This is a genomic window from Vreelandella populi (genome assembly GCF_003989825.1).
GTDB classification, from domain to species: domain Bacteria; phylum Pseudomonadota; class Gammaproteobacteria; order Pseudomonadales; family Halomonadaceae; genus Vreelandella; species Vreelandella populi.
Genome location: NZ_RZHE01000014.1, coordinates 1 through 115343, shown reverse-complemented (window position 1 = coordinate 115343; position 115343 = coordinate 1). Strand labels below are relative to the sequence as shown.

Here is a 115343-nt window from a genome sequence, read left to right as displayed (position 1 = left end):
TTGGTGGTTTACTCAGGTTTTATCAGCCTTTTGGGGCGGCTTAACCCGATGCGTTATCTACAGGGCAGCTTGGATGCCATGATGATTGCGTTCTCGTCCGCCTCATCGGCCGGCTCACTACCGGTATCAATTCGCTGTGCACAGAAGAATCTGGGCGTTTCCGAAGGGGTATCGAGCTTTGTGTTGCCGGTCGGAGCTACCATCAATATGGATGGCACAGCCCTTTACCAAGGGGTAGTAGTGCTATTTATCGCCCAAATGCTGGGCGTTGAGCTGACGCTGGTCGACTACGGCATGATCGTGGCAACCGGTACACTGGCCTCTATTGGCACTGCCGGCGTACCTGGCGCGGGGCTTATTATGCTGTCGATCGTCATGGCGCAGATTGGCCTGCCCCTAGAGGCCATCGCAGTCGTCGCTGGGATTGACCGGATTCTGGATATGGCGCGCACCAGCGTAAACGTAGCGGGTGATATCATGGTGACCACGCTGGTGGGTAAAAGCGAAGGTGAATTGAACCTGGATATTTATAACGCCGACAACAAGGCGTAAGCGACACCCAATGCCAACATGCCTTGAAGTAGCTCACGCTTCAGGGCATTTACGATCATAAAGGAGCGCCCAATGACCGACCGCCTTGAGCAGGTAATCAACGCACTCGACCACCTTCACGGCGAAGACCCGCAGCACGTTGATATGGACGGAGAGCCGATCGCAGCTGAACTTTTATATGCCCAACGCATGAGCAACTGGCTTGCCACGCTCAACCCGTCACCTAGCGAGTGCCTGCAAATCGCCGTTTGCGCCCAGCATCTACAGCGCTGGCAAGTACCCCGCGATGCGTACCCAGAAGGTCGTGTGGGCTACCTGACCTGGCGGCGCGACCAGGGGATTCGTGCGGGCGATACCGCCGCCCAACTGATGCGCGAAGCAGGCTACACTGATGAAGACATCCAGCGGGTGGCCACACTGATCAATAAGAAAGGCTTGGGCCGGGACCCGGACGTGCAGGCACTGGAAGACTGCGCCTGCTTGGTATTTCTGGAAAACTATTTTGCCGATTTCTCGCGTAAGGTCGAACACGACCATATGTTGCAAATTATTCAAAAAACCTGGCGCAAGATGTCACCTCAAGCCCACGAACTGGCGCTTACCCTGCCGATGTCAGCAGACTCAGCCTCCCTGGTCAAAGAAGCCCTAAGCTAAGCAGGTGGGCACAAGGTGCAGCTAAGCAGGCGCTGAGGTAAAGTAGCGCTCTTTCTTTTGACGCCCCGGCAATGATGGCCTGAACAAATATGATTGCATCCCTGGACTCGCGTACCTCCCCCTTTGAACGCTTGGGCTCCCCTTACCTGCGCTTTCTGGAAGCCCTGAAAGCACGCGGCTTCGAGGGCGAGATTGCCCCGGATTACGCCCAGCGCACGGTGCTGGCCACCGATAACTCGATCTATCAGCGCCTGCCCCAGGCTGCGGTGTTTCCCCGCCATGCAGAAGATCTGGAGCGTTTGACCAAACTGGCTGCCGAGACCCCCTACCGCGACGTGGTGTTAACCCCACGTGGCGGCGGCACCGGCACCAATGGCCAGTCGCTGACCGACGGGATCGTGGTGGATGTTTCGCGGCACATGAACCAGATTCTGGACATCGACGTTGAAAACCGCCGGGTGCGGGTTCAGGCCGGTGTAGTCAAGGATCAACTCAACGCAGCGCTCAAACCTCACGGCCTCTTTTTTGCCCCTGAGCTATCCACCTCCAACCGGGCCACGCTTGGGGGAATGATCTCGACCGATGCCAGCGGCCAGGGTAGCTGCGCTTACGGTAAAACCCGTGACCACGTGCTGGAGCTGGATACCGTGCTGCTGGGCGGTCAGCACCTGCATAGCCGCGCGCTAACGCCAGACGAAGAGCAGGCGGCGCGCCAGCAGGAAGGCCGACTTGGCCACGTTCATACGGCAGCCGCCGACATTATTGACCACCAGCGTGAACTGATTGAGGCAACCTTCCCGCCACTGAACCGCTGCCTGACCGGCTACGATCTGGCCCACCTACGTGATGAGGCGGGCCGACTTAACCTTAATAGCTTGCTATGCGGCTCGGAAGGTTCACTCGGTTTTTTAAGCGAAGCCGTGCTCAATGTCCTGCCGATCCCCAAGCACGCCACCCTGGTCAACGTGCGCTACACAAGCTTTATGGACGCGCTGCGCGATGCCAAAGCGCTGATGGGAGACGCTTCGGATACTCAGACGCTGCAGCCCATCTCAATCGAGACCATCGACGACACGGTGCTCACGCTTGCCATGGCGGACTTTGTCTGGGACAGCGTGGCGGACTTTTTCCCGCAGGGCGAAACGCCCATTCGCGGCATCAACCTGATCGAATTCAACGACGACGACCCTGCCGTGTTGGCCGAGCGGGTTGCCGCTTTTACCCGCCACCTGGCCCAGGATACGACCGTCGCCCGGCTGGGCTACACCCTGGCCGAGGGCCGCGAGCAGATCACCAGCGTCTATGCCATGCGCAAGCGCTCGGTGGGTTTGCTGGGTAACGTGCAGGGCGAAAAGCGCCCACTGCCGTTTGTTGAAGATACCGCCGTCCCCCCTGAGCATCTGGCCGACTTTATTGCCGAGTTCCGCGCGGCGCTGGATGCCCGCGGGCTTGCCTACGGCATGTTTGGCCATGTGGATGCCGGTGTGCTTCACGTTCGCCCGGCGCTGGATATGAAAGACCCTGTGCAAGAGGGCCTGATACGGGAAATCTCCGATGAAGTGGCCGCGCTGACGCAAAAATATGGCGGTCTGTTATGGGGAGAGCACGGCAAGGGCGTGCGTTCCGAATACGCGCCCAAGTTCTTTGGCGCGCTGTACCCTAGCCTGCGGCGGGTAAAAGCCGCCTTTGACCCGTATAACCAGCTCAATCCTGGCAAGATCGCCTCGCCGGCGGATAACGGCGAGCTAATCGCGAAAGATAGCGATCCTGATCTACTCACCATCGATGGCGTGCCCATGCGCGGTCAGTTGGACCGCACCATTGATGAGCGCGCCTGGCAGGCCTATGACGCAGCGGTCTACTGCAACGGCAACGGTGCTTGCTACAACTACGATGTTGACGACCCCATGTGCCCATCGTGGAAGGCCACTCGTGATCGCATTCACTCGCCCAAAGGCCGCGCTAGCCTGATACGCGAATGGCTACGCCTACAGTCCCAGGCAGGCATTGACGTGGTGGAAGAGGCGCGTCAGAAAAAAGCCGAGCGCACCTGGGGCTTTATCAAACACTTCCCCAAACGAATCGCCAACTCATTGAGCAAGCAGCAACATCACGATTACTCGCACCAGGTGTATGACGCGATGGCAGGTTGCCTTGCGTGTAAGTCCTGCGCCGGCCAGTGCCCGATTAAGGTCAACGTGCCGCAGTTTCGCTCACAGTTTCTCGAGGTCTACCATGGGCGCTACCTTCGCCCTTTACGCGACTACGTGATTGGCGGTACAGAGTTTATGCTGCCAACGCTTGCCAAGGTGGCACCACTGTATAACGCGTTTATGGGCCAGCGCTGGGTCGAGCAGCTGATGCGCCGCAGCATAGGTATGAGCGACTCCCCGCTGCTCTCCCGTGCCAGTGTGAAAAAGCAGTTGCGCGCCTGGGGTGTGGCGGAAGCCATGCCGACCTCCCTTGCCCTGCTCACCGATGCGCAGCGCGCTCACAGCGTGATTATCGTTCAGGACGCCTTTACGACCTACTTTGAAGCCAAGCTGGTCATGGACGTTGTGGAGCTGCTCTCGCGCCTGAACCTGCGCGTGTTTGTCATGCCGTTTAGCGCCAACGGCAAACCGCTTCACGTACAGGGGTTCTTGGGCGCCTTTGAGCGCACGGCGGAAAAGCAGGCCAAGCGGCTGCGGGCGTTACAAGAGTTTGGTGTGCCCATGGTGGGTATCGACCCCGCCATGACGCTGACCTATCGCCAAGAGTACGTCAAAGCACTAGGTGCAGAGCAGGTACCCGATGTACTGATGTTGCAGGAATGGTTGATAACTCGTGCGACAACGCTAACGCATGGCTCACTAAACCTGGTCGACCCCGGATTCAAGCTGCTCTCGCACTGTACCGAAAAGACCAACGCGCCGGGCAGCCCCAAGGCGTGGCAACAGGTGTTTACCGCCTTTGGGCTAACGCTAGAACTGGTGAATACCGGCTGTTGCGGCATGTCCGGCACCTACGGCCATGAAACCCGCAACGCCGAGACCTCCAGAATCATCTACGCTCAGTCGTGGCAACCTCAGGTAGAAGCTGAAGAAAACGCGAACAGGCTGCTGGCTACCGGCTACTCCTGCCGTAGCCAGGTAAAGCGGTTTTCAGACCAGTCGCTCCCCCATCCGCTGCAGGCACTGCTTGAAGTATTACGCAGTTCCGGCAGTCAATAAGGGCCGCGATTAGAAAAAGAGCTTTTTAAGCGCCTCGCCCGGGTCGGCCTGGCGCATAAAGGCTTCGCCTACCAAAAAGCCGTTTACCTGATGGTCGCGCATCAGTTGTACATCGTCTCGGGTATGGATACCCGATTCGGTAATCACGGTAACGTCTTGTGGGATCTGTGCCAGAAGATCCACCGTGGTGTTCAGGCTGGTATCAAAGGTATGCAGGTTCCGGTTATTGATTCCCACCAGCGCCAAATCAAGTTTCAGCGCCCGGCTCAGCTCATCGGCATCATGCACTTCCACCAATACATCCATTCCCAGCTGATTGGCCTGCTGGTGCAGGTCTCGCAGCTTGGTATCATCCAGCGCGGCCACAATCAGCAGGATGCAGTCGGCACCAATGGCTCGCGCTTCACAAACCTGATAGCCGTGGGTAATAAAATCCTTGCGAATAACCGGCAGCTCACACGCATCACGTGCAGCAATCAGGTAATCTTCATGGCCTTGAAAAAAATCGGCATCGGTCAATACCGAAAGGCATGCAGCGCCGCCCTGAGCATAGCTTCTGGCAATGTCAGCGGGGTGAAACTCTTCGCGGATCAGGCCTTTGGAAGGCGAGGCTTTCTTAACTTCCGCGATCACCGCCGGCTCACCCGCCGCAATGCGTCGATCAAGCGCCTTGATAAAACCACGAGGCGCGCTCTGCTTGTCAGCAAGCGCGAGCAGGTCCGCTTCTGATACCGCCTGACGCCGCTCGGCGACCTCTTGATCCTTGCGCGCCAGAATCTGCGTTAAAATGGTAGGGGTTGCCTGTTGAGTCATAGCGGTCACTTACTCTTAAAAACGCTGGTGAAGTGCGAAAGCTCTCTGAGCTTCTCAAGCGGTAATTTAGACGCCTGGGCATCCTGGGCGATCATGACGCCTTCTTTCAAAGTATCGGCGACGCCAGCGCAGTAAAGGGCAGCGCCTGCATTCAATGCCACCATATCGGCTGCTGGCCCTTCGCCACTCAATGCCGCCTTTACCAGCCGCAGGCTGTCCTCTGCGTTGGCTGCCTTCAAGGTTGCCAGGCTTTGACGCTCAATTCCAAACTCTTCCGGCAAAACGGTGTACTGGGTAATCTCACCCTCTTTAAGTTCAGCCACACGCGTAGGCGCTGCCAAGGAGATCTCATCCAGCCCGTCTTCTGAGTGAACAACCATGACATGGCGGCTGCCCAGTTTCTTAAACACATCGGCCATCAACGGCACAAGCTCGGGCGCATAGACGCCAACCACCTGGTTAAGCGTTCCTGCCGGGTTGGTCAACGGCCCCAGGATGTTAAATAGCGTGCGCACGCCCATTTCACGGCGCGGACCAATGGCATGGCGCATCGCTGGGTGATGGTTGGGTGCAAACATGAAGCCCACCCCCACCTGCTCGATGCAGCGAGCCACCTCAACCGGTTTAAGGTCCAGATAAATACCTGCAATGTCGAAAAGATCGGCGCTGCCAGACGAGGACGATACGCTGCGGTTACCGTGCTTGGCCACATGGGCACCCGCCGCTGCCGCGACAAAGCTCGAGGCTGTGGAGACATTAAACAGATTGGCACCGTCCCCGCCGGTGCCGACGATATCGACGACGTTTTCAGCATTGAGCTCAACGCGGCGCATCAAATCACGCATTACCTGGGCGGCAGCACTAATTTCCACAGCGCTTTCACCTTTCATGGCAAGCCCCACCAGCAAACCGCCTACTTGAGCATCGGTCGCCTCACCGGTCATTATCTGGCGCATCAAGGCGTGCATAACATCGAAAGGGAGGTCTTCACGGTGTATCACCGCATTAATTGCATCTCGCATTTGCATGAGCAGAGGAGCCTCTAAAGCGTGTGAATCAGGCAATCAGCCACGTTTCAAAAAATTAGCCAATAGCTCGTGGCCTTGGCGAGTCAGTATTGATTCAGGATGAAACTGCACCCCTTCTACATCCAGAGTGCAGTGGCGTAGCCCCATGATCAAACCGGGGGTTACGTCATCGTCAGCGGTCCAGGCCGTGACCTCCAGGCAGTCAGGCAGCGTTTGCCATTCCACTACCAGAGAGTGATAACGAGTGACTTCCACAGGGTTATCCAGGCCTTCAAATACGCCCTGATCAAAGTGTACAACCAACGACGTTTTACCATGCATTACCCGGGGCGCGCGAACCACCTGCCCACCAAACACTTGGCCAATTGCCTGGTGCCCAAGGCACACGCCCAAAATGGGCAGCCTGCCTGCAAAGTGGCGAATAGCCGCCATGGAAATACCGGCTTCGTCCGGCGTGCAGGGTCCAGGGGAAATTACCAGATGCGTCGGCGATAGTGCCTCCATCTCCTGAAGGCTTATCGCATCGTTACGGTGCGTTATTACCTCCGCCCCCAGTTCTCTTAAATACTGGACAATGTTAAAGGTGAAGCTGTCGTAATTATCCAGCATCAAGACTTTTTGAGCCATAAGGTTCTGATTACCTTGACAGTTGCGGGGCAATCAATGGCGCGCCACCCAGCCCGCTTACCCAGGTAGCTCATTGCTTGCTTTTTTACTTGGTAGCAGGTGATTGTATCGCCAGGCGAGCTTAATCGCCACGTCCGCTGCGCTGTGGCCAATGTTTTTATTGGATTAACGGTTTGCTCAATGCTGCACTATCTTAAATAGGAGGTCTGTAAAACAGGAGCACAACATGGAAAAAGCAGTCATTGATGCTATTCGAGAAAAGGAGCAGTTGCCCGACAGCATGACAGACAATGAAATAGCCAAGGAATACAAGGGCACCTACACCGCTGCCAGAGCAGCTATAAGCTTGGATCACAAACCGCTTGATCAAGTGATTAATGATTCCATGGCCAAGATTTTTCCCTTTATGCGCAAGAAAAAATGATGTGCCCTTTGTTAATCCCATAGCAGCAAGTCCGTGAGCTTGCTGCTATGGCGTTGCCTACGTCTGTATTATCCTAAAGAGTTCTCATTCAGGCGTTTGGCCTCCTCCTCGGCTTCCTGACGAGTAGGATATGAGACTACAGAGGTAAAATCAGCTTCGGAGTCATCGGGACGTGTATCGATAACATGAAATTCTCCGCCGCGTTCCTGCACCTTGTAAAACTCGCTCATGTTATTGCTCCTTGGGTGAAAGAATCCCAAGGGTAGACCACATTTTTACAACCTTCCTGGTTGAGAAGCTCTCGCCGCACCTTGAAACTCACAAACGACATATCCACTGCTTATGCCGGCCTGCCTTTACATTCTCTCTCGGTGCCTTAATGTGAGCTAACTACCACGTTTTAAGTCCATCACTTACACAAACCTTATACCCTAAATAACAATAGCTTATGCTTAATTTTAAACACTCTGGAACTAGCTATTGGCTGCAGCAGTCTTTATTATCTTGAGCCTTTAAATAAGTGGAGCGTGAAATGCATAAGCGAGTGAACCGGATAAGCACGCTCTTGCTAGTTACTCTATTGAGCGCATCACCGCTGGCCAACGCTTCATCATTTAAGGTTATTGCCTCTTTTTCCGTCCTCGGGGATCTAGTTAAACGTATTGCCGGCGAGGATCTCAGTGTCAGTATGGTGGTACCGGCGGGTGCCGATGTTCATAACTGGGAGCTAACGCCGCCCAATGTGCTGGCCATCGAAGAAGCCGATATCATGTTCTATAACGGTTTCGGGCTTGAGCCATGGCTGCGCCACGTTATAGCCATGTCAGACGATTCACTTACCCTTACCTCTGTTGCCGAGAATGCGGATTTCGCCCCGCTTCCCATCACCACCGGGCAATATAAAGGCGCGACTGACCCTCACATGTGGATGGACCCGCAAGGGGCTGCTGCTTACATTGAAGTAATTGCTCAAACGCTGGCAGAGCACTACCCAGACAAGGCCGATGCATTTTATGCCCGCGCCGAGGAAGCTTATCTGGCGCTAAAGACCCTCGACCAGACAATTGACGAGCGCCTAGACGGAGTGCCCAACACCAACCGAACGCTTTTAACCAGCGAGGGCGGATTTAGCTACTTTGCCCGCGCCTATAACCTTGAGTACTCGTCCATCTGGGGACTTAATCATGAAACTCAGGGCAACGCTCTGGCAATGGCCAAAATGAGCCATCACCTGGCTGAAAAGCGCGCCCCCGCCCTGTTTTATGAAAGCACCGTTAGCTTTTTTCACGCAGATTCCCTGGCCCGCGAAACCGGTATTTCACTAGCAGGTCCCCTTTATGTGGACTCCCTTAGCCCTCAGGACGGGCCGGCTTTTAACTACCCAGCCATGCTGCGCTATAACGCCGAACTTATTCATGAAGCGCTGGGTGGCGCAAGACCTGAATAACCGCGCTCTTTAAACGCCATTAAGCCAAACCAATACGCTCCTCAACGTTGGTTGGGCGCACCAATTCAAGCAGTGAAGATAGCACGATATCGGGCTGGCTAAGCTCAACGGATTCACCATGGTTATAGCCATAAGGGAGCGCCAGCGTTGCAAACCCTGCGGCCTTGCCCGCATTGATATCATGGCGCGAATCCCCCACCATCAGGCATTCATGTGGAGAGAAACCGCCCGCTTCAGCGACGTGCAGAAGCGGTAGCGGCGATGGCTTCTTCTCTGCCAGAGTGTCTCCTCCAATACAGTGCGAAAACCAAGCATCCAGGCCAAAGTGCTCAAGAATCGGCGAGATAAAACGCTCAGGCTTATTGGTAACCAGCGCCAGTGTGAAACCGGCGCAGTAAAGTTCTTCAAGCGCTGCTTTCACGCCCGGATAGAGCTTGGTCAACGCATTAGGTGCGGCACCGTAATGCGTCATGAATGCCTGAAAGGCCCTTGCCTGAAGATTGGCTTCAGGCGACTGCTGTACGGCCCAGACCAGCGCTCGCTCAACCAGTACCGGCGCGCCATTACCAACCCAGTCACGCACCTGTGCTTCTTCAGGAACAGGCAGATTAAGCTCGCCCAGTGCTTTTTGCAGCGCTCTTGCCAGGTCGGGTACCGAGTCGACCAGCGTGCCATCCAGATCAAAGGCTATTAGCCGCTTCCCCTGTAATATGGCGTGCATTTACCTACTCCCTGAAACGCTGACGGATAAGAACGTTTTGCCATGACAACAGTCATGGTGCCAACGCCATTGTATGATGCATTCACTCAGTATCTTACTGTTCCAGTGGTGCTAATGCATTAGTCAGACGGGCGTGAAGCTTCTATGCTCAAGCAAGCTAAGCCAAGGAGAAACCAATGGGCATACCTCGAATTGTTATTGTAGGCGGCGGCGCGGGCGGCCTGGCGCTTGCTACCCGGTTAGGCCATACGCTGGGCAAACGCAAGCGCGCCGAGGTTGTTTTGCTGGACCGCAGCGCCACCCACGTATGGAAACCCTTGCTGCACGAGCTTGCCACCGGCATCTTGAACTCCACCATGGATGAGGTCGACTTTCGCGGCCACTCGAGTGCACATGGCTACCGCTACCAGCGAGGCTCTCTGGCCGGACTTGACCGCGACAACAAGACGCTCAACCTCGCTGCCATTCTGGATGAAGACGGCAAAGAGGTGCTGCCCGAGCGGACCCTCACCTACGATTACCTGGTGCTCTCACTGGGAAGCGTGTCGAACGATTTCGGCACGAAAGGCGTTGCCGAGCATTGCCATTTTATCGATTCGCCTTTACAGGCCAAGGCCTTTCAGCGCGACATGATCAACACCTTCCTACGCTATACCGACCCGACGCTCAGAGAGCACACGACCCTCAGTGTAGGTATCGTGGGCGCCGGCGCCACCGGCGTAGAGCTTGCCGCCGAGCTTCTGGATGTCACCCGTCTGCTCAATGCCTACGGCGTGACCGATGTCGACGACCATCAGATCAGCATTCACCTGATCGAAGCGGCACCGCGCATTCTGCCCGCGCTTTCCGAACGTATCAGCCAGACCGTTCACAAGGAGCTTGACAAGCTGGGGATCAACATTCACGTGGAAACCGCCATCGAAGAGGCCCAGGAGTACCAGTTGGTGACCAAGGATGGCGAGGTGATCGAAACCGATCTCAACGTCTGGGCCGCGGGTATCAAGGCGCCGGATTTTCTTGCCGACCTGGGGCTTTCGGTGAACAAGAAAAACCAGGTGTGCGTCGAGCAAACCATGCAAAGCGTGGACGATACGAGCATCTTCGCCATGGGTGATTGCGCGAGCTGCCCTCAGGAGGACGGATCGACGGTACCGCCGACGGCACAAGCGGTGCGCCAGCAGGCGGGCGTGCTGGCCGACAACATAGGCAAGGCACTGGAAGGCAAGCCGCTCAAGCCTTTCAAGTTTCGCAATAAAGGCTCACTGGTATCGCTTGCCCGTTACGATGCCGTCGGTAACCTGATGCGCAGCGGTGCCTCCCGGGGGCTTTTCCTGGAAGGCTGGCTTGCGCGCAACGCCTACGCTTCGCTCTACCGTATGCATCAGGTATCAATTCACGGCGTGCCCAAAACCGGGCTGACGTGGCTTGTGGATAAGCTTAACCGCTACCTCAAGCCACGCATGAAGCTGCACTAGGCTCTGTCTGAAAAGTGTCTTCGCTCGTCGACTTTCAGACAGAACCTAAAGCGCCCGGTCGCCAGGGTCAGGCCTTGGCCAGCGCCGCGCGCATCTTCTGAATAACGGAGTCGAAGTCGTGCGCATCGCTCTCCTGGCGGGCGTTGAAGATCGCCGAGCCGGCCACAAAGGTATCCGCGCCGGCAGCGGCGATCTCGGCAATGTTGTCCACCTTGACGCCCCCATCGATTTCCAGACGGATCGGCCTGTTTGAAGCATCGATCCGCGCGCGTGCCTCACGCAGCTTGTCCAGCGTACCTGGGATGAACGACTGACCGCCAAAACCGGGGTTGACGCTCATCAACAGCACCATGTCGATCTTGTCCATGACGTAGTCCAGATAAGAAAGCGGGGTCGCCGGATTGAAGACCAGCCCCGCCTTGCAGCCACCGTCACGAATCAGTTGAAGCGAGCGGTCGATATGCTCAGAGGCCTCAGGGTGAAACGTAATGTAGCTTGCTCCTGCCTCGATAAAATCGCTGATCATGCGATCCACCGGCTTGACCATTAAGTGCACATCAATGGGCGCGGTAACGCCATGATCGCGCAGCGCCTTGCATACCATGGGGCCAATGGTCAGATTGGGTACGTAGTGGTTATCCATGACGTCAAAGTGAACAATATCGGCCCCGGCGGCCAGCACGTTGTCCACCTCTTCGCCCAGGCGGGCGAAATTGGCTGACAGTATAGAAGGAGCAATTAAGTAATCTTGCGCAGCGCTCATGGCACACTCCTGATTAACCGTTATATGAGGGGGTAACCGGCTTGTGCGAAATACAAACCTAGTGATGCCCGTGTAAAAGCGGGCATTTTAACAGAGCGGGTTAAAAAAACAGGCGCTGTTTTATGGCGCTAAATCGTTAGGCGTCAAAACCCCGTCGCGCAGGGTAATCGATCAAGCGTCTTTGTACAGCGTTATTCCCAAAGAGAATATAAACCAATATTGTAATTCCATATTATCAGGTTTACTCTTATGCCCATTGCGACTTAGATCGCTAACCGCTATAAGGAACCTGTCATGACGTTACCTGCCTTTTTCCGCCACAGCGTGCTCGCCATTGCCCTCGGTGCCAGTATTGCCACGCCCGCCATGGCACAAGAGCGTGAGCTTTTGAACTCATCGTATGATATTGCCCGGGAGCTGTTCAGCGCGATCAACCCCGAGTTTGAAGCCTGGTGGCAACAAGAGCACGGCGAAGAAATCAGCGTTAACCAGTCGCATGGAGGATCCTCGGCGCAGGCCCGAGCTATCATGCAGGGCCTGCGTGCTGATGTAGTCACGTTTAACCAGGTTACCGATGTGCAGGTATTGGCCGATGCCGGCCTAGTCGCCGAAGGCTGGCAGCAAGCGCTTGAAAACAATGCCTCGCCCTACTACTCCACCACGGCGTTTCTGGTACGCAAAGACAATCCCAAGGGAATCGAAAGCTGGGACGACCTGGTGAAAGAAGATGTCAGCATGGTGTTCCCTAACCCCAAGACATCCGGCAACGGCCGCTATACCTACCTGGCTGCCTGGGGGTTTGCCGATAAGCAATTCGACGGCGATGAAGAGCAGATTCAGGACTTCATGCGCACTTTCCTGGGTAACGTATCGGTTTTTGATACGGGCGGCCGCGGTGCTACCACGAGCTTTATCGAACGCGGCATTGGCGATGTACTGATCAGTTTCGAATCCGAAGTCAACAATATTCGTAACGAGTACGGCAGCGATGACTATGAAGTTATCGTGCCGCCGATCAGCATTCTTGCCGAGTTCCCGGTAGCGGTGGTTGAACAGAATGCCGAGCGTAACGGCAATAGCGATCTGGCCCACAGCTATCTTGAGTTTTTATACCGTGAAGATACGCAGCGCCTGCTGGCCGGCTTCAACTATCGCGTTCACGATGAATCCGTGGTGGAAGAGTTTGCCGACCAGTTCCCCGAAACCGAACTGTTTAACGTAGAAGATGTGTTCGGCAGCTGGGATGAAGCGATGGAAACTCACTTCGCAGGTGGCGCACTTCTTGATCAACTGCAGCGTCGTTAATCGATCATCATGAATCAACGTGCACTACGATTAACCGGCAGCACGCGAGTGCTGCCGGGTTTCGGTCTTTCCATGGGTATCAGCGTGCTGTTTATTTCGCTGGTACTTTTACTGCCGATCACGGGGCTTTTCGGCCAGCTTGCAGACCTAAGCCTTGCACAGTACTGGGCGATCATTACCGAAGGCCGCGTGGTGGCAAGCTACATGGTCACAATCGGTGCGGCGGCAGTGGCAGCATTAATCAACGCCGTGTTTGGTCTGCTGCTCGCCTGGGTACTGGTGCGCTACGAATTTCCCGGCAAACGTCTGCTGGATGCCCTGATGGACCTGCCCTTTGCGCTCCCGACGGCCGTGGCCGGCATTACACTTGCCACCCTTTACGCCGGGAACGGCTGGATGGGCAAACTGCTTGAGCCGTTAGGCTTTCAGGTTGCCTATACCTGGGTGGGCATCGCCCTGGCCATGGCGTTTACCAGCATTCCGTTTGTGGTGCGCACTGTACAGCCGGTGCTTGAGGACCTGCCCGCCGAGGTGGATGAAGCCGCCATGTCACTGGGTGCTACTGACGCCGTCGCCTTTCGCCGAGTGATCATGCCCCACCTATGGCCAGCCTTGGTAACCGGTACCGGCCTTGCGTTCGTGCGCTCTCTGGGAGAGTTTGGCGCAATCATCTTTATCGCTGGCAACATGCCGTATGAAACCGAAATCACCGCGCTGATGATTTTCGTCAAGCTGCAGGAGTATGACTACGCGGGCGCCTCGGCAATTGCTTCCGTGGTGCTGTTTGTCTCGCTTGCATTACTACTGGCCATCAATATCTGGCAGGGCCGTTTTGTGCGCCGCCTGCATGGAGGTAAAGGCTAATGCGTCGAATTGGTGATGCGCCGGCCGTCAAGCGCTTGTTGATTGGCGCAGCCCTTGTCCTATCGGCGCTGTTTCTCCTGCTGCCGTTGGTAGCCATTTTTGCTCAAGCGTTTTCCCAAGGCGTGGCGGTTTTCTGGGCTAACGTCAGCAACTACTTCACCCTACACGCCATTGGTCTGACGCTCGGCGTGGCGCTTCTTACCATTCCCATCTGCCTGGTGTTTGGCGTGGCGCTGGCGTGGCTGGTAACCCGCTTCAGCTTTCCAGGCAGGCGTATCTTGCAAACGCTGATTGATATCCCGTTTGCCGTATCGCCGGTGGTGGCTGGGCTTATCTATTTATTGCTTTACGGGCGTAACGGCTGGATTGGCAGTTGGCTCGACGGTCACGATATTCAGTTGATGTTTGCCTGGCCGGGCATTTTAATGGTCACCGTATTTGTCACCTGCCCCTTTGTGGCGCGCGAGCTTATACCGCTAATGCAGGCCCAAGGTTCGCGTGAAGAAGAGGCGGCCGCTACGCTGGGCGCCCGCGGGTGGACAACGTTCTGGCGGATAACGCTACCCAACATTCGCTGGGCGCTACTCTATGGGGTGATTTTGACTAACGCCCGCGCCGTGGGTGAATTCGGCGCCGTATCGGTGGTCTCAGGGGCCATTCGCGGACAAACCAATACGCTACCTCTACATCTTGAACAGCTTTATCAGGATTACAACGCCGTTGGCGCCTTTGCCTGCGCCGCACTGTTGGCCTTGATCGCCCTGCTTACGCTTGCGGCCAAGGCAAGTCTTGAATGGCGCGCATCGCGTCGGGAGGCGCTCTTATGAGCATTCGCTTAGAGAACATCGCCAAGCATTTTGGCAATACGCAGGCCTTGGAGCCCGTGAACCTGGATATCTGTGAGGGCGAGCTTGTCGGCCTACTCGGGCCTTCCGGGTCCGGCAAGACCACGCTTTTACGTATTATTGCCGGCCTCGAAAGCGCTGACCGCACCTCTCAGCCCAGCAGGATCATGTTTGGCGAGCGCGATGTGACCCAGGTGCACGTACGTGATCGGCGCATCGGCTTTGTGTTCCAGCACTACGCGCTGTTTCGGCATATGAGCGTCTACGACAACGTCGCTTTTGGCCTGACCGTCATGCCTAAAAAAGAGCGTCCTTCAAACGGCGAGATCCGCGCCCGCGTGTTTCGCCTGCTTGAAATGGTCAAGCTTGAACATCTGGCCAAGCGCTACCCTGCCCAGCTTTCCGGTGGCCAGCAGCAGCGCGTCTCGCTGGCCCGTGCGCTGGCGGTAAAACCTGATGTGCTACTACTGGACGAGCCATTTGGCGCGCTCGATGCCAAAGTGCGTCAGGATTTGCGTCGCTGGCTTCGCCGCCTGCATAGCGAACTTAACTTTACCAGCGTATTTGTCACCCACGATCAGGAAGAGGCCCTGGAGCTTTCCGACCGGGTAGTGGTCATGAGTAACGGGCGCATTGAGCAGATCGACGCACCGGATACGCTCTATCACTCGCCCAAAAACCGCTTTGTGTTTGAATTTTTAGGCGATGTGAACCATTTGGAAGGCAGCGTCAATAACGGCGTTCTCACCTGCGGCGATGCCTATTTGCACGTTGATCTGTCTAACGGCCCTGAAGAGCTGCTACTGCGCCCGCATGAAGTGCGTCTGGCCGAGCAGGCAAGCGACACCTGCCACCTGCCCGTGGTCGTGACAGCCATTTCTCCGGTCGGCGCTGAAGTACGCGTTGAGCTAGAAGCCGACTGGCTGGCCAAGCCCTGGCTTGCCACCGTACGCCATGCAGATTTTGAGCGCTTGGCCATGAAACGCGGCCAGCGCCTCTTTGCCCATCCACGCCAGTGGCACCGGTTTGAAGAAGAGCCTCAAAACACAGCCCGTCAGACGCGCGCCGCCTAGGTTTGTCTCGGTATTAGAAGGTAAGCTACTGGCCTTTTAAGGATAACAACGGCATAGTTTGCGCAGCGAGTAGTTGAAACATTTGAAACAAACCGTTACAGCGGAGAAAAAACATGCTTCGGCGTCAGTTCTTACGTTTTTCAGGCGCGCTTTTAGCTGGCGCCTTGTTAGCAGGTTGTGCAAGCCCTCAATACCTTCAGCTCAGCCCGGAGCGCAGTGCCAACGTACCCCAAACCGGTTCAGGCCAGCAGGTAACCGTAGTTGCCGTGGATGCGCGGGAACACGAGGTCATTGGCACCCGTTCGGGTGGCAGCATGTCGACCGCACAGATCACCGTCAGCAGCCATGAGCTGATCCCCCGGCTTCAGGCAGAAGCCGAGCGCGCGGTGCGTGAAATGGGCTTTAACCCAACAACGGAGCAGGCGCAAGGCCGCCCCACGCTGACCCTGGAACTTGCCAGCCTGAACTACGGGCAAGGCGGCAGCGGCCAGCCCCTTGTGGATGAAGCACGTATTGAAGGCGTGTTCCGGGCGATTGCCAAAAACAAGGGCACGACCTACACCGGCACTTACACGTCAAGGCGTACCCAGGGCTATGCCGTCAAGCCTGGCGAAGATGCCAATACCCGCATGCTGAACGACCTGCTCAGCGATGGCTTGAACCGGGCATTCAGCGACCCGGAACTAGGCCGCCTGCTCGCCCGCTAATACGCTTATGCGGGTCACCGGCTAAACCAGTGGCCCGCGCCGCGTAAGCGACCATACCGATTCTGTCCGGCCCCGCTCATCGGGGCTACCCTCTTCAAGTAGCGTCACGCGAAAGTTGGCGGTAAACAACTGGTGTATTTCCGTGCCGAGTACGCTATAGGGCGGGCCTGCGCCATGGTCAGGATGCGCAAGGCTGACTAAAAGCCCCTTCGCCCCCGGCGGAATTAGTTGGGCCAGATGGAACGCATAGCGCTCACGCGTGGCGGGCGGCAAGGCAATCAGCGAGGCACGATCATAAAAGGCGCCTATCTCTGCCGCCTCCTGAATGTGCAGGTGAAAAAAATCTCCACACCAAAGCTCTACGCTACCCTGGCGCGAAATATCAAACCCAGCCTGGGTATAGCGTGATACCGACACTTTGCTCTGAGTGAGAAACTGTTCGATGGCTTCCGGCGCCAGCTCAACCCCCAGCACTGGATGACCGGCTTCTGCAAGCCAGCGCATATCCAGGCTTTTACCGCATAACGGCACCAGCACTTTGGTATCCGGCGCGATAGCCAGGTCCGACCAGTGCTTCGCCAGGGCGGGATGGGTATGCTGTAAGTGAAAACCAATACGGCCTTCTTGCCAGCGCTGTCGCCAGGAAGTACTCATGGGGCCACCCTTTTCTATTCTATGTGGCTAAACCAGTCTGTACGGTTTAGAACCAGCGATCACGCTTTTTACGCCGACGCGGCAAATGCGGCACAATAAGTCCGACCAGCAGGCCCGCGCCAGCCACGCCCCCGCCATACATAAAGTAGCGCATCAGCAGATCCTCTTCTTGAGTATCCAGCCGTGCCTGAAGAGCACGCACCTGCTGACGCGACTGTTCGGCTTCGTTATCAAGCTCGTTATTGCGCGTTTCAAGGTCAGCAATGCGCTGCTCGCGCAGCTCAAGCGTCTCAGTCATGGAAGAGGTACGCTGCTCCCAGGTATCGTTGATACCATCAAGCTCCTCGGTAAGCTCATCGACCTGGGCCTGCAGCTCAGGCAGCTGCTGACGGGCACTGGGCGTCTCCTGAAGCTCACTAGTCAGCACCCACACCGTATCGCCGCTTTGGCCCCGCACGCGCGAGTAATCGCCGCTTTCCTCGAGAACCTCAACCTGCTCCCCCGCGTTTAGGGTACCAATGATGCGGTAACCATCGGTGGGGCCGCTGCGTACATACGTGCTTAGCTCATCACTTACCCACGCCTGGCTGTCAGTTTGCGCGGTAGCCTGAACGCTGACCACGCTCAGCAATACACTGGCCGCGATATTAGAGAAACGAAATTTATCTGCTTGCATGACGTCATGTCCTGATTAAAAAAACGCTGCATGGCGGACGAAGCCACCAGCGTTTACAGCGCCGCGCCTGTCTTGGGCGCTTACCCTTCGCTACGCGGCGGTAGAGGAAAGGGACGAGGAAACTCAGCGACTCGGGCATCGCTCTTAACAGCCTTCAAAGGGCCTTCACGCTCCACTTCGTCAATGCGCACGATGGCATTTAATGGAAGGTAGCTGCGTTTGACGCCCTCGAAGGTTCTCTGCAACTTTTCAGTTGCAGGGTCCACGACCACCCGTGATGCATCGTCAAAGACAAACTCCTCGACTTCAATAAAGCCCCAGAGTTCGCTTTGAAATATCTCTCGAACGTATAAATCCCAAATTTCACCCTGTTGGTGAACCACCACCCGGTATATCGGTTTGGCCGCCATCTTGGCCTATCCCTCTTGCCACTTGAACGTAAAATTTTCCGGCCTAGCGTACCATAACCCGACCAGTCGAGCTTTAGCTGGCGTGCCTCAAAACGTTAATAAACACTAACTGATACGTTAATAGCTACTAATTAGCCGATATCCCAGGCATCGTGTAGTGTGAAGGGAGTGATCAGGTAATGCACTCACTCTACAGGAGTAACGGTTATGCAAAAGGATCCAAATAAAGGCTATATCGCACTGCTGGGCTGGAGCCTGAACGCCATCGAGGCAGCAGAAAAATTTGACCGGCGCTATATCGTGGTCGCGCCTGAATGGGCTGAAGAGTATTGCCAAAAGCATGAGATTCCTTACGTATCCTGGAACTTCGAACGCCTTAACGACCGCTCCCTGGAGATCGCTGAAACGCTTAAAGAAAAAGGCGTGAACGTGGCGATTCCATTATTTGAAGAAACGGTCGAATGGGCCGGCGCCATCAATTCCGTTTTGCTCGATAATCCGAGGCTCTATGGCCAGTCACTGTTGCTGCGTGACAAGGCCTTGATGAAGCGCCGTGCCCAGCTGGGCGGCATCCGGGTAGGCATCTTTGAAGAAGCCCACGACAAGGATGACGTCGTCCGCTTTCTGAAGCGAGTCAACCAGACGTTGCTCAAACTGGACGGTGACCCCAACGACCCGATCCATCTCAAGGCCTTCGACAAGGCCGGATGCCTTGGTCACCGCGTGATCCGCACCCCGGACGAAATCGACGCTATCCCCGATGAAGAATTTCCGGTGCTGATGGAATCACACCTGGACGGCTGGGAATTTGCCGTTGAAGCTTGGATTCATGATGGCAAGATCGCCTTTTTGAATATTTCCGAATACGTCACACTCGGTTACTCGGTTTTTGTCCCCGCTTCTCCCGAGCTTGAAAGGTACCGTGAGCAGATCACGACCCAGATCGAAAAACTCATCAAGGCATTCGATATTGAATTCGGCCTGATTCATCCGGAATACTTTGTGACCAGCGACGGCGAAATGTATTTCGGCGAGGTGGCCTATCGTCCGCCCGGCTTCAAAGTCTTTGAATTGCTTGAGCGCGTTTACGGCTTCAATGCCTACCAGGCCTCCATGCTAGTCTTTGATCCCAGAAGCACGCCCGAGGAAGTGGCAGCCTTTTTCCCCAAAGAGGTAGTCGATGCCGACGGCTTTGCGGGCTGCTTTGGCGTATATCCACGCCGCCGGGTGGTCAGTCGCCTGGAAATTCCTGAAGAAACCGAAGATCATCCGTATTTTGAGTCGCATGAGCTAACGCCTCCGCTGGAAGAGACGGTTACCAAGCGCACCGCCTTTGGCACGCACTGGGGCCTCATTTATTTCAAAGGCGATGATGCCCACACCCTGCGCGACCTTCTCAAGCACCAGGAAGATCTCGACTTCTATGTATAATGGCGGCTTTTTTCGGGCCAAGGAGCCATTGTGACGCTTCCCACCACGTCGCTTTCAGGCGACGCAGGCAAGCTTGACGAGCTGCTCAGAAAATTTGATGAAGCCCTTGAGCTGCTGAACCAGGCACCCGCTTTTTCAAAGGCCGCCAAACTGCCTCGCATACTGGACACGGCCCGCCGCGTTTTACTGCAACGCGGCGGCTGTAGCGCGCTTGAAGCGCGTGCATCGGCGATTGAAAGCGCGGGCGTTTTTGCAGGCTCTGACTGGGAAACACCTCAATACCTGCTACCCGCTTTGACCTCTTTTTCGCTGAAAAGCGCCGATGCGAATGCGGTGGTGATTGAGGCGTTGAGCGAGCTGCGCCTGTTAGCGGTTGCCATGGGCCGCTATCCGCACGCGCTGCTTTCTCAACAAGATGCACGCCACTACCTCACTCAGGTGATGGCTATCAATCTTGGCCTACTGTTTGGTGCGCCAAGTGAAGCCGAGCGGGAAACCCAGGGGCGACTTGCCATCATCCCCCGCTCCCTGTTCAGCCATCTGGCTGAGCGCATTGGCTATGAGCACGTTATTGATCAGCTGATAGATGAAATCTGGCGTATCTTGAAACAGCGGCCCATCCAGGTAGACGCTATCAAGCAGATGATTACCCAGATTGCGCTGTGCCAGGCCAACCCAGAAATCGACCTAGGCGCCAGCGGCCAGGGCGCTGATCGGCTGGTAAGTTCGCTCTATGGGCCTACCCAGGCCTGTCGCGAAGATCCAGGCGTGGATATTTACCGTGAACGCCTTGGCCGCATGGATACCACGGCCCTACAGGCTGAAGCCATGGGCTTTGCCCGCGCCATGCATGATACTGGGCTGGTGTCGCCCTATCACACGGTACTGATGCGCTACCTGGTGGATGAAAGCGACTACCTGCTGACCGAGGCCATGGGCCTTTCATCGACCGGGCGAGACTGCCTACTCTGCTACCGGGAGCTGGTGCATGCCTTGATTCGGGGCGGCATCTATCCAGCTACCGCCCAGGCAGTTTATGGGCTGTCCTTGTTGCTAGAGCGGGGCATTCTTTATCAGCCCCCTGTCGCACCTGCCATGTGGCGCCAGCTCAATCTGCCGCTTTCTGACTGGACCCAGGCCCGGCTGAATCTGGCTTACGATGAAACGGCAACGCCCCGGGCCCGGTTGATTGAAGGTGTGCTGTGCATGCTCGGGCTGCCGCTTGGGGTTGGCCAAGGCAACAACCCTACCTGCCAATCGGCCAGGGCGCTCTCTATGTGGGCGTATAACGACCCTGACTATCTGCTGCAAATGGTCGCATGGGCGGCGCGCGATGACGAAATCATCATGCACTTTGAAGGCCAGCCTATCTCCTCCAATGAAAGCCAGTCAGGCGTGGCCTCTGAACTGCCCATGGACCTTGATCCTGTCTCGCTGATTGTGGTACCTCACCTGGACCGGATTTATGCAGAAATGGGCAGACGCTGTATTGGTCGTGAAGGCGACCCGCATAGATGGGTGAATCCAGAATTCCACGGCTGGTGGTCAGGGCGCGGTTTTTGCATCAATGTGGATGTGGCGACAGGGCAGCTAAGTGACATCGACGCGTTTATACGCCACTTTTATGCTTGTTATCATCCCTACTACAATGGCAACCAGCCGCTGATTCACCCGCAGCCAGCGGGCATTGCGATTACCGACAGTGCCGCTCGTTTTATTGGTTGGCATGCCATTACGATACTGCGTGCATCGCTTGACCCTTCAGATGTCATGCGCCTGTATTTTTATAATCCCAACAACGACAGCGGGCAGGATTGGGGCGGTGGCGTGATTGTCAGCACTGCCGGTAACGGCGAGCGCTTTGGAGAGGCCTCACTGCCTTTCGATCAGTTTACGTCGAGGCTATATATCTATCACTTTGATCCTCTGGAACACGGGGAGCTTGCGACAGTAACCGAACACGAGCTGGATAGCGTCAAGCAGTATCTCTATCGCAGCTGGGGAGCGTCACGCGTGCCAAACACCGAACTTCAGGCCGAAAACGATACCCACTTGTCATTTAACAAGGTATAACCGCGCGTTTAACTAATCCATGTCTTCTATGCTACGACTTGATCAACTACTGGTCAGCCAAGGGCTGGCCAATTCGCGCACCCGTGCCCAACGTCTTATTCGCCATGGCCGGGTTCGGCTGGCATCACCTTCACGCGTGCTCACCAAGCCTTCTGAAAAGTGGCCAATCGATACCCACTTCGAGGTCGAGGATGATCCGGAGGAGCGCTACGTTTCCCGAGCCGGCCTGAAGCTTGAAGGCGTATTGAAGGTGTTAGGCAGGCGGCTGGAAGGAAAGGTCGTATTGGATGTGGGACAATCCACTGGAGGATTTACCGATTGCGCGCTGCACTTCGGCGCCCGCCACGTGATCGGCGTTGAAGTCGGCCATGGGCAACTCGCCGAAGCATTGCGCCAGGACCCTAGGGTTACCTGCCTAGAAGGCCTTAACGCCCGCCACATGCGCATGGCTGCCCCGCTACACGAGGCAATCGCCGCCTACCCGGTCGATATGGCAGTGATGGACGTATCGTTTATTTCCCAAACCCTGATCCTGCCGGAAATTGCCGCGCTGCTGCCCGCGGGTGGCGAGCTAATCTCGCTGGTAAAACCGCAGTTTGAACTGACCCCCGGCGCGCTGGATAAGCGGGGCGTGGTTCGCAAGCCCGCTTACTTCAAGGAGGTTGAAGATAAAATCCGGGCCGCATGTGATACCTGCGGGCTGGCAATACATCATTGGCAGGAAAGCCCGATCACCGGAGGAGACGGTAACCGGGAGTTTCTACTACACGCGCTTAAACTCGTTTAACTCAAAGTAGGTGGCGGTAGTTTTTTGACAGACTGTACCTTGGCAGCGTCTCCTTGGTCACGGTGCAGCCATACATCCACCTGCTCGAACGCAACGCGCACTCCCGCCTCGCGGAAAAGCTCATCCACCCGGCAGTTGACTTCATCGGCAGCAAACAGACGATCCACCAGGTCATTTACAAAGATACGCAGCTCAAAATTGAGGCTGTGGTTCCCATAGCTCAGGCAGAACACCTGCGGCTCGGGATCTGTCAGCACCCGTTCGTTTTCATCTGCGGCCTGGCGTAAAAGCGTATGCACTTTGGCCAGGTCAGAACCATGGGCAACGCCGTAGGTCAGCACCACCCGGGTAATATTATCCGATAGCGACCAGTTGATAAGCTGGTCGGTCACAAAGGTCTTGTTAGGGATAATAATCTCTTTGCGGTCAAAGTCCGTGACCGTCGTGGCGCGTATCCGAATACGGCTCACGGTGCCGTGCAAATTACCCAGCGTAATGGTGTCACCAATACGGATGGGCCGTTCAAATAGAATGATCAAGCCTGAAATAAAGTTGGCAAAAATTTCCTGCAAGCCAAAGCCCAGCCCCACACTAAGCGCGGCCACCAGCCACTGCAGCTTGTCCCAGGAAACCCCCAGTGTTGCCAGTGCCATCACCACACCCGTTCCCACAATGGCATAGGAGAGCAGCGAACTGATGGCGTAAGCGCTGCCCTGCTTGAGAGCCAGGCGTGAAAGCACCATCACTTCCAGAAGCCCCGGCAGGTTGCCCGCCATGATAATGGTAATGGCCACGATCAGGAGCGCAGCAAACACATCGGAAATCGACAGCGCATTGCCAACCAGATCCCCCTCTTCGGCATCCCACAGCGAAACGTGATCCAGATATCCAAGCACCGATAGAAGGTCGGACCATACCAGGTATAAAAGCGCACTAAAGCCGATCAACAAAATCAGCTTGGAAAGGCGTAGCGACTGAGAGTTGATTTTTTCCATATCCAGCGGCGGCTCTTCCACCACCTCAAGCCCCCCTTCAGCCCCTTCCTGTACCTGGGCACGGCGGCGGGCAAGCGCACGCCGGTAGGCTAGGCGCCGGGCAGCAACAGCCAAGCTGCGCACCACCGTTGCCTCAACCACAATCCATAGCCCCAGCAAATAAAGCGTGATCGCAAAACGGCCGACCAGACGTAGGGCGGTATATTCGTACCCCCACACGATAAGTCCCAGAAACACCAGCGGCACCGATGCCATGGCAAGCCCCAGCATCAAGCGAAACAGACGCACGCCAAAGAACGGGATATGTGACAAGATCAGCTTCGCAAGCCACCAGCTCATGGTCAGAAGCCCGGCGGTAATTAGCCCCAGGGCAACCGGACGCTGGGCCAGCGGCGTCTCCATCTGGCCTGACATCGCGGCAATCGCCACTACCGGCAGCAGGGCAATTCCCAGCCCGCGTAGCAACGCACGCAGCTGCGCATTGTAATTGACCGACCAGGTAAAGTGACGCTCGGCCACACCATCGGGCACCAGCAGGCGGCGCCCCCAGGCCACCACAGCCCAGCTGAGTGACAGTTGAAGCATCGCAGGGGCGACGCTATCGGCAAGCGCTCCTTGCGCCGCTCTCAGCCCAACACCGATACCCGCCAGGGCGAGTGGGCCGGGTATCGCAAGCAGCGCATTCAGCAGCACGGCCTTCGGGGTATGAAGTTGGGTGTCGCTTTTCAGCCGGCCGATCTGTGAATGAATAGCGGCCAGACGCGCTTTGATACGTGGTCGCAAGCCTAACAACAGCAGGCTAACGAGTATCAGCGGAGCGCCGCTTAGTACTCGCCAGGAAAACCCCTCCCAGTGATTCGGCAAAATAGCCCGCCACTCGCCCTCTCGCCACTCCTGACGTGTGTTACTGGGCAGCTGGCGTAGCCAGTTAATATCCAGCGGGCGGCTATTGGCAACCCAGAACAGCTGCTCGTCTATAGTGGTACGCAATTCACGCGTGGTGGTTAAGAGCTGCTGCTGGTTAAGCTGTAATTCAATAGCAGCGCTCAAAAGACCACCGTAGGATTGCTCCAGCTGTTCAACCAGCTCGCGGCGGGATTGATAAAGCCTGGAAAGCGAGCTGACCAAACCTGGCGTTACCTCAAGACCGGCTTCCTCCAGACGCTGGGTGGCCAGACGTTCTCCCTGGCGCAGCTGATCGCGCTGGCGAATCAAGTCAAACTGCTTCAAGCGCAAATCAGCGATTTCATCCTGTAAATCCCGGCGCGGCATAATTGAGGGCAGCGACTGGCGCTGTTCGCGTAAAATACGCGACAGCAGCTGGCTGCCGCGAATGGCGTCAATCTGCTCATTCAAACTGCGCTGCAGCTGACGCACATGATCCAGCTGGCGCTGCGCTTCGATATTTTCACGCACAATACTATTGGCACGGTCCGTGGCGCGAAGCAGCTCCAAACTGAGCTCTTGGTTAATCTGCTGGGCGCGTAATACTACCGGATGGCCTTCGGCAATCAGCGGATCATCCCTGGCTGCATCGGCAATGGCTTGCTCTGATCGCAGGCGTCGTTGCCGATCAATCGCGCCTTGCAGCAGGTTCAAACGCTGCTCCTGCTGGTCAATTTGCAGTGACAGCAAATCGCGACGCTGCTGGGCGAGCTCGCGCAGCCGACTATTGGCGCCAAGCTCTCGCTGGTTAAAGGCAACTTCACGCTCCGCCAGAGCACGCTCCAGGCGAACCTGGATGAGCTGGGCATCGTTCGTCGCGGAGAGCTGCCGGTCTGACAATAGCGCTTCACGCTCGTCGTGCTGACGGCGCAAGGTTTCCACGCGCTGAAGCCCATCGGAAATTGCCTGCTGGGCACGCTCGGGTAGCGTTTGCGCCGCCAGCAGTTGGGAATTTACTTCAGCCAACTGGCTTTGTAGCTGCTGAAGAGTAATGACTGCGTTGCTCTGCTGATTTTCCAGCTCATCCAGTGGCGTATCGGTTAAGCTATTGATGGATAGTTGTTGATTATTATCTTCAAGCTCGTTGAGTTCGCGTTCCAGCAGAATCAGCTGTTCGGGCGCTTGCTCAACACGCTGGTTAAGCGCATCCAGGCGCTCATTAATTGCCTCCAGACGTTCATAGGTTTGCAGAGCAGCGGTTAAGGCGTTTTTATCCCGGCTCTGTTGGGCGGTAAGCTCCCCTTCTGGCGCTTCCAGCTCCGTCAGGCGAGTAGTAAGCTCTTCCTGGGAGGGCACTTGATCAACATCAACGGCTGCCTCAACATAAGTGATGCAACAAACGACTAACAGACAAAGCGTATAAAGCCCCTTTACTACCCAACCACCGGTGAATCTAACCACGTTGGATGCGCCCCTCAACAGACACCAAGAAACCCGCCGATACGGAAATAGCCGCCATTGTCAGGTGTTATATTGATAAGCGCAATGAACAGAAGTTGACTTACACGCACAGCGTGTATAGAAACAACGCTGATAATCGTTTCCCCTTATTTTGCGAGCCACCTTGATGGTTACCCGAAAACTGCTGTGTGTAAGTTTGATGACCCTGCTAAGCGCTGAAGCATTGAGTAACACTGCTCTGGCCGATTCAAAAGACGAGATTGAGGCGCGTATTCGCGAGCTTGATAGCGAGCTCTATCAACTTCGCCAACAGCTGCATGACGCTGAAACGTCGGATAATATTTCGTCAGAAAGCGTGCCGTTTGACATGCAACCGGAAACGCTTGCACGTGAAGACCTTAATGAACGCCGGCAGTTGGAGCAGGAATCCACTCGCAACCCGTTTTCGATTACCACCCATCGCACTAACTATCTTTTCCCTGTCAGTTATAACTCCAGGCAGAATGAAGAAAACTTCAAAAATATCACCACCGATTCATCGCCCGGCAGTAACGAAGTCAAGTTTCAGTTAAGCGTCAAGGTGAACCTGGCCGAAGATATTTTTGGCGAAGTGGGTGACGTTTATTTCGGCTACACCCAACGTAGCTGGTGGCAGGCATATAATACCGATGCCTCGTCCCCCTTTCGGGAAACCAACTATGAGCCCGAAATCTTTATCGATTTCGATAACGCCTGGAGTGCGTTGGGCTGGGTAAATACGCGTAATCGTGTTTCTTTCAATCACCAGTCCAACGGGCGTTCTGACCCGCTCTCGCGCAGTTGGAACCGTGTTTATCTGGAAAGTATTTTCCAGCGCGGCGATTGGGCGCTGACACTGGCCCCGCACTGGCGTGTTCCGGAGTCTGATAATGATGATGACAACCCGGATATTGATCGCTATATGGGCTATGGCGACATTCGACTTGCCAAGCGGCTTAACAATAACCATGAAATAAGCGCCCAGTGGCGCGGCAACCCAAGTGCGGACCACCACGGCGTGCAGCTTGATTACAGCTGGCCTACCTTTGGCAACTTGCGTGCCCACATGCAGTACTATTATGGGTACGGGGAAAGCATGATTGACTATGACAACAGCGTGCACCGTCTGAGTATCGGTTTTAGTTTAAACCCATTATTCAGTGCCACGGGCTTGAACCGCTAAGGCAATGGAACCAATCGTAAAATCGCCTTGTCTATCAGTTGTTGGCTGCTATGCTGATATAGGTTAAACATTCATTCGTCCAAGGAAGACACAATGGCTAAACGTCAATTCGGTAGCGACTCCCGTGCAGATCAGCTCAAAGAAGATCTACGTCACCTGAGCGACACGGTTGAAGAACTGGTAAATGCGACCTCCAAGGATGCCAGTGGCGAAATGAGCGATCTTCGCGCCCGCGCTGAAAGCCGCTTGAAAAAAGCCCGTGCTCAGTTGGAAGCCCGTGGCGAGCGCCTTTATGATGACACCCGCGAAACCATTTCTGATCAGGTTGAATGCTGTGACCGCTACGTGCGCGAGAATCCCTGGTCAAGCATCGGCATCGGTACTGCCGTTGGTGTACTGGTAGGTATGCTGCTCGGTCGCCGCTAATGTCTTTGGGTCCAACCCAACGCGTATTTTCCGCCGCCAAACGCCTGCTGAAATCACTGGTTGCTAACAGTGAAACCCGCCTGCGTTTGGCGGTTTTGGAACTTGAGGAAGAGCGCGCACGTCTTTTGACCCTGATACTCCTGGCAGGTGCCAGCCTACTGCTTTTATTGCTGGGGGTTGCCACTCTGACTGCCTTGGTAGTAGTCATTTTCTGGGACTCTTACCGGCTATTGGCAATCGGCGCAAGTGCAGGTGTACTGATTGGGGCAAGTCTACTCTTGGCGGTTATAGCAGCTCATCAGGCCAGGCGACATACGCTGTTAAAAGAAACGCTTAAACAGCTCGCAGCTGACCGCGCTCTGCTTGAGGTGAGAGACGATGACGAAACAAATCGACAAGAGCGCTGAGCCATTAAGTCGCGCCGAACGTAAAGCGGCTCTATTGGCTCAATTAGAGCAGCAGCGCATTGATATATTAGTTTGTAGCGACTATTTGCAACGCTCAACCTCCCCGCTCGATCAAAACTGGCGCAGTATCAAGCTACCGCTTTATGCGGCCGGCGGCTTGCTTGCGTACAAGTTTGTACGCCGCCCGGGGGGCATTATGGCAGCGGCTCGTAAAGGGCTGGCAGGCTACATGATGTTTCGCAAATTCAAGCTACTGACTAAAATCGCGACCTGAGTTTGCTAGGCTGCCTACTGCAGCCTAGGCGCTGGCTGAAAAGTCGGCGAGCGAAGTCAGAACAAGGCAAAAATCGGCGAAGAAACGGAGTTTACAGATTGTAAATGAATATTCTGATCGGACTCGCGCTCGAGCCGGTTTTTAACGCCGTGATGTCGAGCGCAGGCACTTTTCAGGCAGGGCCCTAGCAGGCCTGACCACAGGCTACACCACTCGCCCACGCCCACTGGAAGTTATACCCGCCCAGTTCGCCCGTCACATCCAGCACTTCGCCAATAAACCGCAGCTGAGGTACATCCTTCACCTCAAAGGTTTTCGACGAAATCATTTCCGTACTAACGCCCCCCATCGTGACTTCTGCCGTGCGCCACCCTTCCGTTCCCGCTGGTTTGAGCTGCCACTGATTTAGCCGGCAGGCCCATTGATCCAGCTCGTCATTACTGTATTGAGCCAGCGGTTTGCTTACGTGGGTATCGGGATACCACTCAAGCAGCGCCTGTGCAAAACGTTTGGGGAAACGCTCGCCCAGCCACGTTGATACTTGGCGTTTAGGAGTGGTCTCACGCGCGTAGCGCAATGAATCGGCGGCATTCTCAGAGGGTAATAAATCAATCTCGATGGTGCTGCCTGGCTGCCATACACTGGATATCTGCAGCACGGAAGGCCCTGACAAGCCTCGATGGGTAAACAGCATGGGTTCAACAAAGCGCCTTTCTCCACTACTCACTGCCACTGGCAAGCTAACACCCGACAGCTCTGCGCACCTCGCTTTCCATGCATCACTCAAGGTGAAAGGCACAAGCCCCGGCCGGGTTGGCAGCACTTCCAGGCCAAACTGGCGAGCAAGCTCATAGCCAAACCCGGTAGCGCCCATGGTCGGGATTGATAAACCGCCACTGGCGACCACAACCACACCGGCATCCACCCTACCCAATGATGTAGCCAGACGAATGCCTTCACCGTGTCGTTCAACGCGGGTAATCTGCGTTTGAAGTCTGATTTCCACACCGGCCCATTCACACTCGGTTTGCAGAACGCGAAGTATCTCTTTGGCTGATGTGGCACAGAACAGCTGCCCTGGCGCCTTTTCCACATACTCCACACCGTGCCGATCAACCAGTTCGACAAAATGTTCAGGGCGATAGCGCTTGAGGGCCGAAATACAAAAATAGGGGTTTTCAGAGTAAAAGTGCTGAGGTGTCGTTCCAAGGTTGGTAAAGTTACACCGGCCCCCGCCCGACATGAGTATTTTTTTACCGGCTTTATTGGCATGATCAAGCACCAGCACACGCCGACCAGCGTATCCTGCCTGTGCTGCGCACATTAAACCTGCAGCACCAGCGCCAATAACCACGACATCATAAACCATAAAAAAATAGCTCTTTGACAGATAAAAGAACGCGTATTTTAACAGCTCAAGGTAGGGATGAAATTTTCTTCGTGCTTAATTACGCAATATAAAAAATATTCACCGAGCCCACTATAGAGAAGCCGATGCACGTGCATGTCCGACAGTATCTAAGCGTTCTAGCCATTCTCCTTCTTTCCGGCCCCGCCCTTGGGCAAGCGCTACCTTCCGTTATCGGTAGCCGCGCCGAGATGGCCACCTGGTCCGACCCGCTGGAGGCGCTTGGCACATTGCATGCCGATGAAAGCGTAACGCTTTCAGCCACAGTGACCGACATCGTCGCGGAGATTAACTTTCAGGACGGCCAACAGGTAGAGCAAGGGCAGCTACTGGTACGCCTAGAGGACGCAGAAGAGCAGGCTCAGCTACGCTCGGCCCAGGCGATCAGTGACGAACGGCGCAACGCGCTTGGCCGTACCACGCAACTTCAGGAGCGTAATCTGGCACCCCGCGCCGATGTTGAAGACTTTCAAGCCCAGCTGCGCCAGGCCCAGGCGAATATCCATGCACTGGAGGCGCGCCTGGCCAATTACCAGATCAAGGCGCCCTTCAGTGGTCGCGTGGGTTTTCGTAACATCAGCACAGGAACGTTAGTGACGCCGGGCATGGCGCTGGTCACGCTTGATAAGCTTGATGTGATGAAACTCGACTTTAGCGTGCCGGAAAGTTTTCTCGGACGCCTTTCCACCGGGCTCTCGCTGATCGCCACCACAGCGGCCTACCCCGATGAGGTATTCAGCGGGCAAATTGCCAGCATTGGTACTCGAATTGACCCGGTATCAAGAAGCGTTGATATACGTGCCGAGCTTGAAAACCCCGACCTGCGGCTTCGCCCTGGCATGCTGATGGAAGTAATCGTACAGCAGCGGGTTCGGGATGCCGTGATACTGCCCGAAGCCGCCCTGGAGCCCAGCGGCGACCAGCACTATGTCATGCTGATCAACCAGGACAGCGACACCGCGCGCCTGGAAAGAAAAGCGGTGGTGATCGGCGAGCGCCGCTATGGCGATGTCGAGATTCTGGAAGGCGTGGCGGCAGGCGACTTGGTGGTCGTGCATGGCTTACAGCTTGCCAGAGATGGTCTGGAAGTACGCGTGCTGGGCATAGCGGATGACGAGACAGGCATTCGTGCTTTGCTGGAGGCAGACCGCTGATGCGCCTATCGGATATCTCCGTTCAGCGGCCCGTGCTTGCCATGGTGATTGCCGCACTGATTATCGCTTTTGGCCTGCTAGCCCTTGATCGGCTTCCGCTACAGGAGTATCCCACCGTGGACCCTCCTATTGTCAGCATTGATACCCGCTACCCAGGTGCTGCTGCCAACGTGGTTGAAACGCGGATTACCCAGGTGCTCGAAGACAGGATTGCAGGCGTTGAAGGTATCGAGCTGATTACCTCACAAAGTGAGGACGGCCGTTCACGCATTGAAATCGAATTCAGCATTGATATGGATATCAACGCGGCTGCCAATGATATTCGTGACCGCATCTCGGGCGCCTTGCGTAACCTGCCGGACGACGCCGATACCCCGGAAGTCACCAAGGCAGATAGCAGCGAAGAGATCGTTGTCTGGCTAAGCCTGTCAGGCGCCGATTATTCGATCACCGAACTGACCGATTATGCCAACCGCTTTCTGGTCGATAGCCTTTCCGTTCAGCCGGGTGTGGCTCGGGTTCGGGTAGGCGGCGGGCGCGACTACGCCATGCGCGTCTGGTTAAACCGCAATGCCCTTGCCGCACGCGGCTTGACCGTTGGCGATATCGAAGATGCGCTACGCGCTGAGAACGTCGAGTTACCGGCAGGCTCTCTCGAATCGGAAGACCGCCAGTTTATTGTTCGCCTGCCGCGCAGCTTCGCCACTGCCGATGACTTCAAGCGTCTGGCGCTTAGCCAAAGCGAAAACGGCTACCTGGTACGCTTGGCTGATGTGGCGAGAGTCGAAGTCGGCTCGGTAGAAGACCGCTCCGTATTCCGAGCCAACGGTATACCCATGGTGGGCCTTGGCATGATCATGCAGTCAACCGCCAATATTATTGAGCTTTCCGAGGCGGTTCAGGGTGAGCTTGCCCGCCTTCAAACCACCCTGCCCGACGGCATGACCCTTAGCCTGAATTACGACGCTTCAGTATTTGTATCCGGCGCCATTGATCAGGTCGTGATGACGTTATTTATCGCCATGTGTCTGGTCGTGGTGGTGATCTTTCTGTTTCTGGGCAACCTGCGCACTACCTTGATACCTGCCGTTACCGTGCCTATTGCGGTCATTGGCGCATTCACCGCGCTTGCCGTGATGAACTTCTCCATCAACCTGCTGACCCTGCTGGCCCTGGTACTGGCCATCGGCCTGATTGTCGATGATGCCATCGTGGTACTGGAAAACATTAATCGCCGCATGCACGACTATGGCGAGACACCGCTGGTCGCTGCCTTTCGCGGCACCCGTCAAATCGCCTTTGCGGTGATTGCCACCACGCTGGTACTGGTCGCGGTCTTTGTGCCGTTAAGCATGTTACAAGGCGATATTGGACGGCTTTTTTCCGAGTTTGCCCTGACCATGGCCGCCGCCGTGGTTTTCTCGACCCTGCTGGCGCTCACACTCACCCCCATGATGGCCTCCAAGATTCTCAAGCCAGGCATGCACGACAGCCGCATTGGCAAAGGCGTGCAACGGCTTCTCGATGCCACCCAACAACGTTATCAGCGCTTGCTGGAATGGTTGCTGGATAATCGCTGGCTGGTGGTCGGACTATTTTTCCTGCTGATGGCCATGACGGCCTGGATGGCTACTCAGCTACCCAATGAGTACACGCCGCAGGAAGACCGGGGCAATTTCATTGTGCTGGTGAACGGCCCCGAAGGCGCCACCTTTGATTACATGATGGACTACATGGATGAAATTGAAGCACGCCTGACGCCGTTTATCGAAGCCGGTGAATTTGAGCGGGTCGTGGTTCGTGCGCCGCGTGGGTTTGGCAATATCGAAAACTTCAACAGCGGTTTTATCATCATCAACATGGCTGATTGGGGAAGCCGTCGCAGCGCCTGGGAAATTATGGAGGACGTGCGCACACAGTTAAGAGCGCTACCTGGCGTTCAGGCGTTTCCGGTCATGCGCCAGGGGTTTGGGCAGCGCACGCAAAAACCCGTGCAGTTTGTGCTGGGCGGCGGCACCTATGAGGAAATTGCCCGCTGGCGCGACATACTCATCGACCATGTCCGAGAAGATAACCCACGTCTGGCCGCGCTGGAAAGCAACTACAATGAAACGCAGCCGCAGCTTCGTGTGGATATCAACTATGAACGTGCCGCGGCTCTTGGCGTGACGGTAACGGAAATCGGTCGCACGCTGGAAGTGCTGCTGGGTGGGCGTAATGTTACCCGCTATGTAGACGATGGCGAAGAGTATGATGTGATCGTAGAGGGCGATCGTGCCCGCCAGAACAGCCCCCGCGCGTTGGATAACATTCAGGTGCGTTCGGCTCGCTCCGGCGCTCTGATTCCCCTGGCAAGCCTGGTGACGCTTTCCGATTTTGCTGGCGCCAGTACGCTTAACCGTTTTGATCGCATTCGGGCGATTACCATTGAGGCCAATCTGGCCGATGGCTATCCGCTGGGCGAGGCGCTTGCCTACCTTGAAGATGCCGCCGAACGCCTACTCCCCGAGGAGGCGCAAACCAATGTGGCCGGCCCCTCGCGGGATTTCCAGCAGGCCAGCGGCGCGACGACGTTCCTGCTGGTACTCGGCGCCGTGGTGGTATTTCTGGTGCTGGCCGCGCAGTTTGAGAGCCTCATTCACCCGTTGGTCATCATGCTTACAGTACCGCTCGCCATGAGCGGTGCCCTGCTTGCCCTGCTGTTAAGCGGCCAGTCGCTCAATATCTATAGCCAGGTAGGTCTGGTGCTGCTCATCGGTCTGGCCGCCAAGAACGGCATCCTGATAGTGGAGTTCGCCAATCAGCTTCGGGATGAGGGAAAAGCTTTTCGCACCGCACTGATCGAGGCCTCGGTTACACGCCTGCGGCCTATTCTGATGACTGCGATCACGACCATGGCAGGCGCCATACCGCTGATCTTCTCAAGCGGCCCAGGTGCTGAATCGCGCCTGGTCATTGGCACGGTCATCATGGCGGGCGTCGGCGCAGCGACGCTGTTCACTCTGTTGGTGGTGCCCGTGGCCTATGACCTTCTGGCACGCCATACCGGCTCGCCGGGGGCAGTAAAACGCCAGCTTGAAGCAGAGATTGCAAGCGCCCCCGCAGATAATCACATGTATGACCATCCGGGGCATTAATTGACTGTCAACCAAAAAGGGCACCTCTATAGAGGTGCCCTTTTGGCTAGCTAGCGCAAGTGGTTATTCACACTCACCAACGCGTTCGCCTTTAATCGAGGTATTCATGGCCAGCTCGCCCATCGGCGATTGAGTCAGAATATCAACGCTGCCGTCGATCTGCTCGCCCATAAAGCTCATCTCTCCATCGATAGTGGCTTCGCCGCCTTCTGCGCGACATACCATGCTGTAGGAAAGTCCATCAGCATTCATGGCCTGATTGAGAAGCTCGCAGCCTTCCTCTTCTTCGATAAACCCGAACTCAGCGCCTTCAAGCTCGTCCTGGGTAATGCACTGGCGCTCGGTTTCCGTTTGATCCGGAATGTCCATATCGCCACTAATACTGGTTACGCTGACGAACTCCCACTCGCCTGGCGTTACGTTAGGTGTCTCCGCCAAGGCGACCATCGGGAAGGCCAAAACGGCCGCTACTGCCATGTTTCGTAACATCATCGCTTCTCTCTATAGCACGTGAAAAAACAGTACGTGGGAAAATCGCTTCTATCCTACCTGATTCATTGCGCGGGTGCTTGGCTCTGCATCAGGCTGTTACACTGTCTTTAAGCTTCAAACTGTTAAAGGTAGCCGTTTATGCACGATGATGCCTTAGTCAACCACGACTTTCACTGCCCTTACTGCGATGCATCGCTTACCTTCGTGATTGATACCTCTCAGGGTAGCCATGCAACATGGGAGGATTGCCACCAATGCTGCGCGCCAATTCAGTTGGAAATCGTGGTCTCGCCAATGACCGGCGAGCTTGAAGCCGTGCTCACCGGCCGGGACGACGATGTTTTCTAACCGGCATCTTCCTGCTGCAAGATGACCTGGCGCTTGGCTTCGTTGCGGCGCATGAAGTACCACGCCAAAAAGGTTGCTAGTGATACCGTCAGAATGATCAATGTCGCCAGGGCGTTGATCTTGGGTGAGACCCCCATTCGCACCGATGAAAAAACCACCATTGGCAGCGTGTTTGCCCCAGGGCCTGACACAAAGCTTGCGATTACCAGATCATCCAGCGATAACGTAAAGGCTAACAGCCAACCCGCCACCAGTGCCGGGGAAATAATCGGCAGGGTCACAAAAAAGAACGTTTTCAGCGGCGGCGAGCCCAAATCCATCGCAGCTTCTTCGATGGAGCTATCAAGCTCGCGAAGCCGCGCTGCCACCACGACCGCTACATAGGCGCTGCAAAACGTGGTGTGTGCGATCCAGATGGTGCCCGCACCCCGATCGGCAGGCCAACCAGTTAGCTGGGCCATCTGCACAAATAACAGCAGTAATGACAATCCGGTAATGACTTCCGGCATAACCAAAGGTGCGGTCACCATACTGGAAAGCGCTGTCTTACCCCGAAAGCGCCCAAACCGTGTCATGACAAATGCGGCCACCGTACCCAGGCAGACCGCCATGCTGGCGGCGAAAAAAGCAATTTCAAGGCTTGTCCATACTGCCGATAGAATTTGCTGATCGCGAAACAGCGCGGCATACCACTGGGTCGAGAACCCTGCCCATACGGTCACCAACCGGGAGGAGTTGAAGGAGTACACCACCAGTACCGCCATCGGCAGATAAAGAAACAGCAGGCCGATGATCAGCATGACGGTTGAAAAGTGGGGCCGCCGACGTACTAGGCTCATTCTTCAAGCTCCCGAGACTGATAGCGATGAAACCAGACAATGGGTATCAGCAGCAGTAGCAGCATGACCATTGCTAGTGCCGAGGCGATTGGCCAATCGCGGTTAAGGAAAAACTCTTCCCATAGCACTTTGCCGATCATCAAGGTATTCGGCCCACCCAGCAGTTCCGGAATAACAAACTCCCCGACTGCCGGAATAAACACCAGCATCGAGCCCGCGATAATTCCGCCCATCGACAGCGGCAGGGTTACCTTGATGAAGGTGTTCAGCTTGCGAGAACCAAGGTCTGACGCCGCTTCCAGCAGCGAGTTATCCAGCCGGGTCAGGTGGGCATAAAGCGGCAACACCATAAAAGGCAGGTAGGCGTAAACAATGCCGATCACCACAGCAAACTGAGTGTTCATCATGCGTAGCGGCGTCTCGATCAATCCCAGCCCCATCAGCAAGTTATTGATCAACCCGCTGTTACTTAGAATGCCCATCCAGGCGTAAACCCGAATCAAAAACGATGTCCAGGAAGGCAGCATGACCAGCAGCAGCAGCAAGAGCTGCCAGCGTGCCGGTGCGCGCGCCATGGCATACGCCATGGGGTAGCCGATCAGCAGGCAGACCACAGTGGACATAAACGCTGTTTTCACCGATCCCCAGTAGGCCGCGACGTACAGCGAATCCGACAGCAGGAACAGGTAGTTGCCCAGATTCAGAAAAATATTCAGGGTCTGGTCGGCATACTCGACCAGCGGCCCGTAGGGGGGAATGGCTACCGCCCCCTGTGACAGGCTGATTTTCAATACCAGTGCAAAAGGCAGCAAGAAGAACAGCAAAAGCCATATCAGCGGAAAGGCGATCACCGCACGGCGGCCTAACTGCCAGCGCCTAAGCGTGGCGGTTAAGTGAGATAGCATCATTAAAGGCAATCTCCTGAAAGGGCTTGGCCCATTAGCGGTTCAACACGATGGCGCTATGGTCTTCCCAGTAGACATACACGCTGTCTTCCCAGGTAGGCCGGTCGCCTCGCCGTTCGGTATTCGCCATGCTGACCTTGATCAATTGACCCGTAGCAGTACGTATATAGTAAAGCGAGAAACCGCCCAGATAGGCGATATCGTCGACCTTGCCTTCAGCCCAGTTGTACTCACAGGTCGGCTTTTCACGCGTCAGCCAGATCTTCTCCGGGCGAAGTGCGGCCCAGACCCGCCGGTCCATCGCCTGAGTAGTGATCCCATGGTCGATATAGATAGGCCGTTCAAGCGCCGGTGAGGCAATCTGGCAGTGATCGGCGGCGTCCTTGACTATCTCGCCTTCGAACAGATTCACCGTACCGACAAACTCTGCCACCATTCGGCTGGCCGGGCTTTCGTAAACGTCCACCGGCGAGCCGACCTGCTCGATCCAGCCATCGGCCATGATGGCTACGCGGTCCGCCATGGTCATCGCTTCTTCCTGGTCGTGGGTCACCATGATGCAGGTAACGCCTACCTGCTCGATGATCTCGACCACTTCTAGCTGCATTTCGGTGCGCAGCTTCTTATCAAGCGCGCCCATGGGCTCATCCAACAGCAGAAGCTTTGGTCGCTTGGCAAGCGAACGCGCAAGCGCCACCCGCTGACGCTGGCCGCCCGAGAGCTGGTGCGGCTTGCGCTTGGCAAATCGCTCCATATGCACGAGCTTCAGCATCTGCGCAACGCGCGCCTCTATCTCAGCTTTGGGCAGCTTGTCCTGCTTGAGGCCAAAGGCGATGTTTTGCTCAACGCTCATATGCGGAAACAGCGCATAGGATTGAAACATCATGTTGATGGGCCGCTTATGCGGCGGCATGGCGGTAATATCTTCGCCGCCCAACAAAATCCGCCCTTCTGTAGGCGTTTCAAACCCGGCCAGCATGCGCAAAAGCGTGGACTTGCCTGACCCTGAACCGCCTAAAAGCGCAAAAATCTCCCCACGCTTTACCTTTAAGTTCACATCGTCGACCGCCAAAGCATCATCAAACCGCTTACTTAAGCGCTTGACCTCAAGCACGATATCTTCAGCAAACCGTGGGGTTTTACCCTGGGGGCGTTGGGCTGCTGGGGATGCTGCTGAGGGTTCGTTCGACAGGGGCGTAGTGAGCATTCGCCACTCCCATCAAAAGGCCCGGAAACCCGGGCATTGAAAGATGAACAGCGAGCCTGGCATAGGCCAGGCTCGCTGTCAGATAGCGTATTGCTTAGCGGCCAGATTTAACGCGGTTCCAGATACGCGTACGAACGCGCTGTACCGGCTGTGGCATATCAATCGCCACATACAGGTTCTTCATGACCTCGGTTTCCGGGTAAATAGCCGGGTTGTTCAGAATTTCTTCTGGCAGGTAGGCATCGGCCGCCGCGTTAGGGTTGGCATAGCTCACATAATCGGTGATTTCTGCCGCAATTTCAGGGTCCAGAATAAAGTTGATAAACGCGTGGGCATTTTCTGTATTGGGCGCATCGGCAGGAATCGCCATTACATCAAACCACAGTGCAGCGCCTTCCTTGGGAATGCTGTAGCCAATTTCAAAATCGCGGCCCGCTTCTTCAGCCCGCTCAGCGGCTTGGAAGACGTCGCCGGAGTACCCACCCGCTACACAGATATCGCCATTGGCAAGATCCGACACGTAGCGTGAGGAATGAAAATAGGTAATGTTATTGCGAATGGCGCCAATCAGTTCGCCGCCCGCTTCAAGGTCTTCGGTGCTCTGGCTCAGCGGATCCAGCCCTAAATACGCCATGGCGGCAGGAATCATTTCCTCGCCGGTATCCAGCATGGAAATACCGCAGCCGGCCTCGTTCAGCGCTGTGGTAATTTCAGGATCAAACAGCATGGCCCAGCTATCTACCGGTGCATCGTCGCCAAGGATTTCCCGGATGCGCTCAACGTTGTAGCCAATGCCGTTGGTACCCCACATGTAGGGCACGGAGTACTCACCATCAGGGTCGATCGCTTCCAGATTTTCCGTAAGCTCAGTGTTAAGATTTTCCAGGTTAGGCAGCTGAGCCTTGTCCAGTGGCTGGTATACACCCGCGTTGCGCTGGCGGGTAAAAAAGTGCGTTGAAGGTACGACTACGTCATAACCCGAACGGCCAGCCAGAAGTGCTGCGTCCAGGGTTTCGTTACTGTCGTAGACATCATAGGTAACGGCAATGCCGGTGCGCTCGGTAAATTTTTCCAGCGTTTCCGGTGCAATATAGTCAGACCAATTATAAACCCGCACCTCATCGGCATGGGCGACAGACGCCGCTGCGACAAAAGAAATGGCCGCAACGGCCCCGGAAAGTTTGTGAATGTTCCCCATTACGCTGCTCCTGATTTTCAAAAACGGTATCACCTGTGCTTACAGAGTATGTTAGCTGTCAGCATCAGCTTAGGCCTTTCTGCTGAACCTGCGAATTTTGCGTTGCAGCGTTATCTATCGCAAGTCAATGTGAAAGATTCTTGCATTATAGTGGCACTGCCCCCACTAGAGGAGCAGTGAAACGACATTGGATCATCGTCTTATAGAAGCAAGCTATTAGGGGAATGGTATTTTCCAATTTTAGCTATTAGTCTAAAGCACTTACTATGACCAACATCGTTTTCACCTTCATGCATAAGACACGGAGATAAGCTGGATGTCCTTGATCAACACTGAAGTCAAACCGTTTAAAGCGACCGCCTACCTTAACGGCGAATTCATCGATGTAACCGAAGCCGACCTGAAAGGCAAATGGTCCATCTTCTTCTTCTATCCGGCTGACTTTACCTTTGTTTGCCCGACCGAGCTTGGCGACCTGGCTGACAACTACGAAGCCTTCAAAAAGCTGGGCGTCGAAATTTACAGCGTTTCAACTGACACCCACTTCACCCACAAAGCATGGCACGACAGCTCCGAGACTATCGGTAAGCTTCAGTACCCCATGCTGGCTGACCCGACCCTGCAAATTTCACGCAACTTCGAAGTTCTGATCGAAGAAGCAGGTCTTGCAGAACGCGGCACCTTCGTTGTTGATCCGGACGGCAAAGTTCAGATCGTTGAGATCAATGCGGGCAACATCGGTCGTAACGCCGAAGAACTGCTGCGCAAGGTTAAAGCTGCTCAGTACGTTCGTGAAAACCCCAACGAAGTATGCCCGGCCAAATGGAAAGAAGGTGAAGAAACACTTGCACCCTCTTTAGACCTCGTCGGCAAAATCTAAACGGCGAACGCAACCGCCCGCCCTATACAAGCAGCGTTGAATTATCAATTAGATAGTTCCCATGTTTGACCGGCGGTTGCTCAACACCCGGGCGCATCAGCCCGGGTGTTCCATCTTAAACGCGCTACTGATTCTTTCCATTGACGCCTGCCTGCGCCGTGACTTTTTTATACGTCGGCTGTGTGTGGCTGTGGATCGAGAACACCTTTTAAAGATTACGAGGAAGCCATTGTCATGCTGGACGCCAATTTAAAAAATCAGTTGAAAGCTTATCTTGAAAAAGTGACTCAACCGTTCGAGATCGTTGCGTCCCTTGATGACGGTGCCAAGTCGCGTGAACTGCTAGGTCTGTTGGAAGATATCAATGGCCTGAGTGACAAGATCACCCTGAAGACCGATGGTCAGGATAGCCGCACCCCGTCATTCGCCCTTAACCGTTCTGGCGAAGAGACCGGCGTGGTGTTTGCCGGCATCCCCATGGGCCACGAATTTACTTCGCTGGTGCTGGCACTACTTCAGGTAGGCGGCCATCCGCCCAAGGCATCCGATGAGGTGCTTAACCAGATTAAAGCGCTCGAAGGCGAGATGCTCTTCGAGACTTATTATTCGCTTTCCTGCCAGAACTGCCCCGATGTGGTTCAGGCGCTAAACCTGATGGCGATCTTTAACCCGAACATTCGCCACGTAGCGATTGACGGGGCGCTCTTCCAGGATGAAGTGGAAGTGCGTGAAATCATGTCCGTGCCCAGCATTTACCTGAACGGTAAGCCATTTGACCAGGGCCGCATGACCCTTGAGAAAATTCTCGCCAAGGTAGACACCGGTGCTGCCGATCGCGAAGCGAAAAAGCTCAGCGAAAAAGCCGCTTTCGATACGCTAGTCATCGGCGGTGGCCCTGCGGGTGCCGCAGCGGCGATCTACTCGGCGCGCAAGGGTATCAATACCGGCGTTGCCGCTGAGCGTTTTGGTGGTCAGGTATCTGACACCATGGGTATCGAAAACTTTATTTCAGTGACCCACACCGAAGGCCCGAAGCTGGTTAGCGCACTGGAAGAGCACGTCAAGCAGTATGAGGTTGACGTAATGAACCTGCAGCGCGCCACAGCCTTCAAGGCTGCTGAAACCGAGGGCGGGCTTCATGAGGTAACGTTTGAATCCGGCGCCAAGCTGAAAAGTAAGTCACTGGTGCTTGCCACCGGCGCTCGCTGGCGCGAAATGAACGTACCCGGCGAACAGCAGTACCGCAATAAAGGCGTCGCCTACTGCCCCCACTGCGATGGCCCGCTGTTCAAGGGCAAGCGTGTCGCGGTTATTGGCGGCGGCAACTCCGGCGTTGAGGCAGCGATTGACCTGGCAGGTATTGTCGGCCACGTTACCCTGTTTGAATTCATGGGCGAAATGCGTGCAGACGCCGTGCTTCAGAAAAAGCTCAAGAGCCTGCCCAACGTGGATATTATTTTGAATGCCCAGACCACCGAAGTGACGGGCGATGGAAGCCGTGTAAACGGTCTGACCTACAAAGACCGCAACACCGATGAGATCAAGAATATCGCGCTGGAAGGCATCTTTGTGCAGATTGGTCTGGTGCCCAACACCGAATGGCTGAAGGACTCTCCCATCGAGATGTCACCACGTGGCGAGATTATCGTCGATGCTCACGGCATGACATCCGTCCCAGGCGTGTTTGCCGCAGGCGATGTGACTACAGTGCCCTACAAGCAGATCATTATTGCCATGGGCGAAGGTGCCAAAGCGTCACTGGGTGCATTTGATTACCTGATTCGCAACTAAGCCCAGCCTTGCCGGGAATTGAATAGCAGGTTTCATTCAATCAGGCTTTAAAACCGATTGAATGTAAGATGATAGGTACTGGGCAGCGGGTTTTCGATAGTAACGCTGCCCCTAGCCTGCCTTCCCCTCTGATCCTTTTTGACGTAAAAGACCGTGACGTCACGCCCGCTATCCAGCGGGCTTTTTTTTGTTTCATGCTTTGCTTATTGAGCAGCAAGCGCTGTACGGGGCTAGTTTGTTCACATTATGTACGAGAAGCGCACACCGCACACTCAGGGTCGCGCGGCATCTTGAAGTGCCTCCACTGGCCACTTAAACCGTCAAACGTGGATAGTCCTTGGTGAGTCTGCCCAGCACCACTCAAAAGCTTGAAGGCTTCTACCGCCTGGAAACAGCCGATCAGCCCGACCAGCGGCGCCATTACCCCACTTTCAGCGCAGCTCAGGGCTTCATCACCTAGTTCATCTTGCGGATAAAGGCAGGCATAGCAGGGGCTATCAGGCTCGCGAGGGTCGAAGACGGCAAGCTGTCCGGAAAACCGGATTGCCGCACCAGACACCAGCGGCACGCGAGCTTCTTGAGTCGCCGCATTAACGGCATAGCGGCTTGAAAAGCGATCAGTGCAGTCCAACACGACATCAGCAGAAGCCACTAGCCTTTCAAGCTCTTCCCCTTCGGCGTGACGTTCAAATGCAACGATCCGGCACTCAGGGTTAAGCGCTTGCATGCTCTGTTTGGCGGAAACAGCCTTGTTCTGCCCTATGCTTGTCTGCTGATGGGCAATCTGGCGTTGCAGATTGGAAAGCTCAACCGTGTCGGCATCGGCAATAGTAATCTGCCCTACGCCTGCAGCGGCCAGGTAGAGAGCAGCAGGAGACCCCAGCCCGCCCGCGCCAATGATCAGTGCACGGGCACCCCGTAGGCGCTCCTGGCCCTCAATGTCCACTTCAGGCAGCATGATCTGGCGGCTGTAACGTAGCAGGGCCTGGTCATCCATCATTGGCTTACTTATCCTCAAATTCCTCGAAGTTGGGTATATGCAGGCTAAAGTTTTCCTTAACCTCTTCCATTACCACGTAGCTTTTTGACTCTTTGACACCGGGCAGGGTCAGCACTACTTCTCCCAACAGCTGGCGATAGGCCGCCATTTCGGGAATGCGGCATTTCAGGATGTAATCAAACTGCCCCGAGACCAGATGACACTCTTGAATTTGCGGCAGTTTTTCCACTGCTCGACGAAACTCATCGAAAACTGACGGTGACTGTGTTTCTAGACTGATTTCGACAAAGACCAACAAATTGGCTTTAAGCGCTTCGGGGTCAAGAATAGCCTGATAACCGCGAATAATACCGGCACGTTCCAAGCGCTTGACGCGCTCCAGGCAAGGGGTTGTGGATAACCCGACTTCGGCGGCTAAATCTACATAGGAAATACGTGCGTTCCCCTGCAGACAGCGCAGGATTTTAAGATCGATACGGTCCAGCGTTCTATTTTTAGGTTTCATGGCAGGATCCATTACACATAAACTAGGCCGTTGTTAAACGCGGCTTGTTACTATCAATGACTATCAAGCGGCTTAAATCCTACCCAACGTGATACGCTCGTGCCCACTAAGATCGCGAATACTTTCAACGCTTTGGTAACCCGCTTTATCCAACGCTGCGCGCACATCGGCTGCCTGGCGGTAACCATGCTCAAGCAATAGCCAGCCCGAAGCGGTTAAATAGCCCCGCGCCGTGGCTATTAAATGCATCAGATCCGCCAAGCCATCGCCAGCCGCCACAAGCGCACTCACAGGCTCAAATCGCACATCCCCCTGGTATAAATGGGGGTCATCGGCCGCAATGTAGGGCGGGTTACTGACAATCAGGTCAAACCGCTCGGTGCCATCCTGAGCGAAAGTGCTAAACCAGTTGCTCTGCTTGAACCAGGCGTTGGTAATCGCAAGCTTACAGGCGTTGCCCTGGGCCAGGGTAACGGCCTCTGCCCGAAGGTCCACGCCCACCACCTGCCAGCCGGGCTGCTCATTGGCAAAGGCCAGTGCAATGGCCCCGGTACCGGTGCCTAGATCCAGCAACCGCCCAGAAGGCGAAGCAACACGATTCAGGGCAGCCTCAACCAGCGTTTCGGTATCCGGCCGGGGGATCAGCGTATCTTTTGACGTGGCCAACCTAAGCCCCCAGAACTCGCGTTCGCCGGTCAGGTAAGCCACTGGCTGTCCCTGAACACGCGCGGCGATCAGCGCATCAAAACGGGCGTGCTCCCAAGGCGGGCATTCACGATCACCCCAGGTGTATAGCCAGGTGCGGTCGCGCTTGATCACATGCGTAAGCAACACTTCAGCATCCAACCGAGCAGACGCAGAGCCCGCTTCCTTGACTCTTTTGGCAGCTGCTTGCAGCAGGGCATCAAAAGTCATTACGCTTCCTGAAGCGCCGAGAGCTGTTCGGCCTGGTACTCGTGAATCAAGGGTTCGATCACTTCATCCAGCTGTTCACCACTGACAACTTCGGTAAGCTTGTAAAGCGTCAGGTTGATACGGTGATCGGTGATCCGCCCCTGAGGGAAATTATAAGTACGGATGCGCTCGCTACGATCACCCGAGCCAACCAGCGAGCGTCGCGCATCGGCCTGCTCCTGGCGCTGGGTATCCACAGCGTTACGCTTGAGCTTGGCCGCCAGCAAAGACATCGCTTTCGCGCGGTTCTTGTGCTGACTGCGTTCTTCCTGACACTCAACGACAACACCTGTGGGCAAGTGGGTAATCCGGATAGCCGAATCGGTGGTGTTAACATGCTGGCCACCCGCGCCGCTTGAACGATAAGTGTCAACACGAAGGTCCGCTGGATTGATGTTGATATCACCAACATCTTCGACTTCCGGCATAACCGCAACGGTACACGCAGAGGTATGGATACGCCCCTGCGACTCCGTTGCCGGCACGCGCTGAACCCTGTGCGCGCCCGATTCAAACTTCAAGCGTGCGTAGACACCGTCACCCTTCACTCGTGAGATAACCTCTTTATACCCCCCCTGCTCGCCGTGGCTGGCGCTAACCACTTCTACGCGCCAGCCACGCTTCTCGGCATAGCGGGAGTACATGCGAAACAGATCACCGGCAAAAATCGCTGCCTCATCGCCGCCCGTGCCGGCACGCACTTCCAGAAACACGCCACGGTCATCGTCAGGGTCTTTAGGCACCAGCAGGCGCTTCAGCTCAGTATCCAGGGTTTCCAGCTTTTCCCGGCCGTCGATGATTTCCATTTCGGCCAGCTCGCGCATCTCGGGGTCGCTGTCCCGGCTCAGTTGCTCGGCTGATTCAATATCATCTTCCACGCTGCGATAGTGCTGCCATGCGGCCACCAGCTCATCCAGCTCAGCGTACTCGCGCGAATAATCGCGAAACCGCTGCTGGTTGTTAATTACCTCAGGATCAGACAACAGCATCGCCAGCTCTTCAAAGCGTTCTGTAAAGCTATCCAGGCGTTGGCGCAAGGTATCTTTCATGCGGGCGTATTATCCTTATGACGGTTAGCCTTGGGCGCGGGCTTCTCAAAGGCAGGTTTAACAGGTAACAACAGGCGTGGCGCGGCTTCGAGGAACTCATGATGTTCCTGAGAAGCCGCATCGCGTATCGCTTGGGTGGGCTGGTGCATCAAGCGGTTAGCCAACTGGTGGGCCAGCCGCTCAATCACTTTGGCCGGATCTTCCCCCCGCGCCAGACGCTCCAGCGCCTGATCACGCGACTCATCGCGTAGCGCCTCGCCGTGATGGCGGTATTCGCGAATCAGTTCGCCGCCGCTGCGTATGCGTCGCTCGTGCTGCCAGCTGCCCACGCCATGTTCGATCAGGGACTCCGCTTGATCAGCAGCCACCTGGCGATGACGGCGGTTCTCTGCGATAACCTCTTCCAGATCATCGACGGTATACAGGAAAACGTCGGCCAGCTCGCCTACCTCAGGCTCGATATCGCGCGGTACGGCAATATCCACCATAAAGACGGGGCGGTGGCGGCGCTTTTTCAGCGCACTTTCGACCATTCCCTTACCCAGAATTGGTAGCGGCGAGGCGGTGGAAGAGATCACGATATCGGCTTCTTCCAGCGCGGCTGGAATCTCGGGAAGCGTGATTGCCTTTCCCCCTAACCGGGAAGACACCAGCTCAGCGCGCTCGCGGGTACGGTTCGCCACGGTCAACTCACGCACACCGGCCTCATGCAGATGGCGAGCCACCAGCTCGATCGTTTCGCCAGCGCCTATCAATAACGCACTTGAACGACTGAAATCATCAAAGATACGGCTGGCCATACTCACAGCGGCATAAGCCACCGACACCGGGTTTTTACCGATACCGGTTTCGGTGCGTACCTGCTTGGCGACTGCAAAAGTATGCTGAAACAGACGCTCAAGCTCGCCGCCCAGCCCCTGCATCTGGCGGGCCTGCTGGTAGGCATCCTTCAACTGCCCTAGTATCTGGGGCTCGCCCAGCACCATGGAGTCCAGGCCAACGGCCACGCGCATCAAATGGCGGGCGGCGTCGTTGTCCAGATAGTGGTAGGCACAGCGGGTCAGCTCATCGATGCTCAGGTTATGAAAACGCCCAAGCCATTCAAGAACGGTTTGTTCGCCGGCGGCATCCGTTACGCAATAAAGCTCCGTACGGTTGCACGTTGAAAGCACCGCAGCTTCGCTGATATGTGGCAGGCCACGCAGTTGCTCCAGCGCATGTTCTAACTGCGCCGGTGTAAAAGCCACCTGCTCGCGTACGGCCACACTAGCAGTACGATGATTGATTCCCAGGGCAAGAAGCGTCATGCGGTATGCGTCTTCGCTAGTGGTTGGGTCGTCACGTCGCTATCGGTCTTGAAATCTCGGTTTGTATGTCTCGCGCTTAGTAACGCAAGCTTTGACAGCGCCTCAAAAATATTCAATTGCGCTTGTATGGCTACCTTTCAAGGTCAACTATTCTACCACAGCACACCAACATCTGGCGCACACCACTTTGCCGCAGCCAGTCAAGCCGCTATGCTGAGCATTCGGCCACTTAAATGAGAGACGCATGCCCCTTCGCTCACTATTATCGGGTTCACCCCTGCTGCCCCTGGCCGCCACCGTGGTACTCCTGAGCGGTTGCCAATCATCGCCCTCCTTTAAAGGTGGCTCGACCAGCCTGTTTACCGATGATCCTATGCGCTCAGCGCCGCCTATTACACGCGGCCTGGACGCCGACGGCCTGCGCACCCTACTTAGTGCGGAGCTTGCTGGCCAGCGTGGCGACTACCGCTACGCCAGTCAGGGGTATTTACAAGCCTCACAACGCTATAGCGCACCAGCGCTTGCCGAGCGTGCAACGTTCGCAGCCCGCTTTGGCGAAGATGTCGCCCTTTTGGAGGCATCGGCCTTACGCTGGCGAGAGTTGGCTCCACAAGCAGAGCTACCCAGCCGGCTGCTGGCCTCAATATCTCTGCAGCGTGGCGACTGGCTAGACAGCCTGGAGCAGCGATTGGCCATTACCCAGACAGGTGGCGATGGCGAATTAACCCCGTTTGCCGAAGTTGCAGTGGGTGAACAGAGTGCGCCTTTGACCCTCCTCGTCCGGCAAATGCGCGACCACCTGGCCCGGCCAGGCGCTGAGCAGCTTGAGCATCATAGCGATGCCCTGCTTGCTACCGCCCTGCTTGAAGCAGCACTCGGCGACATCCGCCAAGCCCAGTCACGCCTGGATGAGGTCGCCAAGCGCGAACCCAATTCTCCAGCGCTCTGGCTTGCCCAGGCACGCCTAGCGCTGGAAGCCGGCGACTTACAAACCGCTCGGCGCGCCGCCCAGCAAGGAGTCAGCATTGCTCCAGACGATGTGCGTTTTATCCTGATGCTGGCCCAGGCTGAAATTCGCCTGAACAATATTGCCGCCGCCGAAACCCAGACTGACGCCTTACTGGATAGCCACGGCGGCAATCAGGATTTACGCCTAGCGCTTGCCCAGCTCTATCTGGAAGAAGGACATAGCGAGCCTGCTTACCGCCTGCTGCAGCCACTTATTGGTCAGGAGCGCGTGCCTAACCTGGCTTACTACCTGCTGGGGGGCATCGCCCAGTCCCAAGGCGATATTGATAACGCACTGCTTTATTACCGTCAGGTAAGCGAAGGCGATGAGTTTCTGCCTGCCCGCGCCACCGCCGCACAAATGCTGATTGAAGATGACCGACTGATTGATGCCCGGGCTTTTTTGCGTATCGAGAGAATGCGCTACGACCGCTACTTTGGCGATTTGATAGCCCTTGAAATTCAATTACTTGATCAGCTCAAACAACCTGACGAGGCCTCGGCGCTGCTTAACCGTGAACTGGCCCGTACGCCCGATGACACCAACCTGCTCTACCTACGTGCCATGCGCGCCTGGGAGGCAGGCGATCTTTCGGGCATGGAAAGAGACCTGCGCCAGCTATTGCGCATTGAACCTAACAACGCGGTCGCTTTGAACACACTGGGCTATACGCTTGCGGATTTGAATCTGCCGGGCCGTTTGGAAGAAGCACGCACGCTGATTGAGCGCGCCTATGAGGCAGACCCTAACAACCCGGCCGTTCTCGATAGTATGGGCTGGGTCTATTTCCGCCTGGGAAGGCCAGAAGACGCACTGGCCTGGCTGGAAAGTGCCTATAGCCAACTGCCCGACCAGGAAGTGGCTGCTCACTTGGCAGAAGTGCTGCATGCGCTGGAGCGCAGCGACGAAGCACGCGAGATAATCAGGCGTATACAAGCGAGCACCTCTCGCCATCCGCTAATTAACGAGCTGCTTGAGCGTTACCCTGAACTAACCCCGGCAGGTGCCCCCTAACTAGCCAGCCGGATTTTCAATAGGCACGCTTGATACGCGTAGCGTTCGCTGAGTGCTTAGCCTTAGCTATTAATGCGCCGCTTTAACACCTTCAATTTTACTACATGGACATGGAGTCTATTATGTTGACCATACGGCCTACCGCCAAGCAATTGACCGGCACAGCATCTACCTCACGGCTATGGCTTGCTGCCATGGCCCTGCTATTGCTGGCAGGCTGTGCCTCACAAGCGCCTATTGATGATGGCGGCCGTCAGGCAGGCCAGTGGGAACGCCAACAGGCAGAGGTTGAAGCCTTTGACACCTGGACGATGATCGGCAAGGCAGGCCTGCGCACGCCGCAGGAGAACCAAAGCGCCAACCTGGACTGGAACCAGCACCCCCACTATTTTCGCATGTTGATCAGCGGACCGTTTGGCGGTGGGCGCAGCGTGCTTGAAGGCCGGGAAGGCCGCTTCTCACTGACCACCGGCGAAGGCCGCTTTGAAGCTGAAACCCCCGAAGCCCTGATGGAAGAGCAGCTTGGTTGGTCGTTACCGGTTAGCGCCATGCCTGATTGGGTACGCGGTCTACCAGGCGATCACGCAAGCTATCAGATGGAAACCGATGAGCTGGGCTTTCCACGCAACCTGCAACAAGACGGCTGGGAAATCGACTACCGCGACTGGGAAGAAGTGGAAGGCATGTGGCTACCGCGCCGCCTGGTCATGAATTACGACGACGTGCGTATTACCCTGGTGGTCAACCAATGGCGCTCTTGATCGACACCTTAACTTGCGAGTCAGCATGTCCGCTTCATTAACACTGCCAGCCCCTGCAAAGCTCAATCGCATGCTGCATATTGTAGGCCGTCGTGATGACGGCTATCACGAACTACAGACACTGTTCCAAATTATCGACTTAAGCGATCGGCTCACCTTGACGCTACGTGAGGATAGAGAGATTCACCTGACGACACCGGTAAGCGGTGTAGCGCATGAAGATAATTTGATGGTGCGTGCCGCCCGCCTGCTTCAGCGCGCCTCAGGCACGACTCAAGGAGCCAATCTTACGATTGAAAAGAAATTGCCCATGGGAGGCGGGCTGGGCGGCGGTAGCTCAAACGCCGCCACTGTGCTCGCCGGGCTGAACCAGCTATGGCAGCTAGGGCTTTCATCTGAAGCACTGGCTACACTGGGATTACAGCTAGGGGCGGACGTACCGGTATTTATTCATGGGCACAGCGCCTGGGCAGAAGGCATTGGTGAAAAGCTGACCATCGTCACGCTGGATACGCCCTGGTTTGTGATTATTCACCCAAGCGTTAGCGTCTCGACACCGCTGATCTTCCAGGACCCGGAATTGACACGCGACAGCCGCCCCATTACTATGGCGCGCGCACTGCAGGGGGGAGCGTCTGAGTGGCGTAACGACTGCGAGGCCATCGTTAGTAAACGCTATCCGCTGGTGGCGGAAGCGCTTGATTGGCTCACGCAGTATGCACCTAGTCGGCTGACCGGTACTGGCGCCTGTTTGTTTGCGACTTTCGAATCCGAAAAAGCCGCACGCGCAGTCGCTGAATTGGCAGGTCAACGCTGGCCGACATGGGTCGCACGCGGACTTAACATTTCTCCCCTACAAGATGCTCTGGGCTGCTGAAAGCGCCCGGTCATCGCATTAGGTTATTGCTGGGGTATCGCCAAGTGGTAAGGCACCGGTTTTTGGTATCGGCATTCCCAGGTTCGAATCCTGGTACCCCAGCCAACCTGACATGATCTGCGTTTTCTCCCCTGATTCCAAACACTGCAAAGGTGGCTGCGCGTGTCAAAATTGATGGTTTTCACCGGGAATGCCAATCCCGAACTCGCTCACAAGATTGCCGAGAGCTTGGACAGCCGTATGGGTAACGCCACGGTTGGCCAATTCAGCGACGGCGAAATCGCAGTCGAGATCAATGAGAACGTGCGCGGTAAGGACGTGTTTATCCTCCAGTCCACCTGTGCACCGACCAACGACAACCTGATGGAGCTGATCCTGATGATCGACGCCCTGCGTCGCGCTTCGGCAGCTCGTATCACGGCGGTGGTCCCTTACTTTGGCTATGCCCGTCAGGATCGTCGCGTGCGCTCCGCCCGTGTCCCTATTTCTGCCAAGGTTGTCGCGGACATGATGGTAAAAACGGGTGTTGACCGCGTCATGATGATGGATCTGCACGCTGACCAGATTCAGGGCTTCTTCGATGTGCCGGTGGATAACGTCTACGGCTCACCGATTCTTCTGGATGATATTGAGCGTCAGAATTATTCAGACCTGGTAGTGGTCTCCCCCGACGTCGGTGGCGTAGTGCGTGCACGCGCCATCGCTAAGCAGCTCAATGTCGATCTGGCGATCATCGATAAGCGTCGCCCCCAGGCCAACCAGGCCCAGGTAATGCATATCATCGGTGAAATCGAAGGTCGCACCTGTGTCGTGGTTGACGACATGATCGACACCGCCGGCACGCTGTGTAAAGCCGGTGAAGCATTGAAAGAGCACGGCGCCGCACGCGTGGTTGCCTACGCTACCCATCCGATCTTGTCCGGTCCTGCCGTTGACAACATCACCAACTCTGTACTGGACGAAGTTGTCGTGACCGACACTATTCCGCTTGCCGACCACGCGCGTCGCAGTGGAAAAATTCGCCAGTTGAGCGTTGCCGGGCTGATTGCGGAAGCTATCCGCCGGGTTAGCAACGAAGAATCTGTCAGCGCGATGTTCCACTAATCGCCTGACGATATAGCCCCCTTCTGGGGCCTTGGGAGCGTCGTCGTCTGGTCGCGGTCGGCGGCGTTTCCTTACTTAAACCAAGAGGCAAATTACATGTCTGATTTTATCCTGAAAGCCAGCGTTCGTAACGACCTGGGGAAAGGTGCGAGCCGCCGCCTGCGTCGTGCGAACCAGCAAGTACCGGCCGTTGTTTACGGCGGTGAGAAAGGCGCGCTGTCAATCTCTGTAGAAAAAACTGCTTTCTACAAGGCGATTGAAGACGAAGCCTTCTTCTCCTCAGTAATCAAACTGGTTGTTGACGGCAAGGAAGAGCAGGTAGTGGTACGTGATCTTCAGCGTCACCCCTTCAAACCGCTTCTGACTCACGCTGACTTCCTGCGTGTTGACGCAACTCACGAAATCACCATGAACGTGCCGCTGCACGTAACTGGCGAAGAGAAGTGTGTGGGCATCAAAGACCAGGGCGGTGAACTGCACGTACTGGCTAACGAAGTGGCCATCAGCTGCTTGCCGAAAGACCTGCCCGACTACCTGGAAGTTGATATTTCCACGGTTGAGCTGGGTACTACCCTGCACTTGTCTGACCTGAAACTGCCTGCCGGCGTTTCCTCGGTTGACCTGAGCCATGGCGAAGATCACGACAACGCCGTTCTGAGCATCACTAAAGTAAAAGTACGTAGTGAAGAAGAAGGCGAAGGTGAAGGCGAAGAAAGTACCAGCGCTGAATAAGCCTGATATCAGTACGCAAAGCCATAACGGCTAACACGTACTTTGCTTGGGCCATGCCTGCATGGCCCAAGAATGATAAGATCAAGCGCTTCGGCGCTTGATTTTTTTTGCGGCTTGCCTTCCTGGCAACCGCCCTTCGAGCCGCTCTTGATGCGACGTCAAAAATTTCTACCGGAAATTTTTTTGGAGGTAGGTAAATGAGCCAGGTAACGGCCCTGATAGGCCTAGGCAATCCCGGCGCCGAGTACGACGCCACCCGCCATAATGCGGGTTTTTGGCTCGTTGACGCCATTGCGCGTAGCGCCCATACCGAACTACGCCCGGAAAAGAAATTCCTTGGTCTTTATGCCAAAGCACGCATCGGCGGCCATGAGCTTCATCTGCTCAACCCGACCACGTTTATGAACCGCAGCGGTGCCGCGGTAGCAGCACTTACCCAATTTTTTAAACTTGCCCCTGAAAACCTGCTGGTCGCTCACGATGAGCTCGACCTCCCCCCGGGGCAGGGACGCTATAAAACAGGCGGTGGCCACGGCGGCCACAACGGCTTGCGCGATATCATCAGCGCACTGGGCAATCAAAAGCAGTTTCATCGCATCCGTATTGGTATCGGCCACCCCGGTGAGGCACGCCAGGTTACCAACTATGTACTTGGTCGCCCCGGTAAAGCCGAACAGGAAGCGATTGACCGCACTCTAGACGAGTGCCAGGCCACGCTCCCTCTTGTTCTGGAAGGCGACTGGGCGAAAGCCATGAACCGCCTGCATAGCGTAAAATAGTTAACACTGATCTTTTTTCACTTTAGGCAGGCGCTGGATAAAGCATTTAGGCGGCGCTTGCTTAGCGGCTAGGAATGAATTTATGGGCTTTAACTGCGGTATCGTCGGCTTACCCAACGTAGGCAAATCCACGCTTTTCAATGCGCTGACCAAATCCGGCATTGACGCGGAAAACTTCCCCTTCTGCACCATTGAACCCAACGTGGGCATCGTACCGATGCCGGACCCGCGCCTAGACAAGCTGGCCGCGATCGTCAAGCCCGAGAAAGTCCTGCCCACCACCATGGAATTTGTGGACATCGCAGGCCTTGTAGCCGGTGCTTCCAAAGGTGAAGGCCTGGGGAACAAATTCCTGGCCAACATTCGTGAAACCCAGGCAATTGCCCACGTGGTGCGCTGCTTTGATAACGACAACGTGATTCACGTGGCCAATCAGGTCGACCCGCGTGCCGATATCGAAACCATCAACCTGGAACTGGCGCTTGCCGACCTGGATACTGTTGAGAAAGCCAGCCAGCGCTTGGTGCGCTCGGTCAAAGGCGGCGATAAAGATGCCACGGCCACCAAGGCCGTGCTGGATAAAGTTCAGCCACACCTCGCCGAAGGCCTGCCGCTTAGAAGCTTTGGTCTGGATGACGACGAAAAGCGTCAGGTAAAAAGCTTTGGCTTTCTGACCTTGAAGCCCACCATGTACATCGCCAACGTTAACGAAGACGGTTTCGAGAACAATCCTTACCTGGATATCGTTAAAGAGATTGCTACCGAAGAAGGCGCGGTGGTAGTGCCGGTGTGTAACCAGCTGGAAGCTGAAATCGCTGAGCTTGAAGACGAAGAGCGCGCCATGTTCCTGGATGAGATGGGCATGGAAGAGCCGGGCCTTGACCGGGTAATTCGCGCAGGTTATTCATTGCTTGGCCTACAGACTTACTTCACCGCAGGCGTCAAGGAAGTTCGCGCCTGGACCGTAAAGCAAGGTGCCACCGCCCCCGAAGCCGCCGGAGCCATCCACACCGATTTCCAGAAAGGCTTTATCCGCGCCGAAGTGATTGCCTATGACGACTTCGTGACGCTTAACGGCGAACAGGGTGCGAAGGATGCGGGCAAATGGCGCCTGGAAGGCAAAGAGTACATCGTTAAAGACGGCGACGTAGTGCATTTCCGGTTTAACGTCTAAGTACTGACAGCAATAAAAACTTGACGGGCGGCGGTTCACTGAGTAACATACGCCCCCGTTGAAAGGCTACGTAGCTCAGCTGGTTAGAGCACATCACTCATAATGATGGGGTCCCCTGTTCAAATCAGGGCGTAGCCACCAAACACCGAAAAGCCCGCTGATTCGTCAGCGGGCTTTTTTCATTGGCGCAGTTTTATAACCCGTTTTTTTAATGCAGCGCCGGGCGGTTCAGGAATACCTTCAGCGCTCGGGTCAGGTATTCTACGTCACGGGTACCCGCGGTTTCGCGGATCGAGTGCATGGCCCACTGCGGCACACCGACATCCAAGGTAGGCACGCCCACTTCCGTGGCCGTAATCGGCCCTATAGTACTTCCACACCCCATATCTGCCCGGGTCACAAACGACTGAACCGGCACGTCAGCCTCGCGACACACGTCGCGAAATAGCGCACCGGTCACACTGTTGGTGGCGTAACGCTGACTGGCATTTACCTTGATGACCGGACCGCCGTTAATCGCCGGGCCATGGCGCTCGTCGTGCTTATCACGAAAGTTGGGGTGCAGCGCGTGAGCGTTATCACATGAAATCATCAGTGATGACTGAATCAGCTGGATCAGCGACTCTTCACTGGCACCCCCTACTTGCCCATTAATACGCTTGAGTACATCGCTTAAAAAAGGCCCCTGCGCGCCACAGGCACTGGCGCTGCCCACTTCTTCATGGTCATTGGCTACCAGCAGCGCCCCTTGACTACCATCGCTTTCCAGCAACGCCTCAAGACCGATAAAGCATGACAGCAGATTATCCAGGCGCGCACTAGCGATAAGCTCCTGCTTGATTCCTACCAATGATGGCGGTTGCACATCGTAGAACCCAAGCTCGAAATCCACCACGTCAACGCCGCGCATACCGTGCTGCTCTTCAAGCCACGTGGCCAGCAGGCCGGAAAGATCGGCACTATCGCTTTGCAGCAGCACCGGAGCCATCTGGGTTTGCGGGTTAATCGCGCGGCCGGCGTTAACGTCACGGTCCATATGAATTGCCAGGCTCGGTACCATGGCAATCGGGCGCTCAACGTTAAGCAAGACGCTTTCCATCCGCCCGTCAGAGTGGCGTACATGTACTCGTCCGGCCAAACCCAGGTCCCGGTCAAACCAGGGTGTCAGCAAGACCCCGCCATACACCTGTACTCCAAGCTGTAGCCAGCCCGCCGAATACTGAGTGGCATTGGGCTTTAAGCGCAGCCCTGGGCTGTCGGTATGCGCGCCCAGCATGCGCAAGCTTTTAAGTGCACCGTTAGGTAACTGAAAGGCTATAATCGAAGAGTCATTGCGCGTGACGTAGTAGCGCTGCCCCGATGTCAGCTGCCAATTTGCGGTTTCTTCCAGCCGCTGAAAACCCGCTTTTTCCAAGCGCTCGGCCATTGCCTGGGTAGCATGCCACGGCGTGGGCGACTGGCGCAGAAAATCACATAACCGGGTTAAACGGTCGGCGTTGAAAGCTTCGGACATGGAAATCCTCATAACAGTAATGATTGAGTCTCACAGAGCAGTCGACCTGCTACAATGCTCCCCTGGCCTAGGTTATTGATAGGCCACCTGCGGGTCTAGGGAAGAATGAGTGTACACAAATCCGGGAGAGCTTGACTGATGAGCTTGTTTGCAACGCTTTCGCGCTCGGTCACCCTTGCCGTCATGCTGGTCGTTACCAGTCCGGCAGTGATGGCGCAAATCGCGCCGACCGACGAACAACGCCAAGCGGCAGTAGAAATTGCGGACGCGCTCCGCTACGGCCACTATGCCAACATCACATTTGATGAACAGTGGTCTCAGGAAGCCTTTCAACGCTACCTGGACATCCTCGATGGTCAGCGTGCTTATTTATTGAGCCGGGATATCGAGCCCTATCGCCATTTAGAAGATGACATGGCCGATGCGCTGTTTGAAGGCGATCTGGAAGATGCGTTCAAGCTTTACGATCAGCTGAGCGAGCGCCATATTGCACGTACAGAATGGCTTTTGGCGCGCCTGGATGAAGGGCTGGCGTTTGATTTCGACAGTGACGAGCGTCTGGAGCTTGACCGGGAAGATACCCCCTGGGCCACCCGTGAGAGCGAACTCGACGAGCTGTGGCGCAAGCGCCTGAAAAACGATGCACTAACGCTTGCCCTCACGGATCAGGATAACGAGCAGATAGAAGACAACCTGCGCCAGCGCTACGCAGGTCAGCTTTCACGTCTTCAGCAAACGGAATCAGAAGATGTCTTTGGCCTCTTGATGGCGGCCGTTACCAGTACGATCGACCCACACACCGGCTACCTCTCCCCCCGTCAGAGCGAATCCTTTGATATTCAGATGAGCCTGTCCCTTGAAGGGATCGGCGCGCTGCTTCAGGCAGATGGCGAGTACGTCAAGGTGGCAAGCCTAGTGCCTGGCGGTCCTGCTGATCGCGCCGACGTACTGGAACCTGCGGACCGGATTATTGCCGTTGGCCAGGAGAACGGCGAGATGGTCAACGTGGTGGGTATGCGCTTGGACAACGTGGTTGATCTGATTCGCGGCCCCAAGGGCTCGGTCGTGCGCCTGGACATCGTGCCCGCTCAGGCAGTCGACATGACCCGCTCGCATATTGTGGAAATCACGCGCGATACGGTAAGCCTTGAAGATCAGGCCGCCCACGGCGAAGTAATTAATGTCGAGCGTGATGGCGAACCCCACCCCATCGGGATTATCAACGTCCCCACCTTCTACGTTGATTTTGATGCCTGGCAGGCGGGCGAAGAAGAGTATCGCAGCACCACGCGCGACGTAGCCCGCGAGATCGAGCGCCTGAAGGAAGAAGGCGTTGAAGGTATCGTGCTGGATCTTCGCAACAACGGCGGCGGCGCGCTTCAGGAAGCCAACTCGCTTATCGGCCTGTTTATTGATCGCGGCCCCACCGTTCAGGTCCGCGATGCACAGGGTCGCATTCAGCTTTACGGTGACACCGATGCAGGCACGACCTACGATGGCCCGCTTACCGTCCTGGTGAACCGCCTGTCCGCCTCGGCCTCTGAGATCTTTGCCGGGGCGATCCAGGACTACGGCCGCGGCCTAGTGGTGGGCTCCTCGACCTTCGGTAAAGGCACGGTTCAAACACTCAATGACCTGAGCCATGGCCAGATCAAACTGACCCGTGCCAAGTTCTACCGCATATCCGGCGAGAGCACTCAAAACCGCGGCGTGGACCCCGACATTGCCTTCCCGAGCCTGATCGACCCCGAGCGCATTGGTGAAAGCAGCCTAGATAATGCGTTGGGCTGGGACACCGTACAAAACGTTCAGTACCGCCGCTACGGCTCACCCGAAGACTTTCTGGGTGCACTCAATACCCAGCATGAGAAGCGTGCCAAGGAAAACCCCAATTTCCGTTACCTTGAGCGTCAATCAACGTTGGCGCGCCAGCTGCGCGAACAGCACACCAGCGTCAGCCTGAACCGGGAACAACGCCAACGTGAGCTGGAAGCCCAGGAAGCCGAACAGCTATCTCTGGAAAACCAGCGCCGCCGGTCATTGAACCTGCCCGAGCTGGACGAGTGGATGGATGCACGCCTGGACAGCAGCGAGCCAGAGGAAGGCACAGAAACTGGCGAAAACGAAGATGAGGACATGCCGGTTGACCGCGCTCCGGTTCTAGAAGCCGCAGAAATCCTGCTCGACTACGCTCACCTTCAGAAAGCCCAGCGGATGGCCAAGCGTTAATTAATGTGCCACCTGCAAACAGAACGCCGGCTTCGAAGCCGGCGTTTTTTTGACCGCATAGCGCCTTATAAACAGCAAGATACGCAAAACCACCCAAATTGCCATCAGGCAGTGGGTGTGAAGGTAAAAAAATTCAGGCAGGTAAAAAATCTATAGAACCAGATCTATTAGAAAGGAAATCACATCTGGAAAGACAACAAGTAGATGGCTCCTCGAGCAGGACTCGAACCTGCGACCCAATGATTAACAGTCATTTGCTCTACCAACTGAGCTATCGAGGAATAACGCGCTACCTAGAACGGATATCCGAAAAAGGCAGTATAAAGTAGAATAGCTTGGCTCCTCGAACAGGACTCGAACCTGTGACCCAATGATTAACAGTCATTTGCTCTACCAACTGAGCTATCGAGGAACAACCTTAAGCTATTGTGTTTAAACCAGAACCAACACGTGGCGTGTTGGCTCCTCGAACAGGACTCGAACCTGTGACCCAATGATTAACAGTCATTTGCTCTACCAACTGAGCTATCGAGGAACTGCTCAAACACGGTGCGTAGTATACTGATTGAAACGTTCAGGTCAAGTATCGATTATGGGGGAATGCTAGCCCCGGGTTTGTTGTGCCCGTATAATAGGGGTTATCCAAAAGTGGCAATGCCCACGACCCGACACTTCATTCATCCCTCGTCCCCCGACGACCCATAGATGACAGGTACCGATGGCGAAGAAGCTCTTCATCAAAACGCACGGCTGCCAAATGAACGAGTATGACTCCTCCCGAATGGCGGATCTGCTCGGTGAATCTCATCAGCTTGAACTCACCGATAACGAGAAGGAAGCCGACGTTATCCTTCTCAATACGTGCTCGATTCGTGAAAAGGCCCAGGAGAAGGTATTCCATCAGCTGGGACGCTGGAAAAAGCTCAAAGATGCCAATCCTGACCTGGTGATTGGCGTAGGCGGCTGCGTGGCGAGCCAGGAAGGCGAAGCGCTGCGCAAGCGCGCACCGTTTGTGGACATGGTGTTTGGCCCGCAAACCCTGCACCGCGTGCCCTCCATGCTGGATGCACGGCGCAACAACCAGATTGCGGCAGTGGATGTCACTTTCCCGGAAATCGAGAAGTTTGACCATCTGCCCCAGCCAAAATCGGACGGCGCAACGGCGTTTGTGTCGGTTATGGAAGGTTGTTCCAAGTACTGCACTTTCTGCGTGGTGCCCTACACCCGCGGTGAAGAAGTCTCACGGCCGTTTGAAAAAGTCATGGATGAGGTTATTCACCTGGCCGATCAGGGCGTGCGCGAAATCAACCTGCTGGGCCAGAACGTTAACGCCTACCGGGGTGATAACGAGGATGGCGATGAAATTGATCTCGCCGAACTGATCGCCTGCATAGCTGCCGTGGATGGTATCGACCGCGTACGCTTTACCACCTCGCACCCGGTCGAGTTTACCGACAGCCTGATTGATGCATTTGCGGATATCCCGGAGCTTGTCAGCCACTTGCACCTGCCGGTTCAATCGGGGTCTGACCGCATTCTGAGCGCCATGAAGCGTGGTCATACAGCGGAAGAGTATATCGAGAAGATGGAGCGCATTCGTGCCAACCGTCCGGATATCAGCTTCTCTTCTGATTTCATTATTGGCTTCCCGGGTGAAACCGAAGAAGATTTTGAAGCCACGATGGATCTTATCCACCGGATCGGCTTCGATCACTCGTTCAGCTTTGTGTACTCGGCCCGCCCTGGCACGCCAGCGGCCTCGCTACCGGATGAGACACCTGAAAGCGTCAAGAAACAGCGCCTGGCGATTTTGCAGGACCGTATCCTGCAGAACGTGGCTCAGATCAGCCGACGCATGGTAGGCAGCACCCAGCGCATTCTGGTGACCGGCTTCTCGCCCAAGGACCCCGGCCAGCTTTCAGGACGCACCGAAAATAACCGGGTGGTCAACTTCCGTGCAGCCAATCCCACCGAGCTGATTGGCTACTTCGTGGATGTCGAAATCACCGAAGCGTTCCCCAATTCATTGCGCGGTGAGCTTGCGTCATCAGAGCGTTATTGAACACTCTCTTATCTTAGGTAATTGCCCCGACCCCGGTCGGGGCAGTAAGCTGAGACCTACATACATCAACTGACGGGTTTCCTACTCTTGAGCCAACCAACATCTCAGGCCAATCGCATCATTACCCTAAGCCTTGAACCCAATGATCCGCAGCGTCTTGCGAGTCTTTGCGGCCAGCAGGACGAGCACTTGAAGTTGATTGAAAGCCGTTTGGATGTGACGTTGCGCAACCGGGGCAACATGTTCCAGCTGGCCGGCGCCGCCAACCGTATCAAAGCGGCGGCCAATGTACTGGAACATCTTTACCGGGAAACCGCAGCAAGCGAGCTTTCCGCTGACACTGTGCATCTGTTCCTTCAGGAATCTGGCCTGGAAGCGCTGGAAGAAGAAGAGGATGGCGAAGGTGGCAGCGATGAAGTGATTATGCGCACGCCGCGTACCATGATCAAGCCACGCGGCCTGAATCAGCAGCGCTACGTTACCAGCATTCGCGAGCACGATATCAACTTTGGTATTGGGCCGGCGGGTACCGGTAAGACCTACCTTGCCGTAGCCGCTGCCGTTGAGGCGCTCAACCAGCAGGAAGTACGCCGCATTCTTCTGGTACGCCCGGCGGTGGAAGCGGGTGAAAAGCTCGGCTTTTTGCCGGGGGATCTGGCCCAGAAGATCGACCCGTACCTACGTCCGTTGTATGACGCGCTGTACGAGATGATCGGTTTTGAGCAGGTCGCCAAGCTGATCGAGCGCCAGGTAATTGAGATAGCGCCGCTTGCGTATATGCGTGGCCGCACGCTCAATAACTCCTACATCATTCTCGATGAGAGCCAGAACACCACGCCCGAGCAGATGAAGATGTTCCTGACCCGGATCGGCTTTGGTTCAACCGCCGTGATTACCGGTGACATCACCCAGGTGGATTTACCCCGCGGGCAGCGTTCGGGCTTATCTCAGGTGCTGGATGTTCTCAAGGACACACCAGGAATCGGGGTGACTCACTTTGCTGCCAAGGATGTGGTACGCCACCCCTTGGTACAGCGCATTATCGAAGCGTATGACGACTTTGAGTCGCAACAGGAAGTGGAAGAGCGCGCCCGCCGCGAGGCACGCCAGCAGGAACGTGAAGCGCGCCTGCAGGCCCAGGAGCGTTTTGGAGATGCATCGCGATGACCGATATCGTGATTGACCGTCAGGCAGCGATTGATGAACCTCAACTGCCGACACTTGATCAGCTCACCCAATGGGTGAGCTGTGTGTTTTCTCATCATCCGGACGATGAGCGCGAGGAGCTTACCATTCGTTTTGTCGACGAAGAGGAAAGTCAGACGCTCAACCGTGATTATCGCGGTAAAGACAAGCCGACCAACGTGCTGTCATTTCCGTTTGAAAACCCGCCTGGTATCACGCTCCCCCTTTTGGGTGACCTGATTATCTGCCACGCGGTGGTGGCAAGAGAGGCCGACGAACAGCAAAAGCCGCTGATCCAGCACTATGCCCACATGGTCGTTCACGGCACACTGCATTTAATGGGCTATGACCATATTGACGACCAGGAAGCAGAAGAGATGGAGCAGCTTGAGCGACAACTGCTGGCTGAGCTTGATATTCCTGATCCTTATCATATTTGAGCTAAAAGCCGTTACACTGACACCACGCGGCTGGTATAACGCTCCATGTCAGTGATAAAACCTATCAGTGATAAAACCTGTCAGCAATAAAACGTCTGCTGACGAACTGTTTTTATGCACGTGAAGACACCTGCTTGCCCTGTAAACAAGAGATTTGACGCATGAGCGAAGACCGATCGAGCAACCCCAATCAAAAATCCTGGCTCGAGAAACTCTTTGGCGCCCTAACCGGAGACTCCGACGAACCCAGCTCACGCGATGAGCTGATGACGTTTTTACGCCACACGGCAGGGAAATTGAAGCTGGATCAGGACGCCATCATGATCATTGAAGGCGCGCTTGAAATCAGCGACCAACAGGTGCGGGAAGTGCTCATCCCCCGCTCCCAGGTCTCGGCGATTGCCATTGATCAGGCAAGCGACGGCTATTTGCCTCTTATTCAGGAAACCGGCCACTCCCGCTACCCGGTCATCGGGGAAAACCTGGATGATATAAAAGGCATTCTGCTGGTCAAGGACCTGCTTCCACTGCTCTCTCAAACTCAGGAGAGCCGGGATGCCTTCAAGCTTGAAGACGTACTGCGTCCGGCCATGTTTATCCCTGAATCCAAACGCTTGAACAGCCTGCTCAAGGAATTTCGCGACACCCATAATCACATGGCGATTGTGGTGGATGAGTACGGCGGCACGGCGGGTATTATCACCATTGAAGATATTCTTGAGCAGATTGTCGGCGATATAGAAGATGAGCACGACACCGACGAAGAAGACGATATCCGCACGCTGGAAAACGGCCACTTTGCCATTCGCGCCCTCACGCCTATTGAAGACTTCAACGAGCGTTTTGGCACCGAATTCTCCGATGATGAATTCGACACGGTGGGTGGCTTGGTGATGCAGCAATTTGGCCATCTGCCCGGGCGTGGCGAGCATACCCGCTTTGGCGGCTGGCGCTTTGTTGTCCTCAATGCCGATAATCGGCGTATCCGCCTTTTAGAAGCCTCGCGCGACAGCGACGCTGATACCGACGAACACGCTAGCGAATAACCTGTCTATCTTTGCCGACCAATGACTTGCCGATAGGATATCGCCATGAGGCCGACGCCTGCTTTCATGCTTCAATTGCTGCTTGCCCTGGTGGCGGGTGGCTTTACCACGCTAACCGCCTCGCCGTTTGAGCTCTGGTGGCTAGGCCCTGTCGCGATTGCCCTGATGTATGTGGGCCTTCACACTTTAACGCCTGCCCAGGCCGCGCTGAAAGGCTGGCTTTATGGACTTGCGCTGTTTGCCAGCGGCACCTCCTGGGTATACGTCTCGATCCACGACTATGGCTATACCGGCGCGCCGCTGGCGGTCTTTTTAACCGCTCTGTTTGTCGCGGTGCTGGCCCTCTTTTATGCGGGCACCCTGTGGCTTTATCGGCGGTTGATGGGCGCACGGCTTGCGCTATTAACCTTTGCAGGCGCGTGGGTGCTGGGTGAAATATTGCGCACCTACCTGTTTACCGGCTTCCCCTGGCTATTGATGGGCTCAGGTTACGTCGACTCGCCACTGGCTGGCTGGGCGCCCGTGGGCGGCGTTTATCTGCTCTCCCTATGGGTAGTGCTTAGCGGCACGCTGGGAGCGGAGCTGATTCTGCGTCGTCAGTGGTGGGCGGCGGCGCCCCTTGCCGCCATCTGGCTTATTCCACTTGCCCTGCCCCACCAATGGGCGACACCCGCCAGCGAGCCCACCCGTGTCGCGCTTTTGCAAGGTAACCTGCCCCAGCTTTTAAAATGGACGCCTGAAGGACAGCGCACCGCCGCCAATACCTATAGTCGTCTGACGGCCGAAGTGGCTGATGATGCTGATATCATCATCTGGCCGGAAACCGCCCTGCCGATGATGGAAGCCCAGGCCCGCCCGTTGCTGGAGCGCGTGCAGGCCAACCTGCCGCCCGGCGTGGCGCTGATAACCGGTATTGTCCAGCTTGATGCGGCCAACCAGTATTACAACAGCGTGATTGGGGTGGGTAATGTCGACGGCAGCTATCAAAAAGAGCACCTGGTGCCGTTTGGCGAGTATTTGCCGCTTGAGAGCGTGCTACGCGGAGCGATCGACTTTTTCGATCTCCCCATGTCGAGCTTTGCCAAGGGCGCATCCAAACAAACGCCCATGCAGGCGGCAGGTATAAGCCTGGGCAATGCGATCTGCTATGAGATCATTTACTCGCAGCTAGTCGCCCGTCGTGCACAGGAGAGCGATGTGTTGCTCACCGTTTCGAACGACACCTGGTTTGGCGCCTCCATTGGCCCCCACCAGCATTTGCAAATGGCAAGGCTGAGAGCGCTTGAAAACGGCCGCTATGTGATACGTGCTACCAGCAACGGCATCACCGCCATTATCGACGACCAGGGAAGCATTGTAGCCCGTGCTCCGCAGTTTGAAACGACGGCTCTGGTAGGCGAATTTTACGCTATGGAAGGACTGACGCCGTTCACCCGTACCGGCAACTGGCCCGCATGGTTATTGGCCGCTCTCATGATACTGCCCGGCTTTCGCTTGACACGTTGTCGCGGTGAGTAGGCGGTGCCACAGGGCCGCGCTATAATAGGGCCTCTATACATTATTCAATCAGGCTGAGGGTAACGCCATGCTCAAATCACGCCCCTTTATCCTGCTCGTTGTTCTACCATTATTGCTGGTAGTGGTTCTGGGCGTTGCCATATTTGGCAGCCAAGCCATGTCGGATAGCCACGTGGATAGCAATATTCAGCGTGCCCTGGCCCAGAAGCTCGACACCTCCAGCGATATCGAGCTTTCCCAGCTACAGAAGGTGCAGTACGGCTACGGCATTTGCGGACTTTACCGTACCTCGTCTTCGGAAAATGGCTATGCGTCGTTCTTCTACGACACCGATAGCGAAAACGTGGAGCTGGATATCAATTCGCGTCTCTACAAATCGCGCTGCGGCCTCTCCTCGGTGTGTTGAGCAATGCCGTAAAACAAAAGGGGCAACGCCGTGGCGTTGCCCCTTTTGTTTATCGTTAGTTCCGATCATCCGTCTTGCGACGCTAGGCGCTTGATATCCGCCTCGGCGTCCGATACCGGATGGCTGTCGCGCACCAGAAACTGCGCCTGGCCTTCACGGTCAAAGGCGAACACGGCGCTTGAGTGGCTCACCAGGTAGTCACCGTTCTCGTTCTCTTCACCGTAATCGTAGGCGATCCGGTAGCGATTGGTCACCGCGTCGATTTCCGCCTGCTCGCCGGTCAAACCGACAAACTCGGGGCCGAAAGCATCCGTATAACGTTTTAATACCTCGGGCGTATCGCGGCTTGGATCCACGGAAATAAACAGTACCTGGATATTATCACGGGTTTCGTCATCCAGATTTCGGATGGTATCGCCAAGCCTTGCAAGTGTGATCGGACAGACATCAGGGCAGAAGGTATAGCCAAAATAGACGAGCGTCGCTTTTCCTCGATAATCCTCGCCTTGTACCCTTTCGCCCTCTTCATCGGTCAACGAAAAATCAAGCGCTGGCATGATGTCGCCAATATCCGTGGTGCGCCAGCTCTGGTCGCTGCAACCTGCCAGCAAAAACGTTGTTAGCCCCGCGAGCAACAGCTTATACATATAAGGCTTTCCTGTCTGGTATTTACAATGAAGCGGGAGAGACAACGTCAAACGTGACGGGCAGGCGCTGCTCATCGCTAAACTTGAGCTCGACGTCAGCCTTGTCCCCTTCGCTTAAAGGCGCGGCGCGGCGCAGGAACATCAGGTGATGCCCTTTGGGAGCAAACTCAATACGCTCGCCGGGGCCAATCTCGATGGATTCGATGGCATGCATATGCGCCATGCCGTTGTGCTCCGAGCTTACGTGCATCTCAACATGTTCAAAGGCGGGGCTTTCAGCGCCCACCAAGGTTACGGTCTCGTCGCCTGAATTTTGCAGATCGAAGTAGCCGGCCCCAGGAGTGTTACCAGGCAGCAGGCTTAATCGGGCGTTGGTGACTTCCAGGCTTTGTGCCTGGGCAACACCCGTCGTTAGCAACAGCGTAAGAGCACTCAATGCTATGCCCTGGCAGGCCCGGCAAATCAGCACGCCGGATAGTTTATTAGCCATTACTCAATACTCCGTTCAAAGGGGAATGGCTGCACTAAAACCGCACAGCCAACGCAGATACCAAGCCAGCATGTCGTGCATTTTATGCAGCGTTTATAAAACTTTAGCTACCATAGCCTGATCCCGCGTTTCTACAACCCACCTGCGACATTATGTCAATCATGGGTCATTTATGCGCGGCTTAATGATAGGGCCGAAAAACGACAAAGCCCTGACTACTACTAGCCAGGGCTTTGTCAGGCACTAATTAAGCGTTTCCAGAAGCGCAACCACTCATCAGGAAATCTCGCTGAGCACTTCCGGAATGGTCATTTTCACATAGCGCCCAGGGGCCGGTTCAATGACGTCAAGCTTGCCCTGCCCCGGCTGTCTTGCCGGTACCATTTCCTTCACATCGGCATAGCCATTTTGCGTCATCCAGTCCTGCCAGTGCGGCCACCAGGAGCCTTCATTGTATGTGGCGTTTTCCAGCCACGTCTCATGGCTTTCGGGCAGCGTGTCATTACTCCAGTAACCATACTTGTTCTTTTGGGGAGGATTAACAACCCCGGCAATATGTCCGGAGCCGCCCAGCACAAAGGTCACAGGTCCCTTGGGCAGCAGCGCACCATAGTACGTGCTGTTCCACTTGGCGATATGATCCTCTTTGGTCGATACAAAGTAGCTAGGCGTTGACACCTTGCGCAGGTCAATCTTCACACCATCAAGCTCAATACCGCCAGGCTCTACCAAACGATTCTCAAGATACATATGGCGCAGGTACCAGGCATGGGTACCTGCAGGCAAGTTGGTGCCGTCGGTATTCCAGTGAAGCAGGTCGAAAGCCGAAGGCATTTCGCCCTTCAGATAATTGTTGATGTAAAACGACCAGAAAAGATCGTTTTCGCGCAGCAGGTTAAAGGTATACGCCATGGAGCGACCATCCAGGTAACCTTTGAGCTGCATGGTTTGCTCAAGCCCTTGAAGGACGGCCTCATTCAGAAATACGCCGATATCGCCAGGGTCCCGAAAATCCTGTAGCGTGGCCATATAGGTGACCGATTTGACCCTATCCGCTTGTCGCGTACCGGCCAGGTAGCCAACGGTCGAAGCTGTCAGCGTACCACCCACACAGTAGCTCACCAGATTGACCGACTTTTCTCCACAGGCGCGCTCGATGGCATCCATGGCACTAATCGGCCCCATCTGCATATAGTCAGCCCAGGTAACATCATGCTGCTCGGGACCTGGATTGAGCCATGAGATCAAAAACACCGTATGACCTTGATCAAGCATCCATTTGACCATGGAATTGTCTTGGCGCAGGTCAAGAATGTAGTACTTGTTAATCCACGGCGGCACGATCAGAAGCGGCGTCTTGAAGGTTTTTTCTGTGCTTGGCGCATACTGGATAAGCTGCATCAGCTCGTTTTCATATACAACCGCGCCGGGGGTAACGGCAATGTTTTCGCCGATGTCAAAGGCATTGCGCTCGGTCATGCACACGTTGATGCCTTCGGCGGAGTTTTCAAGATCTTCACGCAGCCGAGCCAGCCCTTCAACCAGGTTCTGCCCGCGGGTTTCAAGCGTGCGCCGCATGACTTCAGGGTTGGTAGACAAAAAGTTGGTAGGCGCCATGGCGCTCACTATCTGGCGGGCATAAAACGCCAGATTGCGCTGCTGAGTGCTGTCCATGCCGTCAAGGCTTTCAACCAGTTCTTCCACCATCTGCGAAAACAGCAGGTACTGCTGCATGATCGACGCATAGTGGGGGTCTTGCGTCCAGGCCTCGTCTTTAAAACGCCGATCACTTTTAGAAGGCGTAATCAAAGGGGCAACCTGCTCACCCGCCAGGGCGCGCATACTTTGCTGCCATAAAAGCCACTGGTCCTGCAGCAGACGCGTCTGGGTTTGCCACAGCAGGGCCGGATTCTTCATCAAGGCCTGGGCGCCCGCCTCAAAGCTTTTGCGCATATCTTCATGAATTGAGCCCGCAGCTTCAGTAGGTACCATACGCGCCAGCAGGTCCTGCATCAGCCCCTGATACTGGTCGCCAACCTCTTTAAGCTGGGCATTCCAGGCCTGCATGTCTTCATACGACATGGAAGCCGACGACGTTTCCCATGCTGACTGCATACTTGTTCCCCTCACGCTTAGCGCTGCACAGGCCTAGCGTATCATCAAGACAATAAGCAAACGGCGCCCGAAGGCGCCGCGAACAGGCTGCCAGGTTACTTGCGGGAAGAGTTGCTGGAAGCGGCGCCAGGCTGCTCGCCCTTGGCAGCAGAGGTCGCCTGATCTGCCATCTGCTGGCCAGCATCGCTAAATAGCTTCTCCATTTCGGTCTTGAACTGCAGGCTCATCTCACCCATGGTGCGCGCATCTTCCTGCATCTGCTGAGAAAGCTCGTTCATCATCTCGGCCTGCTGGGCGCCGAAATCACGCAGGCTTTCCGCATCCTGAACGGCGGTTGCACTGCGAATGCGCTCGGTACCCATCTGGCTATAGCGTTTCATGGCCTCTAGTTGATACTGGGTCATCTTTTCCATGTTATTGAGCATCAACGAATTAAGCTTTCGCATGGGCTCAAACATCTGGCGGGTCTGGGCGTTAAAGGCGTCCATCATCTTGTCTTGCATGGTGTCTGCTCCTCTGTCGATTCCAAAAATAAGCCACCAACGGCTCATAAGAACGTGATTTGCTGCACTGCAAAAAAGAGTAATCCTTGGCCTACTGGTTTGCAATAACACTTGATGCAACGTTACTCACCAGGCACTTGCTTACCGACCAATTCACGAACGCACCGTGCGCTCTTACTCCGCCTTTCCTTTACTACTACGTGAGCGGGAAGACGCTGCCGTCTTGGAAGCCGTCTCTCCATCGGGTGTACTGCCTGTTGCAGGCTCGCTTTCACTTACGTTGCTGCTCGCCTTGCCAGTACCAGCATTACCTGCCTGGCGCAACATATCCAGCATCATCTGCTGATAGGTACCGAAGTTTGCCAACCCTTGCGAAAGCCCCTGCTGCATCATGGGCTGCTGCAAGAAGGGCTGCATCAGGCTCATGGGATCATAGCCGTCGACGCCCGTCTCCATCTGGCGCTGAATATTTTCCAGCAGGCTCTGCTGAAACGCTTCAATGTCGGGCAGACCCAACGCTTGGCGAAATTCATTCGGGGTCAGATCAAACTCAACGTTAATCTTCATGGGCAGCTCCTCAACCGTCTTTTTTGAGTGTAGCAGCGTTATGCGAAATGTAGCGGGCTTTAACGCTGCCTGGCCTGCGCCAACGCTATGCTTGCACCAAGCGCGGCGTATCAACACTCACGTCACCATTTTGCCCACGGTTGCGAAGCCAGTGGTCAAGCAGGGTAATCGCCATCATGGCCTCGGCAATGGGCGTTGCGCGAATACCCACGCACGGGTCGTGGCGCCCTTTGGTAATCACTTCGACCGACTCCCCGTGGACATCGATGGAGCGCCCGGGCGTGGTAATGCTCGAGGTGGGCTTTAACGCCAGCCTGGCCACAATGGGTTGCCCGCTGGAAATACCGCCCAGCACACCACCGGCGTGGTTGGAGAGAAAGCCATCCGGGGTCATCTCATCGCGATGTTCGCTACCGCGCTGGGCGACCGAGCCAAAGCCTGCGCCAATTTCGATGCCTTTTACCGCATTAATGCTCATTAACCCGTGCGCCAGTTCAGCATCCAAACGGTCGAATACTGGCTCACCCAGCCCGACTGGCACGCCTTCGGCAACCACAGTAATTTCTGCACCCACGGAATCCTGGTCGCGACGCAGCTGATCCATATAGGTCTCAAGCTCGGCCACCTTGGCAGGGTCCGGGCAGAAAAAGGCGTTCTGCTCGACGGCTTCCCACTCTTTGAATTCGATCTTGATGGGGCCAAGCTGGCTCATGTAGCCGCGGATCTGTATACCCTGGGCGGCCAGATACTTCTTGGCAATCGCACCTGCCGCCACACGCATGGCGGTTTCACGGGCGCTTGAACGACCACCGCCGCGGTAGTCGCGGTGACCATACTTGTGATGATAGGTGTAGTCCGCATGGGCGGGGCGGAACTGGTCCTTGATCTTTGAATAGTCTTTCGAGCGCTGGTCGGTATTTTCGATCAGCAGACCAATCGAGGTACCGGTGGTCTTGCCCTCGAAGACCCCAGAAAGGATACGCACCTGATCAGGCTCCTGGCGCTGCGTGGTATGCCGGGAGCTGCCGGGGCGACGGCGGTCCAGGTCACGCTGCAAATCCTCTTCGCAAAGCGGAAGCCCTGGCGGGCAGCCATCCACGATTGCACCCAGCGCAATTCCGTGGCTTTCCCCAAAGGTGGTCACGGTAAACAGTTTGCCAAAGCTATTGCCAGACATGGGCGTTAATTCCTCACGCAAAAGACGCCGCATGGGCGTCGAGTTCAGCGGCGCTCAAGACAAAGACGCCCTGGCCGCCACGCTCGAAGTCAAGCCACATGAAAGGCACGTCGGGAAACGCAGCTTCCACATGGCGGTCAGAATTGCCAACTTCCACAATCAACCAGCCTGTATCGGTCAAATGGCTGCGCGCCTCGCGCAGAATGCGCCGCACGATATCCAGTCCATCCTTGCCGGCACCCAGCGCCAGCGCAGGCTCATGGCGAAACTCGGCAGGCATGGTGGCCAGATCCCGCGCATCGACATAAGGCGGGTTGGAAACAATCAAATCAAAGCGCTGGCCTTCAAGCCCGTCAAAGACATCTGATGCCACTGCCCGCACCCGGTCGCCTACGTCGTGACGGGTGATATTTTCCCGAGCGACGGCCAGCGCATCCTGGCTGATATCGGCAAGCGTCACTTCGCAGGTAGGTAGATAAAGCCCGGTGGCAATACCGATACAGCCGGAGCCGGTGCACAGATCCAGCACGCTTTCCGGCGGCTCTTCAGGGAACCAGGCCGAAAACCCATCTTCAATCAGCTCAGCAATCGGCGAGCGCGGAATCAATACTCGTTCATCCACGTTAAAGGGGTGACCGGCAAAGAAGGCCTCGCCCAGCAGGTACGGCAACGGCTGACGCGTGTTAACACGCGCTCGCGCCAAGGCGATAATCCGCTGGCGCTCAACGGGTAAAAGCCGGGCCTCCAGCACGCCGGGGTCAACGTTCCAGGGCAGGTGAAGCGCGCCTAGACACAGCGCCACCGCTTCATCCCAGGCGGACTGCGTGCCGTGGCCATAGTGCAGCCCGGCTAGATAGAACTCGCTGGACACCCAGCGCAGATAGTCGCGTAGCGTAAAAAGATCGCTCACCAATGCCGTATCCGGCAACGAAAGGGTTGAGTGAGAGGTCTCGGCATTGAGGTGCGTGGTCACAGCGACTCCTGTTAAGCGAAAATCATCCGTACAGCCATAATACGGCTACACTCGTTTGATAAAGAAAAGATTGTACCTTTGACGCCGTCCGGTTCACAGCAGCGCTCAGCTCGCTATACTGTCGCCTCTTGCTAGTATTCTCACAGCCCCTTTTACTTTCCACCACTTGAGCCTGACATGACGCGACGCCGCCACCTGCCTAACGATGACGATATCAGCGCCTTTCGCCAGGCGCTGCAAGCTGCAGGCGTGCGCCGCATTGCAACCAATCAGGCGGACCCCGGCAAGCCCAAGCGCAACGCTGATGCCCATCAGGCGCGGCGCAACGCGGCGGTCGAAAGCAGCACTCCCCAGGCCAGCGGGCGCACATCTGATGGCCGAGTAGAGGCCGTGCGTCCTTCCGAGTACCTGGAATTTAGCGTGCCCGATTTACCCTGGCGCACCTTTAGTCAGTTAAAGCGCGGCCAAACGGAGTGGCAGGCGGGGCTAGACCTACACGGCTACACGCTGGAAGAGGCCCGCGCGGAGCTGGAAAGCTTTCTGCGTGACGCAGCAAGCCAAGGGCTGCGCTGCGTTCTGGTGGTTCACGGCAAGGCATGGGGCACAAATGCCGACTTCCCGGTGCTTAAAAGCCATACCAATACCTGGCTGCGCGAATGGCCGGGCGTGCTGGCGTTCTGCTCCGCGATTGATATCGATGGCGGCACTGGGGCTGTCTACATACTGCTGCGTAAGCGCGGAGCGTAGGCCAGCCTCTCAGACTACTCAGTGGCGTCCGAAGCGATGCCGGGCATACGCCGCTCAAGCGCTTCGTCGGCCAAGTGCCGCCCTAGCCGAATCAGGTCCTTGGCACGGTGAAACTCATGCGTACTGCACACCGTTTTGGGTATCTCGATCAGTACATCCGGCGGGTAGCCGGCAATCTTGTACTTCGCCAGCGCCGCCTGGGTGATATCGAACGACTCCAGAATCATGCCGAGCCGGCTCCATTCGCGCTTGCCGCGGGCCTCAGGCGTCTCCTCTTCACCGTCATCGTCCTCCCCGTTACCTCCGAGGCCGTCCCATAGCCGCTTGGTGGCTTCGCGCACATCGCTCATCCAGCCGCCCATGTTGGCGTCGCGTTCACGCTCCAAGGCCGTGCGGCTATCATTCTCTTCGCGCTCTTTGGGCAGCAACTCTTCCAGCGACACCGGTTGCGGGCTATGCGCCGTCACGTTAACGGCAATCACCAGGTCGGCATCGTGCGCCGCGACGATCGGCATGATCGGCAAGGGGTTGAGCAGCCCGCCATCGACCAGCATCTGATCGCCCATGCTGACCGGGGTAATCACACCTGGGATGGCGATAGAGGCACGGATGGCGCGCAGCAGCGAGCCGCTTTGAAACCATACCTCGCGCTGGCGAACCAAATCAGTGGCAACGGTAGTGACGGGTATCGGCAAATCTTCAATCAGTACATCGCCCACCAGCGCTTCCAGCTTGTTCATTATCTTATTGGCGCGCATGGCACCCATGGGGCTCCAAGTCACGTCGACAAGCCTTAACACATCCAGGTAGTCCAGGTTACACACCCACTCGCGGTACTCGGGTAGCTTTCCCGACGCGTAGATACCGCCAATCAGCGCGCCCATGGAACACCCGGAAATGGAAACAATCTCGAAGCCACGCGCCTCTAACGCCTCAATCACACCGATATGGGCGTAGCCACGCGCCCCGCCGCTGCCCAGTACCAGAGCGACTTTTTTGCCACTGCTCATGTGCGTCAGTTGAGTCATATTTGTCCTTGTTTTTCTAGACTTATCGCCAATTTACCATTACCTGCCTGCCACCTTGCGCCAGTGAGCGGCCACCTTATCTGCCACGGCAATGGAACCTCTGGGTTCCAGATGCAGGTGATGCCCGCCGGGCAGCACGTGGCGCGTAAGCTCGTTAACCGCCTGACGCGCCTGCCCGGCCCACTCGCGCTCGCCTAAAATCCCCCGATCACCTTCAATCAACAGTACCGGCGCCTGAATACAGGCAAGCTGAGCTAATACCTGTTCGGGCGTTAACCGCACCAGAGAAGGCTTCAGCAGCCGGGTGTCGGTACGCATCTGCACATGGCCATCGGCGGTGGCTTCGGTGTTGCGCTCGACAAGCGGCGTGGCTGTGATGCTATCCAGCGCCGTGACCCCGCCCGCTACCCGTGCGGCGACGGCGCGTTCAATATCCGGGTAGCGCGGCGGCCGTGACAGCGGCCGTCGATAAGCAATCAGCCCTTTACGCAGCTGGTTAGCGGTTTCGTCAGCCGGGGTATTGAGTGCGCCCAGCCCGTCAATCAGGGTTAGTCGGGCAACCCGCTCCGGCAGGGCAGCGGCCAGCAAACAGGCTACCGCCGCCCCCATGGAGTGGCCTAACAGCGAAGCCTGTTCAATACCCAGTTCGTCCATGACATCCAGCACGTCATGGCAGTAATCCCAAAGCGCGTAGTCACTGCCTGCCGGCACGTGCCTCGAATGACCGTGGCCGCGAAAATCAATTCCCACAATGCGGACATCCAGGGCATCAGCCAGCAGTGGCGCCAGACGAGTAAAACTTGCGGCGTTGTCCAGCCAGCCGTGCAGGGCCAGCCACGTTGGTGCACCGGGGCGCCCCCAGCCAAGCGCCGCCAAACGTCCCTGGGCGAGTAAAAGCGATTGAGCGGCGCGAGGTGCGCGCATAGCGGTGGGTTCAGGCATGCGTTTTTTCCCTGACAAATATTGTTTTCCTGACAAATACTGTTTCCCTGACAAGTATCGTTTTCCTGGCAAAGCGGCCACTCTTGCCCCTTGTAAGAAGTGCAGGCTGAAATCCATAGATGACGGTATAAGCGACAAACGTTACCATGCCAAGCGCAATTCTTCTGCCGCTTTTCCCTTTCGATTGTTAATGGTGACTCTATGAAACCACGTCGCGATACGCGCGCCCGTAACCTTGTTTTTCTTATTGCTGTGGTGAGCGCCATCGTGGTGGGCCTGTGGCTAGCCCGCTAACCTAATTACGGTATAGGTTCGGCGCTTGCAATTTCCTCCTCCTGAATAAATACTGTATATACATACACATTAAATTCATTGAGGATGCCGACGATGTCGTTTCCGCCATCGCCCGTCGCGCCAGCCTTGCCGTTAACATTTCAGCCGCTGCCTTACTCCTCCCTGCAAGGCCGCGCTGGTTTTAGCGGCTTTCCATCGCCAGCGCAGGATTACGAGCCGCGCACGCTCGACCTTAATACGCGTTTGATCAAGAACCCGACCCAAACGTTTTATCTTACGGCGGCAGGCGACAGCATGGAGGGCTGGGGGATTTTCGAAGGCGATCTGTTGGTCGTTGACCGCAGCATCAAACCTCGCCTTGGCCACATTCTGGTCGCGATGCTAGAAGAAGAAGTGCTGATCAAACGCTACGCGCTTTATCGCGGCACCCCTCACCTCTGCTCGGCACATCCTCACTACCCGCCTCTTCCTCTGGAAAATACCGACTGTCAGCTATGGGGCGTGGTGCGTGCCGTTATCCACGAGTATCTGCGATGATCGGCCTGGTGGATGCCAACAACTTCTACGTCAGCTGTGAGCGTGTGTTTGACCCTTTCCTGGAAGGCAAACCCGTGGGTGTCATGTCGAACAACGACGGCTGTATCATCGCCCGCTCTGCCGAGATGAAAGCCATGGACATCCCTATGGGTATTCCGTCTTTCAAGCTCGAAAGCTTGCGCAAGCGTGGCGAAGTGTACTTAAAGTCATCCAACTACGAGCTGTATGGCGACATGTCGGCAAGGCTGTGCCAGCTTCTGCGCGATGCGTGTCCTGCGGTATCGCCCTACTCCATCGATGAAATGTTTATCTATCTGGAAGAATTCAGCGACAGGCAGTGCCAGATTCTGGGCGAGTGGCTACGTCGACGTATTCGTCGTCATTTAGGGCTGCCCGTATGCGTCGGATTCGCCCCCACCCACACCCTGGCCAAACTGGCCAACCACCTGGCCAAACAGTCGCCGAATTACCAGGGCGTGTGTCTGCTACAGGCACAAAGTGCCACGACGACGGCGCTGCTTAAACAAACGCCCGTGGGCAGTGTATGGGGTATTGGTCGCCGGTTAGCCGAGCGCCTCGCCGTCAACAAGATTTATACCGCCTGGGATTTGCACGAAGCCGACCTTCAGCAACTGCGTAAACGCTTTTCCGTGGTGCTGGCCCGTACCGCGCTGGAATTACGTGGCACGCCCTGCCTGCATATGAATGACCTAGATCAGCCGCGTCACCGCATCATGACCTCGCGATCGTTCGGTCAACCTACCGGGGTAAAGGAAGAAGTGCATAATGCCCTGCGCCGCCATGCCCAGCGCAGTGCGGAGAAACTTCGTCAGCAGCGCAGCCTGACGCGGGCGGTGATGATCTTTTTAAATACCAACCGCCATCGCCGCGACCAACCCCAGTATTATCCTCACGCCATGATTCCCTTATCAGCTCCCAGTGACGATACGCGAACGATTCTAGAAGCCGTGCGCCAAGGACTTGAGCAGATCTACCGACCGGGCTATCGGTTTATAAAGGCAGGAGTAATGCTGCTGGACCTTGTGGATGGCGAACAGCACCAGCTCTCGTTACTGAGCCCACCACCGCGCAAGCGTCACTCTTACCTGATGGCCACGCTGGATGACATCAACCAGCGTATGGGGCAAGGCACCATCAGCTTTGGTATGACTAACGCCGAGGCTGCCTGGCAGCTGCGCTGCGCGCACCTTTCAAAGCGTTACACCACTCGTTGGGATGAACTTATGCAGGCCGGCACCCACCCAGGCGCCATCAAAGAGTGCGATTTACGCAAGCAGACGCTACCCTAGGGAGGACTTAAACAAAGGAAATATTGCTGCTATGCCATTGGAAAGGCCCGATAAAGAGTTCGCCCCCTCTCCAGACTTGGCGCAACGCTGGGCGCATCGCTATATCAGCCGCCTGCTGACGCGTAAGCCCTCTTTAAGTTCTCCCAACCCGCTTGCCATCAGGCGTATCAAACGCTGGACGATGGTATGGGCCGCCGTCGCCGGGATTATTTCCGGCTCGCTTATCGGCGGTGGCGAGTGGTGGATGAAAGCGATCGCCATTGATGGCTGGTCGGATATGAGCCTTGGCGAGCAGATGCCTTACTGGATCGCCTATTACGCGGCGGCAGGCGTGATTACCGCTTTCGAAATCGGGTTTCTGTACTGGAACTCACTGCGGGGTGTTACCCAGATCGTTCATCTGGCGGGCCTGGAATATTCACAGCGCGACGCGTTTGCCCCCTCTATGCAATTGACCGTTCACGGGATCGCCCGGATTGCGCTTGAATACCCAAGCTCCGGTAACACCATTTATGGCATTAACCCTCACGCCTATCTGCATGGTTGGAAGCTGACGGTTAAAGCCCTGCTTTACCGGTTAAAAATAAGTTTAAGCAGCTTTCTTCTGCGCGTAGTAATGCGCCGCCTGCTGGGGCGCCTTGCCCTACGCGGCTTTATTCCTATATTAATGGGGCCACTGTACGCCATCTGGAACGCCTGGATTGCCGCACGCGTGCTGCATCAGGCGCACCTGGTGGCTTATGGCCCGCCGCGGATCAACGCCTTGATGGAAGAGCTCAACGAGCTGCCGCTTGCCCAGCGCCAGCTGGTTGTGCAGGGAATTGGCGAGCTGATGATGCGCAACCGTCACCCGCACCCCAATCTGGTACTGCTGCTATCGCAGCTGCTGGCAACGCTGCCGGACAAACCCCAAAGCATCGATATCGATTGGCCCGAGACGCTCAGGCAGTATGCCAACCTTGAGCAGCAAGAACGCGCTGAGGTGTTGGAAAGCCTAACCCAGGCCGTCATTCTCAGCGGACCTTTTAAAGGGGCCAAGAGAGATTTCCTAAGGGAAGTGCATGCTCACTGCCAGACGCCGCTGCATGAACAATCCGTTGTTGTTCAGCAGCAGCGCTGGCTGTCAGGGGAAGAGACTAGCGTGTCGTTAGCGCCTTGCGCAGCCGCGGGCTAACCAGCTCGCCGGCAATTCCCATCAGTACAAGAATGCCTAGCAGCCACGGCCAGTGCTCTGAAAAGGTAACGGTATAAATACCTAATGCGTCGGCGAAAATAACCAAAATCCCCAAGGGACTGACGTAACGGACCATGGCAAGCCACAGCGCATATGGCAGTGGCGCCAAGCCAAGCTCATCGCGGAACGTCTCATTCTTGAGCACAAAACCTGCCAGCACAACGGTGCCCAAACCGCCCAATGGCATCATCCAGCGTGAGGTAATGTAATCCAGCCAATCAAAGAAGGTCTTGCCGGCCAACGTCCAGTCAGCGCCCACATTAAATGACAGCATGGCCGCAGTGCTGATCAACCAAAGCACAATACCTGTGCTCCATGCGGCCGAGCGGCGAGAGAACCCTTTGTTATCGCATAACCAGGAAACGGTGGCTTCGACCATCGAGATTGAAGACGTCAGCGCGGCCATGGAGAGCATCACGAAAAACAGAATTCCGAACAGCGTGCCCAGCGGCATGGCCTGGAAAGCCAACGGCAAACTCATGAAGATCAGCCCCGGGCCTTCGCCAGGGTTCATGCCGTTGGCAAAAATGACCGGAAAAATCGCCAGCCCCGCCATCAAGGCAACAGCGGTATCAGCAATTGCCACGCTGATAGACGTACGCCCAATAGAGGCACCTTTAGGCAGGTAACTGCCGTAGGTAAGAATGGCGCCCGAGGCAAGCGAGAGGGTAAAGAACGCATGGCCAAGTGCCGCCAGCATGCCTTCACTGGAAAGGCTGCCGGCATTGAAGGAGAACAAGAAGCGAACCGCGTCGCCAAAACCGCCAGAAAACATGCCGAAGACAATCAGCAAGAGCAGCATGATGACCAGGCCCGGCATCATCCAGCCGACGCTTTTCTCGATGCCTTCCTGAACGCCCTTGCCCACAATGACCATGGTGATCAATGTGACCAGGGTACTCCAGAAGCCCAGGTTAAGCGGGTTGGCGTTATTGGCCCCAAACACTGCGGCCATATCGTCAACGCTGGTACCCGCCAGGCCGCCGGTGAGCATCTTCCACAAATAAGAAAACGACCAGCCTGCCACTACCACGTAAAACGATAGAATCAAAAAGCCGCACAGCATGGCCATCCAGCCAAGCAGCGACCACGCCGACGAACGGCCTGACTCATTGACCACGCGACGAATCGCGTCGATGGGGCTGCCGCGCCCGCGCCGCCCGAAGGCGATCTCGCTCATCATCACCGGCACGCCCACGGCAAAAATACACGCCAGATAGACCAGCACAAAAGCGCCACCGCCATACTCGCCGGTGATATACGGGAATTTCCAGATATTGCCCAGCCCAACGGCGGAACCCGTTGCCGCTAGCACGAACCCCCAGCGGCCCAGCCACTGGATGCGAGGTTGCTCGGAAGACGCCATGACCATCCTTCTTGTTTGAAAAAGCGCTTATCCTAGAGGATTTCGCACCAAAAGCACAAAACTCTCGTTAACACTTTTATAAACTGCCGGAAACATGAGCCTAACGCGCAACCGAAAGCGCTTTTGCCTCGGCATCCAGGCGCTGAGCGGTGTGATCCACCTGGCGTAAATAGGCAAGCAGCACGGCACCGAGCAGCACAAAACCGCCAGCCAGCCAAAGGCCCACGGTATAGTGGCCCGAGGCTTCGGCCAGTACGCCGGTTAATGCGGGTGCAAAAATCTGCGCGGCACCATACGCCAGGGTCATCTGGCCCATTATCCGTGCCGGGCTTGCCGGGTAGAGCTTGCCCGCCATGGTGAGCACCAGGCTCACGCAGCCAAGAAAGGTGCCGCCATACAGCACGGCGCTCAGCATCACGACAGCGAGATTGGCGGTAATGGCAGGCAGCACAATTCCTACCACCTGAATGCTCATCGCGATGATCAAGGCCCCCAGGTAACCTACCCGCCGGGCGATGAGGTCCCACAGCATAACGGCCGGTGCGGCCGAAAGCCCCACCACGGCAAAGGTCCAGTTGCCCATTCCCGCCAGTAGCGGTTCGCGCTCCACGATGGTGACAATAAAGGTGGCGTTAATCACATAGCCGTAGCCAGCACAGAAATAAGCAGGCAACATCAAACGCATAAAGGTACGCGAAGGAGGAATGGCGGCAGGCAATTCAGTTCGGGCGCCAGCAATTGGTTTTACCGGACGCGGCAGCCAGCGCCAGGCGGGTATTAACAGCACCGCCCCCAGCAGGCCGAAAACCCACCACTGCGTCTGCCAGTCAAGCGCGCGGGAAAGCATGAACTCTACCGCTACGGCCGCCAGAACGATCCCCAGGCCAAGCCCGGCAAAATGAATGCCGAGCTCGCCGCGCTGCTGGTGCTGCATCAGCCAGTGAAGAATCAAGCCTGATGCCAGGAGCATGGCGGCGCTGCTGGAAAGGCCCGCAAAAAAACGCAGCCCCGCCCACAGCCAAAAGCTATCCGTCAAGGCCATGCCGACGGTGGTGAGCACGGCCAGCACCAGGCCAATGCGGTAAAGCGTATCCTTGATATAAATGCTGTGAATCAAGGCCGCCAGCACGGCACCCAGCATATAGCCTGCGTAGTTGAGCGCGGCAAGCCAGCCCCCGTCAGCATCGCCCATCCAGGTTTGCTGCTGCATGACCGGCAAAAGCGGCGTGTAGGCAAAGCGGGCGATCCCAATACACAGGAGTTGGCTGAAGACCCCGGCCAGTAAGACCTTGTAGCGCTGAACGCGTAGCGTGGCTTTGCTCATGCTCTCTCCTGTGGCACTTGCTTATTACTGCCTGGGCCGTTGTTTCCAGGTAATTAGCCTGCATATTACGTGTACAGAGCCACACTCCACATCGTCTAATAGTGGAAGAGCCGCGTTAATCTGGCAGACTAGTCATACGCATAACCACATGGCATAACCACATGGAGAGTTGAGATGAGCGATACAGCAAAACCCTGGACGCAGCCCATGCCCGACGCGCAGTTCAAGCTGATGCGCGATATTCTGGCAGCCCCAAGCCCGGTGGGCCTGGAAGCGGCGATGACTTACGGCGTGCTCAAGCCGCATTTTGAAAGCTTTGCTCCCAAGGACTGGCACCTGCACCAGTTCAAGGGCAATGCGGGCGTGGTGCTGGACACCCACCCCGAGCGCGACGATATGTTCACCGTCATGATCATCGGCCATGCGGACAAGATCCGTATGCAGGTGCGTTCAATTGGGGAAGACGGCAAGATCTGGATCAACACCGATTCGTTCCTGCCGACGGTGCTGATCGGTCATGAGGTTAAGCTATTCAGCGAGGACCCGGAACAGCCCGGCAGCTACCGCTGCATCGAAGGCGGCACGGTAGAAGCGCTGGGTGCCATTCACTTCTCTGACCCGGCGCAGCGCGATGGCAGCAAAGGGCTCAAGAAAGAGCAGATCTACCTGGACCTGCAGATTCACGGCGAAAACAAGAAGCAGCAGGTGCTGAATCTGGGCGTGCGCCCCGGCGATTCGATCATTTTCGACCGCCCCATTCGCCCGGGCTTTAGCCCTAACACGTTTTATGGCGCCTACCTGGATAACGGCTTGGGCTGCTTTGTAACCGCTGAAGTTGCCCGGCTGATTGCCGAGGCAGGCGGTACCGAAAACGTGCGCGTACTGTTTGCGATTGCCAGCTACGAAGAGATTGGCCGTTTTGGTAGCCGCGTAATGGCTGGCGAGCTAAAACCCGATGCGCTGATTGGTGTGGACGTGAATCATGACTACGTGGCCGCCCCAGGCATCGGTGACAAGCGCATGCAGCCGCTGGAAATGGGCAAGGGCTTTACCATGTCGGTCGGCTCGATCGCCAGCGAACAACTCAACCGTATCATCGCCACCGCCGCCAAGGAGCAGGACATTCCGATGCAGCGCGATATGGTGGGCGTGGATACCGGCACCGACGGCATGGCGGGCGTACTGGCTTCTATTGACAGCGCTGCCACGTCAATTGGCTTCCCTATCCGTAATATGCATACCATTTCGGAAACCGGAAACACCCAGGACGTGCTGGCGGCTATTCATGCCCTCACCCACACCCTGCAAGCGCTGGATAAACTGCCCAACCTGGAGCGCGAGTTCCTGGATAACCACCCGCGCCTTGACCAAGCAAGTCCGCTTGCCCACCAAGGGCACGCGAAGCCTGAAAACGCAAAGTCTGAAAGTAGTGACGAGAAATAAGCTCGCTGCTGCGTCATAAAAAGAAAGCCCCAGGCATCACTGCCTGGGGCTTTATTGGTTCCTCCGTAATCTTTCCTTACGAACATCCTGTTCGTGCCTCCCTGGTTACCTCAAGCACTCCTTGCTTGTTCTTCCTGCCCACCTTTCCTTGTAGTGCTGCCTACTCTGAACTCGAAATGTGTCAAACACATTAACCTGGGATAGAAAAACTTAAAAAAGCGCCATTCATAGTTAAAACGTATGGATCAGCGCATGAACCCCGCTTAATGACCGCCAATAAATAGCGCAGGTAACGCTTGCTGCTATACTTTGAACGTATCATTTTTTTAATACCACACAGGGATGTCACCACACGGGAAACGCCAATAACCCCATAGGGAGGAAGTCATCGTGCGCGATATTATGGTCAGTCATAAAGTTCACGGTTTGGATCTAATCTGCAGGCGCTGCGGTAATTCAGAGTCACCCACCACGCCGTACCTCAACCGCTTTCGCTTGGAAGGCACTGGCAAAGACATTACCACGTTGCGTTGTCTAAATTGTCAGACAGCGGTATCCCTACCTCTAAGTCAGTTAAACTCGCTTTTCTATCATTACGCCTGCTAAAAAACGGGGGCGGTGACCGCGCTGCCCTTCATACCAAAGTCTACCCATTACGACCAACGACGTATAAACGAAAGTGGTAGCATGCTCTCTCCTTATTGTTAGCAAATTGCTGATAAATTTATGCTGTAGCGTCAGGAGAGACGGATGGGAATATCATTATCGAATTGGCGCCACTGGGTACCATTATTAGCAGGGCCACTTCTTTTTGTACTGATACAGCTCGTGTTGCCCGAGACGCTTATTGACCCCGCGCCTCGTACGGTTCTTGCCTTGACTGTCTGGATGGGTACTTGGTGGGTAACCGAACCCGTACCTATCCCCATCACCTCTTTCTTACCCATGCTGGTGTTACCCTTAAGCGGCGTAATGGTGCTGGATGAAGCCGTGGTGGGCTATGCCAACCCGGTTATCTATATGTACATGGGCGGGTTTATTCTGGCGATTGCCATTGAGCGCTGGAATCTGCACCGGCGTATTGCGCTGGCAATCGTCAACCGTATCGGCAATAGCCTGCGCAGCATTGTGCTGGGGGTTTTGATTGCCTCGGCGTTTCTTTCCATGTGGATTTCAAATGCCGCCACGGCGCTTATGATGCTCCCCATTGCCGTCGCACTTACCAATGAGCTGGACGAACGCGACCAGTTTGAACGTGACCAGCGCGACAGCTTTGCACGTATTTTACTGCTGACCGTCGCTTACTCTGCCTCCATTGGCGGGCTGGCAACAATTATCGGCTCCGTTCCCAATGCCATTGTGGTGGCGATGATCCCGCAGTTCTTCGAAGGCGTAGAAATCAGCTTCTTGCAATGGATGATTTTTGCCCTACCGCTTACCTTGATTCTGCTTGTCATCCTCTATGTTTACCTCACGCGGCTCTACTCGAAGATCCCCGACACACCGCTTGAAATTGATTTCGTGGCCCAAGAACTTGCATCTTTAGGCCCCATGAGCCAAGAAGAAAAGCGCGTGCTTGGGGTGTTTGTGGTAACCGCCCTTGCCTGGGCGTTACGCGGCTGGCTGGCGCCATTTTTTGACCTGCCGATCAACGACACATTGATTGCGGTAACCGCCGCTATTGCGCTGTTTGTGATTCCTGCCCATAACGAGAAACGCGCCCTGCTGGTGTGGGACGATATGAAGAGCCTGCCGTGGGGGCTGTTTATTCTTTGGGGGGGTGGCATGACGCTGGCCGCCGCGTTTGTCGCAAGCGACCTAACCGGCTGGATCAGCAGTCAGCTTCAACTGCTAGACGGGGTGAATTACTTCTGGCTACTGTTGATCATGGTGCTGTTGATGCTGTTCTTGACCGAGATTATCTCGAATACAGCGACTGCCAATATGGCACTACCTATTACCGCAGGCATGGCCGCCGCCATCACGACCGGCAATCCATTAGGTTTGATGGTAGCGGTGGCACTTGCAACCACCTGCGCGTTTATGCTGCCTATTTCGACCCCGCCTAATGCGGCGGTTTTTTCTACAGGGCGCATTTCCATCAAGCAGATGGCAAAAGCAGGCTTTGCCATGAATATTGTAAGCGCTATCGCGATTACACTATTTGTATATTTTATTATGCCTTTATTACTTCCATCTATTTGATTATCAACTAATTAACAACCCACTTATTTAGCCGCAATAAAAAAAACCCCCGTCCATGGCTGGCGGGGGGATTGTTTCGTCCTTAATCCTGCATCACGAACATCCTGTTCATGCTTCCCTGTGCGCTGCAAATATCCTTGATTTGCTCTTCCCTATACACCGCAAACACTCCTTGTTTGCTCATCCATGTAGTGTTCTACACATCTTCCTTAATTACTCTTCCGTGTAATTTGCAAACGTTCCCTGTTTGCTCTCCTTTATGGTCTGCAAGCATTCCTGGCCTGCCTTTCCTTATAACCTGTAGCCATCCTTGCCTGCCCCTCCGTGTTGCCAGCACGCAGTCCTTGCCTGCCTTTCCTTGCGTGCTTCGAACGTCCTTGTGCGATTTTCCTTAAAGCGATTTCCCTGCGCTATGGGTGCACAATGGACCTTATAGTCTTTTAATTATCTAACACAGGTTATGAAGAGAAAAAAAACAACAAATAATTTTCTAAATAAATTAATTATTACCGCTTAAAGCTAAAGTAAAAACCGCTTATTAACGAAAGATAGGAAATAACACGAATCTCAGTAAGTAAAGACAATTATTATACTTTTTGAAGATTTGTTAATCTTAAAAAGGCTATAAAATAAGTTAAAGCTTGGCCCATCAGTAGCTCAATACTATAAATTTTAAAAACATGTCAATTTCTTTTGAGGACTAAAGAACAAGTAGTGTTATATACAACTCTGTATGTAGCAGAACAATAAAAATTCATCAGTTTGTATTCATTTCGTCATTTAAAAGCGTTATAGAAACCCGTTTGAACAATAAATTTACGACTGTGGGGTGGCCCTTCCTTTCTTACGTCAAAAAATGGCTATACAGAGGCATACCACCGTTGTAAACGTGCCATTTCCCCGCTAGTCAGGGTGTTCAGATAAGCCATCGTGATCCGATATTGAGGTTATTTTGTGCCCCGGATCAGTTTCGCAACGCTTTCGTACAATTTATCTATAATTTTTACTTGTACACTGCTTAACTATTCGCTATGGTTTGTATTGTTCGCGGCAAGGAAACCGCATTTAAGGGAATAAATGCTCAGGAAGAGCTGCAAGATGTCATGGACGGCCAAGGTAACAAAAAAACGCCCTCTGCTGAGGGCGTTTTTTTGTGGATAACATTTACAATCTGCTGGCTGCTAAATACGTATTCATTCGCTACGCCTTCTCTTTTTTTCAACGCCGCCCCATCAGAATCATGGCACGACAGTTTTCTCGCTCGGCATAGAACAAGGCTAACAGGATAGGCATCTGGCAGCGACACCTAACGAATGGTAAAGCCGTACTAGCATTTCACTTAGCTACTAATTCTAATACTCTGTCACGCATGCAGCGCTTGAATACAGACCTTTACATTACACATAAAAGCGGCCAATAGGTAAGCAATGGAACTCAGCAGCCAGCGGCAATGGATTGTCTCGCAGATTACGCGCTTTTCAGGCGTAGGCTTGGTACTGGGCACACTCTTCTTTGCATTTTCACTAACCCCAAGCCTGGTACCTCGCCCACTAATAGCGCAGGGCATTGTGTCCGGGCTTAGCTTCACCGCAGGCTATGCCCTTGGGGTAATGGGGCACGGGCTTTGGCGCTACTTACATTTACCCGAGCCTAACCCACGGGTGGAAAGATATTTTCAATGGCTAGCCGCTACCGCCTGCCTGGGTATTGCGGCCATTTTTTTATGGCGAGCTGCTGAGTGGCAAAACAGTATTCGCCAACTAATGGCTATGGAACCCGCCAGCGGTACGCGCCCTTTTTCTATCGCTTTGATTACCTTAGGTGTCTTTGCATTTCTGATGCTAATTGCCCTGCTTTTTAGGCGAACATTCCGGCTGCTTTCCCGTAAGTTAGCTTATGTCCTGCCCCGCCGAACAGCCTATGTGCTAGGCACGGTGGCAGCTATTGCGCTGTTTTGGCTGGTTATTGAAGGGATTATTTTTTCGTATGCGCTAAAGGTGGCCGACCGCTCTTATCAGCAAGTGGATGAGCTAATTCAAAGCGACCTCTCACCTCCTGAAGACTCAACGAAACCCGGTAGCGCCGAGTCGTTAATTAGCTGGGAAGCGTTAGGCAGTCGTGGCCGCCGCTTTGTTACCGAAGGCCCTGACGGTGCGCACATCGGTGACTTCCTTGGAGAAGAATCTGTTGACCCTATCCGCGTTTATGTGGGCCTAAATGCCGCTGAAACACCCGGCGAGCGAGCCGAGCTAGCGCTTGCTGAACTGATCCGAGTCGGCGGTTTTGAGCGCTCAGTACTGATATTAGCTACCCCCACGGGGCGTGGCTGGGTAGATCCCGGGTCTCAGGATACGGTGGAATATCTTCACCGCGGCGATATTGCCACGGTTACCGCCCAATACTCTTATCTCCCCAGTCATCTATCGCTGATTGCTGAAGCAGAATATGGCGTTGAAAATGCCCGTGCGCTATTCACCGCAGTGTATGACTACTGGTCCAGCCTTCCCAACAATGAACGCCCTCGGCTGTATCTGTTTGGCCTCAGTTTAGGCGCACTCAACTCGGATCTTTCGTTTGACCTGTACGATATTATTGATGACCCGTTTAATGGCGTGCTCTGGAGCGGCCCGCCCTTTCGAAGCGATACCTGGAAAAGCGTTACGTCTGACCGTGACCCCGGCTCACCGGCTTGGCTTCCCACGTTCCGCGGTGGTTCGGTAGTTCGCTTCATGAATCAGACGCAAGGGCTTCAAGCAGCACCCGGCGAATGGGGAGATTTTCGTATTGCCTACCTGCAACATGCAAGCGACCCTATCACGTTCTTTGAGCCGGCTGCGTTCTGGCGCGAACCGGAATGGATGCGAGGGCCGCGTGGCCCGGATGTTTCCCCCGAACTGCACTGGTACCCGGTGGTCACGATGCTGCAATTACTCGCGGACCTGGCGACCGGCAGTGCACCCCCAGGCTTTGGCCATGAGTTTGCAGCGGAGCACTATATTGATGCCTGGGCGGCGCTTTCTGAACCACCCGGTTGGGATGAAGCGTCATTGGAGCGTTTGCGCCAATACTTTATTCAAGCAAGAGCAGCACAAGCCAAGAACTAATTTCGTAGCCAATACGCTTAGAAGAGGCGCTATCTAGCCTTTCAGGCGCAACTTACGCGGAGCCTGTATGCATGATCTGGGTATCTGAACGGGTAGCAAACAAATGAGCGTACTGTGAGCATCAAGGCACGAACGTTTTATCGCAACGGGCCATCTCATCGTCCGCATGAACCCAGTAGCTTTGCACTGATTCGCCGCCAGTTCGATTTTCGCTCTATCGAGATTGGACGCTGGGTAACCCCGACCGAGCGCGACCATGCCGCAACGCTGTTTCATGATGCACTGTGTGATCTGATGTTGATTTTGCAAGGCCCGGAGACCCTGGTGTCGTTACGGGGTTCGCTTGCGCTGCAATATGGCAGCGGTGGGCGGCCAGGAGTGGCCGCTCATTACGACCCCGCGCAGCGCAGCTTTGCGCTGGCTAAAAATGCAGGGCCGGGAAGCATCGCCCATGAGTGGTTTCACGCCTTTGATCACTATATTGCGCAAAAGTGTTTCCAGAACATACCCCGCGGCATGTTTGCCTCAACCGCCTGGTTAGCGGATGCGCCCCCCATTCAGCACCCCCTCAACCAGCGTTTGATGGCATGCTTTAAAACCATTCTGTTAACGCCCGATGGCAGCCAACCCAGCGAATTGTTTCAACGTTCAGTGCAAATGGATCAAACACTGGGGCAAACCTATTACAGCAAGCCTGAAGAACTTTGCGCCCGAGCGTTTGAAGCCTTTGTACAGGATGCGCCGATAAAAAATCATTTTCTCGTTAAAGGCACAAAAGCTACCCCAGAGGCCGAGCTAGGCCTTTACCCGCAAGGTAGTACCCGCCAGACCATCAATACGGCTTTTCAAAGCTACTTCAACCAGTTGGGCCTTGCCTTAAGCCGTTCTGCATAAAACATGACCACCGGGTGCAGGCACGCCTCCTCTCTTCCTGCGCGTTATCCCTAGCCTAAATTTCAGCTTTTACAAGGTATCTAAGCACAAAGTCTAGGTTGTGTGCCCAAGTCAGAGTCACCATAATCCGCGCGACTTTAGTTTATCATCCATTAGTTTAATTTAGGAAATGACGAAATAGCCTAGATTGAAAAGCACGCTCAAGGAGCTGAAAATGTCGCTAAGCCTAGCGGGCCTCATTGCTATTGCTGCTATCGTAGCCATGCTATTAAGCGGACGCGTATCCCCCCTCGTGGCATTCGTGCTGGTGCCTATTGTGGCCGCCCTGGTTACTGGTTTTGGTATCGACGATATCGCGACGTTTTATGAACAAGGGTTCGCTCGGGTTATTCCTGTCGCCGTCATGTTTGTGTTTGCCATCCTGTTCTTCGGCATTCTTCAGGATGCGGGACTCTTTGAACCGATCATTCGCAAAGTCCTATCGGTATCTAGAGGTAACGTGGTCAGTATTACCGTGGCGACCGCGCTGGTTGCCAGTATTGCCCATCTGGATGGCTCCGGGGCCACCACGTTTCTGCTTACCATTCCCGCACTTTTGCCCACCTATCAGCGCCTGCGCATGAGCCCTTACCTGCTGCTGTTACTGGTGGGCTTGGGCGCTAGCATCATGAATATGCTTCCCTGGGCCGGCCCGCTCGCCCGGATTGGCTCGGTACTCGGCATGAGCCCGGGCGAGCTGTGGCAACCGCTTATTCCCCTGCAGATATTTGCCCTGGTATTACTGCTGGCACTGGCCGTGGTATTGGGCCTGCGAGAAAACCGGCGTATCAAACGTCTTCCTCCACTCGCCTCGCACGCTTCACAAGATGATGCAGCCAGTGGCGCCACTATTCAGGAAACAGCCGACGCGCAGCCAGTCGCCAAGGTGCCCGGCTGGAAGATGGCGTTTAATGCGTTTTTATTGATTGCGGTTGTCGCCGCACTGACGGTCGACGTTTTACCGCCCGCTCTGGTATTCATGATCGGTGTTGCCTTGGCACTACCGGTAAATATTACCCATATGGATGGCCAGATGCAGAGCATCAAACGCCATGCGCCCAATGCCCTGATCATGGCGACGATTATTATTGCCGCTGGTACTTTCCTGGGCATTCTTAACGGCTCCAACATGCTGAGCGAGTTATCGGCGGATATCGTCGCCATTCTGCCGGCCGCGGTAGTGCCTTATATGCATATATTGATCGGCATTTTCGGCGTTCCGTTTGACCTTATCCTCAGCACCGATGCGTACTTCTTCGCCTTTTTGCCCATCGTTGTCGAAGTAGTCGGCAATGCCGGCGTACCGGCGGTTTCCACGGCCTATGCGATGGTGATCGGTAATATCATCGGCACTTTTGTTAGCCCGCTGGCGCCGGCCGTCTGGCTTGCATTACAGCTTGCCGGGCTGGAAATGGGTAAACACATCCGCTACTCCTTCGGCATCATGTGGGGTTTCAGCCTAGTACTGCTGCTGTTTGGCTATCTTATCGGTGCCATTACCTTATAGCCTGACGCTTCGCTGAAGGCCCCAAGACGAGCTATAAAAAAAGTCCGCTGAGTTTTTCACTCACGCGGGCTTTTTATCTTTCAGCGCTAGCTGGGTAGAAAGTGCCAAGGTCTTTAATTGCCCGGCTGGCCTGGGAAAGGAATAAATTCCGCATTGTCATCCGGGGGAAGCTGAAAGCGGCCGTGCTCGAAGTCGCCCTCTATCCAGGCTTGTTTAGCTGCCTCTAGCTTTTCCTTGGAAGAAGCCACAAAGTTCCAGGAGACATAGCGCGGGCCGTTGAGCGTCTCGCCCCCCAGCAGCATTAATCGCGCACCGCGCGCGCCTGCCGTTACGGTAATCGGGTCGCCGGGGCGGAATACCATCATGCGGCCTTCCTCGAACGACTCCCCGACGATGCTCACACTTCCTGAGGTCACGTAGATGCCGCGGTCTTCATGGTTATCGGGCAGCGGCAGCTTGGCACCTGGCTGTAACGTGGCATCAGCGTAAAACATCTCCGAGAACGTTTGTACGGGAGCCTTTTCACCCCAGGCCGTGCCCAGAATCAAACGCACCTCTTTGCCTTCACCCTGCAATAGCGGCAGTGCGTCCTGCCCCTGGTGCTCGAAGGTGGCAGGTTTATCTTCGTGCTCTTCGGGTAGCGCCACCCAGGTCTGAATGCCGAACAGTGAATGGGGCGACTGCAGGCGCGTCGTGGGGCTCGTACGCTCAGAATGGGTGACCCCATTGCCAGCTACCATCCAGTTGACCTCTCCTGGGTAGATCATTTGGTTGGTACCCAGGCTGTCGCGGTGTTGAAACTCACCCTTATAAAGGTACGTAACGGTGGCCAGCCCGATATGCGGATGCGGGCGAACATCGATCCCACCTTCGGTTAAAAACTCGGCAGGCCCCATTTGATCGAAGAAGATAAACGGGCCCACCATCTGCCGCTTGGGCGCAGGCAGCGCACGGCGTACTTCAAAGCCACCCAGGTCACGCGCACGGGGAATGATCAACGTCTCGATATCATTCAGGCTACCCGCGGATGGGCATTGGGGTTCAATCGTCGGCATCCAACTCATATCTAGCACTCCTCAACAGTCGCTTTTTTATTACTTATTAATCGGGCTTACTCAGCGAAACATCCACGGCGCCACTAAACGCACAACACGAGGCATCACTACATACACCACCAGCCCCACGATAGTGGCGGCAATAAAGCCGTGACGAACGCCCCAGGTACTCAATAACGGAAACGTTTCCAAAACAGGTGCCCATAGAAACGGCACGATCATGGTCAACGGCCAGATCACCCCGGTCGTCACGACCCACTGCTTCCAGCGAACCGGCTGCTTGGTAGGCGCTGCCCCCGATGTGTTAAACCAATAATCGATGCCACTGTTGATCTCGATCTCTTCTTCCTGGCGAAACGCTGGCAAAATATCGCGAACCAGGGCCTGGCGCTCTTCGGATTCCAGCCAGCGCGCTGCTTCTTCAGAAGAGGCAAACCGCAAGGCAATTTCGAAATCGTGATGGCCATCGGTCGGCCTTAAAATATGCACCCCCTGGTGGCCGGGGTACTGGCTCGCCGCCTGGATGATCTTGCGTAGCCACGCCTCATATTCGCTTCGCGCACTGGGTTTGACGCGATGACAGATTTTTAGCGTAACGTTGTTCGCGGCTTGGGCCGAGTTCGAGTCGGCACTCGAATCAGTCATTGAAACAGTCTCTTGTGACATTTGAAGCTTCCGTTATCGGTGAGGATAAAGGCACCGTGCTGCCCCAATCGAGAAACAGGCCACCGGAAACGGATACTGCTTCCGGTGGCCGGCCATTACTGCTTGTTTGTCAGCGTGCTGTAGCTATTCATCAGGTTGCGGTAATCAGGAATGTGGTTCGAGAACAAAGTACCTAGACCTTCAACATCGTTGCGCCAGTCGCGGTGCAGTTCACACGCAGCGCCAAACCAGTTCATCATTTGCGCACCGGCGTTGGACATACGATCCCAGGCGGCATCACGCGTCATGGCATTGAAGGTGCCGGATGCATCGGTAATCACAAACACGTCAAACTCTTCTTCCAGGGCAGAAAGTGCGGGAAAGGCAACACACACTTCCGTCACGACACCGGCGATAATCAGCTGCTTCTTACCGGTTGCTTTGACGGCTTTAACGAAATCTTCATTATCCCAGGCGTTAATTTGGCCAGGGCGAGCGATATAAGGTGCATCTGGGAAGAGTTCTTTTAACTCAGGCATCAACGGGCCGTTAGGGCCATTTTCAAAACTGGTGGTCAGGATAGTCGGCAAGTTGAAGTATTTAGCCATATCGGCCAGGGCCAGCACGTTATTTTTAAAGCGGTCAGGTTCAATATCACGAACCAGTGAAAGCAGGCCTGCTTGATGATCAACTAACAGTACGACGGCGTTATCTTTATCGAGACGAACGTAAGGTTTTGACATGATCCACTCCTAATACTTAGTTAATGGAGCCATCAACACTGGCAGCTCCGGTTGGCCTTGCGACTTACGAAACTGAGTGTAAGCGGTCGCCAGCCGGATGATTAGATGGGAAAATCACGACACACCGTTTCATTTTGAGAACGATAATGACAATCCCCAATCTCAATGACCTTTATTACTTTGTACAAGTGGTGGACCACGAAGGCTTTGCACCGGCGGGCCGTGCCCTAGGCATTGCCAAATCAAACCTTAGCCGGCACGTTGGGGAACTCGAAAAACAGCTAGGGGTTTTGTTGCTGCACCGCTCGACGCGGCACTTGCGCATGACCGATATCGGCCAGCGCTATTACCTGCACTGCAAAGCCATGCTCAAGGAGGCCGAGGCCGCGCAGCAGGTGATTGAAGAGAGCCAGACTGGCCCCTGCGGCACCATTCGGCTTAGCTGCCCCACCGGATTACTCAACTTTCATATCAGTGCCATGCTGGCGGAGTTCATGGTGCTTCACCCTCAGGTACACATTCACCTGGAAGCCGCCAACCGTCATGTGGACCCGCTGACCGAAGGGATCGATATTGCCATTCGTGCTCGCCCCATGCCGTTTGAAGACAGCGATTTATTCCATAAGGTATTGTCAAACAGCAGCCAGTGCCTAGTGGCCAGCCCCAAACTGCTCAGCCAGTACGGCATTCCGCAAGAGCCAAGCGACCTTACCCGCTTTCCGAGCATCACCCGCGCCAGACCCATCGAGCAGCACACCTGGCGGTTGCAGCGCAATGAGCAAATCGAGGTGATCGAACATACGCCGCGCTTGATCACCACCGACATGACCGCCCTTTACCATGCCGCCCTGGCGGGTGTGGGTATTGTGCAACTGCCCAAGCTGGTGCTTCCCGGCTCCATTGAGTCCGGCCAGCTGATGCTGGTACTACCCGAATGGGAGCTCCGCCAGGAGGTGATTCACGCCGTTTACCTGGCACGGCGGGAACTGCTCCCTTCCGTTCGCGCGCTGCTGGACTTCATGGCGGAACGCTATACGGGGCTTGAGCTATAAACCATAAACGCAATTACATAACACTGGGGGTCGGGTCTATGCTTGGGGTACTAACAGAGGAGGTCAATATGTCTCAGCAACAGTGTGCATGCCCTAAGTGCGATTGTTCCGTTGATAGCCAAGCCATTGAGAAAAACGGCCAGAAATTCTGCTCAGAATCCTGCGCCATTGGCCATACAGACGGCTCAACAGGCTGCGGCCATGGCTGCAGTTGCGGTAAGTAACCGCTTACGCTAGACGATAAGATACAGCGCTCGGCAGCTTCTGCTGGGCGCTTTTTTAGTACTATCATGGGCGTGTTCTCCCTTGCATTCCGCTGCCCCGTTCGAACTATAAATCTCTCGCTGCCGTGCGCAAACGGGGTCTATGCGCTAATCTGAAATGACCTAAACCACTTACAGGGAAAGTAAAATGCCTTCTACTACCGTTATTGTCGTTGTTGTCGTAATCATCGCCGTATTGGGTATTGGTTTCAGCGGCGTTCTACCGTTCTAACCCATCGGTAGCCGAATCAATTTTATAAGGCGGATAGGGGAACTTGAGAGAGCTTGGGCTTCCCCATCTTGCAATAAAAAGCCCGCTGATAATTCAGCGGGCTTTTTTGCCAGTGCTCCTAGGCCAATAACAATTTTTCCAGTCAGAAGCCTTCCAGCACGATTTTGCCTTTCGCCTTGCCGCTTTCCAGCAGTGCATGGGCACGACGAAGATTTTCGGCGCTGATGCGCCCGTAGTTGTCGCCTACTGTCGTGCGCAAGACACCCGCATCTATCTGCCGCGCCACTTCATTGAGGATGTTGTGCTGCTCCTGCATGTCTTCGGTCTCGTACAGCGAGCGGGTGTACATTAGCTCCCAGTGCAGCGACAGGCTCTTGCGCTTCAGCGGTACGACGTCCAGCGTGGCTGGGTCATCGATCAGGCCCAGCCTACCCTGGGGCTTCAGCGACTCGATGATTTGCTCGTAGTGCCGGTCGGTCTGCGTCAGGCTTGCGACGTAGTTGACCTCGGGGATACCGATGCGCTTGAGCTCTTCGCTGAGTGGCTTGGTGTGGTCAATGACATGGTGCGCGCCAAGCTCGGTGACCCAGGCCTGGGTTTCAGGGCGCGAAGCCGTACCAATGATGGTCAGCCCGGTAAATTGGCGCGCCAGCTGAGTCAGGATTGAACCCACCCCGCCAGCAGCGCCGATGATCAGCAGCGTTTTGCCTCGATCAGCGGTGTCACGCGCAACACCCAAGCGATCAAAAAGCAGTTCCCAAGCCGTCAAGGAAGTCAGCGGTAGTGCCGCAGCCTGGCCAAATTCCAGCGACTCGGGCATTGAACCGACAATACGCTCGTCGACTAACTGTAGTTCACTGTTACTGCCCGGGCAGATCAGCGACCCGGCGTACCAGACCTTGTCGCCGGGCTTGAATAGCGTCACGTCGGAACCCACCGACTTAACCACCCCTGCCGCGTCCCAACCGAGAATACGCGGCTGGCTTTCGTCCTCGTGGGGCACATAGCCCTGACGCACCTTGGTATCCACAGGATTGACCGATACGGCCTTCACCTCTACGAGCAAGTCGCGCGGCCCCGGCGCTGGATCGGGTAGATCGATCTCCACCAGGGCATCAGGGTGTTCAACAGGCAAACATTTGAAATGTGCGATAGATTTCATTCGGAGCTCCTCAGGAGACGCGGTACATTTTCGTAACGGAGAATTTTTCAGTAGTGCGTTCGATGATTGGCAGCGCTGCCTGAAAATGCGAAGTCGCTTCGTGCGCAGTCAGCGCCGATTCGTCTCGCCATTGCTCGATCATGTGAAAGGTGCGAGCTTGCTCGGCATCACGATGGAAGTCGTACTGGATACAGTCTGCTTCGACTCGGCTTAGACCTTGCAGATCCTGCAGCGTTTGCTCAAGTTCGGCTTCGGAGCCAGTCTTGGCGAGTAGCGTAGCGACCAGTGTTAGGGGAACTGTCATCAAACCTTCTGTCTATGATTAATTGAGAGGCGCTGTTCGACCGACACGAATGTATTGTAGATGTTCATATCGACCATACAGCGAAGAACCCAAACTTGGATTACAACGCGACAACGATTTTGCCCACCTGGGCATTCGACTCCATGTAGCGGTGGGCCTCGGCCATCTCATCGAAGCCGAATGTACGGTCGATCACGGGTCGCAGCTGTCCGGAGGCAAGCCCTTCATTGATGAAGCTTTTGGCCCGTTCGAGCTTTTCCTGATCTTGGGTAATCTCGAAAAGTTGATAGCCGCGCAGCGTCAGATGCTTGCCGAGCAGATCCATAACCGACACGGGGATATCCCGGCTGTCCAAAGCGCCGTATTGGAAGAAGATACCGTGCTTTGCTAGCGCCTTAAGCACCAGGGCCACTTCGGGACCGCCCACCGGATCGAAGGCCATGCGGGCGCCCTCGCCATGGGTAATCGCCATGACCTCGGCCACCATGTCTTGCTCCTGGGTCGCAATGACTGTCGCCGCCCCAGCCTGAAGCAGGGCCTCACGCTTTTCGCTAGTGCGGGTCAGCGCCACCGGAATGGCGCCAACCATGTTGGCGATCTGGATCGCAGCAAGCCCCACGCTGCTAGATGCAGCACGGATCAGCACTGCCTCTCCCGCCTGCAACCCACCTAGTTCGATCAGTGCGCCATAGGCCGTGACAAACTTCATCCACGTCGCCGCTGCCTCGGCGAAAGAGAGGGCTTCCGGGTGTTTCACCACCGCATGTGCGGGTGCGTTGACTAGCTCCCCGTACAAGCCATATTCGTCAAAGGAGAAGGCTGGCACTACGCTGACCGCATCGCCAACAGCGAAGCTGACCACGCCCGGACCAACTGCCGCCACGGTACCCGCAGCCTCGTAGCCCAGCATGGCAGGAAATTTCGGCTCGATAACATACTGGCCTGTGCGGTACATCACTTCGGCGCGGTTGATGCCGAGCGCCTTGACGCTAATTTGAACTTCGTTCGCGCCGGGAGCCGGCACGTCGATCTCGTCGATCTGCAGAACCTCGGGTCCACCGGTGCGGTGAAAGCGTATGACGCGTGGCATAGCGTTATCCTCAGCTAAAGATACGGGGGGACGGAGCCACGGAGCGGGCTCAGCCAAGTAGCCACCAGCGCCTACAGGCACTGGTGCATCGGGAGATTAGGCTATCAAGGGCCGGCCTCTCCTCGATGGGATTACTTGTAGCGTTCTAGCCAGTGTGCATAGGGCGCGGGCAACGTCCAAGACGCACGCTCTACCCCTAGCTCTTGGGCGGCGAAGTAGGACCAGTTCGGGTTGCCTAAATGCGCCCGGCCGATCATCGCCAGATCCAGTTGCCCACTTTTAATCGCTTCTTCGGCGATACTCGGCGTGCCAAAACCCCATGCCGAGGCCACCGGAATCCCCGCCTCGCGGCCTACTCGCTGAGCGACCTCACCCATGAAGCCCGGGCCCCAGGGAATGTTGGATTCAGGGATGGTAAACCCGATGCTCACACTGAGCAGATCCAGCCCACTGCTTTTGAAGCGACGTGTCAGTTCGATCGCCTCGCTCAGGGTTTGTTCGTCACGGCCGTCGTATTCGATGACCCCTAGACGCGCAGTCAGGGGAAGGTGCTCCGGCCATACTTCGCGAACCGCTGCCAGCGTTTCCAGCAGGAAGCGGCTACGGTTGTCGAAACTACCGCCGTAGGCGTCATCACGATGATTGGAGTGCTCGGAAAGGAACGACTGGGCCAGATAGCCGTGGGCAAAATGCAGCTCCAGCCACTCGAAACCCGCGTCACGTGCACGGCGCGCGGCTGAGACGAAATCCTCGCGCACTCGGGCAATGTCTTCCAAGGTCATGGCTTTTGGCTGTTTATCAAGATGGGCGCCAAAGGCAATCGCTGACGGGGCGATGGTCTGCCAGCCACGCGAATCATCTTCCCCGATATGGTCATCACCTTCCCAAGGGCGGTTCGCGCTGGCCTTGCGCCCTGCGTGGGCGATCTGGATACCCGGCACGGAACCCGCTGCCTTGATCGACTGCACCACCGGCACGAAGGCCTGGGCAAGCTCGTCATCCCAGATACCGGCGCATCCGGGGGTGATACGACCTTCCGGCGACACGGCGGTGGCCTCGACCACCACCAGCCCCGCTCCACCGCGTGCCAAAGATGCGTAGTGCACACGGTGCCACTCATTGATCAGGCCATCTTCGGCTGAGTACATGCACATGGGGGGAATCGCGATCCGGTTACGCAGGGTGACGTCTTTCAGCGTGAAGGGTTGGAACAGCGCAGACATTAAGATTTCTCCAAAGGGGTTATTACTTAAGTTCGATAATATTCGAACTATGGGCAAAGGGCAAATTCGTGTATGATTTACCCATGCGCCCTTTCAAACATCCCCCCGTTAGCGAGTTCGTTCTTGAGCGTCTACTTTACGCCTTGAGTGATCCTGTGCGTCTGGACATTGTTCGGCGCCTTGCCGAATTAGGTGAGGCAAGCTGCGGCGAGTTAGATGGTGGCCGTCCGAAGTCCACCATGTCGCATCATTTCCGGATACTGCGAGATGTCGGGTTAGTAAACACTCACACCGTCGGTACGACCCATATGAATTCGCTGCGTCAAGATGACGTGAATAGTCGGTTTCCAGGACTACTGGATGCGATTCTTGTCCAGAAGGAATAGTACTGGCTGTACGAAATACGGGAGTTAATGGGCCGCCATTATAATTCTATGGAGCAGATGGGGAGACCCGAACTCCTACCACGCCCTACAAGAAAAGCTCCTAGAAATTAGCGCCACCAAGATGCTGATAAAGGGCGATCAGTAGCAAAGGGAAATAGGCTCGGCGACACCCCAAAACATTGCCGTGCAAATAACTACATCATACTGTTAGCGTCACGGAACCCGCCGCAACCCGCTTAGACCCAAGCTATTGATTACGCTTGCCACCGAACAAAATACCCACGCGCACGCGCCGCAACGGTTCACCAATCAAGGCGATCAGCCCGACCCCTACCGCAATGGCGAGTATATCGGAAGGTACCAACTTGAAACCGCCTAAAGCGATCAGCAGGGCTGTGGCCGCAGCAGGTGGATGCGAAGCCTTGAGTAGTTGCTGAACGAACAAGCAAACGCCCATCGCGATGGCCGACGCGCCGACACGCGACAAAGCTATAGTCTGACTCGACAGCACCGATGGGTCCTGGCTTGCCCCGGTCAGTAGAACACCGACTGCACCTGCGGCCACGCCAGTCGCGTGCCCTACCACTGTGTTGTAAAGCCTGGCTGACTCTAGGTTGGGCTTGTGCATATGCAAGTAAATACTCGGCCCCAAGCTAGGGAATAGCCAGGGTTGGCCAGCAACTAGCGCTACCCCCCCGATCAATAGCGTCGTGAGCGCAGCGGCAACCGGCGACCAAAACCACTCCGGGCCGCCAAACGATTTTTCATTCTTCTTCATGTTCTCGCTCATCAGCTGGGTACTATCAGGCTTTGCGGAGCGGTCTGCTTGATCCGCGTCTTCAGCCAAGCCAGTTGTCGGCTGTTGTGCCCCGACATGCGTTGCAATAGCTCCATCATTTCATCGTCGCGCAGCGCCTGCGCTGCCTGCTGCAATACGACAATCGATATATGCGATTCCTGTGCCAATAGCCAGCAGTCATGCAGGTCGCGCAGAAGCGAGAGAGGCCCTTCATGGTGGCTTGGCTGAAGCACCTCAAGCAGCTTGTCTGCCTCCCTTTTCTGGGTTTCGCCATAGCGCTGAATACACGGTTGCAGGTCTTCGGCATGCGCTTTTGAGAAGCGCGCCAGCATTTTGCATATCGCACCAATGTCCGGCTCAGCCTTATGCTTTTCCGCCACACCAAACAGCGCCTTGGCCGTGGCGCGCGAGCTATCGTCGAGCAGACCAAGATAATCAGCCACATGCTGTCTGGGGTTCTCTGAAGCTTCCTTTAAATGCTCGTCGCGCTTCGGATCATCCGGCTCGAAGGGTTGGCCCGGCTGCATCTTTTGTAAACGCACTGCGGCGTACTTGAAATACGGCTGCTTGCTCACCGGGTCCCATTCATACAGCGTTATCTCATTGACTGCCCGGGGCCGCTCATCATTGTCCCAGTAACCATAGTGAAACGGCATGAACAGGTGGCCAGGTTCGATATCACCAAGACGCGCAACAGCGTAGGCCCAACCGCGCCGGCTCTCGATCTGCAACATGTCTCCCTCTTCGATCCCCTGACGCGCTGCATCCTCGGCATTAAGCTGAATAAAGGCATCCGGCGCCGCTTCGTTCAGTTCTCGAGAATGGGCTGTCTTGGTCCGCGTATGGAAGTGGTACACCACTCTTCCAGTGGTCAGGTGTAAAGGGTAATCGTCGTCCACTGTTTCGTGAGGAGCAACGTAGTCGGTGCCCTTCAATAGAGCGCGACCAGCGGGGTGCAGGGCTTTGAATGTTTTGGGTGTGACGGCCGCGCCGGTATCAAGATCATGGCCAAAATTTTCTGCTGTATCATAAAATGTGCGAAAGACGTGATCGGTATAAAGGTGCTCGCACCCGTCCGGATACTGATCATTGCACGGCCACTGAATACCGGAGCCTCCGCTTAGCTTTTCATAGCTCATCCCTGTGTAATCACAGAGTTGCCCCCGCGTGCATTCGCGCCATGCATCGAATGCCTTCTCGGGCGTGTTCCACTTGATCAACGGCTCGCCGTCCTTATCGCGAAAATCCATCCGACGTGCATAATCGAGCCAGATATCGAGATCAGCGCGCGCTTCACCCGGAGGCTCGATGGCCTTGTGGGAAATGTGTACCGTTCGGTCTACGTTCGTGAAGCAACCGGTTTTCTCGCCCCAGATCGCTGCTGGCAACACTACATCGGCCAGCGCGGTCGTCTCGGTATGAAAGCCGTCCTGCACTACCACGAAGAGATCATCACGTGAAAGCATCGCACGCACACGATGCAGGTTCGGTAATGATACGGCTGGATTGGTGGCTGAAATCCAGAGCATCTTCAACGTGCCTTTTTCCGCATAGCGGAAGATTTCCAGCGCATGCGTCGGCGGCTTCCAGGCTGGAAGTTGCTCCTTCTCGATGTTCCACACATCCGCCAACTGCTGGACATGTTCGGGGTTTTCCCAATTGCGAAAGGCTGGCAGGTCGCCATCGGCACCGCACTCACGCGTGTTCTGCGCCGTAGGCTGGCCATTCATCTGCAATATTCCGCTGCCAGGCTTACCAATTAGCCCGCGGATGAGGTTAATGTTGTTGACCTGAACCGCTGCAGCCGTTGCCTGGTTCGACTGATAGACGCCCTGCAAGACTGTCGAGACCAAGCTTTTGGCCTCGCCAAGAATCGCAGCAGCAGCACGCAGGTCAGCTACCGGCACGCCGGTCAGTTCTTCAACACGCTCTGGTGAATACTTCGCCACGGTTTGCTTGAGCTTATCGAAGCCCATTGTGTGATTGTCGATGAAGTCCTGGTCGATGTGTCCCGCTTCAATGATCAAATTGAGCAGACCGTTGAGCAATGGCACGTTGGTGCCGCCCCGTGGCGCCAGGTGAACATCCGCCTCGGCCGCAGTAGCCGTACGCCGCGGGTCAATCACCACCAGCTGGGGCGGGCGGGGTCCGTGTAGACGGTCGAGAATTCGCATCCATAACACGGTCTGGGTATTGGAAATGTTGTGGCCGACGTGAAGGATCGCGTCGGTCGTGTCCAGATCAGTATAGCTACCCGGCTGACCATCCGAGCCGAAGCTTTCCTTCAACGCTGCCGCGGCGGTTGCGGTGCATAACCGGGTATTACCATCCATGTGTGGCGTGCCAAGGCCAGCCTTGCCAATCACAGCGAGGGTATAGTACTCCTCCAGAAACAACTGACCCGAGGTGTAGAAGCCTATCGCGTTAGCCGTATATCGTTCGTGGATTTCCTTTGAGCGGCGCACAATCAGATCCATCGCCTCGTCCCAGCTGGCCGGTTCCAGCTCTCCACTGTCGCGGCGAACCAGCGGCTGAGTGAGCCGATTTTCGCTATGATTAGCAACCCAGCCGTGCATTCCCTTCGGCCCAAGGCGGCCTCGATTGACCCGGTCATCACTACGACCGCGCACGCCGACGATTTTCCCGTCTTTGACACCGATGTCTAACCCGCACCCGTTCGAACACAGCACGCAGGCCGATTGTACCCAGTGATCGGGTGCATCGTCGGCAAGCTGATAATCCAGGCGATCAAGCCATTGGCCAGCGTAGGGCGTTCTTTCTCCCCAGATATTTTCGATACTGTCTCGTGATCGTGTCGTCATGGCAGGCTCCTATCACGTACTTATGGTGTCGGCTAAGGGCAGCATAGTAGTTGGCGGTACTTTCAACCTAGCCGAGTATCGCTGGGTCAGGCTAGTTGGATTAACACCTTCGATATTTGAGTAGGGTTTTAACCTGAAGGACGCGATCGAAAATGTGCTTGGGAAAGATATCGCCGACGAAACCGACGATGTCGCCAACTTGTAAGAACGCCGGCAACAATGAACGAAGTCGCTCAGGAAAGAAGAGGGAGCATCTGGCTAGTTAGCTAATGGCATACCAGATGATAGGAAACGGTTACCACAGCCTGAGCTAGATCGGAGCAATGGGATTTGGAGGATTTACCTTCGTAACTCGACAGCCTCTACTACGATTCATCAGTCGAAGTGTTAAAGGAAAGTCAACGTAGCAATATTTTCCATTTGCCCTAAAAAAACCGCCAACGGCTATAGACACCGTTGGCAGATATAGGGGATTTCTTTCCCAAGCTTACTGAAAATTCCTTTAATTATGGCTTGGCGCTATCAGGAGTTGCGGCCTCCACCATGACTATTCTGCCCACCTTTCTTGCCAGCTTCAGACGCTTTCTCGGGGTCATTGGCGAAATTTCCGCCGCTATTCTGCCCACCCTTGTGACCAGCTTCTGACGCTTTTTCGGGATCATTCGCGAAGTTACCTCCGCTTTGCTCACCACCTTTCTTGCCTGCTTCAGAGGCGCGCTTGGGATCTTCTGCAAAATTACCTGAACCGCCACGATGTTCAGCCATGATAGCTCTCCTTCGTAGTCGATAATCGGCTAGATATCCTCTTCAAGCTGAAAGAGAAATATCTTTCTCAGCACGGTTCGCTGTAACCAGCGTTTAGCTACTTTCCCGTGCACACTCATCACACTAGTAAGGATGGCTGTCCTAGCCAATAGATCATTGTTAAAGTACATATCTAGGTAAACAACAATCATATCCAAAGCCGCTATAAATACCTCTGCGGCTTTTTAGATACGTCACAATATCCTTATAAAACAAGCATCAATAGGCCGACAACCATAACCAAGCCTATGATAAACATGATGCCTACCTACCGTACTTGCCAAAAACTTCAACATTCCTTTCCCCTTGTCGGATATTTGGCGAATGCTTCCCCTGCTGGTGGAAAAAATTACCCCCTTGAGATAGCGAGTGATATTGGCAGGACACTGGACTCCAAGCCCTCTAGCCATAAGCCCCCTTGTTTTGGGTAGGAATAGCAGCTACTTATTATTGGCAATAAAATACTAGCCCCTATTTCTGCAAGCGAGCCGTATCAACGGCTCCCAGGTTCAACGTACCTTACTGTCCTGTGTTTTATGATGATAAAGCTTGGCAAACGGCGCCGCCGTCACACCATGGGCAAGAATCGAGGCAAAGACGATCAGGCTGCCGACCACCCAGGCGATATCATGTCCGGTACGGCTCGAAATCAGGACGGCATAGAACAGGGCCGACACGCCGATCGGCCCAAACCAGCCCATGACAAATGAAATCCGCTTTTCTCTGGCCGGCGGTAATAGGGGTCTTAACAGCAGTATTACCGGTAAGCGACGCAGCAACAGCACGAGAACGGCCAGCAGTACCCCGTTCCAGCCAAGCGCCACCCACTCGGACCAGGGGGCTATTAGCCCAAAGAGCACGAAAACAGGCAAGGTAAAGAAGAGGTTCACGGCTTCCTGAACATTATCCTCCTCACTACGCTCCTGACCACCGACCACTTGGTCAAAAGCCAGCCCAGCGACAAATACAGCCAGGATACTGTTGGTGCCCAGCAGCTTGCCTACGCCAAGCACAAGAATCGTCAACGCCAGCGTGATCGCAAGAAAAGAGGGCTGGTCGAGGTAACGCCTAGCTTCGGCCCACTCCAGCGCACGACCGCTTGCCCAGCCAAGCAGGCCACCGATAACGATGCCGCCGCCCACTTCCCGTAACCAGGTCTTGGCGAACCATTCAGACCAGGCCGCCTCCATGGGCATAGTCAGCAGTAAAATGGGTAACAGCACCAGCGGGTAAGCCAGGCCATCGTTGGCGCCGGACTCAGTAGACAAAAGATGCCTGAATCCGCCGGGCAGGTTTTCCTTGGCCACGCCCCCCGTCACAATGGATGAGGCAATGACAGGGTCCGTGGCACAGATACAGGCCCCAACCAGCATCGCTATCAGCCAAGGTAGCCCCAGCGTCCAGTAGGTCAGCAGTGCACTGATCAAGAACATGGCGGGCATGGCGATCGCCAGCAATAACAGCACCGGGCGCCAGTGGGTCAGAGGGAATTTTGACGGCAGACGCAGGGCAATCCCCATCAGGCTAATTCCCAGCGTCAAGCGTGCTACCTCTTCAAGCATCACCTGGGTATTGCCCCACTCTTGAGGATGCATCCACCCCAATCCATCGGGGCTTAGCAACACGCCCATAAAAAACGCTACCAAGGGAGCAGAAAGCCAGGAACGATCGACGGGACGCGACAATAGACCCAATAGCAGGATTAATCCTCCCACTGCTGCTAGGGCAATGTTGATATCCTTCATGCATCGACACCATGTTGTTGTATTGACTATCCTTCGTACACCATAGGCAAAAGACTTTGAACCTGCCTTCCCATTTTCGAAAGGCATGTGAATGGCTCGGTGGGTTCCTAAAGATCACAGTGTAATAAGGCGGCTTAAGCTAGGCGTGTTGGCAATTTCAACTTGGCTCTTTCCAAGCGTAATCTTTTGATAGGTTATCCATCCGGGGCCTAACCAGAAACTACTAATAAGTAAAAACGACCCTTTCCCATGTTAGAGGATGTCATAAAAGAGAACCCGACCAGTCAGCCGAGTTCTTAACTACGACGCTTATTTCAAAGTAACGCTATAAGTATTGAGCTGTGATACTCAGGCCGCCATGGCAGCACACTCTTCAGCACAGCGGTGGCATGCCTCGGCACACTCCTTGCAATGCGCTGCTTCATGCTTGACGCATTCATCACCGCACTTTTTGCAGATTTCCGCGCAGATTCTGCAAACGTCCTTAGCATATTCACTGCCCTGAGCCATGAAGGATGCAGCCAAACGGCAAATCTGAGCACACTGCATGTCTATACGAATACACTCGGCCATCATCTTGACATCATCTTCCTGCAAGCAAGATGCTGCACAGGAATCGCAATAAGCAGCGCAGGTATTGCAGGCTTCAATACAGGCTTTAAATTTATCGAGGTCCATTGCGCTTCTCCTTTGGATATAGATTTTGGTAGACAAACCTAGCCTCTTCAGAATGCAAATTAGTAGCTAAGCGCCAGCAGGCAAGTCCAAGGTTGTTATCACCTCTTGCTTAATCATTCGTTCAGCTTCTCAGGCTTGGGTGGGCTGCCTACCCTCACCTCGCTGAGATCCTCATGAGATAGGCCGCGCAGTAGAGAGAACATCATGACAAACACCAGAATAAACATCGGCAGGCCGACGACGGTAATCACCTCCTGCAAGGCGGTAAGCCCTGCATCACCCGCCAGCACAATCAACATGGCCGCCAGCATGCCTTCCGAGACACCCCAGAATACACGCTGATGCCAGGGGCCAGGGTCTGGGCTTCCGGTACACAGCATATCGACCACCAGAGACGCGGAATCCGATGACGTGGCAAAGAAGATGGCGACAATCACCACCGCCAGGCCTTGGATTAACGTAGCGGCCGGGAAGTTATCGAAAAACGCGAACATGGCGAGCGGAATACTTTCCGCCACAGCGGCGGACAAGACACCTGCTTGATCACCCATTGCTTCCCGGGCGGCTGAACCAATCCCGTCAATTTCCATCGCCGACCAGCCAAAAATCGCAAACCACACCAGCGTAAAGATTGAAGGAGCGAACAGTACCCCAAAAACAAACTCACGAATGGTGCGCCCGCGGGAAATTCGCGCCACAAAAATGCCGATAAAGGGTGACCACGTCACTGTCCAGGCCCAATAGAACACCGTCCAGCTGCCCTGCCACCCCCAGCCGCTGCCATCAGTACTGGTATAGCGCGCCAACGTGTCATTCCAAAACGCCATCGGCAGCAGATTGGTTATGTAGAGACCAAAGGTTTCGACAACAGCCCGCAACAGAAAAACCGTCGAACCAGTAAACAGCACAAACACCAGCAGGCCAACGGCCATTCCGATATTGATATTGGAAAGCCGTTTAACACCTGAATCTAACCCCGCCACGATTGATCCAACCGCAACGGTTGTCAGAACGGCGATGATGACCACCTTGGTAAACACGGCATCCGGCACGCCAAACAGCTCCGTTAGCCCCGCATTGATCTGCTGGGTGCCCAAACCAATGGAAACCGACACGCCAAACAGCGTGCCGAGAATGGCAAAGATATCGAGGGTTTTACCGATAGGCCCATAAATGCGCTCACCCAGCAGCGGGAAGAATACCGAGCTAAACCGCATGGGCAGGTCGTAACGATAGATAAAGTACGCAAACGCCAGCCCCGGCATGGCGAAAATCGCCCAGGTATGCAGCCCCAGGTGATAGATTGAAAAGCTCATGGCATCGTCGGCGGCTTCTACCGAAAAGGGCTCGACACCGGGCCTTGGCGGCGTAGAAAAGTGGGAAATAGGCTCGGCGACACCCCAGAACATCAACACCGTGCCGATACCGCCCGCAAACAGCATGGTAAACCAGGAGACATTGGTATAGGCCGGCCTTGCATCGTTCCCACCCAGGCGGATCGCCCCGTAACGGCTGATAGCCACCCACAGCAAAAATGCCACCCAACTGGTTACCCCTAGAATAAAGAACCAGCCAAGGTTAGTAACCACCCACTCTCGCCCTGCACCAAAAGCATTACCTATAGCGTCCGGTGCAATCAACAGCGCCACCAGGAACAGGACCATGATGCCTGCGGAGGTGAAAAAAATGGTCGGATCCGTCCGAAGGCCAAGCCTTCTCGCAAGCGTATTGAGCATGTTCGTTCCCCTAGTCTTTACAACAAGATAGGAGTGATGGACTGATTGCGCCAAGGTGTTAGGGAAACTCAAAATGTTGGAAGCTGGCACAGTATGGACTTAAAGCTATTTTTCACCAATAAACTTCCTGATACCTTGAATAATTAGCTGGAGTTAAAACGCTTTCAATGCTGTTTACCTTGCTGTCCGAAAATGCATTAATTTTACTACACATGATTAGTACAGAGGTACTAGAAAACACTCAGTTTTTATACTTAAAAGTTAATTAAAGAAAAAAAATAAAAATTAAATCCAGAAGAACCTGATGTTTTTTAAATATGTCCAGAGGATAAAACGCTTATCACAGATAATAAAACACATTCATTAAACAAAAAATTAGGACGGTATTATTAAAGACTTATAAGCTACATAAGCAGTAGCTAAAAAAAGAACAAATGCAAAAATAATTGTAAAAATAAGTTTAATAAAGACAACTCTATTCCTGTCATCTAAACCTTTCTCCAAGGAATTAAGCTCATCTTCCTGAGATGAAACAAGCTCTGATTTCAATCTTTCAAACAATCCTTTATATTCTTTAACTGTTGCACTCAGTGTTGTAAATTGGCCTAATAAACTCCAACTAACAACAATGATCAAAAATGCAACCATCAAGCAATAAGATATATTTTTAATAAACTGCAAACTACTTAAGGAATCTGCAATTTCCATTTTTGATATTGCAAACCAAACGCCTAGCGGTATTGAAAACGTCTTTGCTGTAACATCGTCAAAAACTTTATTTATTTTATCTATGTATTCAGTCGCCTTCTCTCTGTACTCTTTACGCACCTTATCGAATGAATAATTTCTTACGTATTGCTCATAACTGACAAGTAATTTACTTATAAACGCGTTAAAGTGCGTAACTAAGTGAGACAACCTAGATTTTGAATCTAAATCGCTTAATAAATTATATAATGCTTCACGAACAAGACTAGTCATTGCTTCTTTATGCTGGTCTTTGCATAATAACTCATCTAAAAAGCTTACATCAACATTACTAGCAAGTACTGAATCATCAATACATAGCGTAATATCAAGTGGTTGCCCACACAGAATAGTATATGTATTAGCTTTACTCGTGTGAGAAACATCTTTCACTAAATTACATATTTTTGACAAAGCTAAATACGCTGAGAACTTTTCATCATTACTTTTAGAATCTATTATTTTATTAACGTCACTAACATAAACCGCTTCTACTGGATTCAGTAAATATTCAGTATAATCTGTTAAATCTGACCACGTAGAGCAAATAAAGTATTTACTATTCTGCAAAGATTGCTTTGTTAATTCAACTTTAGCTTTATCATATGCTTCATAATGCTTATCCGTTATTACACTATCGACTGTTAAACTTAATTTCTTTCCCTGTCCTTTCAAAACATCAAATGCCGCAGAACAAAGACCTTCTTTATTCAACCGTTTTAGTTTGTTGACCATTACTGCGTCAAAATTGACAAAGCCAGACACATCATTACCCTCAACAGTGACATCTGTCATTGCCTCTCGTAATGATTTATATAGCTTTAACGTTTCAAAATTCATAATTATCCAATATCTTCAGGCGTGCATTGTAGCTCTAGTATACTCTGCTTCAATGCTTCCGGAATCTCATCAAAAATTAGCTGGCCATCTTTATATGTTACCGTTTTCCCAAGCAGCTCATTATCAAAGCTAATCGAAACTCCCTTACCTCGCCCACTTAAACGTACGTAACGCTTCAATTCTGCTGAACTTATTGCTATCTGTTCACTTAGCTGATGTTCATCATCACGAGCAAGATTTAAAAATTTATCTGCTAAATCCGGAAATACAGCGTTTGCTACATGAGTAAGAAGCACCTCTTTACCATTTTTTTGTTGCTGTTGAATAAATTCATGAGCAGTATCTAACTTTGACTGAGCAACCTCACTATCTAAACCTAATTCTGATGAGTATTTTCTAATCGCGTTCTTTAGCGCTGTTGTTTCTCGAACTGCAGCTTGCTTATCACGTTGACAACCAATAAAATTTTCAAAGTAATCGCGCATTTCAACTGAACGCCCTACTTTAAATTTAATATAACGACTACTTAAGCCCTCTTCCCATTCAGTCAAATTTATTGATGCGCCCAGATGCAAGCGATTTAGATCAATAATCGTTGCCGGATTTAAATCTAGATCTTCGCTAGCATTAATACCGTCAATTCGATTTAAAACAGTAACAGCTAATAGGTTGTTTTCACGATACTCATACACATAAAAAGCCAAGATGCCACCTTTTACGCTTTGCAGTCTTGCTTCACTGATAATCTCGGCAAAACGTTCAGCCATAGCTTTGGTTGTTTCAACAAATGTTGTATCTTTATTTTGAAATTGCTTCAGCTGTTGCTCAAAAGCCGGCTTGAGGGTAGAGTCACCATCAACACCAAACTCACCAATATTTAGTGTGGATTGAGAAAATAGCTCTATCAACTGTTCTGTTAACTTTATGCCTAAACCTTCCGTTGAATTTTCTTCATTTCGCAAATTTTGTACTATTGGATCGCCATCTTCATTACGTGTAACTTCATGAAGAATCACATTTTTAATAGCCATACCATAACCTTTATACTTTAAAATTTGTTAAGACAGTATCGCAAGAGGTACTGAAGAATGAAATATATTCTTCAGAAAAATTTACCTTTTATCCCCCCAATTGCAAATCCCTTTTGAACCATCAGCGAGCTACGAGCTCCAAAACATCAAAAGTGATACCTATCGACTATCTCCAGTCATTTTGATCACTGATGCCGCCATGCCAGTGCTACATAGAGTTCTTCTCCTAGAGGGCCTGCATTATTCTTCCCGCGTCTCTTATCCGCGAAAGTTAGGGCCTCAACGATGTGAGCCTGTATCACGTAGTACAGAACCATTTCAAAGAGGTTGTCAGTAGCATCAATTAAGAGCTTTCAAGCCGCATTGAACGTTATGATCGGCCACACACCCTTTTATATGAACCCATTCTACTGTCAGATAGAGGAATATAAGGTATCCCCTAGTATAGAGAGGTACGAAAAACTGGCGGCCTTGTTGACCAAAATCTAAGACAAAACCACCATTAGCCTCAACGACCATCCATACATACGCTGAAACCCTCGCAGGCTACCACATCCGCTACGCTGCCAGTTGCATCGGCCTAGACGCCAAAGAGATGCTGATCTTTAATTGGGATGTGAACTTAGAACCATAGGGTTGTTTTAAAGAATACATTATGAACACTACTCAAGGCAGCAATAGCGTTGATAAGGATTGGCTTGTAGATAGCAGCGCTCTTTTGGATGACGGCAAGACTCGAGTGATCTTTTACAACTCTCAAGATGAGAGTGAATGCAGCGATCTTCTGTTTGAACTTGAAGGAATGACAGTCGAGGAAATTGTTATGAGGCTCGATATAGGTACTGAGCTGTCTTATGCCCAGTTCTGCGAAATTATTGTAGAATTGGCTGAGTCTGGTTTTTTGCATAGCTATTGTGACATATAGAGCTTTGAGCAATGCTGAAGATGCCGCACGCTTACACTGTATTAGAGGCTACTGACCCATAGGTTTGAACTCAAGCCTTTAATAACACAAAAAGCCCGCTGATCACTCAGCGGGCTTTTTCTATATTCTGTGGCGGAGAGGGAGGGATTCGAACCCTCGAAGCCTTACGACTTACACACTTTCCAGGCGTGCTCCTTCGACCACTCGGACACCTCTCCACATTTTGGTTCAATCACTTAGGCTGTGCCTTTCGCAACAGAACGGCGCATATACTATGGTTTAAGCGGGTAAATAGCAAGCCTTTTTCAGAATCAGTGGCTTGCTGCTGCTAATCGCTGGCTGACAGTACGGCATAACTGCCGTGGGCTTCCAGGCAGAGCGCATCGCCACAGTAAAGCTGCTGGGTGAGCGCGATGCGGCCTTTGCCCCGCTCGGCAAGCTTTTGGGTGAGTTGCTCGATGCCGTCAGGCTCTTCTGGTGTACATATCAGGCGGTAGTCGCCAGTTACCGGGGCCAGAAAGCGCTGGGTGGCTTCGGCCACTACTACATCACGGGCCATGCCCTGCCCGCGTAGCCAGAGCGTTACCCAGCACCAGCCTTGCAGCGTGGTTTGCGCACTTAGCGCGCCGCCAAAGCCGGTGCCTTTGTCGTTCAGGTTGGGCTTTAAAGCCAGTTGCCAGGTAAGTGATTGATTATGCTGCGACATGCTTTCAATCCCCATCGCACCCACCATGGGAATCGCGTCACCTAGCCACTTCTGAAAAGCGGCCAGGTCCTCCTGTCCCTCAGGCAGAGGCAAACGCGGGTGCGGTACACCGGGTTTTCGCATGACGATTACTCCCTACGCCCAACGCTCTACAAAGTCGGCCACGTTATGCTGGGGCAGCGGCTTGTGGCGCCCGCCCAGGTTGCCCAAGTAGATGAAAGCGACTACTTCATCGTCTTCATCCAGGGAAAGCCCTTTGCGTACCACGGGGTCAAAGGCGTATTTGCCGCTACGCCACATGGCGCCCAGTTCCTGCGCGTGGGCGGCCAGCAAAATGCCGTGGGCAGCGCAGCCTGCGGAAATCACCTGCTCCATCTTGGGCACTTTGGGAAGGTCCGGCGTTACCTTGGCAATTACGGCGATGATCATGGGCGCGCGCAGCGGCTTTTTACGCGCTGAATTCAGTGTATCGTCGCTGGCGCTGGGGTCTTCCTGGAACTCGGCTTCGGCAAACAGCTCGCCCAAGCGCGTACGCCCTTCTCCGGTGAATTCGATAAAGCGCCAGGGGCGCAGCTCTTTGTGGTCTGGGGCACGCAGGGCTGCTTTGTAAATGGCGTCCATCTGCTCGGCAGTGGGCGCGGGTTCAACTAGCTTGCCCATTGAGCTACGGTTATGAAGAAGCGTGAGTCCATCCATTTGGGTTTCATCCAATCAATCAGTTAGGCACTACTGTAGCGCAGTCGCTTATTGCCTTGCCAGACGTAGCGGGCTTGGCGGCCTCTGGCCCGGTGTGGCGCGCCACGGGCTGATGTCCAACCCGCCCCGACGCACGTAGCGCGCAAGCACCAAAAGCTCGGTGGGTTTGGCGTGCGCCATTAGGTCGGTGAAGATGTGCTCCACACAGTGCTCGTGAAAATCCTGGTGCTGACGATAGCCGATCAGGTAGCGCAGCAGGCCTTCGCGATCAAGCTTGGGGCCTTTATAGCGAATCAGCACGCTTCCCCAGTCGGGCTGGCCGGTAACCGGGCAGTTGGATTTAAGCAGGTGTGAGTGCAGCGTTTCTTCCACTACCTCATCGCTTACCGCCAGGTGAGTGGCACTGGGCGTGTAATCGCTTATGTCGATGTCCAGGTCGTCCAGGCAGTCGCCGGGCAGCGGCTTCGGGGCAAGCTCAGCGTCTTCCACGCCAAGAAGCTCTACGCTCACCTGGGCACTGGCTGCGTCGCTCAAGTCACGCGTGAGGGTGTCGATCAGCGCTTCACGGCTTTCCATACGCGTCTGGTTGAAGCTGTTGAGGTAGAGCTTCCAGGATTTGGATTCGATCAGGCTCGGTGAATCCGCCGGTAGCCGAAAACGCGCCACGGCCACGATGGGCTTGCCGCGGGCGTTGAGCCAGGAAACCTCGAAGGCGTGCCACTCGTCTTCACCAACAAACGGCAGGCTTCCCTCCTCAATACCCAGCGGCGCGCGGTTGGCGGCGCGGGGAATGGGAAACAAAAGCCCCGCATCGTACTGCTCGGGGTAGGCGGAATCGCGCCCCAGGGGCGCGTGCTCTAAGGTTTCGGGGCGATGTGCCATAGGTCATGCTCTCTTGAAAACGGCGCTTGAAAACAGCTCTTTAAACGGGCGTGCGGTTAACTGCGAATGCCTTTGCCACGCTCCAGCATGGTAAGCGCGACGAAAAATAGCACAATGATAAACGCAAAAATGGCCGCCAGCGCCCACACTACAGGAATGTCCGATACGCCCAGAAAGCCGTAACGGAAGACGTTCACCATGTACAGAATGGGGTTGAGCATGGAGACGCCCTGCCAGAAATTGGGCAGCATGGAGATGGAGTAGAACACCCCGCCAAGATACGTCAGCGGCGTCAGAATAAAGGTCGGAACGATGGAAATATCGTCAAACTTGTTGGCCATCAACGCGTTGATAAACCCGCCAATGGAGAACAGCGCCGAGGTCAGCACTACTACCAGCACGGTTAACAAGGGATGCTCGACGGTCAGGCGTGTGAAGAACAGCGAGACGATCGTGACGATCAGCCCCACACCCAGGCCGCGCGCCATGCCGCCTAGAATAAAGCCGGAGAGAATCACCCAGTTCGGCATGGGCGACACCATCAGTTCTTCCACCGAGCGTTGAAACTTGTTCGAGAAGAAGCTTGAGGCCACGTTGGAGTAGCTGTTGGTGATCACCGACATCATGATCAGGCCGGGGACGATAAAGTCCATGTAGGAGAAGCCGTCCATATCCCCAATACGCGAGCCGATCAGGTTGCCAAAGATGATGAAGTACATCGCCATGGTGATCGAAGGCGGCAGCAGCGTTTGCGGCCAGATACGCGTGAAGCGCTTGATCTCTTTAAGTACCAGCGTCCATAACGCAACGAGTGTTTGAGTCGCATTCATGCGGGCGTCTCCTTGTTGAGTTCAGAGCGCTCATCAATCGCCTTGTTACCTGCCTCTACCATTGAAACAAACATCTCTTCCAGCCGGTTGGCGCTGTTGCGCATGGACACCACTTGCATGCCCTGCTCGCTTAATACGCTGAATACATCGTTCAACTGCTGCCCGCGGTGAATCACCAACGAGAGTTGCGTGGGCTCGATCTGCTTGATCTCAAACCCGTCGATCACCGGTGGCGCCGTGACGGGCTCGGCGAGATCCAGCAGGAAGGTTTCGGTATTCAGCTCGGCCAACAGTTCGCGCACGCTGGTGTTACGCACGATCTCGCCGTGATTGATGATGGCGATATTGCGGCACAGGCTTTCCGCCTCTTCCAGGTAGTGGGTGGTCAGAATAATCGTGGTGCCTTCATCCTGGTTGATGCGGCGCATGTATTCCCACATGCTGCGGCGCAGCTCGATATCCACGCCTGCCGTGGGCTCATCCAGAATCAGTAATTTAGGCCGGTGCATCAGCGCCCGGGCAATCATCAGCCGGCGTTTCATCCCGCCCGAAAGCATGCGGGCGTTGCCATTGCGCTTGTCCCACAGGCCCAAGTCGCGCAGCAGCTGCTCGGCACGCGGCAGCGCTTCACGGCGGGTCATGCCGTAGTAGCCTGCCTGCGCCAGCACGATATCGAGTACCTTCTCGAACTGGTTGAAGTTGAACTCTTGAGGTACTACGCCCAACTGGTACTTGGCCTTGGCGAAGTCTTTATCAATGTCGATACCAAAAATTGACACCTTACCTTCTGACTTCTGCACCAGTGAACACACCACACCCAACGTGGTGGATTTACCCGCACCGTTAGGACCCAGCAGCGCAAAAAAATCGCCCTGCTGGACGTCGAGATCAATACCTTTTAACGCTTGAAAGCCGTTGCCATACACCTTGGTAAGGCCACGGATTGACAATGCCGGTTCGGCCATAAAGATGTCCTGTCAGCAAAAATAGGGCAAAAAATGCGTAAGAAGCCATGATATCGGGGCATTGGGCTTTTTTTTCAAGCCAGCGCACAATGCTACAGCTGGCTTTTTATTTAGTCCGCTAATTATTTCCGCTTAGTGGCTCTTTGTGACACTTTGCCACACCCAGAAAGACAATTAATACTTTAGTATTAGGTTATGCCTTCGCGTTATGTCGATGGCATACAAGGGAACAAGCACTTATAAATAAATGAGAAATCACTCAATGAGCACGATCACGCCCTACACTCCAGTCGCTTTAACGAAGCAATCTGTTACTGAAAGTCCATCCATTCAGTCCAAGCAAGGCTTGGCAGCCCTATCCTTGCGCCGCCAACGGCTTATTGGCGTTGCCGTTTTATGGCTCATACTCGCGATTATGATTGTAGTAAACGCTTGGCAAAGCCGGGCACTGCTGTACCACGAGCGTGAGCAACGCATGGTCACTGCCGTGGATATTGCAATCTCTACTCTGGAACACTTCGATGAGCTCGCCCAGCAAGGCGAAATGACTCAGGAAGAAGCGCAGACGCTCGCGTTTGAAACGATTCGCGATGTGCGCTTTGGCGAAGAGAACAATTACCTGTTCGCGCTGACAGGTGACTTAAAGATGCTTGCCCACCCAAGCCGCGCAAGAGGTGACGATTTATCAAACGTCACCGACCCGCAAGGCACCCTTATTTTCCAATCCATTTTAGATAGCGCCCGCGTTACAGGCAGTGGCTTTACCGAGTATTACTCCAACTTCGCCCGGGGTAACGATGCAATGCCCTTGGTGCGCACTTATACCGAAGCCTATGCACCCTGGAATGTATACGTTGCCAGCGGCGTCTTCATGGGGGACATAAGCCACACTATCATGAGTCAGCTGGTTAAAAGCATTATGGTGGGCTTGTTGGCAGGCGTATTAGTCACCCTGGCGTTTTGGGGAATGATTTCGTTGATACTGCGTCGCCTGGGCGGCGAGCCTAGCTATGCAGCGGGTGTCGTAGGGCGTATTGCTCAGGGCGATCTAACTGCGGAGGTCAAGCTAAGCGCCAACGATACCAGCAGCCTGCTTTACGATATTCAGCAGATGCGCGACAAACTGCATGCAACCATGCAGGAAATCCATACGACCAGCGCAGCGGTGGATCAAAACTCTGGCGACATTGCGGCAGGCAATCAGGAGCTTTCATCGCGCACCGAGCAACAGGCCGCCGCCCTTCAACAAACCTCCGCCAGCATGGAAGAAGTGACCGCTACCGTGCGCCAAAATGCCGAGAACGTTGAACAAGCCAAGGAACTAGTACGTAGCGCCGGCGAAACCTCTCAAGTTGGCCAGCAGGCCATTGGCAAGGCCGTTACCTCCATGCAGGAAATCAGCGCGGAAGCGGCCAAGATTTCCGATATTGTCACGCTGATCGACAGCATTGCTTTCCAGACCAACATTCTGGCACTCAACGCGTCTGTTGAAGCGGCACGAGCCGGTGAGCATGGCCGTGGCTTTGCCGTGGTAGCTGGTGAAGTTCGTCAGTTGGCTAACCGTTCGGCAACGGCCGCCCACGAGATTAAAACACTGATCAACACATCCAATGCGCAGGTAGATAACGGCTCATCGCTGGTGACCACCGCCAAGGAGCGCATGCAGCATATCGATCAGCAGATTCAGCGCATCAATGACCTGTTTGCGGACATTACAGCCGCGACCCACGAGCAAACCCAGGGTATCGAGCAGATCAACGTGGCCATCGCCCAGCTTGATCAGTCCACCCAGGATAACGCCTCCATGGTTCAGCAAACCGCCGACTCCGCACATGACCTGAAACAGCGTTCACAGTCGCTCAACGGCATCGTCAATCACTTCACGCTTAATTAAACACCAGGTATCAACCGCTTACGTTCAGGCAGGCCAACTGCCTGAACGTAGCCCGCCATCAACACATGCATATAAAACACACGCACAGCAAAATGCCGCCAATCATGGGCGGTAGATAAAACGTTTTATAAAGAAGGAAGGGTAAAACAGGGAGGATAACGAAATAAAGCTGTTTACATGGAGCGGGAAAAGAGATTCGAACTCTCGACCCTCGCCTTGGCAAGGCGATGCTCTACCACTGAGCTATTCCCGCAATGTAAACACTTTCTAGATGGCGTCCCATAAGGGGTTCGAACCCTTGTTACCGCCGTGAAAGGGCGGTGTCCTAGGCCACTAGACGAATGGGACGTATAAACATCTATTTGATTGGAGCGGGAAAAGAGATTCGAACTCTCGACCCTCGCCTTGGCAAGGCGATGCTCTACCACT

The 115343-nt window shown here is 54.9% G+C and carries 104 protein-coding genes and 8 tRNA genes (1 of these 112 running past the window's edge); 53 read left to right on the top strand and 59 right to left on the bottom strand.

All coding sequences use genetic code 11. The features are described from left to right. From ELY25_RS14300 to ydiJ, 3 genes are all read left to right on the top strand, one after another. Positions 1–552, top strand: the end of a protein-coding gene (locus tag ELY25_RS14300; protein ID WP_126951945.1) for a dicarboxylate/amino acid:cation symporter. 705 nt of this gene lie to the left of the window's left edge; 552 of the gene's 1257 nt are visible here — the last part of the coding sequence; its start codon lies off the left edge, out of view; it ends in the stop codon at positions 550–552. 72 nt (positions 553–624) lie between these two features. Continuing rightward, positions 625–1206, top strand: a complete 582-nt coding sequence (locus tag ELY25_RS14295) for a DUF4202 domain-containing protein (protein ID WP_126951944.1) — start codon at positions 625–627, stop codon at positions 1204–1206. A gap of 89 nt (positions 1207–1295) precedes the next feature. Next, positions 1296–4418, top strand: a complete 3123-nt coding sequence (ydiJ, locus tag ELY25_RS14290) for a D-2-hydroxyglutarate dehydrogenase YdiJ (protein WP_126951943.1) — start codon at positions 1296–1298, stop codon at positions 4416–4418. 9 nt (positions 4419–4427) lie between these two features. Here the strand turns inward: ydiJ and trpC are convergent, their stop codons facing one another. Genes trpC through ELY25_RS14275 form a run of 3 tightly spaced genes read right to left on the bottom strand, consistent with a single transcriptional unit; the run spans position 4428 to position 6886 of the window. Then, complete coding sequence (gene trpC, locus ELY25_RS14285; RefSeq protein WP_126951942.1) at positions 4428–5231, bottom strand: indole-3-glycerol phosphate synthase TrpC; 804 nt, start codon at positions 5229–5231, stop codon at positions 4428–4430. A 5-nt stretch (positions 5232–5236) separates the two neighbouring features. Continuing rightward, positions 5237–6259 carry an anthranilate phosphoribosyltransferase gene (trpD, locus tag ELY25_RS14280; RefSeq protein ID WP_126951941.1) on the bottom strand — a complete coding sequence of 341 codons (1023 nt, stop codon included), beginning with the start codon at positions 6257–6259 and terminating at the stop codon, positions 5237–5239. A gap of 36 nt (positions 6260–6295) precedes the next feature. Then, positions 6296–6886: an anthranilate synthase component II gene (locus ELY25_RS14275; protein ID WP_126951940.1), complete on the bottom strand. Its 591-nt coding sequence runs from the start codon at positions 6884–6886 to the stop codon at positions 6296–6298. Between the two features lie 226 nt (positions 6887–7112). On the opposite strand from ELY25_RS14275, the gene ELY25_RS14270 reads away from it, so the two are divergent. Then, entirely contained in the window at positions 7113–7310 is a 198-nt protein-coding gene (locus ELY25_RS14270) for a hypothetical protein (RefSeq protein ID WP_126951939.1), read from the top strand. Positions 7311–7378: 68 nt separating this feature from the next. On the opposite strand, the gene ELY25_RS17835 is transcribed toward ELY25_RS14270, so the two are convergent. Continuing rightward, entirely contained in the window at positions 7379–7540 is a 162-nt protein-coding gene (locus ELY25_RS17835) for a hypothetical protein (RefSeq protein WP_185856350.1), read from the bottom strand. A gap of 302 nt (positions 7541–7842) precedes the next feature. On the opposite strand from ELY25_RS17835, the gene ELY25_RS14265 reads away from it, so the two are divergent. Further along, complete coding sequence (locus ELY25_RS14265) at positions 7843–8757, top strand: metal ABC transporter solute-binding protein, Zn/Mn family (protein WP_126951938.1); 915 nt, start codon at positions 7843–7845, stop codon at positions 8755–8757. Between the two features lie 19 nt (positions 8758–8776). Here ELY25_RS14265 and ELY25_RS14260 read toward each other — a convergent pair whose 3' ends face one another. Further along, positions 8777–9478 carry a phosphoglycolate phosphatase gene (locus ELY25_RS14260; protein ID WP_126951937.1) on the bottom strand — a complete coding sequence of 234 codons (702 nt, stop codon included), beginning with the start codon at positions 9476–9478 and terminating at the stop codon, positions 8777–8779. A gap of 176 nt (positions 9479–9654) precedes the next feature. Between ELY25_RS14260 and ELY25_RS14255 the strand changes: the two genes are divergently transcribed. Further along, a complete protein-coding gene (locus ELY25_RS14255) occupies positions 9655–10953 on the top strand; it encodes an NAD(P)/FAD-dependent oxidoreductase (RefSeq protein ID WP_126951936.1) in 1299 nt (432 codons plus the stop codon). Positions 10954–11020: 67 nt separating this feature from the next. Here the strand turns inward: ELY25_RS14255 and rpe are convergent, their stop codons facing one another. Then, positions 11021–11716: a ribulose-phosphate 3-epimerase gene (gene rpe / locus ELY25_RS14250; protein WP_126951935.1), complete on the bottom strand. Its 696-nt coding sequence runs from the start codon at positions 11714–11716 to the stop codon at positions 11021–11023. Positions 11717–12010: 294 nt separating this feature from the next. Between rpe and cysP the strand changes: the two genes are divergently transcribed. The 5 genes from cysP (at position 12011) to ELY25_RS14230 (ending at position 16510) form a co-directional block, all read left to right on the top strand. Beyond that, complete coding sequence (gene cysP / locus ELY25_RS17830; protein ID WP_126982129.1) at positions 12011–13021, top strand: thiosulfate ABC transporter substrate-binding protein CysP; 1011 nt, start codon at positions 12011–12013, stop codon at positions 13019–13021. Between the two features lie 9 nt (positions 13022–13030). After that, positions 13031–13885 (top strand): sulfate ABC transporter permease subunit CysT, encoded by an 855-nt coding sequence (gene cysT / locus ELY25_RS17825; protein WP_126982130.1) that lies wholly within the window; start codon positions 13031–13033, stop codon positions 13883–13885. Beyond that, the gene (gene cysW / locus ELY25_RS14240) at positions 13885–14712 is read left to right on the top strand and encodes a sulfate ABC transporter permease subunit CysW (RefSeq protein ID WP_126951934.1); all 828 of its coding nucleotides are present in this window, start codon (positions 13885–13887) and stop codon (positions 14710–14712) included. Before cysT ends, cysW begins: the two co-directional genes overlap by 1 nt. Beyond that, the gene (locus tag ELY25_RS14235; RefSeq protein ID WP_126951933.1) at positions 14709–15803 is read left to right on the top strand and encodes a sulfate/molybdate ABC transporter ATP-binding protein; all 1095 of its coding nucleotides are present in this window, start codon (positions 14709–14711) and stop codon (positions 15801–15803) included. The genes cysW and ELY25_RS14235 overlap by 4 nt, the downstream gene beginning before the upstream one ends. A gap of 113 nt (positions 15804–15916) precedes the next feature. Continuing rightward, entirely contained in the window at positions 15917–16510 is a 594-nt protein-coding gene (locus ELY25_RS14230; protein ID WP_126951932.1) for a YajG family lipoprotein, read from the top strand. 21 nt (positions 16511–16531) lie between these two features. Here the strand turns inward: ELY25_RS14230 and ELY25_RS14225 are convergent, their stop codons facing one another. The 3 genes from ELY25_RS14225 to ELY25_RS14215 form a co-directional block, all read right to left on the bottom strand. Beyond that, the gene (locus ELY25_RS14225) at positions 16532–17164 is read right to left on the bottom strand and encodes a thiopurine S-methyltransferase (RefSeq protein WP_126951931.1); all 633 of its coding nucleotides are present in this window, start codon (positions 17162–17164) and stop codon (positions 16532–16534) included. 46 nt (positions 17165–17210) lie between these two features. Further along, positions 17211–17840, bottom strand: a complete 630-nt coding sequence (locus ELY25_RS14220; RefSeq protein ID WP_126951930.1) for a TIGR04211 family SH3 domain-containing protein — start codon at positions 17838–17840, stop codon at positions 17211–17213. Positions 17841–17920: 80 nt separating this feature from the next. Further along, positions 17921–18250 (bottom strand): DUF1820 family protein, encoded by a 330-nt coding sequence (locus ELY25_RS14215; RefSeq protein ID WP_018916745.1) that lies wholly within the window; start codon positions 18248–18250, stop codon positions 17921–17923. Between the two features lie 207 nt (positions 18251–18457). On the opposite strand from ELY25_RS14215, the gene ELY25_RS14210 reads away from it, so the two are divergent. From ELY25_RS14210 to ELY25_RS14200, 3 genes are read left to right on the top strand one after another with little or no spacing between them, the layout of a single operon-like run. Continuing rightward, positions 18458–19681, top strand: coding sequence for an ATP-grasp domain-containing protein (locus ELY25_RS14210; protein ID WP_126951929.1), 1224 nt, complete (start codon positions 18458–18460; stop codon positions 19679–19681). Between the two features lie 30 nt (positions 19682–19711). After that, the gene (locus ELY25_RS14205; protein ID WP_126951928.1) at positions 19712–21754 is read left to right on the top strand and encodes a hypothetical protein; all 2043 of its coding nucleotides are present in this window, start codon (positions 19712–19714) and stop codon (positions 21752–21754) included. A gap of 28 nt (positions 21755–21782) precedes the next feature. After that, complete coding sequence (locus tag ELY25_RS14200; RefSeq protein WP_126951998.1) at positions 21783–22541, top strand: TlyA family RNA methyltransferase; 759 nt, start codon at positions 21783–21785, stop codon at positions 22539–22541. Here the strand turns inward: ELY25_RS14200 and mscK are convergent. Beyond that, a complete protein-coding gene (gene mscK / locus ELY25_RS14195; protein WP_126951997.1) occupies positions 22538–25831 on the bottom strand; it encodes a mechanosensitive channel MscK in 3294 nt (1097 codons plus the stop codon). The two genes, ELY25_RS14200 and mscK, sit on opposite strands and share 4 nt — an antisense overlap. Positions 25832–26048: 217 nt before the next feature. Between mscK and ELY25_RS14190 the strand changes: the two genes are divergently transcribed. The 4 genes from ELY25_RS14190 (at position 26049) to ELY25_RS14175 (ending at position 28190) form a co-directional block, all read left to right on the top strand. After that, positions 26049–27083 (top strand): phospholipase A, encoded by a 1035-nt coding sequence (locus ELY25_RS14190; protein WP_126951927.1) that lies wholly within the window; start codon positions 26049–26051, stop codon positions 27081–27083. Positions 27084–27176: 93 nt separating this feature from the next. Beyond that, positions 27177–27509, top strand: a complete 333-nt coding sequence (locus ELY25_RS14185; RefSeq protein WP_126951926.1) for an ElaB/YgaM/YqjD family protein — start codon at positions 27177–27179, stop codon at positions 27507–27509. After that, entirely contained in the window at positions 27509–27916 is a 408-nt protein-coding gene (locus tag ELY25_RS14180) for a phage holin family protein (RefSeq protein ID WP_126951925.1), read from the top strand. The genes ELY25_RS14185 and ELY25_RS14180 overlap by 1 nt, the downstream gene beginning before the upstream one ends. Next, the gene (locus ELY25_RS14175; RefSeq protein WP_126951924.1) at positions 27888–28190 is read left to right on the top strand and encodes a YqjK family protein; all 303 of its coding nucleotides are present in this window, start codon (positions 27888–27890) and stop codon (positions 28188–28190) included. Before ELY25_RS14180 ends, ELY25_RS14175 begins: the two co-directional genes overlap by 29 nt. A gap of 184 nt (positions 28191–28374) precedes the next feature. Here the strand turns inward: ELY25_RS14175 and ELY25_RS14170 are convergent, their stop codons facing one another. Then, a complete protein-coding gene (locus ELY25_RS14170) occupies positions 28375–29559 on the bottom strand; it encodes a BaiN/RdsA family NAD(P)/FAD-dependent oxidoreductase (protein ID WP_126951923.1) in 1185 nt (394 codons plus the stop codon). Positions 29560–29684: 125 nt separating this feature from the next. On the opposite strand from ELY25_RS14170, the gene ELY25_RS14165 reads away from it, so the two are divergent. Beyond that, entirely contained in the window at positions 29685–30752 is a 1068-nt protein-coding gene (locus ELY25_RS14165) for an efflux RND transporter periplasmic adaptor subunit (protein WP_126951922.1), read from the top strand. Then, on the top strand, positions 30752–33889 hold the full coding sequence (locus tag ELY25_RS14160) for an efflux RND transporter permease subunit (RefSeq protein ID WP_126951921.1): 3138 nt from the start codon (positions 30752–30754) through the stop codon (positions 33887–33889). The genes ELY25_RS14165 and ELY25_RS14160 overlap by 1 nt, the downstream gene beginning before the upstream one ends. 63 nt (positions 33890–33952) lie before the next feature. Here the strand turns inward: ELY25_RS14160 and ELY25_RS14155 are convergent, their stop codons facing one another. Further along, entirely contained in the window at positions 33953–34381 is a 429-nt protein-coding gene (locus tag ELY25_RS14155) for a DUF3617 domain-containing protein (RefSeq protein ID WP_126951920.1), read from the bottom strand. A gap of 138 nt (positions 34382–34519) precedes the next feature. On the opposite strand from ELY25_RS14155, the gene ELY25_RS14150 reads away from it, so the two are divergent. Further along, positions 34520–34729, top strand: a complete 210-nt coding sequence (locus ELY25_RS14150; RefSeq protein ID WP_126951919.1) for a zinc ribbon domain-containing protein — start codon at positions 34520–34522, stop codon at positions 34727–34729. Here the strand turns inward: ELY25_RS14150 and ELY25_RS14145 are convergent. The 4 genes from ELY25_RS14145 to ELY25_RS14130 all read right to left on the bottom strand — a co-directional run bounded on the left by ELY25_RS14145 (position 34726) and on the right by ELY25_RS14130 (position 38878). Then, positions 34726–35568: an ABC transporter permease subunit gene (locus ELY25_RS14145; RefSeq protein WP_126951918.1), complete on the bottom strand. Its 843-nt coding sequence runs from the start codon at positions 35566–35568 to the stop codon at positions 34726–34728. The genes ELY25_RS14150 and ELY25_RS14145 overlap by 4 nt on opposite strands. Continuing rightward, on the bottom strand, positions 35565–36476 hold the full coding sequence (locus ELY25_RS14140; protein ID WP_126951917.1) for an ABC transporter permease subunit: 912 nt from the start codon (positions 36474–36476) through the stop codon (positions 35565–35567). The genes ELY25_RS14145 and ELY25_RS14140 overlap by 4 nt, the downstream gene beginning before the upstream one ends. Before the next feature lie 31 nt (positions 36477–36507). Then, a complete protein-coding gene (locus tag ELY25_RS14135) occupies positions 36508–37680 on the bottom strand; it encodes an ABC transporter ATP-binding protein (RefSeq protein WP_126951916.1) in 1173 nt (390 codons plus the stop codon). 94 nt (positions 37681–37774) lie between these two features. Next, positions 37775–38878, bottom strand: a complete 1104-nt coding sequence (locus ELY25_RS14130) for a polyamine ABC transporter substrate-binding protein (RefSeq protein WP_126951915.1) — start codon at positions 38876–38878, stop codon at positions 37775–37777. A gap of 316 nt (positions 38879–39194) precedes the next feature. Here ELY25_RS14130 and ahpC point away from each other — a divergent pair, with 316 nt between their 5' ends. Further along, positions 39195–39758, top strand: a complete 564-nt coding sequence (ahpC, locus tag ELY25_RS14125; RefSeq protein WP_126951914.1) for an alkyl hydroperoxide reductase subunit C — start codon at positions 39195–39197, stop codon at positions 39756–39758. 234 nt (positions 39759–39992) lie between these two features. After that, positions 39993–41549: an alkyl hydroperoxide reductase subunit F gene (ahpF, locus tag ELY25_RS14120; RefSeq protein ID WP_126951913.1), complete on the top strand. Its 1557-nt coding sequence runs from the start codon at positions 39993–39995 to the stop codon at positions 41547–41549. Between the two features lie 244 nt (positions 41550–41793). Here ahpF and ELY25_RS14115 read toward each other — a convergent pair whose 3' ends face one another. The 5 genes from ELY25_RS14115 to hemA all read right to left on the bottom strand — a co-directional run bounded on the left by ELY25_RS14115 (position 41794) and on the right by hemA (position 46364). Next, positions 41794–42549 (bottom strand): HesA/MoeB/ThiF family protein, encoded by a 756-nt coding sequence (locus ELY25_RS14115; protein ID WP_126951912.1) that lies wholly within the window; start codon positions 42547–42549, stop codon positions 41794–41796. 4 nt (positions 42550–42553) lie between these two features. After that, a complete protein-coding gene (locus ELY25_RS14110; protein WP_126951911.1) occupies positions 42554–43054 on the bottom strand; it encodes an Lrp/AsnC ligand binding domain-containing protein in 501 nt (166 codons plus the stop codon). A gap of 72 nt (positions 43055–43126) precedes the next feature. Beyond that, positions 43127–43969 carry a peptide chain release factor N(5)-glutamine methyltransferase gene (gene prmC, locus ELY25_RS14105; protein WP_126951910.1) on the bottom strand — a complete coding sequence of 281 codons (843 nt, stop codon included), beginning with the start codon at positions 43967–43969 and terminating at the stop codon, positions 43127–43129. Beyond that, positions 43969–45057 carry a peptide chain release factor 1 gene (gene prfA / locus ELY25_RS14100; RefSeq protein WP_126951909.1) on the bottom strand — a complete coding sequence of 363 codons (1089 nt, stop codon included), beginning with the start codon at positions 45055–45057 and terminating at the stop codon, positions 43969–43971. The genes prmC and prfA overlap by 1 nt, the downstream gene beginning before the upstream one ends. Beyond that, entirely contained in the window at positions 45054–46364 is a 1311-nt protein-coding gene (hemA, locus tag ELY25_RS14095; protein WP_126951908.1) for a glutamyl-tRNA reductase, read from the bottom strand. The genes prfA and hemA overlap by 4 nt, the downstream gene beginning before the upstream one ends. A 244-nt stretch (positions 46365–46608) precedes the next feature. Between hemA and ELY25_RS14090 the strand changes: the two genes are divergently transcribed. From ELY25_RS14090 to ELY25_RS14050, 9 genes are all read left to right on the top strand, one after another. Next, entirely contained in the window at positions 46609–48387 is a 1779-nt protein-coding gene (locus ELY25_RS14090) for a tetratricopeptide repeat protein (protein WP_126951907.1), read from the top strand. 122 nt (positions 48388–48509) lie between these two features. Then, positions 48510–49148 carry a lipoprotein insertase outer membrane protein LolB gene (gene lolB / locus ELY25_RS14085; RefSeq protein ID WP_126951906.1) on the top strand — a complete coding sequence of 213 codons (639 nt, stop codon included), beginning with the start codon at positions 48510–48512 and terminating at the stop codon, positions 49146–49148. A 25-nt stretch (positions 49149–49173) separates the two neighbouring features. Then, a complete protein-coding gene (ispE, locus tag ELY25_RS14080) occupies positions 49174–50025 on the top strand; it encodes a 4-(cytidine 5'-diphospho)-2-C-methyl-D-erythritol kinase (protein ID WP_126951905.1) in 852 nt (283 codons plus the stop codon). Positions 50026–50055: 30 nt separating this feature from the next. Beyond that, positions 50056–50130: transfer RNA gene (locus tag ELY25_RS14075), tRNA-Gln, on the top strand. 57 nt (positions 50131–50187) lie between these two features. Beyond that, entirely contained in the window at positions 50188–51129 is a 942-nt protein-coding gene (locus tag ELY25_RS14070; RefSeq protein ID WP_185856352.1) for a ribose-phosphate pyrophosphokinase, read from the top strand. Between the two features lie 96 nt (positions 51130–51225). Beyond that, entirely contained in the window at positions 51226–51861 is a 636-nt protein-coding gene (locus ELY25_RS14065; RefSeq protein ID WP_126951904.1) for a 50S ribosomal protein L25/general stress protein Ctc, read from the top strand. A 197-nt stretch (positions 51862–52058) separates the two neighbouring features. Next, complete coding sequence (gene pth / locus ELY25_RS14060) at positions 52059–52640, top strand: aminoacyl-tRNA hydrolase (protein WP_126951903.1); 582 nt, start codon at positions 52059–52061, stop codon at positions 52638–52640. A gap of 82 nt (positions 52641–52722) precedes the next feature. Then, positions 52723–53814, top strand: coding sequence for a redox-regulated ATPase YchF (ychF, locus tag ELY25_RS14055; RefSeq protein WP_126951902.1), 1092 nt, complete (start codon positions 52723–52725; stop codon positions 53812–53814). Between the two features lie 64 nt (positions 53815–53878). Continuing rightward, positions 53879–53955: transfer RNA gene (locus tag ELY25_RS14050), tRNA-Met, on the top strand. A 67-nt stretch (positions 53956–54022) separates the two neighbouring features. On the opposite strand, the gene ELY25_RS14045 is transcribed toward ELY25_RS14050, so the two are convergent. Further along, positions 54023–55327, bottom strand: coding sequence for a M18 family aminopeptidase (locus tag ELY25_RS14045; RefSeq protein WP_126951901.1), 1305 nt, complete (start codon positions 55325–55327; stop codon positions 54023–54025). 138 nt (positions 55328–55465) lie between these two features. Here ELY25_RS14045 and ELY25_RS14040 point away from each other — a divergent pair, with 138 nt between their 5' ends. After that, positions 55466–57556, top strand: coding sequence for a carboxy terminal-processing peptidase (locus tag ELY25_RS14040; protein ID WP_126951900.1), 2091 nt, complete (start codon positions 55466–55468; stop codon positions 57554–57556). Positions 57557–57761: 205 nt separating this feature from the next. Here ELY25_RS14040 and ELY25_RS14035 read toward each other — a convergent pair. The 3 genes from ELY25_RS14035 to ELY25_RS14025 form a co-directional block, all read right to left on the bottom strand. Then, a tRNA-Asn gene (locus tag ELY25_RS14035) sits at positions 57762–57837 on the bottom strand. Positions 57838–57892: 55 nt separating this feature from the next. Further along, positions 57893–57968 (bottom strand) — tRNA-Asn (locus tag ELY25_RS14030). Between the two features lie 47 nt (positions 57969–58015). Beyond that, a tRNA-Asn gene (locus ELY25_RS14025) sits at positions 58016–58091 on the bottom strand. 183 nt (positions 58092–58274) lie between these two features. On the opposite strand from ELY25_RS14025, the gene miaB reads away from it, so the two are divergent. From miaB to ELY25_RS13995, 6 genes are all read left to right on the top strand, one after another. After that, positions 58275–59618, top strand: a complete 1344-nt coding sequence (miaB, locus tag ELY25_RS14020; RefSeq protein WP_126951899.1) for a tRNA (N6-isopentenyl adenosine(37)-C2)-methylthiotransferase MiaB — start codon at positions 58275–58277, stop codon at positions 59616–59618. Between the two features lie 87 nt (positions 59619–59705). Further along, positions 59706–60785 carry a PhoH family protein gene (locus tag ELY25_RS14015; protein WP_126951898.1) on the top strand — a complete coding sequence of 360 codons (1080 nt, stop codon included), beginning with the start codon at positions 59706–59708 and terminating at the stop codon, positions 60783–60785. Next, positions 60782–61243 (top strand): rRNA maturation RNase YbeY, encoded by a 462-nt coding sequence (gene ybeY, locus ELY25_RS14010; protein ID WP_126951897.1) that lies wholly within the window; start codon positions 60782–60784, stop codon positions 61241–61243. The genes ELY25_RS14015 and ybeY overlap by 4 nt, the downstream gene beginning before the upstream one ends. Positions 61244–61404: 161 nt before the next feature. Next, positions 61405–62289 (top strand): HlyC/CorC family transporter, encoded by an 885-nt coding sequence (locus ELY25_RS14005; RefSeq protein ID WP_126951896.1) that lies wholly within the window; start codon positions 61405–61407, stop codon positions 62287–62289. A gap of 45 nt (positions 62290–62334) precedes the next feature. After that, a complete protein-coding gene (lnt, locus tag ELY25_RS14000) occupies positions 62335–63807 on the top strand; it encodes an apolipoprotein N-acyltransferase (RefSeq protein WP_126951895.1) in 1473 nt (490 codons plus the stop codon). Between the two features lie 67 nt (positions 63808–63874). Next, positions 63875–64213 carry a hypothetical protein gene (locus tag ELY25_RS13995; RefSeq protein WP_126951894.1) on the top strand — a complete coding sequence of 113 codons (339 nt, stop codon included), beginning with the start codon at positions 63875–63877 and terminating at the stop codon, positions 64211–64213. Positions 64214–64278: 65 nt separating this feature from the next. On the opposite strand, the gene ELY25_RS13990 is transcribed toward ELY25_RS13995, so the two are convergent. The 7 genes from ELY25_RS13990 to prmB form a co-directional block, all read right to left on the bottom strand. Next, a complete protein-coding gene (locus ELY25_RS13990; protein ID WP_126951893.1) occupies positions 64279–64860 on the bottom strand; it encodes an SCO family protein in 582 nt (193 codons plus the stop codon). 22 nt (positions 64861–64882) lie between these two features. Next, entirely contained in the window at positions 64883–65350 is a 468-nt protein-coding gene (locus ELY25_RS13985; protein ID WP_126951892.1) for a copper chaperone PCu(A)C, read from the bottom strand. A gap of 276 nt (positions 65351–65626) precedes the next feature. After that, on the bottom strand, positions 65627–67465 hold the full coding sequence (phaC, locus tag ELY25_RS13980) for a class I poly(R)-hydroxyalkanoic acid synthase (protein ID WP_126951891.1): 1839 nt from the start codon (positions 67463–67465) through the stop codon (positions 65627–65629). 95 nt (positions 67466–67560) lie between these two features. Further along, entirely contained in the window at positions 67561–67968 is a 408-nt protein-coding gene (locus ELY25_RS13975; RefSeq protein WP_126951890.1) for a phasin family protein, read from the bottom strand. 174 nt (positions 67969–68142) lie between these two features. Then, positions 68143–68535: a hypothetical protein gene (locus ELY25_RS13970; RefSeq protein WP_126951889.1), complete on the bottom strand. Its 393-nt coding sequence runs from the start codon at positions 68533–68535 to the stop codon at positions 68143–68145. 85 nt (positions 68536–68620) lie between these two features. Next, positions 68621–69712: a chorismate synthase gene (gene aroC / locus ELY25_RS13965; RefSeq protein WP_126951888.1), complete on the bottom strand. Its 1092-nt coding sequence runs from the start codon at positions 69710–69712 to the stop codon at positions 68621–68623. Between the two features lie 13 nt (positions 69713–69725). Further along, a complete protein-coding gene (gene prmB / locus ELY25_RS13960; RefSeq protein ID WP_126951887.1) occupies positions 69726–70685 on the bottom strand; it encodes a 50S ribosomal protein L3 N(5)-glutamine methyltransferase in 960 nt (319 codons plus the stop codon). Between the two features lie 177 nt (positions 70686–70862). Here prmB and ELY25_RS13955 point away from each other — a divergent pair, with 177 nt between their 5' ends. Beyond that, the gene (locus ELY25_RS13955) at positions 70863–71432 is read left to right on the top strand and encodes a Smr/MutS family protein (protein WP_126951886.1); all 570 of its coding nucleotides are present in this window, start codon (positions 70863–70865) and stop codon (positions 71430–71432) included. Positions 71433–71446: 14 nt separating this feature from the next. On the opposite strand, the gene ELY25_RS13950 is transcribed toward ELY25_RS13955, so the two are convergent. Further along, entirely contained in the window at positions 71447–72460 is a 1014-nt protein-coding gene (locus tag ELY25_RS13950) for a patatin-like phospholipase family protein (protein ID WP_126951885.1), read from the bottom strand. A 39-nt stretch (positions 72461–72499) separates the two neighbouring features. Continuing rightward, the gene (locus ELY25_RS13945; RefSeq protein WP_126951884.1) at positions 72500–73402 is read right to left on the bottom strand and encodes an alpha/beta fold hydrolase; all 903 of its coding nucleotides are present in this window, start codon (positions 73400–73402) and stop codon (positions 72500–72502) included. 387 nt (positions 73403–73789) lie between these two features. On the opposite strand from ELY25_RS13945, the gene ELY25_RS13940 reads away from it, so the two are divergent. Genes ELY25_RS13940 through ELY25_RS13930 form a run of 3 tightly spaced genes read left to right on the top strand, consistent with a single transcriptional unit; the run spans position 73790 to position 76717 of the window. After that, positions 73790–74233, top strand: coding sequence for a LexA family protein (locus tag ELY25_RS13940; protein ID WP_126951883.1), 444 nt, complete (start codon positions 73790–73792; stop codon positions 74231–74233). Continuing rightward, the gene (locus ELY25_RS13935; protein ID WP_126951882.1) at positions 74230–75543 is read left to right on the top strand and encodes a Y-family DNA polymerase; all 1314 of its coding nucleotides are present in this window, start codon (positions 74230–74232) and stop codon (positions 75541–75543) included. Before ELY25_RS13940 ends, ELY25_RS13935 begins: the two co-directional genes overlap by 4 nt. A gap of 31 nt (positions 75544–75574) precedes the next feature. Continuing rightward, positions 75575–76717, top strand: coding sequence for an LBF_2804 family protein (locus ELY25_RS13930; protein WP_126951881.1), 1143 nt, complete (start codon positions 75575–75577; stop codon positions 76715–76717). On the opposite strand, the gene ELY25_RS13925 is transcribed toward ELY25_RS13930, so the two are convergent. Beyond that, positions 76680–78143 carry a sodium-dependent transporter gene (locus ELY25_RS13925; protein WP_126951880.1) on the bottom strand — a complete coding sequence of 488 codons (1464 nt, stop codon included), beginning with the start codon at positions 78141–78143 and terminating at the stop codon, positions 76680–76682. The two genes, ELY25_RS13930 and ELY25_RS13925, sit on opposite strands and share 38 nt — an antisense overlap. Before the next feature lie 100 nt (positions 78144–78243). Next, the gene (locus ELY25_RS13920) at positions 78244–79467 is read right to left on the bottom strand and encodes a YbfB/YjiJ family MFS transporter (RefSeq protein WP_126951879.1); all 1224 of its coding nucleotides are present in this window, start codon (positions 79465–79467) and stop codon (positions 78244–78246) included. 174 nt (positions 79468–79641) lie between these two features. Between ELY25_RS13920 and ELY25_RS13915 the strand changes: the two genes are divergently transcribed. From ELY25_RS13915 to ELY25_RS13895, 5 genes are all read left to right on the top strand, one after another. Next, positions 79642–80910: a M20/M25/M40 family metallo-hydrolase gene (locus tag ELY25_RS13915; protein ID WP_126951878.1), complete on the top strand. Its 1269-nt coding sequence runs from the start codon at positions 79642–79644 to the stop codon at positions 80908–80910. A gap of 750 nt (positions 80911–81660) precedes the next feature. Next, entirely contained in the window at positions 81661–83115 is a 1455-nt protein-coding gene (locus ELY25_RS13910; RefSeq protein ID WP_126951877.1) for an SLC13 family permease, read from the top strand. A 1427-nt stretch (positions 83116–84542) separates the two neighbouring features. After that, positions 84543–86219 (top strand): alpha/beta hydrolase, encoded by a 1677-nt coding sequence (locus ELY25_RS13905; protein WP_126951876.1) that lies wholly within the window; start codon positions 84543–84545, stop codon positions 86217–86219. Positions 86220–86333: 114 nt separating this feature from the next. Further along, the gene (locus ELY25_RS13900; RefSeq protein WP_126951875.1) at positions 86334–87113 is read left to right on the top strand and encodes a CLCA_X family protein; all 780 of its coding nucleotides are present in this window, start codon (positions 86334–86336) and stop codon (positions 87111–87113) included. A 214-nt stretch (positions 87114–87327) separates the two neighbouring features. Further along, on the top strand, positions 87328–88659 hold the full coding sequence (locus ELY25_RS13895; protein ID WP_126951874.1) for a CitMHS family transporter: 1332 nt from the start codon (positions 87328–87330) through the stop codon (positions 88657–88659). 113 nt (positions 88660–88772) lie between these two features. Here ELY25_RS13895 and ELY25_RS13890 read toward each other — a convergent pair whose 3' ends face one another. The 3 genes from ELY25_RS13890 to ycaC form a co-directional block, all read right to left on the bottom strand. Then, positions 88773–89723: a pirin family protein gene (locus ELY25_RS13890; RefSeq protein WP_126951873.1), complete on the bottom strand. Its 951-nt coding sequence runs from the start codon at positions 89721–89723 to the stop codon at positions 88773–88775. A 51-nt stretch (positions 89724–89774) separates the two neighbouring features. Then, complete coding sequence (locus tag ELY25_RS13885; RefSeq protein WP_236995744.1) at positions 89775–90359, bottom strand: antibiotic biosynthesis monooxygenase; 585 nt, start codon at positions 90357–90359, stop codon at positions 89775–89777. A gap of 116 nt (positions 90360–90475) precedes the next feature. Beyond that, positions 90476–91102: an isochorismate family cysteine hydrolase YcaC gene (gene ycaC / locus ELY25_RS13880; protein WP_126951871.1), complete on the bottom strand. Its 627-nt coding sequence runs from the start codon at positions 91100–91102 to the stop codon at positions 90476–90478. 146 nt (positions 91103–91248) lie between these two features. Here ycaC and ELY25_RS13875 point away from each other — a divergent pair, with 146 nt between their 5' ends. Further along, positions 91249–92154, top strand: coding sequence for a LysR substrate-binding domain-containing protein (locus tag ELY25_RS13875; RefSeq protein WP_126951870.1), 906 nt, complete (start codon positions 91249–91251; stop codon positions 92152–92154). A gap of 38 nt (positions 92155–92192) precedes the next feature. Continuing rightward, entirely contained in the window at positions 92193–92378 is a 186-nt protein-coding gene (locus ELY25_RS13870) for a metallothionein (protein ID WP_335808209.1), read from the top strand. Positions 92379–92791: 413 nt separating this feature from the next. On the opposite strand, the gene ELY25_RS13865 is transcribed toward ELY25_RS13870, so the two are convergent. The 4 genes from ELY25_RS13865 to ELY25_RS13850 all read right to left on the bottom strand — a co-directional run bounded on the left by ELY25_RS13865 (position 92792) and on the right by ELY25_RS13850 (position 96428). Further along, on the bottom strand, positions 92792–93811 hold the full coding sequence (locus ELY25_RS13865; RefSeq protein ID WP_126951868.1) for a zinc-binding alcohol dehydrogenase family protein: 1020 nt from the start codon (positions 93809–93811) through the stop codon (positions 92792–92794). 10 nt (positions 93812–93821) lie between these two features. Next, positions 93822–94115: a putative quinol monooxygenase gene (locus tag ELY25_RS13860; RefSeq protein WP_126951867.1), complete on the bottom strand. Its 294-nt coding sequence runs from the start codon at positions 94113–94115 to the stop codon at positions 93822–93824. 100 nt (positions 94116–94215) lie between these two features. Continuing rightward, on the bottom strand, positions 94216–95205 hold the full coding sequence (locus tag ELY25_RS13855) for a zinc-dependent alcohol dehydrogenase family protein (RefSeq protein WP_126951866.1): 990 nt from the start codon (positions 95203–95205) through the stop codon (positions 94216–94218). Positions 95206–95336: 131 nt separating this feature from the next. Next, positions 95337–96428: an NADH:flavin oxidoreductase/NADH oxidase gene (locus ELY25_RS13850; protein WP_126951865.1), complete on the bottom strand. Its 1092-nt coding sequence runs from the start codon at positions 96426–96428 to the stop codon at positions 95337–95339. Between the two features lie 83 nt (positions 96429–96511). Here ELY25_RS13850 and ELY25_RS13845 point away from each other — a divergent pair, with 83 nt between their 5' ends. Beyond that, positions 96512–96814 (top strand): ArsR/SmtB family transcription factor, encoded by a 303-nt coding sequence (locus tag ELY25_RS13845; RefSeq protein WP_185856353.1) that lies wholly within the window; start codon positions 96512–96514, stop codon positions 96812–96814. A gap of 247 nt (positions 96815–97061) precedes the next feature. Here ELY25_RS13845 and ELY25_RS13840 read toward each other — a convergent pair whose 3' ends face one another. From ELY25_RS13840 to ELY25_RS13805, 8 genes are all read right to left on the bottom strand, one after another. Next, positions 97062–97592 carry an HPP family protein gene (locus tag ELY25_RS13840; RefSeq protein ID WP_185856355.1) on the bottom strand — a complete coding sequence of 177 codons (531 nt, stop codon included), beginning with the start codon at positions 97590–97592 and terminating at the stop codon, positions 97062–97064. Positions 97593–97603: 11 nt separating this feature from the next. Then, positions 97604–100435 carry a molybdopterin oxidoreductase family protein gene (locus tag ELY25_RS13835; RefSeq protein ID WP_126951862.1) on the bottom strand — a complete coding sequence of 944 codons (2832 nt, stop codon included), beginning with the start codon at positions 100433–100435 and terminating at the stop codon, positions 97604–97606. A gap of 522 nt (positions 100436–100957) precedes the next feature. Continuing rightward, positions 100958–101200, bottom strand: coding sequence for a con-10 family general stress protein (locus ELY25_RS13830; RefSeq protein WP_126951861.1), 243 nt, complete (start codon positions 101198–101200; stop codon positions 100958–100960). A gap of 548 nt (positions 101201–101748) precedes the next feature. Further along, positions 101749–102984, bottom strand: a complete 1236-nt coding sequence (locus ELY25_RS13825) for a cation:proton antiporter domain-containing protein (RefSeq protein ID WP_126951860.1) — start codon at positions 102982–102984, stop codon at positions 101749–101751. 348 nt (positions 102985–103332) lie between these two features. Then, a complete protein-coding gene (locus tag ELY25_RS13820) occupies positions 103333–103662 on the bottom strand; it encodes a four-helix bundle copper-binding protein (RefSeq protein WP_126951859.1) in 330 nt (109 codons plus the stop codon). 113 nt (positions 103663–103775) lie between these two features. Further along, positions 103776–105398: a BCCT family transporter gene (locus ELY25_RS13815; RefSeq protein ID WP_126951858.1), complete on the bottom strand. Its 1623-nt coding sequence runs from the start codon at positions 105396–105398 to the stop codon at positions 103776–103778. Between the two features lie 375 nt (positions 105399–105773). Further along, positions 105774–106985, bottom strand: coding sequence for a hypothetical protein (locus ELY25_RS13810; RefSeq protein WP_126951857.1), 1212 nt, complete (start codon positions 106983–106985; stop codon positions 105774–105776). A 2-nt stretch (positions 106986–106987) separates the two neighbouring features. Beyond that, positions 106988–108016, bottom strand: coding sequence for a nucleoid-associated protein (locus tag ELY25_RS13805; RefSeq protein ID WP_126951856.1), 1029 nt, complete (start codon positions 108014–108016; stop codon positions 106988–106990). 655 nt (positions 108017–108671) lie between these two features. On the opposite strand from ELY25_RS13805, the gene ELY25_RS13800 reads away from it, so the two are divergent. Continuing rightward, the gene (locus ELY25_RS13800) at positions 108672–108941 is read left to right on the top strand and encodes a hypothetical protein (RefSeq protein ID WP_126951855.1); all 270 of its coding nucleotides are present in this window, start codon (positions 108672–108674) and stop codon (positions 108939–108941) included. Positions 108942–109071: 130 nt separating this feature from the next. Here the strand turns inward: ELY25_RS13800 and ELY25_RS13795 are convergent. The 6 genes from ELY25_RS13795 to ELY25_RS13770 all read right to left on the bottom strand — a co-directional run bounded on the left by ELY25_RS13795 (position 109072) and on the right by ELY25_RS13770 (position 113020). Further along, positions 109072–109159, bottom strand: a tRNA-Ser gene (locus ELY25_RS13795). Between the two features lie 110 nt (positions 109160–109269). Then, entirely contained in the window at positions 109270–109770 is a 501-nt protein-coding gene (locus ELY25_RS13790) for a YiiD C-terminal domain-containing protein (RefSeq protein WP_126951854.1), read from the bottom strand. Between the two features lie 12 nt (positions 109771–109782). Then, positions 109783–110343 (bottom strand): nitroreductase family protein, encoded by a 561-nt coding sequence (locus ELY25_RS13785; RefSeq protein ID WP_126951853.1) that lies wholly within the window; start codon positions 110341–110343, stop codon positions 109783–109785. 48 nt (positions 110344–110391) lie between these two features. Next, a complete protein-coding gene (gene queF, locus ELY25_RS13780) occupies positions 110392–111225 on the bottom strand; it encodes an NADPH-dependent 7-cyano-7-deazaguanine reductase QueF (protein ID WP_126951852.1) in 834 nt (277 codons plus the stop codon). Positions 111226–111281: 56 nt separating this feature from the next. After that, complete coding sequence (locus tag ELY25_RS13775) at positions 111282–112055, bottom strand: ABC transporter permease (protein ID WP_126951851.1); 774 nt, start codon at positions 112053–112055, stop codon at positions 111282–111284. After that, positions 112052–113020: an ABC transporter ATP-binding protein gene (locus ELY25_RS13770; RefSeq protein WP_126951850.1), complete on the bottom strand. Its 969-nt coding sequence runs from the start codon at positions 113018–113020 to the stop codon at positions 112052–112054. The genes ELY25_RS13775 and ELY25_RS13770 overlap by 4 nt, the downstream gene beginning before the upstream one ends. 262 nt (positions 113021–113282) lie before the next feature. Between ELY25_RS13770 and ELY25_RS13765 the strand changes: the two genes are divergently transcribed. Further along, entirely contained in the window at positions 113283–114914 is a 1632-nt protein-coding gene (locus tag ELY25_RS13765; RefSeq protein WP_126951849.1) for a methyl-accepting chemotaxis protein, read from the top strand. 178 nt (positions 114915–115092) lie between these two features. On the opposite strand, the gene ELY25_RS13760 is transcribed toward ELY25_RS13765, so the two are convergent. Further along, positions 115093–115167 (bottom strand) — tRNA-Gly (locus ELY25_RS13760). Positions 115168–115186: 19 nt separating this feature from the next. Next, positions 115187–115262: transfer RNA gene (locus ELY25_RS13755), tRNA-Glu, on the bottom strand. Positions 115263–115343 lie beyond the last annotated feature (81 nt).

Coding starts and splice junctions, on each gene's coding strand:
- ELY25_RS13835 (WP_126951862.1), bottom strand. CDS start 100,435: ATGACGACACGATCACGAGACAGTATCGAAAATATCTGGGGAGAAAGA.
- ELY25_RS17835 (WP_185856350.1), bottom strand. CDS start 7,540: ATGAGCGAGTTTTACAAGGTGCAGGAACGCGGCGGAGAATTTCATGTT.
- ELY25_RS14265 (WP_126951938.1), top strand. CDS start 7,843: ATGCATAAGCGAGTGAACCGGATAAGCACGCTCTTGCTAGTTACTCTA.
- ELY25_RS13950 (WP_126951885.1), bottom strand. CDS start 72,460: ATGACTCAACTGACGCACATGAGCAGTGGCAAAAAAGTCGCTCTGGTA.
- cysW (WP_126951934.1), top strand. CDS start 13,885: ATGCGTCGAATTGGTGATGCGCCGGCCGTCAAGCGCTTGTTGATTGGC.
- ELY25_RS13815 (WP_126951858.1), bottom strand. CDS start 105,398: ATGCTCAATACGCTTGCGAGAAGGCTTGGCCTTCGGACGGATCCGACC.
- prfA (WP_126951909.1), bottom strand. CDS start 45,057: ATGAAAGATACCTTGCGCCAACGCCTGGATAGCTTTACAGAACGCTTT.
- ELY25_RS13940 (WP_126951883.1), top strand. CDS start 73,790: ATGTCGTTTCCGCCATCGCCCGTCGCGCCAGCCTTGCCGTTAACATTT.
- ELY25_RS13895 (WP_126951874.1), top strand. CDS start 87,328: ATGTCGCTAAGCCTAGCGGGCCTCATTGCTATTGCTGCTATCGTAGCC.
- ELY25_RS14270 (WP_126951939.1), top strand. CDS start 7,113: ATGGAAAAAGCAGTCATTGATGCTATTCGAGAAAAGGAGCAGTTGCCC.
- ELY25_RS14150 (WP_126951919.1), top strand. CDS start 34,520: ATGCACGATGATGCCTTAGTCAACCACGACTTTCACTGCCCTTACTGC.
- ELY25_RS13995 (WP_126951894.1), top strand. CDS start 63,875: ATGCTCAAATCACGCCCCTTTATCCTGCTCGTTGTTCTACCATTATTG.
- ELY25_RS13970 (WP_126951889.1), bottom strand. CDS start 68,535: ATGAAGATTAACGTTGAGTTTGATCTGACCCCGAATGAATTTCGCCAA.
- ELY25_RS14145 (WP_126951918.1), bottom strand. CDS start 35,568: ATGAGCCTAGTACGTCGGCGGCCCCACTTTTCAACCGTCATGCTGATC.
- ELY25_RS13925 (WP_126951880.1), bottom strand. CDS start 78,143: ATGGCGTCTTCCGAGCAACCTCGCATCCAGTGGCTGGGCCGCTGGGGG.
- ELY25_RS14090 (WP_126951907.1), top strand. CDS start 46,609: ATGCCCCTTCGCTCACTATTATCGGGTTCACCCCTGCTGCCCCTGGCC.
- ELY25_RS13785 (WP_126951853.1), bottom strand. CDS start 110,343: ATGGATGGACTCACGCTTCTTCATAACCGTAGCTCAATGGGCAAGCTA.
- ELY25_RS13860 (WP_126951867.1), bottom strand. CDS start 94,115: ATGACAGTTCCCCTAACACTGGTCGCTACGCTACTCGCCAAGACTGGC.
- aroC (WP_126951888.1), bottom strand. CDS start 69,712: ATGTCTGGCAATAGCTTTGGCAAACTGTTTACCGTGACCACCTTTGGG.
- ELY25_RS13990 (WP_126951893.1), bottom strand. CDS start 64,860: ATGTATAAGCTGTTGCTCGCGGGGCTAACAACGTTTTTGCTGGCAGGT.
- ychF (WP_126951902.1), top strand. CDS start 52,723: ATGGGCTTTAACTGCGGTATCGTCGGCTTACCCAACGTAGGCAAATCC.
- ELY25_RS13865 (WP_126951868.1), bottom strand. CDS start 93,811: ATGAAATCTATCGCACATTTCAAATGTTTGCCTGTTGAACACCCTGAT.
- ELY25_RS14190 (WP_126951927.1), top strand. CDS start 26,049: ATGGTTACCCGAAAACTGCTGTGTGTAAGTTTGATGACCCTGCTAAGC.
- ELY25_RS14255 (WP_126951936.1), top strand. CDS start 9,655: ATGGGCATACCTCGAATTGTTATTGTAGGCGGCGGCGCGGGCGGCCTG.
- cysP (WP_126982129.1), top strand. CDS start 12,011: ATGACGTTACCTGCCTTTTTCCGCCACAGCGTGCTCGCCATTGCCCTC.
- ELY25_RS14130 (WP_126951915.1), bottom strand. CDS start 38,878: ATGGGGAACATTCACAAACTTTCCGGGGCCGTTGCGGCCATTTCTTTT.
- ELY25_RS14140 (WP_126951917.1), bottom strand. CDS start 36,476: ATGATGCTATCTCACTTAACCGCCACGCTTAGGCGCTGGCAGTTAGGC.
- ahpC (WP_126951914.1), top strand. CDS start 39,195: ATGTCCTTGATCAACACTGAAGTCAAACCGTTTAAAGCGACCGCCTAC.
- ELY25_RS13850 (WP_126951865.1), bottom strand. CDS start 96,428: ATGTCTGCGCTGTTCCAACCCTTCACGCTGAAAGACGTCACCCTGCGT.
- ELY25_RS13885 (WP_236995744.1), bottom strand. CDS start 90,359: ATGACTGATTCGAGTGCCGACTCGAACTCGGCCCAAGCCGCGAACAAC.
- ELY25_RS13855 (WP_126951866.1), bottom strand. CDS start 95,205: ATGCCACGCGTCATACGCTTTCACCGCACCGGTGGACCCGAGGTTCTG.
- ELY25_RS14225 (WP_126951931.1), bottom strand. CDS start 17,164: ATGAGTACTTCCTGGCGACAGCGCTGGCAAGAAGGCCGTATTGGTTTT.
- rpe (WP_126951935.1), bottom strand. CDS start 11,716: ATGAGCGCTGCGCAAGATTACTTAATTGCTCCTTCTATACTGTCAGCC.
- ELY25_RS13765 (WP_126951849.1), top strand. CDS start 113,283: ATGAGCACGATCACGCCCTACACTCCAGTCGCTTTAACGAAGCAATCT.
- ELY25_RS13800 (WP_126951855.1), top strand. CDS start 108,672: ATGAACACTACTCAAGGCAGCAATAGCGTTGATAAGGATTGGCTTGTA.
- ELY25_RS13845 (WP_185856353.1), top strand. CDS start 96,512: ATGCGCCCTTTCAAACATCCCCCCGTTAGCGAGTTCGTTCTTGAGCGT.
- lolB (WP_126951906.1), top strand. CDS start 48,510: ATGTTGACCATACGGCCTACCGCCAAGCAATTGACCGGCACAGCATCT.
- ELY25_RS13935 (WP_126951882.1), top strand. CDS start 74,230: ATGATCGGCCTGGTGGATGCCAACAACTTCTACGTCAGCTGTGAGCGT.
- ycaC (WP_126951871.1), bottom strand. CDS start 91,102: ATGTCAAAACCTTACGTTCGTCTCGATAAAGATAACGCCGTCGTACTG.
- ELY25_RS13810 (WP_126951857.1), bottom strand. CDS start 106,985: ATGAATTTTGAAACGTTAAAGCTATATAAATCATTACGAGAGGCAATG.
- ELY25_RS14210 (WP_126951929.1), top strand. CDS start 18,458: ATGCAAAAGGATCCAAATAAAGGCTATATCGCACTGCTGGGCTGGAGC.
- ELY25_RS13775 (WP_126951851.1), bottom strand. CDS start 112,055: ATGAATGCGACTCAAACACTCGTTGCGTTATGGACGCTGGTACTTAAA.
- ELY25_RS14185 (WP_126951926.1), top strand. CDS start 27,177: ATGGCTAAACGTCAATTCGGTAGCGACTCCCGTGCAGATCAGCTCAAA.
- ELY25_RS13915 (WP_126951878.1), top strand. CDS start 79,642: ATGAGCGATACAGCAAAACCCTGGACGCAGCCCATGCCCGACGCGCAG.
- ELY25_RS13770 (WP_126951850.1), bottom strand. CDS start 113,020: ATGGCCGAACCGGCATTGTCAATCCGTGGCCTTACCAAGGTGTATGGC.
- ydiJ (WP_126951943.1), top strand. CDS start 1,296: ATGATTGCATCCCTGGACTCGCGTACCTCCCCCTTTGAACGCTTGGGC.
- ELY25_RS14235 (WP_126951933.1), top strand. CDS start 14,709: ATGAGCATTCGCTTAGAGAACATCGCCAAGCATTTTGGCAATACGCAG.
- ELY25_RS14165 (WP_126951922.1), top strand. CDS start 29,685: ATGCACGTGCATGTCCGACAGTATCTAAGCGTTCTAGCCATTCTCCTT.
- pth (WP_126951903.1), top strand. CDS start 52,059: ATGAGCCAGGTAACGGCCCTGATAGGCCTAGGCAATCCCGGCGCCGAG.
- ELY25_RS13870 (WP_335808209.1), top strand. CDS start 92,193: ATGCTTGGGGTACTAACAGAGGAGGTCAATATGTCTCAGCAACAGTGT.
- ELY25_RS14005 (WP_126951896.1), top strand. CDS start 61,405: ATGAGCGAAGACCGATCGAGCAACCCCAATCAAAAATCCTGGCTCGAG.
- ELY25_RS13820 (WP_126951859.1), bottom strand. CDS start 103,662: ATGGACCTCGATAAATTTAAAGCCTGTATTGAAGCCTGCAATACCTGC.
- ELY25_RS14230 (WP_126951932.1), top strand. CDS start 15,917: ATGCTTCGGCGTCAGTTCTTACGTTTTTCAGGCGCGCTTTTAGCTGGC.
- ELY25_RS14170 (WP_126951923.1), bottom strand. CDS start 29,559: ATGGTTTATGATGTCGTGGTTATTGGCGCTGGTGCTGCAGGTTTAATG.
- ELY25_RS13955 (WP_126951886.1), top strand. CDS start 70,863: ATGACGCGACGCCGCCACCTGCCTAACGATGACGATATCAGCGCCTTT.
- ELY25_RS13905 (WP_126951876.1), top strand. CDS start 84,543: ATGGAACTCAGCAGCCAGCGGCAATGGATTGTCTCGCAGATTACGCGC.
- queF (WP_126951852.1), bottom strand. CDS start 111,225: ATGGCACATCGCCCCGAAACCTTAGAGCACGCGCCCCTGGGGCGCGAT.
- ELY25_RS13875 (WP_126951870.1), top strand. CDS start 91,249: ATGACAATCCCCAATCTCAATGACCTTTATTACTTTGTACAAGTGGTG.
- ELY25_RS14275 (WP_126951940.1), bottom strand. CDS start 6,886: ATGGCTCAAAAAGTCTTGATGCTGGATAATTACGACAGCTTCACCTTT.
- phaC (WP_126951891.1), bottom strand. CDS start 67,465: ATGCAGTCAGCATGGGAAACGTCGTCGGCTTCCATGTCGTATGAAGAC.
- ELY25_RS13830 (WP_126951861.1), bottom strand. CDS start 101,200: ATGGCTGAACATCGTGGCGGTTCAGGTAATTTTGCAGAAGATCCCAAG.
- ELY25_RS14135 (WP_126951916.1), bottom strand. CDS start 37,680: ATGCTCACTACGCCCCTGTCGAACGAACCCTCAGCAGCATCCCCAGCA.
- trpD (WP_126951941.1), bottom strand. CDS start 6,259: ATGCAAATGCGAGATGCAATTAATGCGGTGATACACCGTGAAGACCTC.
- ELY25_RS14045 (WP_126951901.1), bottom strand. CDS start 55,327: ATGTCCGAAGCTTTCAACGCCGACCGTTTAACCCGGTTATGTGATTTT.
- ELY25_RS14260 (WP_126951937.1), bottom strand. CDS start 9,478: ATGCACGCCATATTACAGGGGAAGCGGCTAATAGCCTTTGATCTGGAT.
- ybeY (WP_126951897.1), top strand. CDS start 60,782: ATGACCGATATCGTGATTGACCGTCAGGCAGCGATTGATGAACCTCAA.
- ELY25_RS13890 (WP_126951873.1), bottom strand. CDS start 89,723: ATGAGTTGGATGCCGACGATTGAACCCCAATGCCCATCCGCGGGTAGC.
- prmC (WP_126951910.1), bottom strand. CDS start 43,969: ATGACTTTTGATGCCCTGCTGCAAGCAGCTGCCAAAAGAGTCAAGGAA.
- ELY25_RS14110 (WP_126951911.1), bottom strand. CDS start 43,054: ATGAAACCTAAAAATAGAACGCTGGACCGTATCGATCTTAAAATCCTG.
- ELY25_RS14180 (WP_126951925.1), top strand. CDS start 27,509: ATGTCTTTGGGTCCAACCCAACGCGTATTTTCCGCCGCCAAACGCCTG.
- ELY25_RS13920 (WP_126951879.1), bottom strand. CDS start 79,467: ATGAGCAAAGCCACGCTACGCGTTCAGCGCTACAAGGTCTTACTGGCC.
- ELY25_RS14040 (WP_126951900.1), top strand. CDS start 55,466: ATGAGCTTGTTTGCAACGCTTTCGCGCTCGGTCACCCTTGCCGTCATG.
- ELY25_RS13825 (WP_126951860.1), bottom strand. CDS start 102,984: ATGAAGGATATCAACATTGCCCTAGCAGCAGTGGGAGGATTAATCCTG.
- ELY25_RS13985 (WP_126951892.1), bottom strand. CDS start 65,350: ATGGCTAATAAACTATCCGGCGTGCTGATTTGCCGGGCCTGCCAGGGC.
- ELY25_RS13975 (WP_126951890.1), bottom strand. CDS start 67,968: ATGCAAGACAAGATGATGGACGCCTTTAACGCCCAGACCCGCCAGATG.
- ahpF (WP_126951913.1), top strand. CDS start 39,993: ATGCTGGACGCCAATTTAAAAAATCAGTTGAAAGCTTATCTTGAAAAA.
- miaB (WP_126951899.1), top strand. CDS start 58,275: ATGGCGAAGAAGCTCTTCATCAAAACGCACGGCTGCCAAATGAACGAG.
- ELY25_RS14295 (WP_126951944.1), top strand. CDS start 625: ATGACCGACCGCCTTGAGCAGGTAATCAACGCACTCGACCACCTTCAC.
- ELY25_RS14215 (WP_018916745.1), bottom strand. CDS start 18,250: ATGGCGGCCAAACCGATATACCGGGTGGTGGTTCACCAACAGGGTGAA.
- ELY25_RS13840 (WP_185856355.1), bottom strand. CDS start 97,592: ATGAAGAAGAATGAAAAATCGTTTGGCGGCCCGGAGTGGTTTTGGTCG.
- ELY25_RS14160 (WP_126951921.1), top strand. CDS start 30,752: ATGCGCCTATCGGATATCTCCGTTCAGCGGCCCGTGCTTGCCATGGTG.
- ispE (WP_126951905.1), top strand. CDS start 49,174: ATGTCCGCTTCATTAACACTGCCAGCCCCTGCAAAGCTCAATCGCATG.
- ELY25_RS14115 (WP_126951912.1), bottom strand. CDS start 42,549: ATGATGGATGACCAGGCCCTGCTACGTTACAGCCGCCAGATCATGCTG.
- ELY25_RS14200 (WP_126951998.1), top strand. CDS start 21,783: ATGCTACGACTTGATCAACTACTGGTCAGCCAAGGGCTGGCCAATTCG.
- ELY25_RS14155 (WP_126951920.1), bottom strand. CDS start 34,381: ATGATGTTACGAAACATGGCAGTAGCGGCCGTTTTGGCCTTCCCGATG.
- ELY25_RS13805 (WP_126951856.1), bottom strand. CDS start 108,016: ATGGCTATTAAAAATGTGATTCTTCATGAAGTTACACGTAATGAAGAT.
- hemA (WP_126951908.1), bottom strand. CDS start 46,364: ATGACGCTTCTTGCCCTGGGAATCAATCATCGTACTGCTAGTGTGGCC.
- cysT (WP_126982130.1), top strand. CDS start 13,031: ATGAATCAACGTGCACTACGATTAACCGGCAGCACGCGAGTGCTGCCG.
- ELY25_RS14220 (WP_126951930.1), bottom strand. CDS start 17,840: ATGCAAGCAGATAAATTTCGTTTCTCTAATATCGCGGCCAGTGTATTG.
- trpC (WP_126951942.1), bottom strand. CDS start 5,231: ATGACTCAACAGGCAACCCCTACCATTTTAACGCAGATTCTGGCGCGC.
- ELY25_RS13790 (WP_126951854.1), bottom strand. CDS start 109,770: ATGCGAAAACCCGGTGTACCGCACCCGCGTTTGCCTCTGCCTGAGGGA.
- ELY25_RS13910 (WP_126951877.1), top strand. CDS start 81,661: ATGGGAATATCATTATCGAATTGGCGCCACTGGGTACCATTATTAGCA.
- ELY25_RS14175 (WP_126951924.1), top strand. CDS start 27,888: ATGACGAAACAAATCGACAAGAGCGCTGAGCCATTAAGTCGCGCCGAA.
- lnt (WP_126951895.1), top strand. CDS start 62,335: ATGAGGCCGACGCCTGCTTTCATGCTTCAATTGCTGCTTGCCCTGGTG.
- ELY25_RS13930 (WP_126951881.1), top strand. CDS start 75,575: ATGCCATTGGAAAGGCCCGATAAAGAGTTCGCCCCCTCTCCAGACTTG.
- ELY25_RS14065 (WP_126951904.1), top strand. CDS start 51,226: ATGTCTGATTTTATCCTGAAAGCCAGCGTTCGTAACGACCTGGGGAAA.
- ELY25_RS13945 (WP_126951884.1), bottom strand. CDS start 73,402: ATGCCTGAACCCACCGCTATGCGCGCACCTCGCGCCGCTCAATCGCTT.